Source organism: Enterobacter sp. BNK-29 (assembly GCF_048684785.1).
Taxonomy (GTDB): domain Bacteria; phylum Pseudomonadota; class Gammaproteobacteria; order Enterobacterales; family Enterobacteriaceae; genus Enterobacter; species Enterobacter cloacae_M.
On record NZ_JBLQTU010000001.1, the window covers coordinates 1,657,946 to 1,770,976 of the forward strand.

Consider the following 113,031-nt stretch of genomic DNA (forward strand, 5'->3'; position numbering starts at 1 on the left):
TCACGAGTCTGAGGCATTGGGCCGTCAGTCGCAGCAACAACCAGGATCGCGCCGTCCATCTGCGCAGCACCGGTGATCATGTTTTTAACATAGTCGGCGTGGCCTGGGCAGTCTACGTGTGCGTAGTGGCGAGTCGGGGTGTCATATTCAACGTGGGAAGTGTTGATGGTGATACCACGAGCTTTTTCTTCTGGTGCGTTATCGATCTGGTCGAATGCACGAGCAGAACCACCGTAGGTTTTAGCCAGAACGGTAGTGATTGCAGCAGTCAGGGTAGTTTTACCATGGTCAACGTGGCCGATAGTACCAACGTTGACGTGCGGTTTTGTACGTTCAAATTTTTCTTTAGACACGGCTATATTCCTTACTATAGTGCTCTCCCCTGTGGAGAGAGCACGGGACTTAGGTTTTAATCCTGTGGATTACTTACCACGGGCTTCAATAACGGCCTGAGCAACGTTGTTAGGCGCATCATCATACTTCAGGAATTCCATGGTGTATGATGCACGACCTTTGGTCAGAGAACGCAGCTGAGTTGCATATCCGAACATTTCAGACAGCGGAACTTCAGCGTGGATCTTAACGCCAGTTACTTCGGATTCCTGACCACGCAGCATACCGCGACGACGGCTCAAGTCACCGATAACGTCACCGGTGTTCTCTTCAGGAGTTTCTACTTCAACCTTCATGATTGGCTCAAGCAGAACTGGTTTTGCTTTCTTAAAGCCTTCTTTAAAGGCAATAGACGCAGCCAGTTTAAACGCCAGTTCAGAGGAGTCAACGTCGTGGTAAGAACCGAAGTGCAGACGAACACCCATGTCAACAACCGGATAGCCAGCCAGAGGGCCCGCTTTCAGCTGTTCCTGAATGCCTTTATCAACGGCTGGGATGTATTCGCCAGGAATTACACCACCTTTGATGTCGTTGATGAACTCGTAACCTTTCGGGTTAGAGCCCGGCTCCAGTGGGTACATGTCGATCACAACGTGACCGTACTGACCGCGACCACCAGACTGCTTAGCGTGTTTACCTTCAATGTCGGTAACTTTCGCACGAATCGCTTCGCGGTAAGCAACCTGAGGTTTACCCACGTTCGCTTCAACGTTGAATTCACGCTTCATACGGTCAACGATGATGTCCAGGTGCAGTTCACCCATACCAGCGATGATGGTCTGGTTAGATTCTTCATCAGTCCATACGCGGAATGATGGGTCTTCTTTCGCCAGACGGCCCAGAGCCAGACCCATTTTTTCCTGGTCAGCTTTGGTTTTTGGTTCAACTGCGATGGAGATTACCGGCTCAGGGAATTCCATACGCTCCAGAATGATCGGGTGATCCGGGTCACACAGGGTGTCACCAGTGGTCACGTCTTTCAGACCGATAGCTGCAGCGATGTCGCCCGCACGAACTTCTTTGATCTCTTCACGTTTGTTAGCGTGCATCTGTACGATACGGCCAAAACGTTCACGCGCCGCTTTCACGGAGTTCAGGATGGTGTCACCGGAGTTAACCACACCAGAGTAAACGCGGAAGAAGGTCAGGTTACCCACGAATGGGTCGGTAGCAATTTTGAACGCCAGTGCAGAGAATGGCTCTTCGTCGCTTGCGTGACGCTCAGCCGGAGTATCTTTACCGTCGTCCAGGATGCCGTTGATCGCAGGAACGTCAACCGGGGATGGCAGGTAGTCAACTACCGCATCCAGCATCGCCTGAACACCTTTGTTCTTGAACGCAGAACCACAGGTTACCAGGATGATTTCGTTGTTCAGAACGCGCTGACGCAGAGCTTTTTTGATCTCTTCTTCAGTCAGTTCTTCACCACCCAGGTATTTCTCCATCAGCTCTTCAGAAGCTTCAGCAGCGGATTCGATCAGGTTCTGGTGCCATTCGTCAGCCAGGTCCTGCATTGCAGCTGGGATATCTTCGTATTCGAAGGTAACGCCCTGGTCTGCATCGTTCCAGTTGATGGCTTTCATTTTCACCAGGTCGATAACGCCGGTGAAGCCTTCTTCAGCACCAATTGCCAGCTGCAGCGGAACAGGGTTCGCGCCCAGACGGGTTTTGATCTGGCCAACAACTTTCAGGAAGTTAGCACCCATACGGTCCATTTTGTTAACGAACGCGATGCGTGGAACTTTATATTTGTTCGCCTGACGCCATACGGTTTCAGACTGTGGCTGAACACCACCAACTGCGCAATAAACCATTACCGCGCCGTCAAGAACACGCATGGAACGTTCTACTTCGATGGTGAAGTCAACGTGCCCTGGGGTGTCGATGATGTTTACGCGATGCGGTTCGTACTGCTTAGCCATACCTGACCAGAATGCAGTAGTCGCTGCGGAGGTGATAGTGATACCACGCTCCTGCTCCTGTTCCATCCAGTCCATGGTGGCTGCGCCGTCATGAACTTCACCGATTTTGTGGTTTACACCGGTGTAGAACAGAATACGTTCGGTAGTAGTGGTTTTACCGGCGTCGATGTGCGCACTGATACCGATGTTACGGTAGCGTGCGATGGGTGTTGTACGAGCCATTTGATTCCTCGTTTATATCTTTAGGCGTTCAGTTAAGTTACCCAGAGCGGGCGGCTTCTCTGAAGCGCCCGCCTGGTGACTAATACTCCGAAGGGATTACCAACGGTAGTGTGCGAACGCCTTGTTGGCTTCTGCCATACGGTGAACGTCTTCACGTTTCTTAACTGCAGTACCTTTGTTGTCTGCAGCATCAGAAAGTTCGTTCGCCAGACGCAGAGCCATGGATTTATCACCGCGTTTACGAGCAGCTTCAACGATCCAACGCATTGCCAGAGCATTACGACGAACCGGACGAACTTCAACTGGAACCTGATAAGTAGAACCACCAACGCGGCGGGACTTAACTTCTACGGTTGGGCGAACGTTGTCGAGAGCGACTTCGAAAGCTTCCAGTTCATTTTTACCAGAACGCTGAGCCAGGGTCTCAAGCGCGCTGTATACGATTGCTTCTGCAGTAGATTTTTTACCATCTACCATCAGGATATTTACAAATTTTGCCAGCAGTTCTGATCCGAATTTCGGATCTGGAAGAATTTTACGCTGACCAATGACGCGACGACGTGGCATGGGAATACTCCGTTGTTAATTCAGGATTGTCCAAAACTCAAAGAGTTTAGTTTGACATTAAGATAAATCAGTTTGGCCTTACTTAACGGAGAACCATTAAGCCTTAGGACGCTTCACGCCGTACTTGGAGCGAGCCTGCTTACGGTCTTTAACACCTGAGCAGTCGAGCGCACCACGAACGGTGTGGTAACGAACACCCGGAAGGTCTTTAACACGACCGCCACGGATCAGGATCACGGAGTGCTCCTGCAGGTTGTGACCTTCACCACCGATGTAGGAAGTCACTTCGAAACCGTTAGTCAAACGCACACGGCATACTTTACGCAGTGCGGAGTTTGGTTTTTTAGGAGTGGTGGTATATACACGAGTACATACACCACGTTTCTGCGGGCAGGCTTCCAGCGCAGGCACGTTGCTCTTTGCAACTTTGCGCGCGCGTGGTTTGCGTACCAGCTGGTTAACTGTTGCCATTAAATAGCTCCTGGTTTTAGCTTTTGCTTCGTAAACACGTAATAAAACGACCTCATACAATATGAGGACGCGAAATTTTAGGGCTACGTCGAAAAGGTGTCAAGAAATATACAGCGATCTCAAATCACCAGTTCATTTGACTGGCGTGCGTCACAGTAAGATTGACGAAATCAGTATAGCCAACCACGTCAATTTTGGCTGAAATTTGACCAGAAAGACCCCGCGCATCCAGATCGTCCTTCAGCGCAGAGACTGTTATGGGGGCATTCGTGAGAATTTCAACGAAACGACTGCCTTCCAGTGCGGCAAGCACGCCATCCTGAATCAGCAGCAGATCATCACCTTCGCGCAGCATACTCAGTAACGCGTCGATATCACATTGCCACGGTGAATGGCTCAGAGTATGGAGCATGTCAGCCTCAGAAAGTCAGAACGGTGTCGTAGTGGGAAAGGTGTTCGCGCAATGCAGCAGAAGACAGGACTGTCACATCCAGCACGAAAGGCGTTGCCTCGTTTAAACCGCGCGCGGCCAGGGAGTCGGCACAGACATAGAAGGTTTCGATATCGTAAAGCGGTAATACTTTGAACGTCGCGATGTAATCACGCGCCAGAATAGCCTGAGGCTGTTGCCCCGCCAGAAGCTGAAATACGCCGTCGCCCAAAAAGAAGACACCGATATCTTCGGTCAATGCTGAGGTCGCGAGCAGCGCATCCAGCCCTTCTCTACCGGACGCATTGCCGTGCGGTGCGGAGGAAAAAACAAATGCTAAGCGCTTCATCAGAATTGCACCACTCTGTCGCAGGTTAATGCCGCCTGTGCCAGTTCACCCAGACCACTCAACGAAAAGCCGGGCTGCAGGTTAGAACCCGATAAACCAAGACGTGTGGCTTCGGTTGCATCGGTCACCCCGCGGCGCAGTGCCGCCGCCACGCAGATGTGCAGTTCTACGCCCTGCTTTTCGTTTAATGCCTGCCAGGCGCGCACCAGATCGAACTCATCGCTCGCCGGTGACGTAAACTGATTCGCGTTATACACCCCTTCCCGATAGAAGAAGACGCTCGCCAGCTCGTGTCCGGCCGCCAGTAGCGCATGCGCAAACTGCAGCGCGCTGCTGGCCTGCTGAGTGCCGTACGCCGGGCCTGTCACCATTAATGCAAAACGCATTACTTGTCTTGTCCCTGGAAATCGCCGCTTTTGAACTGGCGAATATAGAGGTAGACCGTGTGCTTGGAGATGTTCAGACGATCGGCCACCTGGTTGATAGCGTCTTTAATATCAAAAATTCCTTTTTCATAAAGATTGAGCACGATCTGACGATTCTTGGCGTTGTTCGAGACGTTGCGATCGGCATTCACCTCTTCAATCGTAAACTCAAGCGTCTGCGTCACCAGATCTTCAACGGAGGAGGCAAAGTTAACAGAAGAGCCAACGTCCGGCGTTTCTGGTGGAACAAAGGTGCTCATGATTTGCGAGAATGGCACATCAAGGTTCATGTTAATGCACAGTAGCCCAATAACACGATGCTCACGGTTTCGAATCGCGATGGTTTCTGATTTCATCAGCACGCCGCTTTTGGCGCGGGTGAAATAGCATTTGGAGACGCTGCTGTCCGCGCCGGTCATGTCATGCAGCATACGCAATGCAAGGTCGGTAATTGGCGAACCAATTTTACGGCCAGTATGCTCACCATTCGCAATGCGGATGGCGGAACACTTCAGATCTTGCAGGGAGTGCAATACGATTTCGCAGTGGGAGCCAATGAGCATCGCTAACCCGTCCACTACCGCTTCGTAGGATTTCAGAATATCGAAGTCGGTCTGATCGAAAGGACGTTGATCCAGCAAATCAAGTTCACTGGTTTCGTTGGTTAAAAGCGACCTGGACATGAAAAAAACACTCCTTTTCAGGAGCCTGTCGTTAGGTTTTCAGGGCAGGCTCATTATCTACACGGACAACTAAATTAATACAGCGTGCGTAGCGCTTTCCAGTGTTAATTATATCTGCCCCACAATAAAAAAACCGCCGCCTGAAAGGCGGCGGTTTTTTTCAACATTACTTCTTAGCAGCAGCGGCTTTATCGTCAGCCGGTGCGTCTGCTTTCGCATCCGCTTTCGGTGCCGGTTTGATATCCAGCAGCTCTACGTCAAAGACCAGCGTAGAGTTGGCAGGGATACCCGGAACGCCGGTTTTGCCATAGGCCAGATCCGGTGGAATAACCATCTTGATCTTGCCGCCTTTCTTGATGTTTTTCAGGCCTTCAGTCCAGCCAGGGATCACACCATCCAGACGGAAGGAGAGCGGCTCACCGCGGGTGTAAGAGTTATCGAACTCTTTACCGTCGATCAGCGTACCTTTGTAGTTCACAACAACGGTGTCGCTGTCTTTAGGCGCATCGCCGGTGCCTTCTTTCTCAACTTTGTACACCAGGCCAGTAGAAGAGGTTTTCACACCCTTCTCTTTGGCAAAAGTATCGCGGTAGGCTTTGCCTTTCGCTTCGTTGTCTTTAGCGTCCGCGTCCATCTTGGTCTGCGCGGCACCCTTCACGCGCGCTTCGAACGCCTGCAGAGTCTGTTCAATTTCCTGGTCAGACAGCTTGCTCTTATCTGCAAATGCGTCCTGAACGCCCGCGATCAGCTGAGCTTTATCCAGTTTGATGCCCAGTTTCTCTTGTTCTTTCAGAGAGTTTTCCATGTAGCGACCCAGAGATGCGCCCAGTGCATAGGCGGATTTCTGGTCGTCATTTTTGAACGCCGCTTTGCTGTCTGCAGTGGCAGCAGGCTTCGCAGCAGTATCAGCAGCGAATGACAGCGGCGCGTTCAGCGCAACAGCCATCGTCGTCGCCAGCAGCGTTACTTTAAACAGTGATTTCATCCATATCTCCAGGGCCTGGGGACTCTCACCCCAGCGTTAAACGTAAATGAGTTACGTACTATAAAACGTTGCGGAAGAAATCTACAGACAGACACTTCCAATTCTCGCCACTTTTCAGACTATTTTTGTTTAAATAAGTTTCCTGCCAAAGGGATGCAGACTGTACTTAAGGATAAACTCAGTTAAACTGCGCCGCCGCAGGGCCATTATGGCGAATCTGAAACAAACGAGGTGAATGATGAAGGATACAGCAATAGAAGCGAGAATGGCTGAGCTGGAAAGCCGCCTGGCTTTTCAGGACATCACCATCGAAGAGCTAAACCAGACCGTGACCGCACATGAGCTCGAAATGGCAAAACTGCGGGATCATATGCGCCTGCTGACGGAAAAACTGAAGGCTACACAGCCGTCAAACATTGCCTCTCAGTCAGAAGAGACGCCACCTCCTCATTATTGAGGCGAAAAAAAAGCGGGATTATCCCGCTTTTTTTGTGCCCGGTGGCGCGAAGCTTACCGGGCCTACATACCAAATACCCTATGGATTTCGTGTCGCAGGAAGGCGGCAAGCTTGAAAATCCCCGGGAGCATAGATAACTATGTGACCGGGGTTTGAAAGCGCAGCCAACGCACCTGCGGCTTGAAAGACGACGGGTATTAGTGGCAGCCGCAGCCGCCGTTACCGCAACCACCTTTACCGTGGTCGTGACCATGGTCGTGATCGTGGCCGTGACCACCGCAGCAGCCGTCGTGGCCGTGATCGTGGTCATGGTCGTGACCATGTGCACCGTGAACGTGGCCATGAGCCAGCTCTTCTTCGGTCGCTTCACGGATCGCAACAACTTCTACGTTGAACTTCAGGTTCTGGCCAGCCAGCATGTGGTTACCGTCAACCACGACGTGGTCATCTTCCACTTCGGTGATTTCAACAGGAACCGGACCCTGGTCAGTTTCAGCCAGGAAGCGCATGCCAACCTGCAGTTCGTCAACGCCCATGAACACGTCTTTAGGAACGCGCTGAACCAGATTGTCGTCATACTGACCGTAAGCGTCGTTCGCGCCTACAGCAACGTCAAATTTGTCGCCAACTTCATGACCTTCCAGCGCGTTTTCCAGGCCAGAAATCAGGGAACCGTGACCATGCAGGTAGTCAAGCGGCGCACTCACCGGAGACTCATCAACCAACACACCGTCTTCTGTACGTACCTGATAGGCCAGGCTGACCACCAGGTCTTTTGCTACTTTCATGATATCTCCTGAGCGTGGGAAAATTGCTGGCGCAGATTGTAGCGGAAATCTGCACCCGTGTACCCTTTAGCTTAAAAAAACTCAGGGCATATCGCTAGTCCGGATGAAAAATCCCGATAACTTGCTCTTCTTTGCGAACGTGATCGCGGGCCTCTTTATCGGCCTCACGCATCTGGTGACCGCACTTAACACACTCAACAACATCAATATTATTTTCCCGCCACATCGCCAGGGTATCTTGCGCCTGGCAGGTCGGGCATTTTGCACCCGCGATAAAGCGTTTACGTACAGCCATCTTTCGTTACCCTTTATTCAAATTCATCCCAGCCATCAAGCTGGCGTCGTTCCTGTTGCATCTCTCGCTGGAAGATCTCCTCCAGCTCGCGACGTGCTTCCCGCACGCGGGAGATCTGCGCCGTATCGGTATGTACCGGCATCAGCTCGCGCAACATCCGCATATCCAGCCGGCGGAAGTGCATCTGGGCGCGCTGAGCCTGATGCGGATGCATGCCGAGCGAGATCAGCGCCTTACGGCCCAGCTCCAGCGCACTGGAGAACGTCTCACGGGAGAAGTGTTTCACACCGGCCTGCAATAATTCGTGAGCTTCAACACGTCCCCGCGCACGCGCCAGAATATGCAGATGCGGGAAATGCTGCTGGCACAGCTCCACCAGCTTCATCGTGTCTTCCGGATCGTTACAGGTAATCACGATGGACTCTGCCGCTTCCGCCCCCGCCGAGCGCAGCAGCTCGAGCTGGGTCGCGTCGCCGTAGTAAACCTTGTAGCCATATTTACGCATCAGGTTGACCGCGCTGATATCCCGCTCCAGTACCGTAATGCGCATTTTGTTCGCCATCAGCAAACGCCCGATAACCTGTCCGAAACGGCCAAAGCCCACCACAATCACCTGCGGCTTGTCGTCTTCCACCCACGGCGCTTCGTCTTCATCGTCAGCTGGATTCAGGCGACGCGACAGCAGTTTATCCACCAGCTTCATCAGCAGCGGCGTGGTCATCATAGACAGCGTGACCGTCACCAGCAAAAGCGCCATCTGATCGTCTTTAAACAGCTTCTGGGAAGATGCGGTGGAGAACAGCACAAACGCGAACTCGCCTCCCTGGCTCAACACGCTGGCAAACTGCATGCGTTCCGAACTGCGCAGCCCGTAGATACGTGACATGACGTACAGCACCAGCATCTTCACCGCCACCAGGATGGCGACGCTCACTACTACCCACAGCAGATGGGTATAGAGCACACCGAGGTTGAGCGCCATCCCCACCGAAATAAAGAACAGGCCTAACAGCAGCCCTTTGAAGGGATCGATGGCAATTTCCAGCTCGTGCCGATACTCGCTCTCCGCTAGCAGCACCCCGGCGATAAAGGTCCCGAGCGCCATCGACAGCCCCAGCGCGTCCATAAACAACGCCGATCCCAGCACCAGCAGCAGCGTCGCGGCGGTAAACACCTCGCGAACGCCCGACGCGGCAATAAAGCGAAACACGGGACGTAGCAGGAAACGACCTCCAATCAGCATGCCCGCGAAGGCCAGCACCTTCATGGCGATTTTAGCCCAGTCGAAGTGATCGTCCCCGGCCCCCGCCAGCAGCGGCACCAGCGCCAGCGCCGGGATCACCGCCAAATCCTGGAACAGCAGCACCGAAAAGCCCAGCTGTCCGGCTTCGTTGCGATTCATCCCTTTATCGCGCATCAGCTGCAGCGCCATCGCCGTCGACGACATCGCAAGGCCTATCCCGCCAATCACCGCCGCCTGCCATGAAAAGTTGGTCAGCATTAGCAGCCCGCCCAGGATCGCGGCGCTGAACAACACCTGCGCGGCGCCCACGCCAAAGATAGAGCGTCGGAGCTGCCACAATTTCGAAGGATTCAGCTCCAGGCCGATGATGAACATCAGGAACACCACGCCCAGCTCGGAGAAATGGAGAATCTCATCGACATCGCTGATGAATCCCAGCCCCCAGGGGCCAATCGCGATCCCCGCAAGCAGATACCCCAGCACCGCGCCGATACCAATCCGTGCAGCAAGCGGCACCGCGACGACGGCCGCAAACAAAAACAGCACCCCGGCGAGGAGCAAATTCGATCCTTCCATTAACGACCTCCTGCCGGAATGGGTGACGCCAGCCATTCACCGTAGGCTCTGGCGTGGCTTGCCAGCTCTTTCGGATCCTGACGCCGCGCCCAGTAGACAATAATCGGGCTCATCCAGTGCATACGGCACATGGCCGCCGTCAGCTCGAAAGGCCGCAGGATGTCGCTCATCGGATAGCGGTTCAGCCCGTCGTGGCGGTAAGCGCTTTCGGGTTCACCGGTCGTAATCACACTACGCCAGTACTTTCCCGCCAGCTGGTTGCCCCCCACCCCGCTGGAGAAGCCCCGGCTCAGCACGCGGTCCAGCCACTCTTTCAGCAGCGCCGGACAGCTATAGGTATAAAGCGGATGCTGGAACACAATCACGTCATGCTGACGCAGCAGTTCCTGCTCGTAAGGGATATCAATAAAGAAATCAGGATAGTGCGCGTAGAGATCGTGCACCGTTACGTTACTAAGCTGTGTGGCCGGCTTAAGCAGCACCCGGTTTGCCACCGAGTCCTGAGATTCCGGATGGGCATACAGCAGCAGCACTTTTGCTGTCTGAGACATCATTCCCCTCCCGGTCTTGTTTCTGTTTTTGTGTATCGTCGCTGTTTTGGGCTACCATGGCGGCCCGGTGCGGAAAATGGCCCACACCTTACATTATCATAATGACAAATTAACATAGTCGGAACATACGGCGCTTCTATGATTGTTTTCTCCTCGTTACAAATTCGTCGCGGCGTGCGCGTCCTGCTGGATAACGCCACTGCTACCATCAACCCGGGCCAAAAAGTGGGTCTGGTCGGCAAAAACGGCTGCGGTAAATCCACCCTGCTGGCGCTGCTGAAAAACGAGATTAGCGCGGATGGCGGTAACTTTACCTTCCCGGGAAACTGGCAGCTCGCCTGGGTAAACCAGGAGACGCCGGCGCTGAGCGAACCGGCACTCGACTATGTTATCGACGGCGACCGTGAATACCGCAAGCTCGAAGCGGAACTTCATTCTGCTAACGAGCGCAACGACGGTCACGCCATCGCCACAGTTCACGGCAAGCTGGACGCCATCGACGCGTGGACCATTCGCTCCCGCGCCTCCAGCCTGCTGCACGGCCTGGGCTTCAGCAACGAACAGCTGGAACGCCCGGTCAGCGACTTCTCCGGCGGCTGGCGTATGCGCCTCAACCTGGCGCAGGCGCTGATCTGCCGCTCTGACCTGCTGTTGCTTGACGAACCGACCAACCACCTCGATCTCGATGCGGTTATTTGGCTGGAGAAGTGGCTCAAGAGCTATCAGGGCACTCTGATTCTGATCTCCCACGACCGCGACTTCCTTGACCCGGTAGTGGATAAAATCATTCATATCGAACAGCAAACGATGTTCGAGTACACCGGCAACTACAGCTCCTTCGAGCGCCAGCGCGCGACGCGTCTCGCCCAGCAGCAGTCCATGTACGAAAGCCAGCAGCAGCGCGTAGCGCACCTGCAGAGCTTCGTGGATCGCTTTAAGGCCAAAGCGTCAAAAGCCAAGCAGGCCCAGAGCCGCATCAAGATGCTGGAACGTATGGAGATGATCGCCCCGGCGCACGTGGATAACCCGTTCCACTTCAGCTTCCGCGAGCCGGAAAGCCTGCCGAACCCGCTGCTGAAGATGGAGAAGGTCAGCGCGGGCTATGCCGACCGCATTATTCTCGAATCCATCAAGCTCAACCTGGTGCCGGGTTCACGCATTGGCCTGCTGGGGCGTAACGGCGCCGGTAAATCGACGCTGATCAAACTGCTGGCGGGCGAGCTTAACCCGGTCAGCGGCGAAATCGGCCTGGCGAAGGGCATCAAGCTGGGTTACTTCGCCCAGCATCAGCTGGAATTTTTACGCGCGGATGAATCACCGATTCAGCACCTCGCGCGTCTGGCGCCGCAGGAGATGGAGCAGAAGCTGCGCGACTATCTCGGCGGCTTTGGCTTCCAGGGCGATAAGGTGACTGAAAACACCGAGCGCTTCTCCGGCGGCGAAAAGGCCCGTCTGGTGCTGGCGCTGATCGTCTGGCAGCGCCCGAACCTGCTGCTGCTCGATGAACCGACCAACCACCTGGATCTCGACATGCGCCAGGCGCTGACCGAAGCGCTGATTGAGTTCGAGGGCGCGCTGGTGGTGGTTTCGCACGACCGTCACCTGATCCGCTCCACCACGGACGATCTCTATTTAGTGCACGGCGGCAAAGTTGAACCGTTCGACGGCGATCTGGAAGACTACCAGCAGTGGCTGACGGACGTGCAGAAGCAGGAAAACCAGCCGGAAGAGTCAGCGAAAGACAACGCCAACAGCGCGCAGGCGCGTAAAGACCAGAAGCGTCGTGAAGCGGAGCTGCGCACCCAGACGCAGCCGCTGCGTAAAGAGATTACCCGTCTCGAAAAAGAGATGGAAAAGCTCAACGCCACGCTGGCTATCGTTGAAGAGAAGCTCGGCGACAGCGGTCTGTATGACCAGAGCCGCAAGGCTGAGCTGACGGACTGCCTGCAAACGCAGGCGAAGACCAAATCCAGCCTCGAAGAGTGCGAGATGGCGTGGCTGGACGCGCAGGAACAGCTGGAAGCGATGCTGCAGGCTGACTGACCTTTTTACCCCGTTTGAAGAACAGAATCCGTACCGGGTTCGGAAATCCAGCTTAAACGGGGTACAATTCGGAAAGTATCGTAAATTTCCGACAAGAATCAGCATCGCGCTTATGACCCAAATCATTCCATCAGACTTCGACATTGCGGCCGAAGACAGCACTGAGTTCGTGCCTATGCGCGGCGTGGCCAATCCCCATTTGCAGACCATGCTGCCGCGACTGATCCGCCGCAAGGTTCAGTTCACACCGCACTGGCAACGGCTTGACCTGCCAGACGGTGATTTTCTGGATCTCGCCTGGAGCGAAGCGCCTGAACAGGCTCGCCATAAGCCGCGTCTGGTGGTTTTCCACGGTCTGGAAGGCAGCCTGCACAGCCCGTATGCGCATGGGTTAATTGAGGCGACAAAAGCGCGCGGCTGGCTCGGCGTGGTGATGCATTTTCGCGGCTGCAGCGGCGAACCGAATCGTCAGAAACGCATTTATCACTCGGGTGAAACCGAAGACGGGACGTGGTTTTTACACTGGCTGCGGGAAAATTATGGCACCGTGCCAACGGCCGCCGTGGGCTACTCGCTGGGCGGCAATATGCTGGCCTGTCTGCTGGCCAAAGAGGGCGATAGCGTACCGCTGGATGCCGCCGTCATTGTCTCCGCGCCGTTTATGCTCGAGCAGTGCAGCTACCACATGGATAAAGGCTTTTCCCGCGTCTACCAGCGCTACCTGCTCAACCTTCTGAAGGCCAACGCGGCGCGTAAGCTGAAGGCCTACCCGGATACCCTGCCGGTAAGCCTGCGCCAGCTGAAAAAGGTGCGTCGTATCCGTGAGTTCGACGACCTGATCACCGCGAAAATCCACGGCTTCGCCGATGCGATTGACTATTATCGTCAGTGCAGCGCCATGCCGCTGCTCAGCAAGATCACGCAGCCAACGCTGATTATTCACGCCAAAGATGACCCGTTTATGGATCATCACTCGATCCCCGCTCAGGAATTCCTGCCCGACAACGTTCACTATCAGTTGACCGAGCATGGCGGCCACGTCGGGTTTATCGGCGGCACGCTGCGCCGCCCGAAAATGTGGCTTGAGGCGCGTATTCCTGACTGGCTGACCCCTTATCTGGACGGTGCAAAATGATTATTCCCTGGCAGGATCTGGCTCCCGAAACGCTCGATAATCTGATTGAAAGCTTTGTATTACGCGAAGGCACCGATTATGGTGAACAGGAACGCTCGCTTGAGCAAAAGGTCAACGATGTTAAGCGCCAGCTGAAAAGCGGCGACGTGGTGCTGGTGTGGTCAGAACTGCATGAGACGGTCAATATCATGCCCCGCAACGCGTTTCACGGCTGATCTTCCACCCTTTTCAGTCAGGGAGTTGCTATGTCTGCCAGACATCCGGTTATTGCCGTTACGGGGTCGAGTGGTGCGGGAACCACCACCACCAGCCTCGCATTTCGCAAGATTTTCGCCCAGCTGAATCTCCGTGCGGCGGAGGTCGAAGGCGACAGCTTTCACCGCTACACGCGTCCGGAGATGGACATGGCCATTCGTAAGGCGCGCGATTCGGGTAAACACATCAGCTACTTCGGCCCGGAAGCCAATGACTTCGGCCTGCTGGAACAAACCTTTATAGAGTACGGTAAGAGTGGCAAAGGGCAGTCCCGCAAGTATCTGCACACCTATGATGAAGCCGTCCCCTGGAATCAGGTACCGGGAACCTTTACCCCGTGGCAGCCGCTGCCGGAACCTACCGACGTCCTGTTTTACGAAGGATTGCACGGCGGCGTGGTCACCCCTCAACACGACGTGGCGCGCCACGTGGATCTGCTGGTCGGCGTGGTCCCTATCGTTAACCTGGAGTGGATCCAGAAGCTGACGCGCGACATGAGCGAGCGCGGCCATTCGCGAGAGGCGGTGATGGACTCCGTGGTGCGCTCCATGGAGGATTACATTAACTTCCTGACGCCGCAGTTCTCCCGCACCCATATCAACTTCCAGCGCGTGCCGACGGTGGACACCTCCAACCCGTTTGCCGCTAAAAGCATCCCGTCGCTGGATGAGAGTTTTGTGGTGATCCATTTCCGCAATCTCGAAGGCATTGATTACCCGTGGCTGCTGGCAATGCTGCAGGGCTCGTTTATTTCGCACATGAATACGTTAGTCGTGCCGGGCGGAAAAATGGGGCTGGCGATGGAGCTCATCATGACGCCGCTGGTGGAGCGACTGATGGAAGGGAAGCAGATCGCGTGAGCATGTTCCCTCTCCCAGTGGGAGAGGGTTAGGGTGAGGGCATCAACACGCACGATGCCCCAACAATCACGCCTCGATCACTTCATACGAATGCGTGATTTTTACCGCTTTCTCCAGCATTAACGCCACAGAGCAGTACTTCTCCGCAGACAGGTCCACCGCACGTGAGACCGCCGCGTCTTTCAGTTCTTTACCGGTGACCACAAAGTGCAGGTTAATATGGGTGAACAGGCGTGGCGCCTCTTCGCGACGTTCTGACGTGAGTTTAACCTCACAATCCGTCACGTCATGACGTCCTTTTTGCAGAATCGACACCACGTCAATTGCGCTGCATCCGCCTGCCGCCATCAGCACCATTTCCATTGGGCTGGGAGCTTTATCGCCGGAGTTACCGTCCATCAAAATCTGGTGTCCTGACGCGGACTCGCCCAGGAACGTTAAACCTTCAACCCATTTCACGCGCGCTTGCATATTCATTAACTCCAACGTTGCATTTTTGGTGACAGATTACGCGTGCGTTACATTTCTCGCAATGGAAGGCGACCTGCATCATGCTGAAGCGAGACACCAGGAGACACGCGGCGAAAGCTATGCTAAAACACTCAGGATGCTACAGTAATACATTGACGTTACACGTGTATGCAGAGGACATCAAACTTTACTGGCTGCGAAACGTTACGGTAGCCGACTTCCCAGGGTATGGGTAAGAATTCGATTGCAACCCCAGAGTCCGGATGCATCTGATGACTCTGGTGACAGCTTATAACAGAGGATAACAGCGCATGGTGCTTGGCAAACCGCAAACAGACCCGACTCTCGAATGGTTCTTGTCTCATTGCCACATTCATAAGTACCCATCGAAGAGCACGCTGATTCACCAGGGTGAAAAAGCGGAAACGTTGTATTACATCGTTAAAGGCTCGGTGGCAGTGCTGATCAAAGATGAAGAAGGGAAAGAGATGATCCTTTCTTATCTGAACCAGGGCGATTTCATCGGTGAACTGGGCCTGTTTGAAGAGGGCCAGGAACGTAGCGCCTGGGTTCGTGCAAAGACAGCATGTGAAGTGGCTGAAATTTCTTACAAGAAGTTCCGTCAGCTGATTCAGGTTAACCCTGATATCCTGATGCGTCTTTCTTCCCAGATGGCGCGCCGTCTGCAGGTCACGTCTGAGAAAGTGGGTAACCTCGCCTTCCTGGACGTTACAGGCCGTATCGCACAAACCCTGTTGAACCTGGCGAAACAGCCAGACGCCATGACCCACCCGGACGGCATGCAAATTAAAATTACCCGTCAGGAAATTGGTCAGATCGTCGGTTGCTCCCGTGAAACAGTGGGCCGTATCCTGAAAATGCTGGAAGATCAAAACCTGATCTCCGCCCACGGTAAAACCATCGTGGTCTACGGAACGCGTTAATTCCGCTTAAACGGCGTGCCATCGCAAGGTGTCACGCCGTTTTTGTCTCTATTCCCCATGTGGCGCAGGCTGATCTATCACCCGGAAGTTAACTACGCACTGCGACAAACGCTGGTGTTGTGTCTTCCTGTGGCCATAGGCCTGATCCTCGGACATCTTCAGCAAGGCCTGCTGTTTTCCCTCGTGCCCGCCTGCTGCAACATCGCCGGTCTGGACACGCCGCATAAGCGCTTTTTCAAACGCCTGATTATCGGCGGCTGCCTGTTTGCGGGCTGTAGCCTCGCCGTACAGCTGTTACTGGCTCGTGATATCCCGCTGCCGCTGATCCTGACCGTGCTGGCGATGACCCTCGGCGTCACGGCGGAAATCAGTTCTCTGCACGCTCGCCTGCTTCCCGCCTCGCTGATCGCGGCCATTTTCACGCTGAGCCTCGCCGGGAACATGCCGGTATGGGAGCCGCTGCTGATCTACGCCCTGGGGACATTATGGTACGGGCTGTTTAACTGGTTTTGGTTCTGGCTGTGGCGCGAACAGCCGCTGCGTGAATCCCTGAGCCTGCTCTATGTGCAGCTTGCGGATTACTGCGAAGCTAAATACACCCTGCTCACCCAGCATACCGACCCGGAAAAATCCTTACCGCCGCTGCTGACGCGCCAGCAGAAGGTGGTGGATCTCATAAGCCAGTGCTATCAGCAGCTGCATATGCTCGCCGCCAACAAGAACCACGAATACAAACGGCTGCTACGCACCTTCCAGGTCGGGCTGGATCTACAGGAGCACATCTCCGTAAGCCTTCATCACCCGCAGGAGGTGCAAAAGCTGGTCGAGCGCAGCCACGCCGAAGCGGTGATCCGCTGGAACGCACAAACCGTGTCCGCGCGTCTGCGCGTGCTGGCCGATGATATTCTCTATCACCGTTACCCGACGCGCTTTAACATGGACAAGCAGCTAGGCGCGCTGGAGAAAATCGCCCGCCAGCATCCCGATAACCCGGTCGGCCAGTTTGCCGCCTGGCACTTCAGCCGCATCGCCCGCGTGTTGCGCACGCAGCGCCCGCTTTATCCCCGCGACCTGATGGCGGATAAGCAAAAACGGCTTCCGTTATTGCCCGCGCTCAAAAGCTATCTTTCTCTTAAATCGTCCGCCCTGCGCAACGCCGCAAGGATCAGCGTGATGCTCAGTACCGCCAGCCTGATGGGCATGGCGCTGCACCTGCCGAAACCCTACTGGATCTTAATGACCGTGCTGTTTGTCACCCAGAACGGCTACGGCGCCACGCGGGTGCGTATTCTGCATCGGGCTGGCGGAACGCTGGCCGGGCTGATCATTGCGGGCGTAACGCTGCACTTCCACGTGCCGGAAGGCTATACCCTGGCAGGGATGCTGGCGATTACGCTGGTGAGTTATCTGATTATCCGCAAAAACTACGGCTGGGCGATGGTGGGCTTTACGGTGACGGCGGTATATACCCTGCAGCTGCTCACGCTCAATGGCGAACAGTTTATTGTCGCCAGGCTGATTGATACCCTGATCGGCTGCCTGATTGCCTTTGGCGGAATGGTCTGGCTGTGGCCGCAGTGGCAGAGCGGGCTGCTGAGGCAGAACGCCCACGACGCGCTGGAAGCGGATCAGGAGGCCATCAGGCTAATCCTCAGCGACAATCCTCAACCGACGCCGCTGGCCTGGCAGCGGATGAAGGTCAACCAGGCGCACAACGCCCTGTTTAACTCGCTCAACCAGGCGATGCAGGAGCCGGGCTTTAACTCGCACTATCTGGCAGACATGAAGCTCTGGGTGACGCACAGCCAGTTTATCGTCGAGCATATTAACGCCATGACCACGCTGGCGCGCGAGCACACGATGCTGACGCCGGATCTGGCGCAGCGCTATTTGCAGTCGTGTGAAATTGCGTTGCAGAGGTGTCAGCAGCGTCTGGAGTATGACGCGCCGGGCGAGTCGGGCGACTCAAACATTCTGGAAGCGCCGGAGACGTTAACCCACGGCCCAATGAGCACGCTGGAGCAGCATTTGCAGCGCGTTCTGGGGCATCTGAACACCATGCACACCATTTCGTCGGTGGCATGGCGTCAGCGTCCGCATCACGGCATTTGGTTAACGCGCCGGTTAAAGCGAACCGAGTATTAGCCTTTAACGATCTTCGCGACCGCCGAGGCAAAGCGGGTTAACCCCTCTTCGATGTCTTTATCTTCTACCACCAGCGACGGCGCAAAGCGCATCACGTCCGGCCCGGCATTGAGTACCATCACCCCTTCGTGCGCGGCGGCGTGCAGGAAGTCGCGCGCCCGGCCTTTGTACTGCGGCTTCAGCTCGGCGCCAATCAACAGCCCCATCCCGCGAATTTCGCTGAACACATCGTACTGTTCATCAATCTTTTGCAGGTGTTTTACGAACAGCTCGCGCTTCGCGCTCACGGCGTTCAACACCTCCGGCGTGTTGATAATGTCGAATGCGGCACCCGCCACGGCACTCGCCAGCGGGTTACCGCCGTAGGTGGAACCGTGAGAACCGACGTGGAACGCGGAGGCGATCTCCTGCGTCGTCAGTACCGCACTCACCGGGAAACCGCCGCCGAGCGCTTTGGCGCTGGTCAGGATGTCCGGCGTAACGCCGTAGTGCATATACGCGAACAGATCGCCGGTACGCCCCATCCCGCACTGAACTTCATCAAAGACCAGCAGCGCCTGATGCTCGTCGCACAGTTCGCGCAGCCCTTTCAGGAATTCCGGGGTTGCCGCCGTCACGCCGCCTTCCCCCTGGATCGGCTCAACGACTACCGCGCAGGTGTGGTCGTCCATGACCGCTTTCACCGCGTGCAGATCGTTAAACGGCACATGGACAATGTCGGCCGGTTTCGGGCCAAACCCGTCGGAATACTTCGGCTGGCCGCCAACGGAGACGGTAAAGAAGGAGCGTCCGTGGAAGGCATTGTGGAAGGCGATGATTTTGGTTTTGTACGGGCTGTGGCGCGTTGTCGCGTAGTAGCGCGCCAGCTTAAAGGCAGTTTCGTTGGCTTCGGTGCCGGAGTTCATAAACAGCACGCGCTCGGCAAAGGTCGCATCGATGATCTTGCGGCCCAGGCGCAGCGCCGGTTCGTTGGTGAACACGTTGCTGGTGTGCCACAGGGTTTCGCCCTGGGTTTTCAGCGCCTCAACCAGCGCGGGATGGCAATGACCCAGCGCCGTGACCGCAATACCGCCCGCGAAATCCACATACTCTTTCCCCTGCTGATCCCAGACGCGGCTGCCTTTTCCCTTCACCGGGATAAACTCAGCCGGTGCATAAATCGGCAGGATCACTTCATCAAATGTCGCGCGGGTAATTGCTGGTTGTTCAGTTGCCATGTCATGACCATCCATTTTTATGTCACAGTGGTTGTGAAAATATAATCACAAAATATGCATAAAAAATCACAACAAGGCAACAGATATTCAGCGATTGAGGAAATTTGCCAGTAGCGCGTGCCCCTGCTCGCTGAGGATGCTTTCCGGGTGGAACTGCACGCCTTCGAGGTCCCATTCGCGGTGGCGAATACCCATGATCTCCTGCGTATCGCTCCAGGCGGTCACCTCAAAACAGTCGGGCAGGGTCGACGGGTCAATGACCAGGGAATGGTAGCGCGTCACGGTTAACGGATTATTGAGCCCCGTGAATACCCCGGTGCCGGCGTGGGTGACCGGAGAGGTTTTACCGTGCATCACTTTCGCGGCGCGCACGATGGTGGCACCAAACGCCTGGGCAATTGCCTGATGGCCCAGACAGACGCCCAGGATCGGCAGCTTGCCGGCATAGTGCTGAATAACATCCAGAGAAATACCCGATTCCGACGGCGTACACGGCCCCGGAGAAATCACGATTTTCTGCGGAGCCAGCGTCCCGATACCGTCCAGTCCGATCTCGTCGTTACGGCGGACAACCACCTCTGCACCCAGTTCACAAAAATACTGGTAAAGGTTCCAGGTGAAGGAATCGTAGTTATCAATCAGCAGAATCATGGCGGCTCCCGAAAAAAATGCCGCCCTATTCTACTCAGATTCCCGCGCTTCGCTCACTACTTTGGCAAAGATAGCGTTTAGCGCGGTTAAATCTCCCGTTGCGCCGCTTCGGTTAGCCGCCACCCACTGGTCGGGATCGATATCGCGCCAGTCCAGCGAGTAGCCCGCGTGGAGCGCCAGCTGCTCGAAGAAAACGCGTTGGGCAATACCGTTGCCGCGCATAAACGGATGCAGCATGTTGATTTCGCAGTAATAGTGGCTAACCCGGTCAACAAACGCCGCTTTCTCAAGACCCACGAGATACTTTTCGCTTTCCAGCGCCGCCATCAGCTCGTTACCCATCTTCTCGATGTATTCGAAATGGCAGAAAGGAATGTCACCCTTAAAAATATCGTCAGTGCGTAACTCGCCTGCCCGCTTCATCTCGCTGCGGTATAAATGACGATGAATAAGGCACAGATGGGGCAACCCGGGCGCGGAAGGCCCAAGCTCCAGCGTCTCAATATGGGGCTCTGAGGGACCATTACCTTTTTCAAGGAGACAACTGGCCTGTAAATTGACGTTACGCTGCTGTTCCCAGAGACGGGATTTTTGCTTGTCGGTGAGCTTTTTCACTTAACGCCTCCCTGAATAGTCCGTTTGCCACAAGTATAAGCAGCAAAACGCGCTTTCGCAGGGAGGGTTACAGAATGCGGGCAGGAGAAGCCCGCGTTCAGAAGAATTACGGCAGAACTTTTGCGGAGAGGATAACCACCGGTTTTGACGGCACATTTTGATACGGGCCGACGTCGTGAGTAGGCACCTGAGAAATCTTGTCGGCCACGTCCATCCCTTTCACGATTTTACCGAAAACGGCATAGCCAAAGTCGCGCTGACCGTGGTCGAGGAAGGCGTTATCCGCCACGTTCAGGAAGAACTGGCTGGTCGCGCTGTCTTTGTCTGCGGTACGCGCCATGGAGATAGTGCCGCGTTTGTTCAGCAGGCCGTTGTCCGCTTCGTTTTTGATTGGCGGGTTAGGCTGTTTCTGCTGCATCTGCTCGTTGAAGCCGCCGCCCTGCACCATAAAGCCTGGGATCACGCGGTGGAAGGTGGTGTTGTTATAGAAACCACTGTTCACGTAGTCGAGGAAGTTTTTCACAGAAACCGGAGCTTTCTGGCTATTCAGTTCCAGCTCAATGTTCCCGGCGGAGGTGGTCAGCAGAACGTGAGGGTCCCCTTTGGCTGCCAGCGCAGCAGGGGAAACGGCAGAAAGAGCAAACACAGCTGCGACAGCCGCCAGTGTTGATTTGAGCATGAGAATTCCTTAACAAAGCGCAGTATAAAAAGCGAATGGCTTGATTCTAAAGAGCAGTATGAACGGAGACCAGCCTTTTACCTAATTTTACGAAATTGAAACAGTTGTAACCGCGCAAACGGTTGGCTTTAGCGCCATTTTGTGTGATCACGATCACACAAAAACATGCAATGAAGTTCTAATTTCTCTTAAAAGATATGAATAGATCACTTTAATGTCTAAAATCTGCCCGCTCTCAGCGCCCTCCTGGGCGCTTTTCTTTTTCTGAACAGGCCAGACATGACTAACAGCAATCGCATCAAGCTCACATGGATCAGCTTCTTCTCCTACGCCCTGACCGGCGCGTTGGTGATCGTCACCGGGATGGTGATGGGGAATATCGCAGACTACTTCCAGCTGCCCGTTTCCAGCATGAGTAACACCTTTACCTTCCTCAACGCGGGGATCCTGATCTCTATCTTCCTGAATGCCTGGCTGATGGAAATCGTCCCGCTGAAAACCCAGCTGCGCTTTGGCTTTGTGCTGATGGTCGCCGCCGTGGCGGGCCTGATGCTGAGCCACAGCATCGCCCTGTTCTCCGCCGCCATGTTCGTGCTGGGTCTGGTGAGCGGGATCACCATGTCGATCGGTACGTTCCTGATTACCCACATGTATGAAGGCCGCCAGCGCGGCGCGCGCCTGCTGTTTACCGACTCCTTCTTCAGCATGGCCGGAATGATTTTCCCGATGGTCGCGGCCGTTCTGCTGGCGCGCAGCATTGAGTGGTACTGGGTTTATGCCTGCATCGGCCTGGTCTACGTGGCGATCTTTATTCTGACCTTCGGCTGTGAATTCCCGGTGCTGGGCAAGAAAGCGCAAACCACCGCCGAGCCCGTTGCTAAAGAAAAGTGGGGCATCGGCGTGCTGTTCCTCTCCATCGCCGCGCTGTGCTACATCCTGGGCCAGCTGGGCTTTATCTCCTGGGTACCGGAGTACGCCAAAGGTCTGGGCATGAGCCTGAACGACGCGGGTAAACTGGTGAGCGATTTCTGGATGTCTTACATGTTCGGCATGTGGGCGTTTAGCTTCATCCTGCGCTTCTTCGACCTGCAGCGCATTCTGACCGTGCTGGCCGGGCTGGCGACCGTGCTGATGTACCTGTTCATCAACGGTTCACCGGAGCATATGCCGTGGTTCATTCTGACCCTGGGCTTCTTCTCCAGCGCCATTTATACCTCGATCATCACCCTGGGCTCCCTGCAGACCAAAGTGGCCTCGCCGAAGCTGGTTAACTTCGTCCTGACCTGCGGCACCATCGGCACCATGCTGACCTTCGTGGTCACTGGCCCGATCGTCGCCCACAGCGGTCCGCTGGCGGCGCTGCACACCGCCAACGGTCTGTATGCCGTGGTGTTCATCATGTGCTTCATCCTGGGCTTCGTGACCCGCCACCGCCAGCACAACGCGGCAGCAGCGTCTCACTAACCCCTACGCCCCTTTGCGCTCGGCAGAGGGGCTGTTTCTGGCAAAGCTAACCTCTTCTCCCCCGACGTCCGTCTGGATCCACGTCTGCGCCAGCTGTGTCGTGGCGATCACCCGTCCCTGACGAATCGACCAGCGCACCGGCACCTGACAGCGCACCGCTTCAAACCCGCTCTCGGCAGGCAGAATAATCAGGTTCGCCGGGTTCCCCGTGGCAATACCGTAATCGCTCAGGCCGAAGGTACGGGCGCTGTTATGGGTGATGAGATTCAGGCCGTTGTCGATTTGCGGATAGCCCATCATCTGACAGACGTGCAGCCCCATATGCAGCACCTGCAGCATGTTGCCGGTGCCGAGCGGGTACCACGGGTCGAAGACGTCGTCATGGCCGAAGCAGACGTTAATGCCTGCTTCCTGCAGCTCTTTCACCCGGGTGATGCCGCGGCGCTTCGGATAGTCATCAAAGCGCCCCTGCAGGTGAATATTGACCAGCGGGTTAGCGACGAAGTTAATTCCCGACATTTTCAGCAGACGGAACAGCCGCGAGGTGTAAGCGCCGTTGTAGGAGTGCATGGCTGTGGTGTGGCTGGCCGTCACGCGCGGGCCGATGCCGGCCTCATACGCCAGCGCTGCCACCGTCTCGACAAACCGCGACTGCTCGTCGTCAATTTCATCGCAGTGGATATCCAGCGGTCGGTCGTACTTCTTCGCCAGATCAAAAGCGATATGCAGCGACTGGACGCCATACTCGCGGGTGAACTCGTAGTGCGGGATCGCCCCCACCACGTCGGCCCCCAGCCTTAACGCCTCTTCCAGCAGCGCCGCGCCGTTCGGGTAAGAGAGAATGCCCTCCTGCGGGAACGCGACGATCTGCAGCGTCACCCACGGGGCCACCTCCTGCTTCACCTCCAGCATCGCCTTCAGGGCGGTAAGCGTCGGGTCGGAGACATCCACATGGGTGCGGACAAACTGGATGCCGTTGGCAATTTGCCACTTCAGCGTTTTCCAGGCGCGCGCTTTGACATCCTCATGGCTGAGCAACGCCTTGCGCTCCGCCCAGCGCTCAATGCCTTCGAACAGCGTGCCGGACTGGTTCCAGTTCGGCTCACCCGCCGTCTGGGTCGTATCAAGATGGATATGCGGCTCAATGAACGGCGGGATCGCAAGCCCACCGCGCGCGTTCAATACTTCATAACTTTCGGCGTGGGTGTCGTCCATCGGGGTGATGTCGCCAAATCGCCCGTTCTCAATGGCGAGTTGCCACAGCCCTTCCCGACCCGGTAAACGAACATTCTGAACAAGCCATAACGGTGCTGTAGACATACCCTTCCCCTAAAAAATGCCGCTGATATTCAGGCGTATCGATTTTGGCAAAACCTCCCCTGATTTGTACACAAATTCAACGAGCGCGAAAAGCCTGCGATTTCCGCTACTTATAAAAATCCTGACAAATCAGTCGCATACCACCTAAGGAGTAGGCGAAGACGTATTTGATTTGCATCAATAAGCGCCCCTGCTGAATCGTTAAGGTAGGCAATAATAGAAAAGAAATCGAGGCAATAATGAGCAAAGTCAGACTCGCTATCATCGGTAACGGCATGGTCGGCCACCGCTTTATTGAGGATCTTCTCGATAAGGCCGATGCTGAGCAGTTCGATATTACCGTGTTCTGTGAAGAACCCCGCAAGGCGTACGACCGTGTGCACCTGTCTTCCTACTTCTCCCATCATACCGCCGAAGAGCTCTCTCTGGTGCGAGAAGGTTTCTACGAGAAGCATGGCGTAAAAGTGCTGGTGGGCGAACGCGCTATCACCATCAATCGTCAGGAAAAAGTGATCCACTCCAGCGCCGGGCGTACGGTTTTTTACGACAAGCTGATCATGGCGACGGGCTCCTATCCGTGGATCCCGCCGATCAAAGGCTCGGAAACTCAGGATTGCTTCGTCTACCGTACCATTGAAGACCTCAACGCCATCGAATCCTGCGCCCGTCGCAGCCGTCGCGGCGCGGTCGTCGGCGGCGGTCTGCTGGGCCTGGAAGCGGCAGGCGCGCTGAAAAACCTCGGCGTTGAAACCCACGTCATCGAATTTGCCCCGATGCTGATGGCCGAACAGCTCGACCACATGGGCGGTGACCAGCTGCGTCGTAAAATCGAAAGCATGGGCGTGAAGGTTCACACCAGCAAGAACACCAAAGAAATCGTTCAGGAAGGGACTGAAGCGCGCAAAACCATGCGCTTTGCCGACGGCAGCGAGCTGGAAGTGGACTTCATCGTCTTCTCCACCGGTATTCGTCCGCGCGACAAGCTGGCGACCCAGTGCGGTCTGGCCGTGGCGCAGCGCGGCGGGATCATGATCAACGACACCTGCCAGACCTCCGATCCGGATATCTACGCGATTGGCGAATGCGCCAGCTGGAATAACCGCGTCTACGGTCTGGTGGCGCCGGGCTACAAAATGGCGCAGGTCGCCGTGGACCATATCCTCGGCAGCGAAAACGCGTTTACCGGTGCAGACATGAGCGCCAAGCTGAAGCTGCTGGGCGTGGACGTGGGAGGTATTGGCGATGCGCATGGCCGCACCCCGAATTCCCGCAGCTATGTCTATCTCGACGAAAGCAAAGAAGTCTACAAACGCCTCATCGTTAGCCAGGACAACAAAACTCTGCTCGGTGCGGTGCTGGTGGGCGACACAAGCGACTTCGGCAACCTGCTGCAGCTGGTGCTGAACGCCATCGAGCTGCCGGAAAACCCGGACGCGCTGATCCTCCCGGCGCACGCGTCCAGCGGCAAACCGTCTATCGGCGTGGATAAACTGCCGGACAGCGCGCAGATTTGCTCCTGCTTCGACGTCACCAAAGGCATGCTGATCTCCGCCATCAACAAAGGCTGCCACACCGTGGCGGCGCTGAAAGCCGAAACCAAAGCCGGTACCGGCTGCGGCGGCTGTATTCCGCTGGTCACTCAGGTGCTGAACGCCGAGCTGGCGAAACAGGGCATCGAAGTGAACAACAACCTTTGCGAGCACTTCGCGTATTCTCGCCAGGAGCTGTATCACCTGATCCGCGTGGAGGGCATTAAGTCCTTCGACGAACTACTGGCGAAGCACGGTCAGGGCTACGGCTGCGAAGTGTGTAAACCGACCGTCGGCTCCCTGCTGGCCTCCTGCTGGAACGAGTACGTGCTCAAGCCCGAACATGCGCCGCTGCAGGACACCAACGATAACTTCCTGGCGAACATCCAGAAAGACGGTACCTACTCCGTTATTCCACGTTCCGCCGGGGGCGAAATCACGCCGGAAGGGCTGGTGGCCGTGGGCCGTATCGCCCGTGAATTTAACCTGTACACCAAAATCACCGGCTCCCAGCGTATCGGCCTGTTTGGCGCGCAGAAAGACGATCTGCCGGAAATTTGGCGTCAGCTGATTGAAGCCGGCTTCGAAACCGGTCACGCGTATGCCAAAGCGCTGCGTATGGCGAAAACCTGCGTGGGGAGCACCTGGTGCCGCTACGGCGTGGGCGACAGCGTGGGCTTCGGCGTGGAGCTGGAAAACCGCTACAAAGGCATCCGCACCCCGCACAAAATGAAGTTTGGCGTCTCCGGCTGTACCCGCGAATGTGCGGAAGCGCAGGGTAAAGACGTGGGTATCATCGCCACCGAGAAAGGCTGGAACCTTTACGTCTGCGGCAACGGCGGGATGAAGCCACGCCACGCGGACCTGCTGGCGGCGGATCTCGATCGCGACACGCTGATTCAGTATCTCGACCGCTTCATGATGTTCTATATCCGCACCGCCGATAAGCTGACCCGTACAGCCTCCTGGCTCGATAACCTGGAAGGCGGTATCGACTACCTGAAATCGGTCATCATCGACGACAAGCTGGGCCTGAACGAGCACCTGGAAGCGGAGATGGCGCGCCTGCGCGAGGCGGTGATCTGCGAGTGGACGGAAACCGTCAACACCCCGGCGGCGCAGACGCGCTTCAAACACTTCATCAACAGCACCCAGCGCGACCCGAACGTACAGATTGTGCCGGAGCGCGAACAGCATCGTCCGGCGACACCGTATGAACGTATTCCGGTCACGCTGGTGGAGGAAAACGCATGAGCCAGTGGATAAACATTTGCGATATTAACGACATCATCCCGGCCACCGGCGTATGCGCGCTGCTGGGCAGCGAGCAGGTTGCGATTTTCCGCCCTCGCCACGATGAACAGGTTTTTGCCATCAGCAATATCGACCCGTTCTTCGAGGCCAGCGTGCTCTCCCGCGGACTGATTGCCGAGCATCAGGGCGAACTGTGGGTCGCCAGCCCGCTGAAAAAGCAGCGTTTCCGCTTAAGCGACGGTTACTGCATGGAAGATGAAAGTCATTCAGTGAAGCACTATGACGTCCGCGTGAAGGACGGCAAGGTGCAGCTGAAAGGCTAATCCTCCGCCTTTTCAATACGAAAAGCTTATGACCCCTTATGGGTAACGGCAGGAAAAACCGTATGTTTTGTACGATTCCTGCTGTTATCCTGACGTCAATTCTTACCCCCTCCATGAAAGCTGCGAGGTAACGTCGTGGATCACCTGCCGATTTTCTGTCAATTACGCAACCGCGACTGCCTGCTCGTGGGCGGCGGCGACGTGGCTGAACGCAAAGCGCGCCTGCTGTTAGAGGCTGGCGCCCGGCTCACCGTCAACGCCCTCACCTTCGCCCCACAGTTTGAGGTCTGGGCCCAGGAAGGGATGCTCACGCTGGTGCAGGCTGAGTTTGATGAATCCCTGCTCGATACCTGCTGGCTGACGATTGCCGCGACGGATGATGATGAAGTGAACCAGCGCGTCAGCGACGCCTGCGAAGCGCGCCGAATCTTCTGCAACGTGGTGGATGCGCCGAAAGAGGCCAGCTTTATCATGCCGTCGATTATCGACCGCTCGCCGCTGATGATTGCGGTGTCGTCCGGCGGACGCTCGCCGGTTCTCGCCCGCCTGCTGCGAGAAAAGCTGGAAGCCGTGCTGCCGCAGCACCTTGGTCAGATTGCGCATTACGCCGGGCAGCTCCGCTCCCGTGTGAAGCAAACCTTCTCGACCGTTGGCGAGCGCCGTCGCTTCTGGGAAAAATTCTTTGTGAACGACAGGCTGGCGCAGTCGCTGGCGAATCAGGACACCAAAGCCGTTGAAGAGACGACCGAACAGCTGCTTAGCGAGCCGCTGGACCATCGCGGCGAAGTGGTGCTGGTGGGCGCAGGCCCCGGCGATGCAGGCTTGCTGACGCTGAAAGGGCTACAGCAGATCCAGCAGGCCGATACCGTGGTTTACGATCGCCTGGTCTCTGATGACATCATGAACCTGGTGCGCCGCGACGCCGACCGCGTATTCGTTGGAAAACGGGCGGGCTATCACTGCGTGCCGCAGGAGGAGATTAACCAGATCCTGCTGCGCGAGGCGCAGAAAGGTAAGCGCGTGGTGCGCCTTAAGGGTGGCGATCCGTTTATCTTTGGTCGCGGCGGCGAGGAGCTGGAAACCCTGTGTGACGCGGGCATTCCGTTCTCCGTGGTGCCGGGCATTACGGCGGCATCCGGCTGCTCAGCTTACTCTGGCATTCCGCTGACCCACCGCGACTATGCCCAGAGCGTGCGTCTGGTGACGGGCCATCTGAAAACCGGCTGCGAGCTGGACTGGCATAACCTGGCCGCGGAAAAGCAGACGCTGATCTTCTACATGGGGCTGAACCAGGCCGCTACGATTCAGGCGAAGCTGCTGGAGCACGGCATGGAGGCTGATATGCCGGTTGCGCTGGTGGAAAACGGTACGTCCATCAAGCAACGCGTGGTGGATGGCGTACTGACGCAGCTCGGTGAACTGGCGCAGCAGGTCGAAAGCCCGGCGCTGATTGTGGTGGGTCGCGTGGTTGAGCTGCGCGAGAAGCTGAACTGGTTCTCAAATCACTAACGCATATTCTTCCTTTGCGGAGTAGTCCTTATGCGGACTACTCCCCTCATACCGCTGTCGATAACATACCGCCCCGAAGTGGAATTTCTCCCTTTATTCCCTTGAGTTACATCCAACTTTCGTTTTTAAGACAAGGAATGCGTATGTTCAAACTGGCAAAAGCCGTCGTTCTGGTTGGCCTGTTATCGACTCTGACTGCCTGCACCGGTCATGTACAGAACACCAAAAATAACTGCAGCTACGATTACCTGCTGCACCCGGCGATCTCCATTTCGAAGATCATCGGCGGTTGCGGCCCGGCGGCGCAGCAGTAAGCGATTTTCAGGCGTAAAAAAACCGGGATATCCCGGTTTTTTCGTTTAGGGAAGTGCGGCCTGATGGCCTCACCCTGCCCCTCTCCCACCGGGAGAGGGAACAAACCCTAAAAACGGTAACGTGATTACCATTTTGCTTTTACCTACGGTTTACCCACAAACCCAATCGCTTCGTACACCGCTTTCAGGGTTTCGGACGCGCGCGCGCTGGCTTTTTCCGCGCCGTCTTTCATCACCTTCTGCAGGAAAGCTTCGTCGTTACGGTAGCGGTGATAACGCTCCTGCAGCTCGGTCAGCATGCCGGAAACGGCGTCTGCCACTTCACCTTTCAGGTGGCCGTACATCTTGCCTTCGAAGTGTTTTTCCAGTTCAGGAATGCTCTGGCCAGTCACGCCGGAGAGGATATCCAGCAGGTTGGAAACGCCCGCTTTGTTCTGCACGTCGTAGCGCACCACAGGCGGCTCGTCAGAGTCGGTGACCGCGCGCTTGAGCTTTTTGACGACGGATTTCGGATCTTCCAGCAGGCCGATAACGTTGTTGCGGTTATCGTCAGACTTGGACATCTTCTTGGTCGGCTCCAGCAGCGACATCACGCGCGCGCCGGACTTCGGAATAAACGGCTCAGGCACTTTGAACACATCGCCGTAAATCGCGTTAAATCGCTGGGCGATATCGCGGCTCAGCTCCAGATGCTGCTTCTGGTCTTCACCCACCGGCACCTGGTTGGTTTGATACAGCAGGATGTCCGCCGCCATCAGCACCGGATAGTCGAACAGACCGGCGTTGATGTTTTCAGAGTAGCGCGCGGATTTATCCTTGAACTGCGTCATGCGGCTCAGTTCGCCGAAATAGGTGTAGCAGTTCAGCGCCCAGCCCAGCTGCGCGTGCTCCGGCACGTGAGACTGAACGAAAATGGTGCTCTTCTCAGGATCGATGCCGCAGGCCAGGTACAGAGCCAGGGTGTCCAGGGTGGCTTTACGCAGCTTCTCAGGATCCTGACGCGCGGTAATCGCATGGAGATCGACGATGCAGTAAATGCAATGGTACTCATCCTGCATGCTGACCCACTGACGTAACGCACCCATGTAGTTACCAATGGTCAATTCACCTGAAGGCTGTGCGCCACTAAAAACGATGGGCTTAGTCATTATTCAATTCCTGATGTTCACTGTGCGAAAGCCCGAGTGCGGGCAACAAATCTTTGAAGTGGTCGAAGACCACATCCGGCTCACTTAATGTGATGGCTTCACCGTAGTTGTAGCCATAGGTTAATCCGACGGAAGGACACCCAGCCGCTCGGGCAGCCAGAATATCATTGCGCGAATCCCCGACAAAGAGCAGCTCCGCAGGGGTTAAGGATAATTTTCCTGCCACCAGCAACAGCGGTTCCGGATGCGGCTTTTTGTTCTGCACGTCGTCGCCGCCCACAATCACGGAGAAATACTTAGCGATATCCAGCGCTTCCAGCAGAGGCGCAACAAACGGCGTCGGTTTGTTGGTCACCAGCCCCAGCGGAATGCCCTTCGCGTGCAGCGCGCTCAGCGTTTCCTGAACGTCCGGGAACAGGAAGCTGCCCTCCTCGACGGTCTCTTCGTAGAAACGATCGAACAGTTTGCGCAGAATCCGCAGCTGCTCATCCTTAGGGATGTCCGCGTGGTCAACGCTCGGTTTACCCTGCGCGGAACGCTGCGACGCACGCTCCTGACGCGCCCACGTCAACGCGCGCTCCATCAGAACATCGGCGCCGTTGCCAATCCAGGTTACCACGCGCTCTTCACCCGCAACGGGGAGTTCAAGTGCATACAGCGCCTGGTCTACGGCGCTCGTTAAGCCCGGCGCGCTGTCGACCAGCGTGCCGTCGAGGTCGAATGCCACACCCCGAATTGCCTGCAATTTATCCATGACTTACCTTCGCCAGCTCACGGCGCATTTCATCAATGACTTTTTTGTAATCCGGTTGGTCGAAAATTGCCGAACCTGCAACGAACATATCCGCGCCCGCTGCCGCAATTTCACCAATGTTATTCACTTTCACCCCGCCGTCCACTTCAAGACGAATATCGTAACCTGACTCATCAATACGACGGCGCACTTCACGCAGCTTATCCAGCGTGTGGGGAATGAACGACTGACCGCCAAAGCCCGGGTTAACGGACATCAGCAGAATCACGTCCAGCTTGTCCATGACATAGTCGAGATAGCTCAGCGGCGTGGCCGGGTTAAACACCAGGCCTGCCTTACAGCCGTTCTCTTTGATCAGCTGCAGCGTGCGGTCCACGTGTTCAGAGGCTTCCGGATGGAAAGTGATGATGCTGGCACCCGCTGCGGCGAAATCAGGCACGATGCGATCGACAGGCTTCACCATCAGGTGAACGTCGATCGGCGCGGTAATGCCATAGTTACGTAATGCCTTAAGCACCATTGGGCCAATGGTCAGGTTAGGGACGTAGTGGTTGTCCATAACGTCAAAATGGACGACATCTGCGCCAGCCGCGAGAGCTTTGGCGGTGTCTTCACCCAGGCGGGCAAAATCGGCCGACAGAATTGAGGGAGCAATCAAAAACTGTTTCATCCGCTTCTCCTTGAAATGTGTTTACCGGCGGGCAAAACGGCTCAGGGGCGATAAAGCGCCAGAAGTTCGTCCACCTTTTTACGTGTGCCGCCGTTGCTGCTAATGCTACGCCGCACTTTGACCTGAAAATGCTTCGCGGCTTTGTACCATTCGCGCGTATCAGGCGTGTCGTGATTCGAAATTAACACCGGAATTCTTTTGCTGACCAGCTTTTCCGCCATCTCCGCCAGACGAGCCTGTTCGGCCGGGCTGAAGCTGTTGGTGTGGTAAGCGGTGAAATTCGCCGTTGCAGACAGTGGTGCGTAAGGCGGGTCACAGTAAACCACCGAGTTTACGCCTGCCAGTTCCATACACTCTTCATAGGAGAGGCAATGAAACTCTGCGTTCTGCGCTTTTTCGGCAAAGTGATACAGCTCGTCCTGCGGGAAATACGGGCGCTTATAGCGACCAAACGGCACGTTAAATTCCCCGCGCAGGTTATAGCGGCACAGGCCGTTGTAACCATGACGGTTGAGATAGAGGAACAGCAGCGCTCTGCGGAACGGATCCTGGCTCTGATTAAACTCAGTGCGGAACTGGTAGTAAACGTCCGGGTGATTATTCTCCGGCGTAAACAGTTTGCGCGCCTCTGCGACATACTCTTCGGTACGCAGCTTAACAATGTTATAAAGGCTGATAAGGTCGTTGTTGATATCCGCCAGGATATAACGAGAAAAATCGGTGTTGAGGAACACCGATCCCGCACCCACGAAAGGCTCGATTAGACACTCGCCTTTTGGCAGGTGCTTTTTAATATCATCGAGCAGGGGGTATTTCCCCCCTGCCCATTTCAGAAAAGCGCGATTTTTTTTCATGCTGACTAACTGATTACACCTTCTCCGGCTGTGGAGAAAGCTCCGACAGCATCCTGCGCTTTAAACATTACTTCAGATCGGCCTGAACCTGATGAATCGGCTTCGCCCAGGGATTTTTTGCCTGAACATCGGCTGGCAGTGCCGCTACGGCACGTTTCGCTTCATCTTTGGACGAATAAACGCCGCTGACCAGCACATACCACGGCTGACCGTTGCGGGTCGTCTGATAAACAACGTAGTTTTTCAGATTTGATTTCTTCGCCCAACCGTTGAGGTTGTCATAGTTAGACGAACTGCTCAGCTGCAGCGTGTAGTTGCTGGATGGCGCAGACTTCAGCGAGCCAACGTTACCTGCCGTTTTGCCTGCTGCGGCGCTGGAGGCTGTTGCCGTGGCTGCCGGAGCTGTTGCTGCAGGTGCAGCTGTGGCAGCCGGTGCCGCTGTGCTCGCCGTTGCTTTCGGCGCGGTCTGAGTGACTGGCGCTTTAGCAGGCTCGCTCACCGCAGCCGTTTCGGTGTGTTTCGGCTGTGCCGGTACGGCTTTCACTTCAGGCGCTTTGACGACTGCCTGAGGTTTGGTTTCACGCTTAGGCTCAATGACCGCCTGCTTACGTTCAGGACGCGTCGCAGTTTGCGTCTGGCGCGGTTTGGTTTCCGTCGCAGCCGTTTGTGGCTGAGCGTTACCACCGCGAATCGGGGCAACGGTTGCCGGCTCAGTTGGCAGCGTAGAGTTAACCACGACGTTATCAACCTGCTGCTGGTTCTGCGGCTGCGTCAGCGCATTGTTCAGATCTCCCTGAACTTCTACGCGCTGCTGGCCTTCAGGCGTAGCAGGTGCCTGACCCTGAGCAGGTGTTGAAGAAACGGGCGGCAGAGAAACATCCTGCGGCGCTGTGGTGTTACCTGCGGTCTGCTCTGCGGAAGTCGCACCCGGCGCAGGCTGTGCGCCATTCGCCTGATTGGTCGCATCGTTACCGGACAGGTTGATGCTCTTCTCAGCGGAAGCAGTTTGCTCGGTTGAGTTCGTTGACGGTGCTTTAAGCGCGGAGCCAATGCCGACAATCAGCAGCACTAGCACCAGAACGCCAAGACCCATCATAATGTACTGGCGGGAAGCCGGTTTCGGCGCAGCGGCTTTTTTACGTTTACGCGGGCGACGCTCTACAGGCTGTTCGTCCATTGAATCTTCTTCGGACTCATAATCCTCTTCTGCTCGCTCTTCGTGCGCGTTGCGGCTGCGCGAAGGGCGACGATCGTCTGCATCCAGATCAACATCGTCAAAGTTGATCTGCGGCTCGTTATCACGTTCTGAAGATTGACGAGAACGACCAGTACGACGATCGCTGGGATCGGGTTTCAGCTCGTCTTCTGGTTTGAATTCATCCATTTAACACCCCACTCAAAGGCTTATGCTAACGACTTTGCATTTCACCTGAAGCTAAACGACCACCTGCGACAGTGGCCTGACCTTTCTAGTTGTTACGCCTGCTGACAATCAGCGATAGCGCCAAGAACGACATCGTGCGGCACTCCGCCGCGCACTTCACTCTTCCCTATTGCAAGCGGGAGTACAAGACGCATCTCACCTGCCAATACTTTTTTATCGCGCATCATGTGGGGTAAATACGCTTGCGCCGACATCTCCTGCGGCCCGGTTACCGGCAAACCTGCACGTTCAAGCAGCGCAATGATGCGTGCCGTCTCTTCAGGTTTAAACTGCCCCAGACGTTCAGAGGTGCGGGCTGCCATGACCATACCAGCCGCGACGGCTTCACCGTGCAGCCAGTTGCCGTAACCCATCTCGGCTTCAATGGCGTGGCCAAACGTATGCCCAAGATTCAGTAAAGCACGTAAGCCCGTTTCACGCTCGTCTGCTGCAACAACTTCTGCTTTCAGTTCACAACAACGACGAATGCAGTATGCCAGTTTAGCCTCATCCAGGCACAGCAGCGCATCCATATTCTCTTCAAGCCAGCTAAAGAACTCGCCATCCAGAATAATGCCGTATTTGATCACTTCTGCCAGACCCGAAGCCAGTTCGCGCTTCGGCAGGGTTTTCAGACAGTCGAGATCCACCACCACCGATGCGGGCTGGTAGAACGCGCCAATCATGTTTTTGCCGAGCGGATGGTTGACTGCCGTTTTGCCACCCACAGAGGAGTCGACCTGGGACAGCAACGTGGTTGGGATTTGAATAAAACGGACACCACGTTGATAGCTTGCGGCCGCAAAGCCGGTCAGATCGCCCACAACACCGCCGCCCAGGGCAAGCAGTGTTGTATCGCGACCGTGCGGTTTTTGCAGCAATGCGGTAAAGACGGTATCCAGTACCGTCAGGCTTTTATACTGCTCGCCATCGGGGAGAATCACACTGTCGACTTTTACGCCCGCCTGCTCAAGCAGGTGGCGTACGCGGTCGAGATAAAGCGGAGCCAGCGTCTCATTGGTGACCAGCATCGCCTGATCACCCGCTTTCAGTGGTAAAAAGGAAGCTGGGTCGTTAAACAAACCAGCCGCGATGGTGATAGGGTAACTACGTTCCCCGAGAGTAACTGTAATCCTCTCCATGACGCGACATCCACCTTTAATGCTTTTACCCGCAGGCGAGTGTATATAAAGCCAGAATCAGTTGCTTTCCAGCATATGAATAATCTGGTTTGCAACCACTTTAGCGCTCTGGTCGTCAGTACGAATGGTCACGTCGGCAATCTCTTCATACAGCGGATTGCGTTCATCGGCCAACGCTTCCAGAACTTCGCGTGGTGGCGTTTCAACCTGCAGCAGCGGGCGCTTTTTATCGCGCTGCGTACGTGCCAGCTGTTTCTCGATGGTCGTCTCAAGATAGACCACTACGCCACGGGCGGAGAGACGGTTACGGGTTTCGCGAGATTTCACAGAACCGCCACCTGTTGCCAGAACGATGCCCTGTTTTTCCGTGAGTTCGTTGATCACTTTTTCTTCTCGGTCACGGAAACCTTCTTCGCCTTCTACATCGAAAACCCAGCCCACATCAGCTCCGGTTCGTTTCTCAATCTCTTGATCAGAATCGTAAAATTCCATATTGAGTTGTTGAGCTAACTGACGCCCAATAGTGCTTTTGCCGGCACCCATAGGCCCAACCAGAAAGATATTGCGTTTCTCTGCCATTTTATCGGTACTACTAAGACTATTCGTTAATGGTAATCCCCGCTTCGCAGACACCCAGCGTAGCAGGACATGAACTGAAACCTCATATGCAATAGAGCGAGAGTCAGACTAAAAATTATCTCAATACTCCGGCTTGTTTGGCAACTGATTAAATCACCGCGTCGGGCGCATAAGGTAATAAGACGTAAGTCCAACTCAAATCGGTACTCCTTGTATGCTAATTCATGCCCCACGTCAAACATCTGCAACAAACTGAATGCAAAATCATTGCGGGGATCGTTACCCGTCAGCGAATACCGACCAGACGTGGCGTAATAAACACCACTAGCTCGCGCCGTTCATTATCCTTACCATCGTGGCGAAAAAGCTGTCCAAGCCAGGGGATTTTCCCCAGCCCCGGCACGCTGTCGCTGCCGGTTTTGTTCTTCTGCGAAAAAATTCCGCCCAACGCCAGCGTTTCTCCACTTTTTACCTCCACCTGGGTTTCTATCTCCTGTTTGTCGATCGCCAGCGTTTCGCCGTCAGCCTGCTGCAGAACCTGTCCCGGCATATTTTCGCTGATGTGCAATTTCAGGCGCACGCGCCCACCCGGTAAGACCACCGGTGTGACCTCCATTCCTAATACCGCCTCTTTAAACTCAACGGAGGTTGCCCCGCTTTCACCGCTTGAGACCTGATACGGGATTTCACTCCCCTGCTTGATGCTGGCCGGTTGCATATGCGAGGCCAGCAGCCGCGGGCTGGCAATGATATCGACCTGCTGTTTTTGCTCCAGCGCAGAGAGCTCCAGATCCAGCAGCCGACCATTGATCCGTCCGATGTTAAAACCCACGTGGCTGGTGGCGCTGGCGACGGAAAGATCGCTGCCAAGCGTGGTGAGCTGGCCAACCTTGCCCGCGTCGGCGGCGTCGGCGAGATTCCACTTCACCCCCAGCTCACGCAGGCTTTTTTCATTAATGGTAACAATATGCGCCGCCAGCTCGACCTGTTCGACGGGAATATCCATCTGAGCGGCCCAGCGCTGCAGCGTCTCCACCACCGTCTGGTTATCCCGAATCAGCAGCCGGTTGGTGCGTTTGTCGAGAGACAAACTTCCCTTGGGGCTCAGGAGCTTTTCCGCGTCTTTTTGCAGCTCTCCGGCATCGGCATAGGACAAAGCGATGCTGTGAGACACCAGCGGCGCCTCAAGCTGTCGACGCGTTCGTTCCTGTTCTGAGCGCTCCTGCTGTTCACGCTGCCAGGCCGCGGTATGCACATAAAAAATGCCGCCCTCCTCTCGCAAAACGAGGCCAGCGCTGGTGACAACCGTCTGTAACGCTTGACGCCAGGGGACCCGCGTCAGGTTGAGCGAAAGCGTGCCGCCGACATCAGGCGATATCACCAGATTTCGGTTCTCCTGTGCAACCAGGCTCTGCAGCACCTGGACTACAGGCACGTCATCCACCACCAGCGTGACCGGTTTTGGCGCGGCGGCCCACAGCGGATGGCTGAACGCCAGCAGCCACAGCATTATCCTTAAATTCATTCTTATTCGTTCCTTCTCGTTGCCACGTCCATTTTCCTGATTCACATGTGTCACCCACATCAACAACCAGTTCCGTTTCATTGATGGCTGTTATCGTCCAGCCCGCAGGGAAGCGTTCATGTGTTTTCAGCCGGTACCAGCGCTTTTGCCCATCCTGTAAAATGCCGATAGCCTGCTGTCCTCCCACCATGCCGCGGTAGCGCCACTGCGCCAGCTCGCCAATGGCACAAGGATCGTCCGGCGGGCGAAACGGATCGCGCATGCCGGTCAAAAGCAGCGCTGAGCAAACCAGCAAATATCGCGCGCTATTTCGCATGTTCCAGCTCCAGCCGCAGGAGCAACGCTGTACCTTGTGGTGCAATCGCGAAAGCGGCGATCTGCACATCCCGCTGCGCCAGCCGGGAAAAAAGCGCCGGGAGAGCCTGCCACTCCACCTCCAGCATCAGTTCCCCTCCGTTCTGCAGCGGCTTCCAGTGAACCAGCGTCGCGTTATCGCCTTGAAAATCGAGCGGGGAAAACGGTATCAGCTTTCGTGTGTCCGTTGTTTCCGGACGAAACGGCCCCTTTCTGACGGCAGGCCATAACGCCGCGTTCGTCCTCGCGTCCTGAATCAGCTGTCGCTGTCGTTCAGCACACTGCCTGTCTAGCGGTCTGAGCAAGGTGCTCCACGCGGCCAGTCCTGCCAGGAGGCTCCCCAGACACCAGAAAAGCACCCGATACCAGGGACGGCTTTCGCACCAGCGTTCTAACAGAGTATCCATGCGTTATCCCTCGCTTTTAAGATGGAGGGTGAACATCCAGCGCCCCTGGCTGTCCTGCCGAAGCTCACCCGCCGTTCCGGGCGTAAAACCCGCCATTTGGCCCAGCGCATCGCGCAGAGCAGACAGGGCTGGCAGGGTTATGGCATACCCGCTCAACATCAGAGCAGGAGGCTGATAGCGAAGCTCTGTCAGCCAGACCTGTGAAGGAGTGACGCGGGAAAGGGACTCCAGCACCGGTTGCCATGCGCGTTGTTGAAGGGTCTGCGCTGGCTTCTGCGCCTGTGAGGCGAGTTTCTGCCGGGAGGCAAGCGCGTGCTGCACGGTCTGCGCTCCCGCCAGCTCCGTTTGCAGCGCGTGCAGCCTCATAACAGGGTTTATCCGCAGGCAGAAAATGACCGCGAATATCAACAGCACGGTACCGACACACATTACGCCCCAGAAGCGCAGGCATCGCGCGCGCCGCTGCTGTCGCCAGGGCAGAAAGTTCATGATGCTCATCCGGGCACCTCGCTCATGGCCAACGCCAGCGCAACGGTATAATCAGCGCCGCAGTCCGGTAGCGGGGCATGGCAGCGTTCGAGGATTTCCCACGGATCACGTCGGCTATCAAACAGCGCGATGTCATCCGAACCAAGCCCCAGCAGCGCTGAAAGCTCAGACACGTTTTCGGCTTCTGTGGTAAAGCGGCGTCCCCACTGGTGGCGCACCGCCCACAGCCACTGCCGATCGTCCCGCCAGGCGACGCACGTCGCTGGCGCCACCGCGGGAAGAAGATTCGCCAGCGCGCTGGCATCCGGCGTAATGGCCACCAGCCGCAAACGCAGCGTTTTCGCCAGCGCCAGTAGAGTGTCGATCTCGTTGTTTTGCGCGGCGGTCACCTGAAAGGTATTGCTGAAGGTATCCTGCGCGTAATCGAAACAGAGCGTATCAGCAGACATCTCCAGTTCGCGCGCGAGCGCCGCACCAAGCCATGAGAGCTGCTCGCTGTCGCGCAGCGCAACGGTTGGACGGGGGAGCGCCCGTTGCAGGGTGCGTGCTGCCGGGAAAGAGAGGAACACCCGGTGGTAGTGCGGCAGCGTTTTCCGCCAGTCGCGTAACGCATCAACCAGCTGTTCTGGCTGACAAATTTTGCCGTCACGAATGATGCCCTCGTCCAGAGGAATCGCCCACCAGCGGCGCATGCACCAGCCCAACTTCTCCCGGGCCAGAGCGACGATCAGCACCCTATCCTGTTGAATATGAACGCCCGTTTGCCATATTTTGAAAGCCATGCTTCACGATCTCCTTATCGCCCGTCGGGTTGACGGCTATATCAATGAATCAGGCTTGCCTTTATACTACCGCGCGATTGTTTAGAAACTGCCCAAGTGAAACCAAATGGGAAATCTCCGGTGAAGTTCGTAAAGTATTTATTCATCCTTGCAGTCTGTTGCATTCTGCTGGGAGCAGGCTCGATTTACGGTTTGTACAAATATATTGAGCCACAGCTACCTGATGTCGCCACGCTTCGCGATGTGCGCCTCCAGATCCCGATGCAAGTCTATAGCGCCGATGGCGAGCTGATGGCGCAGTATGGCGAGAAGCGTCGTATTCCGCTGACCTTAAACCAAATTCCACCCGTGATGGTGAAAGCCTTTATCGCCACGGAGGACAGCCGTTTTTACGAGCACCACGGTGTCGATCCGGTGGGGATTTTCCGTGCCGCGAGCATTGCGTTGTTCTCTGGTCACGCCTCTCAGGGGGCAAGTACCATCACGCAGCAGCTGGCGCGTAACTTCTTCCTCAGCCCTGAAAAGACGCTGATACGTAAGATCAAAGAGGTGTTCCTCGCGATCCGTATTGAGCAGCTGCTGAGCAAAGACGAAATCCTTGAGCTGTACCTCAACAAAATCTACCTGGGTTACCGCGCCTATGGAGTGGGGGCTGCCGCACAGGTGTACTTCGGTAAGCCCGTTGAGCAGCTCACCTTAAGCGAAATGGCAACCATTGCCGGTCTGCCGAAAGCGCCGTCCACGTTTAACCCGCTCTACTCGCTCGATCGCGCTACCGCGCGCCGTAACGTCGTTCTGTCACGTATGCTGAGCGAAGGCTACATCAGCCAGAGCGAGTACGACCAGGCGCGTAACGATGTGATTGACGCTAACTACCACGCCCCTGAAATCGCCTTCGCATCTCCTTACCTGACCGAAATGGTTCGTCAGGAGATGGTGAATCGCTATGGTGACAAGGCCTACGAAGATGGCTATCGCGTGTACACCACCGTCACCCGTAAGGTCCAGCAGGCGGCTCAGGAAGCGGTGCGGAACAACGTGATGGACTACGATATGCGTCACGGCTATCGCGGCCCGTCAAACGTGCTCTGGAAAGTGGGCGAAAGCGCGTGGGACAGTAAAAAAATCACCAGTACGCTGAAGGCGCTGCCAACCTATGGTCCGCTCCTTCCTGCCGTGGTGACGCAGGCCGATCCTCAGGAAGCCGTTGCGACGCTCGCGGACGGTACTTCCGTCTCGCTGCGTATGGACGGTATCCGCTGGGCGCGTCCTTACCGCTCGGATACGCTGCAGGGCGCAACGCCGCGTAAAGTGACCGATGCCGTGCAGACCGGGCAGCAAATCTGGGTGCGCAAGGTAGGCGAATCGTGGTGGCTGGCACAGGTGCCGGACGTCAACTCGGCCCTGGTCTCTATCAATCCACAGAACGGTGCCATCCTGGCCCTGGTCGGCGGGTTTGATTTCAACCAGAGCAAATTTAACCGCGCTACCCAGGCGCTGCGTCAGGTCGGTTCCAATATCAAACCGTTCCTCTACACGGCAGCGATGGATAAAGGCTTGACCCTAGCCAGCATCCTTAACGACGTGCCAATCTCCCGCTGGGATGCCGGTGCCGGTTCCGACTGGCAGCCGAAGAACTCCCCTGCGGAGTATGCCGGCCCAATTCGTCTCCGTCAGGGTCTGGGACAGTCGAAAAACGTGGTGATGGTGCGCGCCATGCGCGCGATGGGCGTCGACTATGCCGCAGAGTATCTGCAGCGCTTCGGTTTCCCGGCGCAGAACATCGTTCGCACCGAGTCGCTGGCGTTAGGCTCCGCCTCGTTTACGCCGCTTCAGGTCGCACGCGGGTACTCGGTGATGGCCAACGGCGGCTTCCTGATTGACCCGTACTTCATCAGCAAGATTGAAAACGATCAGGGCGGCGTGCTGTTCGAAGCGAAGCCGAAGATTGCCTGCCCTGACTGCGATATTCCGGTGATTTATGGCAATACGCCGAAATCCGACGTGCTTGAAAACAAGGACATGGAAGACCCTGCCGTGTCTCAGGAGCAGCAGAACGGCGTTGTGCCGCAGCCGCAGCTCGAGCAGGCTAACCAGTCTCTGGTGGCACAGACCGGCGCGCCGGAGTATGCCCCGCACGTGATCAACACGCCGCTGTCCTTCCTGATCAAAAGCGCGCTGAATACCAACATCTTCGGTGAACCGGGCTGGCAGGGCACAGGCTGGCGCGCAGGGCGTGATTTGCAGCGCCATGATATCGGCGGTAAAACGGGGACAACCAACAGCTCGAAAGACGCGTGGTTCTCCGGCTACGGCCCGGGCGTGGTGACATCGGTCTGGATCGGTTTTGACGATCACCGCCGTGACTTAGGCCGTACAACGGCCTCCGGCGCGATTAAGGATCAGATTTCCGGCTACGAAGGCGGTGCGAAGAGCGCGCAGCCGGCCTGGGACGCCTACATGAAGTCCGTTCTTGAAGGCGTGCCGGAGCAGCCGTTAACGCCACCGCCAGGCGTGGTGACGGTTAATATCGACCGCAGCACGGGTCAGCTCGCCAACGGCGGTAATAGTCGCGAAGAGTATTTCATCGAGGGCACGCAGCCAACCACGCAGGCGGTGCACGAGGTGGGGACAGAGATTATTGATAACGGCGAGACGCACGAGCTGTTCTGACAACAAAGCAAAACGGCAACCTCTGGTTGCCGTTTTTGTGTTTGCTCCCTCTCCCGTGGGAGAGGGTTGGGGTGAGGGCATCAGGCCACTACAGTCGCCCCTGCCCCTTCAACCATTCCCGTACCAGGAACAGCGCGCTCACGTTGCGAGCCTCATTAAAGTCAGGGTCTTCCAGCAGATCCATCAGGTGCGCTAGCGGCCAGCGAACCTGCGGCAGCGGCTCCGGCTCATCCCCTTCCAGCGATTCAGGATAGAGGTCTTCAGCCACCACGATATTCATTTTGCTTGAAAAATAGGACGGCGCCATGCTCAGCTTTTTCAGGAATGAAAGCTCATTCGCACCAAAGCCCACCTCTTCTTTAAGCTCGCGGTTTGCAGCTTCAAAGACGGTTTCACCCGGGTCGATAAGCCCTTTCGAGAACCCAAGCTCGTAAGATTCCGTTCCCACAGCGTATTCGCGGATCAAAATCAGATGATCGTCGACAATGGGAACAATCATCACCGCTTCGCGCGAAGAGGGGCGCATACGTTCATAAACGCGACGCACACCGTTGCTGAACTCCAGGTCCACACTTTCGACATTAAACAGGCGCGATTTGGCGACAGTTTCTACATTCAGAATGGTGGGTTTTTGTAGTGGTTTGCTCATCTTGATGGGTCTTAGCAGTGAGAACTGGCGTTATTGTGCGATATGCCGCACGGTTTCGGCAATGTCAATCGCTCTTTATTTACATTTATGCAACGTAACTGGGATCAATCCTCAATTCAAAACAAATGTCAAGAGGTTGAAATGTTTCCAGGAATTTGCTGATATCGCGCCATAACAGGCTTTGCTATCATCACCGGTCACTGGGATGCGCTTCAGAATGCTCAAGTTCGACTCCATACTTGCCGATAGCCAGCCACAGACTCTCATTCAATGTAAAGGTGCTACTGACTACACCTGTAAGAAGATAAGTAAGATGGGGAAAGCATGAGCACCATTTTGATTGTTCTCGCTGCTATGCTGGCCGGCGCGTTTGTTGCAGGATGGTTGTACAGGCGCCGCGTACAGCGCCGTTATCGTCTGCCCTTTTTAAATGCATTTGCGGGTGCGAGCACGCGCAAACTCACGCAAGACGAGCGCGATGCGGTTGAAAACTATCTCGAAATCCTGAACCGTACTCAGTTAACGCCTGGGCCAACGGGAGCCACTGCTGCGCCCGTCGCGCTAAAGCTTAATGCGCAAAGTGATACCGTGCTCTGCGTGACGCGCTCCATCACGCGCTATGGCATCACCACTGATGACCCCAACAAATGGCGCTATTACCTTGATTCCGTCGAAGTGCATCTGCCCCCGTCCTGGGAGCAATACATTAATGACGAAAACAGCGTTGAGCTGATTCACACCGATTCATTGCCTCTGGTTATCACGCTTAACGGCCATACGCTGAATGAATACCTTCAGGAAGCCCCGCGTTTTGCGCTGGAACGCGCGAGTTCAACGCAGGCGTCCATTCGTGGCGAAGAGACAGAGCAGATCGAACTGCTGAACATTCGCCAGGAGACGCATGAAGAGTACGCCCTGAGCCGCCCGGACGGCATCCGTGAAGCCATTCTGATCGTTGCTGCTTTCCTGCTCTTTTTTATCTGCCTGCTGACGCCTGATGTGTTTGTCCCCTGGCTGGCTGGCGGCGCGGTGCTGCTGCTGGCCGGCGGGCTTTGGGGTCTCTTTGCCCCCCCGGCCAAAACCTCGTTGCGCGAGATCCACTGCCTGCGCGGAACGCCAAAGCGCTGGGGCCTGTTCGGTGAAAACGATCAGGAACATCTCAACAATATTTCGCTCGGTATTATCGACCTGATCTACCCGCGCCACTGGCAGCCGTGGATCGCACAGGACTTAGGGCAGAAAACCGATATTGATATCTACCTTGACCGCCACGTTGTGCGTCAGGGGCGCTTCTTATCCCTGCATGATGAAGTGAAAAATTTCCCGCTTCAGCACTGGCTACGCAGTACGGTCATTGCCGGCGGCGCCGCGCTGGTCTTAGCCATGCTGCTGCTTTTCGTGCCGCTGGATATGCCCATAAAATTCACCCTGTCGTGGATCAAAGGGGCGCAAACCATTGAAGCGACCAGCGTCAACAAACTGGATGAAGCCGGTGTACGCGTGGGGGACACGCTGCGCCTGAAGGGGACCGGGATGTGTAATATTCACACCCCGGGGGCGTGGAACACGCGTCAGAGCTCGCCGTTCATGCCGTTCGACTGTTCGCAAATTATCTGGAACGACGCACCGCCGCTGCCGCTGCCGGAATCCGAAGTGGTGAACAAGGCCACGGCTCTCACCCAGACGGTTAACCGCCAGCTGCACCCGAAACCGGACGATGATTCGCGCGTCAGCCCCGCGCTGCGCTCGGCCATTCAGAAATCAGGCATGGTTCTGCTGGATGACTTTGGTGACATCGTCCTGAAAACGCAGGATTTATGCTCCTCTCAGGATGAGTGCATACGCCTTAAAAACGCCCTGGTAAACCTGGGGAACAGCAAAGACTGGGACTCGCTGGTGAAACGCGCCGAAGCGGGACGACTGGATGGCGTTAATGTCCTGCTGCGTCCGGTGAGCGCTGAATCGCTGGATAACCTGGTCGCCACCTCGACGTCGCCGTTCATGATGCGCGAGACCACCCGCGCGGCTCAGGCGCTGAACAGCCCGGCGCCGGGCGGCTTTGTGATAGCAAGCGATGAAGGCAGCGACCTGGTCGATCAGCCCTACCCGCAGGTTGCGCTTTATGACTACCCGGCTCAGGAGCAGTGGAGCCAGTTCCAGCGCCTGGCGCAGATGCTGATGCAAACGCCATTCAGCGCCGAAGGGATTGTCACGAGTATTTATACCGACGCCAACGGCACTCGCCATATCGGCCTGCACCGGATGCCGGATAGCGCAGGCCTGTGGCGTTACATCGGCACCTCTCTGCTGATGACCGCGATGCTGATCGCCATTTTCTGGAACGGCTTTATGGCCCTGCGCCGCTACCAGCGCTCGCGCACCCGGCTTGCCGACATCCAGCAGTATTATGAAAACTGCCTCAATCCAAAGCTGATCCCCTCGTCTGAGAGCCTGATCTGATAACGTCGTTGCGCGGCAAGATGTGCTACCCTGTCGCGCACGTTTCTTCTGGCTGGAGTTCCCCCTTATGCATCTTGATATCGCCTGGCAGGAGGTAGATACCGTTCTGCTGGATATGGACGGCACGCTGCTCGATCTCGCCTTTGATAACTATTTCTGGCAAACGTTGGTTCCAGAAACCTATGGCGAGCAGCAGGGGATCTCCCCGGCAGAAGCGCAGGCATTCATTCGTTCGCAATATAGCGCGGTGCAACATACGCTAAACTGGTACTGTCTTGACTACTGGAGCGAGCGCCTCGGTTTGGATATTTGTGCCATGACCACCGCCCAGGGCCCGCGCGCCGTTCTGCGCGAGGACACCGTGCCCTTTCTGGATGCGCTGAAAGCAAACGGCAAGCGCCGTATTTTGCTGACCAACGCGCATCCACATAATCTGGCGGTGAAGCTGGAGCATACGGGTCTGGCGTCGCACCTTGATTTATTACTTTCCACCCACACATTTGGTTATCCGAAAGAGGATCAGCGGTTGTGGCATGCGGTGAGGGAAGAGACGGGTTTGCAGCCAGAACGTACGTTGTTCATTGATGACAGCGAGCCCATTCTGGATTCCGCGGCAAGGTTTGGCATTCGCTACTGTCTGGGCGTGACCAATCCTGACTCTGGCCTGGCTGAAAAAAGCTATCTGCGCCACCCTGGACTAAACGACTATCGCCAGATGATCCCCTCACTGACCGTGAAGGAGACGCCATGAAAGAAAAACCCTCTGACGGGGTAAGACTGGATAAATGGCTGTGGGCAGCGCGTTTTTATAAAACACGCGCCCTTGCCCGCGAGATGGTTGACGGCGGAAAAGTGCATTACAACGGCCAGCGCAGCAAACCGAGCAAGCTGGTTGAGCTGAATGCCACCTTAACGCTGCGTCAGGGCAACGATGAACGTACTGTGGTGATTAAAGCCGTTACCGAACAGCGTCGACCTGCAGCGGAAGCCGTACTGCTTTATGAAGAGACGGCGGAAAGCATTGAAAAGCGCGAGAAGACCGCGCTGGCGCGCAAAATGAACGCGCTGACGATGCCCCACCCGGACCGGCGACCGGATAAAAAAGAGCGCCGCGATCTGATGAAATTTAAACACGGTGAGACTGATTAACCTCACCCGCACGAGAGATGAAAATGGCCCAACACGACCAATTACACCGCTATCTGTTTGAACAATTCGCCGTGCGCGGCGAGCTGGTCACCGTATCCGAAACCTGGAAACAGATTCTGGAAAACCACAACTACCCGCTGCCGGTGAAGACCCTGTTGGGCGAACTGCTGGTTGCCACCAGCCTGCTGACGGCGACGCTGAAGTTTGCCGGTGATATCACCGTGCAGCTGCAGGGTGACGGCCCGATGACGCTGGCGGTGATCAACGGCAATAACCAGCAGCAGATGCGCGGCGTGGCGCGCGTTCAGGGCGATGTGCCTGAAAATGCAGACCTCAAAACGCTGGTGGGTAATGGCTACCTGGTGATCACCATCTCCCCTGAGGAAGGCGAGCGCTATCAGGGCGTGGTGGGTCTGGAAGGCGATACCCTGGCAGCCTGCCTGGAAGATTACTTCATGCGTTCTGAACAGCTGCCGACGCGTCTCTTCATCCGCACCGGGGAAGTGGACGGTCAGCCTGCTGCCGGCGGTATGCTGCTGCAGGTTCTGCCTGCGCAGGACGCACAGACCAATGACTTTGAGCACCTGGCGACGCTGACCGAAACCATCAAAGCGGAAGAGCTGTTCAACCTGTCGGCGACCGACGTGCTGTGGCGTCTGTACCACGAAGAAGAAGTGACGGTTTACGATCCGCAGTCCGTGGAATTTAAGTGCACCTGCTCACGCGAGCGCTGTGCTGGCGCGCTGAAAACCCTGCCGGATGAAGAGATCGACAGCATCATGGCGGAAGACGGCGAAATTGATATGCATTGTGACTACTGCGGTACGCACTACGTGTTCAATTCGATGGATATCGCTGAGATCCGCAATAACGCCTCCCCGGCGGATCCGCAGGTTCACTAAACCTCTTTCCCCTCACCCTAACCCTCTCCCCAAAGGGGAGAGGGAACTTGAACCCCCTCTCCCCTTTGGGGAGAGGGCTGGGGTGAGGGGTAAAAAACTCTCCCCAAGCTGAATCGTTTTCCTTATGTAACTCTTACGTAATTTTCTTACGTGTATGCGATTACATTCACATTCTTTCCGATAAAATCACCACTCTTTAACCTTTTCGGAACATTTTCCCCAACCAAAAAGCGATTCCTGCGATAATCCGCCTGCGCTGTGACTGGAGTCGCAGCGTTTTCCGTTAGTAAGGGTTTTGTCCAGATGCGTAAATCTATGAGCCCCGTCGCGGTTAACAACCTCAGAAAAACCCTACAATTTCAGGCAGTACATATTGGCTAAGGAGCAGTGATATGCGTGTTACTGGTTTAACCCCGCAAGATCTCAAGGCTTATGGTATTCACGACGTCCAGGAAATCGTCTACAACCCCGACTACGATACGCTGTATCAGGAAGAGCTCAATCCAGCACTGGAAGGATACGAGCGTGGTGTGTTGACGAATCTTGGTGCTATCGCCGTCGATACCGGTATCTTTACCGGTCGTTCGCCGAAAGATAAGTATATCGTCCGAGACGAAACCACCCGCGATACGCTGTGGTGGGCTGACAAGGGCAAAGGGAAGAACGACAACAAACCGCTCTCCCCGGAAACCTGGCAGCACCTGAAAGGGCTCGTCACCCATCAACTTTCCGGCAAGCGCCTGTTCATTGTCGACGCTTTCTGCGGCGCTAACGCCGATACCCGTCTCTCCGTGCGTTTTATCACTGAAGTGGCCTGGCAGGCGCATTTCGTGAAAAACATGTTTATTCGTCCGACCGACGAAGAGCTGCAGGATTTCACCCCGGATTTCATCGTGATGAACGGTGCGAAATGCACTAACCCACAGTGGAAAGAGCAGGGTCTGAACTCCGAAAACTTTGTGGCCTTCAACCTGACCGAGCGTATCCAGCTGATCGGCGGTACCTGGTACGGCGGCGAAATGAAGAAAGGGATGTTCTCGGTCATGAACTACCTGCTGCCGCTGCGCGGTATCGCCTCCATGCACTGCTCGGCTAACGTCGGTGAAAAAGGCGACGTGGCGGTATTCTTCGGCCTGTCCGGCACCGGGAAAACCACCCTGTCCACCGATCCAAAACGTCGCCTGATTGGCGATGACGAACACGGCTGGGATGACGACGGCGTATTCAACTTTGAAGGCGGCTGCTATGCGAAGACCATTCGCCTGTCTGAAGAGGCCGAGCCGGATATCTTCCACGCGATCCGTCGCGATGCGCTGCTGGAAAACGTCACCGTGCGTGCCGACGGCTCCATCGACTTCGACGATGCGTCGAAAACGGAGAACACCCGCGTCTCTTACCCGATCTACCACATCGACAATATCGTGAAGCCGGTGTCAAAAGCGGGTCATGCCACGAAGGTCATTTTCCTGACGGCGGATGCGTTCGGCGTGCTGCCTCCGGTGTCTCGCCTGACGGCCAGCCAGACGCAGTATCACTTCCTCTCCGGTTTTACCGCCAAGCTGGCGGGTACCGAGCGCGGCGTGACGGAGCCAACCCCAACCTTCTCCGCCTGCTTCGGCGCGGCTTTCCTGTCGCTGCACCCGACGCAGTACGCTGAAGTGCTGGTGAAACGCATGCAGGCATCCGGCGCGCAGGCATACCTGGTGAACACCGGCTGGAACGGTACCGGCAAACGTATCTCTATCAAAGATACCCGCGCGATTATCGACGCCATTCTGGATGGTTCTCTGGACGACGCCGAAACCTTTACGCTGCCGATGTTTGACCTGGCGATCCCAACGTCGCTGCCGGGTGTGGATACGCATATCCTCGACCCGCGCAACACGTACGGTTCTCCGGAGCAGTGGCGCGAGAAAGCGGAATCGCTGGCGAAGCTGTTTATCGAGAACTTCGAGAAGTATACCGATACCCCGGCGGGTGCTGCGCTGGTGAGCGCAGGACCGAAGCTGTAGGTAAAAACAAAAAGGCAACGAAAGTTGCCTTTTTTAATGTTTTCTCCCTCTCCCCGTGGGAGAGGGCCGGGGTGAAGGCATCAGACCGCAGAGACCGCATTTTGTCGGGTGGCGGCTTCACCTTACTCGATCTACAAAAAAGGGTGGCAATTGCCACCCTTTTTTAAATCTCTTTCACCTGCCCCCGCGTCACCGGTACCGGCAGCCAGGCGCGAATGCTCAGCCCACCCCGCTCGCTGGTGCCAATCTCCAGCAGTCCGTTGTGGTTATCGATGATACGCTGAACAATTGCCAGACCTAAGCCCGTGCCGCTGGTGCTGCGCGCGCTGTCGCCGCGCACAAACGGCTGAAACAGATGCTTACGCTGCTCGGGCTTGATGCCCGGACCGTCGTCTTCCACCTGGAACCAGGCGCGGTTGAGTTCAGACCCGCTGCTGACTTTAATCCAGCCGTTGCCGTAGCGCGCCGCGTTGACCACCATATTCGCTACCGCGCGCTTAATGGAGAGCGGGTGCATGCGTACCTGAATCTCACCCGCCTGCAGGTCGGTATCAATCTCCCGCTCGTAGCCGCTTTCCGCGGCCACCACCTCGCCCAGCACCGCGTTCAGATCCGCCATCTCCATCGGCATCTCCTGCCCGGTGCGCAGGTAGTCGATGAACTGCTCGATGATGGCGTTACACTCTTCGATGTCTTTGTTGATGGACTCGGCGAGATAACCGTCCTCTTCCCCCATCATCTCCGTCGCCAGACGAATACGCGTTAGCGGCGTGCGCAGGTCATGGCTTACGCCCGCCATCAGCAGCGTACGATCGTCCGCCAGCTGCTTCACGCCTGCCGCCATATGGTTAAACGCGCGTGTCACCGAACGGACTTCCGAGGCGCCATATTCGCGCAGCGGAGGTGGAATAATTCCTTTACCGACCTGCAGGGCGGCGTGCTCCAGGTCGACCAGTGGTCGGTTCTGTATACGGATGAACAGCCACGCGCCGCCTATCGCCAGCAGCATAATCGCCAGGGTGTAGCGGAACAGCGGCGAGAAGTCGCCCTGATGGATTTCGGTCAGCGGAACGCGCACCCAGATATTGGGTGACAGCCAGGTTTTCAGCCAGACGACGGGCGAGCTTTTGTTGACCTCAACGCGCACTTCCGTCGGGCCACCCAGCTGCTGCGCCATCTGCTGGCTGAGGAATTCGTAGTGCTGCGCCCAGCGCAGGCCAGCGTCTTCCGCCGCTTCGTTGGAGTAGAGCGAAATGCCCAGCTCACGGTAGATTTCACGACGAAACGCCGGGGGAACGACGAGCTGCGTGCCGTCCTCCAGCTGCAGTTTATCGGTCATCAGCATACGGACTTCGTAGGCCAGGACCTTATTAAACTGCTGGAGGCTCGGCAGGATCGCAAAGTTCAGCACCACCAGATAGGTCGTCACCAGGCTGACGAACAGCAGGGTGACGATCAGTAACAGGGTGCGGGCAAACGAGCTACGCGGCGAGAAGCGCATTCGCCTCATGCTTTAGAGCCGTCCGGGACAAACACGTAGCCCAGACCCCATACGGTCTGAATATAACGAGGATGCGCAGGATCTTCTTCCACCATGCGGCGCAGGCGAGAGATCTGCACGTCAATGGAGCGTTCCATTGCGGAGTATTCGCGACCGCGCGCCAGGTTCATCAGCTTGTCACGGGAAAGCGGTTCACGCGGGTGGCTGACCAGCGCTTTCAGTACCGCAAACTCGCCGCTGGTGAGCGGCATTGGCTCATCTTCACGGAACATCTCGCGCGTGCCGAGGTTGAGCTTGAACTTGCCGAAGGCGATGACGGCTTCTTCCTGCGACGGTGCACCAGGCAGTTCGTTCGCCTGACGGCGCAGCACAGCGCGAATACGCGCCAGCAGTTCACGCGGGTTAAACGGTTTTGGAATGTAGTCGTCCGCGCCGATTTCGAGGCCCACGATACGGTCAACTTCCTCGCCCTTCGCCGTCACCATGATGATCGGCATCGGGTTGCTCTGGCTGCGCAGACGGCGGCAGATAGAAAGCCCGTCTTCGCCGGGCAGCATCAGATCGAGAACCATCAGGTGGAAAGATTCACGGGTCAGCAGACGGTCCATCTGCTCAGCGTTCGCGACGCTACGAACCTGGAAGCCCTGCTCGGTCAGATAACGTTCCAGCAGCGCGCGCAGGCGCATGTCGTCATCCACGACCAGAATTTTGTAGTTCTCTTGCATTGTGTGTACTCCCAAAGGTTCGGATAGTCTTTGTAACAGCGTATTCTAAAAAAGTGCACGTATTCGACCAGTTAATTCTGGTATAAATTCTAGTCGAAATTGTTACAAAGCATATTTAACAGCAGCTTATCTGCTCATTTCATCACATAAATCATTATTAATCCTGTCTGTTACACTGTGTGGTACGTATTGTGCGCAAGACAGTTAACCGGCAGGCAGCAAAGGCTTTACCATGAAAACGCCCCTGATCACCCGCGAAGGGTACGAAAAGCTCAAAAAAGAGATGGATTACCTCTGGCGCGAAGAGCGTCCTGAAGTAACCAAAAAGGTGACCTGGGCGGCAAGCCTGGGCGATCGCAGCGAAAACGCTGACTACCAGTACAACAAAAAGCGGCTGCGCGAAATTGACCGCCGGGTTCGCTATCTGACGAAGTGTCTCGAGAATCTCAAAATTGTCGATTACTCCCCGCAGCAGGAGGGCAAAGTGTTCTTCGGCGCGTGGGTGGAGATTGAAAACGACGATGGCGACACCCTGCGTTTTCGCATTGTCGGCTACGATGAAATTTTTGGTCGTAAGGATTACATCTCCATCGACTCCCCGATGGCCCGCGCGCTGCTTAAAAAGGAAGTGGGCGATCTGGCCGTCGTTCAGACCCCTGGTGGTGAAGCCAGCTGGTACGTCAATGAGATCGTCTACGTAAAATAGTCCGAGAGCGCCCTCCCCGGCTGGCATTTTGCCGTGTCAGCCCGTATAACTATCCCCTGATTTTTTCGACTCAACAGATGATAAAGCCATGATGAAAGATTCGCTCTGCCGCATTATTGCGGGTGATATTCAGGCCAGAGCCGAACAGGTAGAAGCTGCCGTTCGCCTGCTTGATGAAGGGAACACCGTGCCGTTTATTGCACGCTATCGTAAGGAAGTCACCGGCGGTCTGGATGACACGCAGCTGCGTAACCTGGAGACCCGTCTGGGCTATCTGCGCGAGCTGGAAGAACGTCGTCAGGCGATCCTTAAATCTATCGGCGAACAGGGCAAGCTGACCAGCGAGCTTGAAAGCGCCATCAACGGCACCCTGAGCAAAACCGAACTCGAAGATCTCTATCTGCCGTACAAACCGAAGCGCCGCACGCGCGGGCAGATTGCGATTGAAGCGGGCCTTGAGCCGCTGGCCGACCTGCTGTGGAACGAGCCGTCCCACGACCCGGAAACCGAAGCGGCGAAATTCATCGACGCCGACAAAGGCGTAGCGGACACCAAGGCCGCCCTCGACGGCGCGCGCTACATTCTGATGGAGCGCTTCGCCGAAGACGCCGCCCTGCTCGCTAAAGTGCGTGATTACCTGTGGAAGAATGCCCACATCGTCTCTACCGTCGTCGCGGGTAAAGAGGAAGAAGGCGCGAAATTCCGCGACTACTTCGATCACCACGAACCGATCTCTACCGCCCCTTCACACCGCGCGCTGGCGATGTTCCGCGGCCGCAACGAAGGCGTGCTCCAGCTCTCCCTGAACGCCGACCCGCAGTTTGACGAGCCGCCGAAAGAGAGCCACTGCGAGCAGATCATTATCGACCATCTCGGCCTGCGCCTGAACAACGCCCCGGCGGACAGCTGGCGCAAAGGTGTGGTGAGCTGGACCTGGCGTATCAAGGTGCTGATGCACCTCGAAACCGAGCTGATGGGCACCGTGCGCGAGCGCGCCGAAGACGAAGCGATTAACGTCTTCGCCCGTAACCTGCACGACCTGCTGATGGCCGCCCCTGCCGGCCTGCGTGCGACCATGGGTCTCGATCCGGGCCTGCGTACCGGAGTGAAGGTCGCTGTGGTTGACGGCACCGGCAAGCTGGTGGCGACCGATACCATCTATCCGCACACCGGCCAGGCAGCGAAAGCGGCCGTCGTGGTAGCGGCGCTGTGCGAAAAATACAACGTGGAGCTGGTTGCCATCGGCAACGGTACGGCCTCGCGCGAAACCGAGCGTTTCTACCTTGACGTGCAGAAGCAGTTCCCGAAAGTGACGGCACAGAAAGTGATCGTCAGCGAGGCGGGGGCATCCGTCTATTCCGCATCCGAGCTGGCAGCCCAGGAGTTCCCTGACCTGGACGTGTCCCTGCGCGGTGCGGTTTCTATCGCACGCCGCCTGCAGGATCCGCTGGCGGAGCTGGTGAAGATCGACCCGAAATCCATCGGCGTGGGCCAGTATCAGCACGACGTGAGCCAGACTCAGCTGGCGCGTAAGCTGGATGCGGTGGTGGAAGACTGCGTAAACGCCGTCGGCGTTGACCTGAACACCGCCTCCGTTCCCCTGCTGACCCGCGTGGCGGGCTTAACCCGCATGATGGCGCAGAACATCGTCGCCTGGCGTGATGAGAACGGCCAGTTCCAGAACCGTCAGCAGCTGCTGAAGGTGAGCCGTCTGGGGCCAAAAGCCTTTGAGCAGTGTGCGGGCTTCCTGCGCATCAACCACGGCGATAACCCGCTGGATGCCTCTACCGTTCACCCGGAAGCGTACCCTGTGGTGGAACGCATTCTGGCCGCCACCCAGCAGGCGCTGAAAGATCTCATGGGTGACAGCAGCGCCCTGCGCAACCTGAAAGCCGTTGATTTCACCGACGACAAATTTGGTGTTCCCACCGTTAGCGACATCATCAAAGAGCTGGAAAAGCCGGGCCGCGATCCGCGTCCTGAGTTCAAAACGGCGACCTTTGCTGACGGCGTGGAAACCATGAACGACCTGCTGCCCGGCATGGTGCTGGAAGGCGCGGTGACCAACGTCACCAACTTTGGCGCGTTTGTGGATATCGGCGTGCATCAGGACGGTCTGGTGCATATCTCTTCCCTTGCCGACAAGTTCGTTGAAGACCCGCACACCGTGGTCAAAGCGGGCGACATCGTGAAGGTGAAAGTGCTGGAAGTCGATCTGCAGCGCAAGCGTATCGCGCTGACCATGCGTCTGGACGAGCAGCCGGGCGACACCAGCGCGCGCCGCGGCGGCAATGGCGGTGGCCGCGAGCAGCAGCGCCCGGCCGCGAAAGCGGCAAAACCGCGTGGACGTGATGCTCAGCCTGCAGGCAACAGCGCGATGATGGATGCGCTGGCGGCAGCGATGGGTAAAAAACGCTAACGCTGTCAATGCCCCTCACCCTAACCCTCTCCCCAAAGGGGAGAGGGGATCGCACAGTGCGGTCTTTCCTCCTCGTCCTCATGGGTGGGGGGAATAAAATCATATCGAAATATATGAAACCGATTGCATAGCCATATTTAAACCACCAATTATCACCCCGTTAACAAATACTCCCCTTTTCGTTTTCCAGGCAATTCAGCAAATATTGAGCCAGGTCAAACAGGCCGTAAATTAATACCGTAAACAACATTCCGTCACAGTTTTAATATTGCTGATAAAAACTATTCTCATTATCATCCCATAGTAGATAATTTAACCTTTCGTGGAATCAGGCGTTATGCAATTCACTCCAGACAGTGCATGGAAGATTACCGGTTTTACCCGCGAAATTAGCCCGGCCTATCGGCAAAAGCTGCTGTCGCTGGGCATGCTGCCCGGCTCGTCATTCCAGGTCGTGCGCGTGGCGCCGCTGGGCGATCCGGTTCACATCGAAACCCGCCGCGTGAATCTGGTGCTGCGTAAGAAAGACCTCGCGTTAATAGAAGTCGAAGCCTTATCCCGATAACAAGCCAGCGGTTTCAGTGAGTCTAAAAAAATGAAAAAGTTAACTATTGGCTTAATTGGCAATCCTAATTCCGGCAAGACTACGCTTTTTAACCAGCTGACCGGAGCCCGCCAGCGCGTGGGCAACTGGGCAGGCGTGACGGTTGAGCGTAAAGAGGGCCAGTTCACGACAACGGACAACCAGGTGACGCTGGTTGACCTTCCCGGCACCTATTCGTTAACCACCATTTCGTCGCAAACTTCGCTCGATGAGCAGATTGCCTGCCACTATATTCTTGGCGGCGACGCGGACCTGCTGATCAACGTGGTCGACGCTTCCAATCTCGAGCGTAACCTTTATCTGACGCTGCAGCTGCTGGAGCTGGGGATCCCCTGCATTGTGGCGCTCAACATGCTCGACATTGCGGAGAAACAAAAGCTGCGCATCGACGTCGATGCCCTCTCCGCGCGCCTGGGATGCCCGGTCGTTCCGCTGGTCTCGACGCGCGCTCGCGGTATTGATGCGCTGAAGCTGGCCATTGACCGTCACCAGGGAAATCATGACATTGAGCTGGTGCATTACGCGAAGCCTCTCCTGCGCGAAGCCAATGTGCTGGCGCAGGAGATGGACAAAAGCATGCCTGCAAAACAGCGCCTGTGGCTCGGCCTGCAGATGCTGGAAGGGGATATCTACAGCCGCGCTTACGCAGGGCATGCGGCCGATAAGCTGGACGCGACGGTGGCCCGTCTTAGCGACGAGCTGGACGATCCGGCGCTGCACATCGCCGATGCGCGTTACCAGGCCATCGCCTCGATTTGCGATGTTGTCAGCAACGCCCTGACGGCAGAGCCCAGCCGCTTTACGGCGGCGGTAGATAAGATTGTGCTTAACCGCTTCCTCGGTTTGCCCATCTTCCTGCTGGTGATGTACGTGATGTTCCTGCTCGCCATTAACATCGGCGGCGCCCTCCAGCCCATTTTCGACGCCGGTTCCGTCGCGGTCTTCGTGCACGGTATTCAGTGGGTGGGTTACACCCTGCACTTCCCGGAATGGTTAACCATCTTCCTCGCACAGGGGATCGGCGGCGGTATCAACACCGTACTACCTCTGGTGCCGCAGATCGGCATGATGTATCTGTTCCTCTCGTTCCTGGAAGATTCCGGCTACATGGCGCGCGCCGCGTTCGTGATGGATCGTCTGATGCAGGCGCTGGGTCTGCCGGGTAAATCCTTCGTCCCGCTGATTGTCGGCTTCGGCTGTAACGTACCGTCGGTGATGGGCGCGCGCACCCTGGATGCGCCGCGTGAGCGTCTGATGACCATCATGATGGCGCCGTTTATGTCCTGCGGCGCCCGTCTGGCAATCTTTGCGGTCTTTGCCGCAGCCTTCTTTGGTCAGCAGGGCGCGCTGGCGGTCTTCTCGCTGTACGTGCTGGGCATCGTGATGGCGATCCTCACCGGTCTGATGCTAAAGCACACCATTATGCGCGGTGAAGCGTCACCGTTTGTGATGGAGCTGCCGGTGTATCACGTGCCGCATCTGAAAAGTCTGGCGATCCAGACCTGGCAGCGCCTGAAGGGCTTTGTGCTGCGCGCCGGTAAGGTGATTGTCATCGTCAGCATTTTCCTGAGCGCGCTGAACAGCTTCACCCTCAGCGGGCAGGCGGCAGATAACATCAACGACTCTGCCCTCGCCTCCGTCAGCCGCGTCATCACGCCGGTCTTCAAACCGATTGGCGTGCATGAGGATAACTGGCAGGCGACCGTCGGGCTGTTCACCGGTGCGATGGCGAAAGAGGTGGTTGTCGGCACCCTGAACACGCTTTACACCGCAGAGAACATTCAGGAACAGGAATTTAATCCGGCAGAGTTTCATCTCGGTCATGAACTGCTGGGTGCCGTAGAGGAGACCTGGCAGAGCCTGAAAGACACTTTCAGCCTGAGCGTGCTGGCGAACCCTATTGAGGCCAGCAAAGGTGACGGCGAAATGGCGACGGGTGCCATGGGCGTGATGGGCGAGAAATTTGGCAGCGCGTCCGCGGCCTACAGCTACCTCATCTTTGTTCTGCTCTACATTCCGTGCATCTCCGTGATGGGGGCGATTGCCCGCGAGTCCAGCCGCGGCTGGATGGGCTTCTCCATCCTGTGGGGGTTAAACATTGCGTACTCGCTGTCGACGCTCTTTTATCAAACCGTTAATTTCAGCCAGCATCCGCGCTACAGCCTGGTCTGCATTCTCGCGGTTGTGCTGTTTAACGTGATAGTGCTCGGCCTGCTGCGGCGTGCGCGCAGCCGCGTCGACATCGACCTGCTGGCAAACCGTAAAACCGCCGCGACCTGCTGCAGCAGCCCGGCGGGCGACTGTCACTAAGGAGCACACCATGGCATCGTTGATTCAGGTTCGTGACCTGCTGGCACTGCAAGGGCGAATGGAGGCGAAACAGCTGAGCCTCAGCCTGCAAACGCCGCAGCCGATGATCGATGCCATGCTGGAAAGACTGGAAGCCATGGGGAAAGCCGTACGGATTCAGGAAGACGCGGACGGCTGTCTCTCCGGCAGTTGTAAAAGCTGTCCGGAAGGAAAGGCCTGCCTCAGGGAGTGGTGGGCGCTGCGTTAACAAAGCCGGGCATCGCTGCCCGGCTTTATCGTATTACTTGTAGACGTCCGCCGTTGCGCGTACGTTTTTGGTCTGTTTTTCTGCGCTGGTGACGACGTAGTACGTTCCGCCCAGCTCATCCGCTTTCTTCGACAGCTCTTTTCTCGCGTCCATCGGCGCGGTGGTGTCAGACGTAGAAATCTCACCAATTTTCGTCAGATTCATGCCGGCAACTTTATCTTTTTCCAGCTCTTTTGCCGCAAAGACGCCAAATGACAGTGACCCAATAACCAGAGAAGTGACAATACCTGTAACAAGTTTCATAGCCTGACTCTCCATAGGATTGTTGTTTTGATTATCGTAGGCAGAACAACCGCAACGACATCTGGAGTATGGTTGCGGTGTGTTACTTTTTCCAGGCAGGATAGAAAATAATCAGTCTAAACGTTGACTTAACGCAATCAGCGCTGAACAAAATTCCGTCGGATGAGAGATAAACGGGGCATGCGCGGCTTTGGCAATGATCTGCGATTCACTCTCCGGCCAGAGCGAATCCAGCAGCGGAACCACTTTGCGCGGCACAATCCCGTCGAGATAACCGTAGATACGCAGGTGCGGCACCGTCAGAGCTGCCAGCGGCTCGCGCAGGTCAACCGTTTTCAGGAGCTCAAGACCGCCGTTAAGCACCTCAACCTCCGGCATCGGCAGCGAAAGCACGGTCTGCTTCAGCGTTCGGGCATCCTTACGCGCGGTGTCAGTGCCCATTGTCTGCAATGCCAGGAACCGCTCTACGGTCCGCTGGAAATCGTCGCTCAGCTGCTGCTGGAAGCCCGCCAGCACGTCAGGCTTGATTCCGGGCCACTCTTCCTGCGCGCTAAAACAGGGCGATGACGCCACCGTCACCAGCGCTTTTACGCGGTCAGGCCGCGACAGCGCAATCTGGCTCGCCACCAGACCGCCCAGGCTCCAGCCCAGCCAGACCGCATTTTGCGGCGCTGCGTCCAGAACCTGCTGCGCCATCTCATCAAGCGACAACGCGCCATACCCGCGGCTGCGGCCAAAACCGGGTAAATCCACCAGATGCAGTGTGAAATGCGAGGCAAGTTCCTCACGTATGCAATGCCATATCTCCGCGTTCAGGCCCCATCCGTGCAGCAGCACAAGATGGCAATTTCCTGTCCCTACGGTCTGCCACCACAGCGTCTTCATCAGTTACTGTTCTCTTTTTTCACATGGAGGTTGCACATGCTAACAGTACCCGGCTTGTGCTGGCTATGCCAAATGCCGCTGGCGCTCAGCGGGTGGGGCGTCTGCTCCGTCTGCACGCGAGCGCTGGAATGGCGTATCGGGATCTGTCCACAATGTGGTTTACCGGCCACAAACCCCTCGTTGCCCTGTGGCCGCTGCCTGAAAAAATCCCCGCCGTGGAGCGCGCTGGTGGCCGTGGATGATTATGTCCCCCCGCTGAGCAGACTGGTTCATGCGCTGAAGTTTTCCGGGCAGAGCTCGCTGGCACAGCCCCTTGCCCGACTGCTGTTGCTGGCGGTTTTGCAGGCGAGACGTCAGCGGGCTCTGGCGAAAATCGACATGGTGGTGAATGTCCCTTTATATCGACGTCGGCACTGGCGGCGCGGCTATAACCAGAGCGACCTGCTCTGCCGTCCCCTCGCGCGGTGGCTCGGCTGCCGGTATGAGGCCCGCGCGCTGACACGCGTTCATGCCACCGCCATCCAGCATCAGCTCAGCGCCCGGCTGCGCAAAAGAAACCTCAAAAATGCCTTTCGCCTTGAATTGCCGGTCGACGGTCTCCATATCGCGATTGTGGATGATGTCGTCACCACGGGCAGTACCGTTGCTGAACTTTCCCGACTGCTTTTGCGAAGCGGCGCCGCGTCGGTTCAGGTATGGTGTCTGTGCCGTACCTTGTAGCCCTTCTTCAATGGGCGTATGATTATACCCAGGTAATTTAGTCAACTATTAGGCCAAAGCTATGATCCGTATTTCCGATTCTGCACAAGCGCACTTTGCCAAACTGCTGGCAAATCAGGAAGAAGGGACGCAGATCCGCGTGTTTGTGATTAATCCAGGCACTCCGAATGCAGAATGTGGTGTTTCTTATTGTCCTCCGGACGCTGTGGAAGCCACTGACACTGCCCTTAAATTTGAGCAGCTCACCGCCTACGTTGATGAGCTAAGCGCACCGTATCTTGAAGATGCGGAGATCGACTTCGTCACCGACCAGCTGGGTTCTCAGCTGACCCTGAAAGCACCGAACGCGAAAATGCGTAAAGTGTCTGACGATGCCCCGCTGATGGAGCGCGTTGAGTATCTGCTGCAATCCCAGATCAACCCACAGCTGGCGGGCCACGGCGGTCGTGTTTCCTTGATGGAAATCACCGACGAAGGTTTTGCCATTCTGCAGTTTGGCGGCGGCTGTAACGGCTGTTCCATGGTCGATGTGACGCTGAAAGAAGGGATCGAGAAGCAGCTGCTGAACGAGTTCCCGGAACTGAAAGGCGTGCGTGACCTGACCGAGCACCAGCGCGGCGAGCACTCTTACTACTAATTCAGTATCCGTCTGTATCGCCCGGTGGCGCTGCGCTTACCGGGCCTACAGAAATAGTGAGGTCTGATGCCCTCACCCCGACCCTCTTCCCACGGGAGAGGGTGAAAACATTAAAAACGGTAACCTCGTGGTTACCGTTTTGCGTTTACCTCCCATATGTTGACCTGCGTCTCATAATTCAAATTTAGCCTCCCAGGGTGATTCTCAATCGCGCCATGTTACCCGTATCATTCTCGTGGGCACTCAGCATCCTTATAACAGCCGACTAAACTTAATGGTTTCGAAGGCATCAGTATGAGTGCCGTTAACACTCTGTTCCCAGTTGGGACAATCGGAATTTGTCGTTGAAACAATGACGTTACCCATAACAATTCAAAGGCCAGGTAAATCATGCCATTAGTCATCGTTGCTATCGGTGTTGTGTTATTACTGCTCTTGATGATCCGTTTCAAAATGAACGGATTTATCGCTCTGGTTCTGGTGGCACTTGCAGTCGGTCTGATGCAGGGTATGCCGCTGGTTAAAGTTATCAGTTCCATCAAAGCCGGCGTCGGCGGCACGCTCGGCAGCCTGGCGCTGATCATGGGCTTCGGCGCCATGCTCGGCAAAATGCTGGCGGACTGCGGAGGCGCACAGCGTATTGCCACCACCCTGATTGCCAAATTCGGTAAACAGCACATTCAGTGGGCCGTGGTGTTAACCGGTTTTACCGTCGGCTTCGCGCTGTTCTATGAAGTGGGCTTCGTGCTGATGCTGCCGCTGGTGTTCACCATCGCGGCTGCGGCAAACATCCCGCTGCTGTATGTCGGTGTGCCAATGGCTGCGGCGCTGTCCGTGACCCACGGCTTCCTGCCGCCGCACCCGGGTCCAACCGCTATCGCAACCATCTTCCACGCGGATATGGGTAAAACCCTGCTGTTCGGTACAATTCTGGCGATCCCAACCGTGATTCTGGCGGGCCCGGTTTATGCCCGCTTCCTGAAAGGCATTGATAAGCCGATTCCGGAAGGTCTGTACAGCGCCAAAACCTTCACCGAAGAAGAGATGCCTGGCTTTGGCGTCAGCGTCTGGACCTCTCTGGTACCGGTGATCCTGATGGCGATGCGCGCCGTGGCGGAGATGATCCTGCCGAAAGGTCATCCGTTCCTGTCCGTTGCGGAATTCCTGGGTGACCCGGTAATGGCAACGCTGATTGCCGTGCTGATCGCGATGTTCACCTTCGGCCTGAACCGCGGCCGTTCAATGGATCAGATCAACGACACGCTGACCTCTTCCATCAAAATCATTGCCATGATGCTCCTGATCATCGGCGGCGGCGGTGCATTCAAGCAGGTTCTGGTCGACAGCGGCGTGGACAAATACATCGCTGCCATGATGCATGAAACCAACGTATCGCCGCTCCTGATGGCCTGGTCTATTGCCGCGGTTCTGCGTATTGCGCTGGGTTCTGCGACCGTTGCGGCGATCACCGCGGGCGGTATCGTTGCCCCGCTGATTGCGACCACGGGCGTAAGCCCTGAGCTGATGGTTATCGCAGTCGGTTCCGGTAGCGTGATTTTCTCTCACGTTAACGACCCTGGCTTCTGGCTGTTCAAGGAGTACTTCAACCTGACGATCGGTGAAACCATCAAGTCCTGGTCCGCGCTGGAAACCATTATTTCGGTGTGTGGTCTGGTCGGGGTGCTGCTGTTGAATATGGTGGTTTGATGTACAAAAGCCGGGTGGCGCTGACGCTTACCCGGCCTACTCGATCCATGCAGGCCCGGTAAGCGTAGCGCCACCGGGCAATAAAAAACCCGCCACTGGCGGGTTTTTTATCACTTCTTCGCGGCTGCTTTTCGCCGCTTGTCCAAATCCTTAATCAGCTTGTTCACCCCATCATCGGCAAACATCTTCTCAAGCGTTGTGGACAGCTTGCGACGCCAGTTCTTGTACTGATAGCTGGTGCCCGGAATGTTCACCGGCTCCGCCATATCAATCCAGTCTTCCGGCTGCAGGCCCAGCAGGGCGCTGTTGCTGTCGGCAATATAGCGCTGCAGGCCGCGATTAAGGGTCGCGGTCATCGACATCAATGACGCCTTATGTCCGGCACGTTTCGGCAGACAGCCCTGCTTGTGCAGCGCATCCAGCAGCCCCTGTTTGGAGAGCTCGCGATCCTGATACAGCCCGCGCAGAACCTCTTCATCAGGATACAGACCCAGCGTTTTACCGAGCGTCAGATCGCCGCTTTCCCAATAGCCACGAAGCGTAGGAAGGTCATGCGTCGTCGCGACTGCCATTGACTGTTCAGGGTACGCTTTCGGCGCGCGGAAGGTTTTCTCATGGTCGTTTTCAAAATAGAGCACTTTATAGGAGTAGACGCCGCTGTCGCGGAGCTTGCTGACAATTTCCACCGGCACGGTACCGAGATCTTCACCGATCACCATGCACTGATGGCGCTTACTTTCCAGCGCCAGGATCGACAGCAGATCGTCAACCGGATACTGCACGTACGCCCCGTGATCGGCCGTTTCACCGTACGGGATCCACCACAGTCGCAGCACGGACATCACGTGGTCGATACGCAGCGCGCCGCAGTTCTGCATGTTCGCGCGCAGCAGGTCGATGAACGGCTCGTAGGCGCGCGCCGCCATGACGTGCGGATCCATCGGCGGCAATCCCCAGTTCTGGCCGAGCGGGCCAAGGATATCCGGTGGCGCGCCGACGGAGGCTTTCAGACAGTAAAGCTCGCGGTCGCACCAGGTTTCCGCGCCGCCTTCCGCCACGCCCACGGCCAGATCGCGATACAGGCCGATCGGCATCTTATAGCCCTGGCTCACCTGCCAGCAGGCTGCAAACTGGCTGTACGCCAGCCACTGCAGCCACAGGTAGAAGTCCACTTCATCGGCATATTTTTTACAGAACGCTTTTACTTCAGGCGTGTCGACGGACTGATACGCTTCCGGCCAGACCGGCCAGCCCCAGCGCATTTCGTCCTCTTTCACCTGATACGCGTGCAGCGCATCAAACGCCGCCTGCCAGTACAGGCTCTCGCCCTCCTGCATCACAAACTGGCGGAACGCGGCCATCTGCTCGTCATCGCGCTGCGAAAAACCTTTCCACGCCAGACGCAGCGCGGCCATTTTCAGCGCCGTGACGGTGGAATAGTCCACCCAGTCCGCGTCGCGCGCCTGCTTCAGTGCCTGCTGCGTGGTGCTGAGTTTCCACCACGCCTGCGCCTCTTTGCTGTTTTTGAAGTCATCTAACGCGTTAACGTCGATATAAATCACGTTCAGCCAGCGGCGGGACGACGGGCTATACGGGCTGGCGCTCTCCGGGTTGGCCGGATAGAGCGCGTGGATCGGGTTGAGCCCGATGAACGCGCCGCCGCGCTCGCCTACGTCCACCAGCATCTTTTTCAGATCGCCAAAATCACCGATGCCCCAGTTGCTGTCGGAGCGCAGGGTGTAGAGCTGCACGCAGGCACCCCACAGCTTTTTGCCTTCGAGCAGCTCCTGCGGCTCGTAGCAGCGTTTTGGCGCGACGATCACCCGGCAGTGGAAACGACGATCGTCCTGGGTGAGCGTTAAGGTGTGATACCCCTCCGGCAGCTTCGCCGGAAGGTTTAACGTTTTGCCGCCGGTGGCGTGGCCTTTATGCTGATGCCCCTCTTCGGTGGTAAGCAGCCAGCTAAACTCGCCGCGCCCCTCCACCGCCACCGGCATCTTTTTGCCTGCGGTGAACACCTTCACGTTCGGCACCGGCGCAACCGACGCTTTCGCGTCGGCTTTGTGCATGGCATCCAGCAAACGTCTTTTGGTGTCGGCGCCAATAGACTGCGGTTTGCCGTGCGCATTAATGTAACTGAGGCTGATCCCCGCCGCCTGCGCGGCGCTGTCCAGACGTTTACTCTCCATCGCGCTTCCTTAGCGTTTTGCCTGCCAGATACGGGCCTGATAATCACGGATTGAACGGTCAGAGCTGAACATACCGCAGCGGGCAGTGTTCAGAATGCACGCGCGGGTCCACGCCTCCTGGTCGCGATACAGCACGTCGACCTGCTTTTGCGCTTCAACGTAGGCCGTGAAGTCCGCCATTACCAGATACGGGTCACCGCCGTGTTTGTCCATGCTGTGCAGCATCTGGTCAAACGCGTGCTTGTCGCCGTCGCTGTATTTACCGCTTTCCAGCTCCTTCAGCACCGCGTCGAGCACTTTGTCTTTCTTACGCCATTTCACCGGGTCATAGCCTTTAGCCTTGATGGCTTTCACCTCTTCCACGGTGTGGCCGAAAATAAAGATGTTCTCTTCACCCACCTTCTCGGCGATTTCGACGTTGGCCCCGTCGAGCGTACCGACGGTCAGCGCGCCGTTCAGCGCCAGCTTCATGTTGCCGGTACCGGACGCCTCTTTCCCTGCCGTCGAGATCTGCTCGGAAATATCCGCCGCCGGGATCAGCATTTCAGCCGCCGAGACGCAGTAGTCCGGCAGGAACACCACCTTCAGCTTGTCGCCCACTTTCGGATCGCTGTTGATCGCCGCCGCCACTTTATTGATGGCGAGGATAATGTTTTTCGCCAGGTAGTAGCCCGGCGCCGCTTTCGCACCGAACAGGAACACGCGCGGCACGCGGTCGGCCTGCGGGTTCTCGCGGATCTCTTTGTACAGCGCCAGAATGTGCAGCAGGTTCAGGTGCTGGCGTTTGTATTCGTGCAGACGTTTGATCTGAATGTCGAAAATGGCATTCGGGTTGATCTCAATCCCGGTACGCACTTTCACAAACTCCGCCAGGCGAACCTTGTTCTCCAGCTTGATCGCGCGGTACTGCTCGCGGAACTTCGCGTCGTCAGCCTGTTTTTCCAGGTTGATGAGCTGGTCCAGATCGTTGGCCCACTCTTTCTTCAGGGTCTTATCCAGCAGACCGGCCAGCAGCGGGTTGCACTGCTTGATCCAGCGACGCGGCGTGATGCCGTTGGTCACGTTGTGGAATTTGGTCGGCCACAGCTGGTGGTATTCCGGGAAGAGATCTTTGACCACCAGATCCGAGTGCAGCGCCGCCACGCCGTTCACCGCAAAGCCGCTGACCACGCACATGTTCGCCATGCGCACATGCTTATCGTGAACCACCGCCAGCTTCGCCCAGACCGCCTTGTTGCCTGGCCAGGTTTTATCCACCAGGATTTTAAACTGGTCGTTAATCTTGTTGATGATCTGCATGTGGCGCGGCAGCAGCGTTTTCACCAGCTTCTCATCCCAGCACTCGAGCGCCTCTGGCATCAGGGTGTGGTTGGTGTAGGCAAAGGTACGGCTGGTGATGGCCCAGGCGTCGTCCCAGCTCAGCTGGTGCTCGTCGATCAGCACGCGCAGCAGTTCCGGGATCGCAATGGTCGGGTGCGTGTCATTGAGCTGAATCACTTCGAAGTCCGGCAGCTGCGCCAGCTTGCGGCCCGCCAGGTGATGGCGACGCAGAATGTCCGCCACGGAGCAGGCGCACTGGAAGTACTGCTGCATCAGGCGCAGCTTTTTACCGGCCAGGTGGTTGTCGTTCGGGTAGAGGACTTTGGTCAGCTTCTCGGCGTCGATGCCCTGCTGCTCGGCGCGCAGGAAATCGCCGTCGTTAAATTTGGTCAGGTTAAACGGATGCGCGTGCTTCGCCTGCCACAGACGCAGCGGCTGCGCCACGCCGTTACGGTAGCCGAGCACCGGCAGATCCCAGGCTTCACCGGTGATGGTGAACGCCGGTTCCCAGAGCCCCTGCTTTGTCACTTTCCCGCCAATACCGACCTGCACATCCAGCTGCGCGTTGTGGCGGAACCACGGATAGGTATTGCGATGCCAGTCGTCCGGCGCTTCCATCTGATGACCATCGGCAAACGACTGACGGAACAGGCCGTACTGATAGTTCAGGCCATAGCCAATCGCCGACTGGCCGACGGTCGCCATGGAGTCAAGGAAACAGGCTGCCAGACGTCCCAGGCCGCCGTTGCCCAGCGCCGGGTCAATCTCTTCTTCGAGCAGGTCGGTCAGGTTAATGTCGTGTTCTTTGAGGACGTCACCGACGTCCTGATACCAGCCAAGGTTCAACAGGTTGTTGCCCGTCAGGCGGCCAATCAGGAATTCCATCGAGATATAGTTCACGTGACGCTGGCCCTTAACAGGCTTCGCCACCGGTTGAGCATCCAGCTGCTCTGCGAGCGCACCGCTCACGGCCTGCCACCACTGGTGAGGCGTCATCTCGTTTGCAGCATGAAGGCCAAAACGCTGCCACTGACGCGTCAGGGCAGCCTGGAATTGAGCTTTGTTGAAGGTAGGCTGTGACATAGGGGATCGGCATCCTTTAGAAAGAAAACACAAGTTGGCGCTAGTGTGCCTGGCTCATTTCCCCTCTTCCTCCTCCTGTGGGGGATTAGACAGGGAGGAGTAGCGGGGATGAGCATAAAAGTGTGATCGAGGCCACTCTCAGAGCATAGTTCGAGTGTGCCCGGAAGATAAAAAAGTAACCGGGGAGAATGTCAAAGAAATGAAATGCAGTTTCGGGTGAAATTAATCCGTTCTGAAATGATTACTTACGTAGAATAATAATTTAGTCATCGGGTTACATTTCCGGAGACTATTACTCTCACTCAACTTTACCCGCACTTTATTAAATTTGACGTCACTATACCTTTCTGAAACCAGTTTCAGCGCAGCGGCAATGTATACAGACAATCCAGCAGTGACGCGGCGTTACGGCCCTTTCGAGAAAGTTCCAACATTTGCCTGAATGTTTTGTGACAGAGTGCAAATTCAGAACCACAAAACCCAGACATAACTTGCAATAGTTCTCTTTCTGTTCGACCTTATATCGTATTAATTACGAAGCGCAAAAAAAATAAAAACTCTCGTTCCCCACAGTGAAGTGAAACCTATGTTGATTCCGTCTAAATTAAGTCGCCCGGTTCGTCTTGACCATACAGTGGTCCGCGAGCGTCTGTTGGCTAAACTTTCCGGCGCGCATAATTTCCGACTGGCGCTGGTTACGAGTCCTGCAGGCTATGGAAAAACAACGCTCATTTCGCAATGGGCCGCGGGTAAAAGCGATCTTGGCTGGTACTCCCTCGATGAGGGTGATAACCAGCAGGAGCGTTTTGCCAGCTATCTGATTGCCGCCATACAGCAAGCCACCCATGGACACTGCGTCGCCAGTGAGGTGATGGTGCAAAAGCGCCAGTACGCCAGCCTGTCCTCCCTTTTCTCTCAGCTGTTTATCGAACTGGCCGAATGGCATCGCCCGCTTTACGTGGTGATCGATGATTACCATCTCATCACTAACCCGGTGATTCATGAATCGATGCGCTTCTTCCTGCGCCATCAGCCGGAAAACCTGACTTTAGTGGTGCTGTCACGCAACCTGCCGCAGCTGGGCATTGCCAACCTGCGCGTGCGCGATCAGCTTCTGGAAGTGGGCAGCCAGCAGCTGGCCTTTACCCACCAGGAAGCGAAACAGTTCTTTGACTGCCGCCTGACATCACCGATTGAGGCCGCCGAGAGCAGCCGTCTGTGTGATGACGTTGCCGGCTGGGCCACGGCGCTGCAGCTTATCGCGCTCTCTGCCCGACAAAACAACAGTCCGGCGCATCAGTCCGCCCGGCGTCTGGCGGGCATCAACGCCAGTCACCTTTCTGACTACCTGGTGGATGAGGTGCTGGACAGCGTCGATCCCTCGACGCGTAATTTCCTGCTGAAAAGCTCGCTGCTGCGCTCCATGAACGATGCGCTCATCGTGCGCGTGACGGGGTGTGAAAACGGCCAGCTGCAGCTCGAAGAGATTGAACGTCAGGGCCTTTTCCTGACGCGCATGGACGATCCCGGCGAGTGGTTTAGCTATCACCCGCTGTTTGGCAGCTTCCTGCGCCAGCGCTGTCAGTGGGAACTGGCGGTTGAACTGCCGGAGATCCACCGCGCCGCTGCCGAAAGCTGGATGGCGCAAGGCTTCCCGAGCGAGGCCATCCACCACGCGCTGGCCGCCGGTGATGCCAGCATGCTGCGCGATATCCTCCTCAACCATGCGTGGGGCCTGTTTAACCACAGCGAGCTGACGCTGCTGGAAGAGTCTCTCAAAGCCCTGCCGTGGGAAAGCCTGCTGGAGAACCCGCGTCTGGTGCTGCTGCAGGCCTGGCTGATGCAGAGCCAGCACCGCTACAGCGAAGTGAACACCCTGCTGGCGCGCGCCGAGCAGGAGATGGAAAGCGAAATGGATACCACCCTGCACGGCGAATTTAACGCGCTGCGCGCTCAGGTGGCCATTAACGACGGCGACCCGGACGAAGCTGAACGGCTGGCGATGGTCGCGCTGGACGAGCTGCCGCTGGCTAACTTCTACAGCCGCATCGTTGCGACCTCGGTGCACGGTGAAGTGCTGCACTGCAAAGGCGACCTCACGCGTTCGCTTTCACTGATGCAGCAAACCGAACAGATGGCGCGTCGTCATGATGTCTGGCATTACGCGCTGTGGAGCCTGATCCAACAGAGCGAGATTTTATTCGCACAGGGGTTCCTGCAGGCCGCCTGGGAAAACCAGGAAAAAGCGTTCCAGCTGATTCGTGAACAGCATCTGGAACAGCTGCCGATGCACGAGTTCCTGTTGCGTATTCGCGCTCAGCTGCTGTGGGCATGGTCGCGTCTGGATGAAGCGGAAAGCTGCGCCCGCCAGGGTGTGGATGTCCTTTCCAGCTTTCAGCCTCAGCAGCAGCTGCAGTGCCTGGCGCTGCTGGTGCAGTGTTCGCTGGCGCGCGGCGATCTCGATAACGCCCGCAACCATCTGAACCGCCTGGAGAACCTGCTCGGCAACGGTCAGTATCATAGCGACTGGGTCTCTAACGCCGATAAGGTCCGGGTGATTTACTGGCAGATGACCGGCGATAAAAAATCCGCCGCCAACTGGCTGCGTCAGACGCCAAAACCGGAATTTGCTAACAACCACTTCCTGCAGAGCCAGTGGCGCAACATTGCCCGCGCGCAGATCCTGCTCGGTGATTTAGAGCCCGCAGAGATTGTGCTGGAAGAGCTGAACGAGAACGCGCGCAGCCTGCGTCTGATGAGCGACCTGAACCGTAACCTGCTGCTGCTGAACCAGCTTTACTGGCAGGCGGGTCGTAAAAACGATGCCCAGCGCGTGCTGCTGGAAGCGCTGCAGCTGGCTAACCGCACCGGGTTTATCAGCCACTTTGTGATTGAAGGTGAAGTGATGGCGCAGCAGCTGCGTCAGCTTATTCAGCTCAACACGCTGCCGGAGCTGGATCAGCATCGCGCCCAGCGCATTCTGCGCGAGATAAACCAGCATCATCGGCACAAGTTTGCGCATTTTGATGAGAACTTCGTTGAACGTCTGCTGAACCACCCGGAAGTGCCGGAGCTTATCCGCACCAGCCCGCTCACGCAGCGCGAATGGCAGGTTCTGGGGCTGATCTATTCAGGCTACAGCAACGAGCAGATTGCCGGCGAGCTGGCGGTGGCGGCGACCACCATCAAAACGCATATCCGCAATCTGTATCAGAAGCTGGGCGTGGCGCATCGTCAGGATGCGGTACAGCATGCGCAGCAGCTGTTGAAGATGATGGGGTATGGCGTTTAGGTTTTGTGCGGCCTGATGCCCTCACCCCGGCCCTCTCCCACAGGGAGAGGGAGAAAGTTTTGTAGGTCGGGTGAGCGCAGCGCCACCCGACACAAGTCCTAGCACAATTCCAGCTGCAAATTATTATCCTTAATCACCTGCATCACGCCCGCTGGCGGCATCACGTCGGTGTAGACCGCATCCACCATGCTGATGCTGCCCATGTTTACCATCGCATTTCGGCCAAACTTCGAATGGTCCACCACCAGCATCACGTGGCGTGAGTTTTCAATAATCGCGCGCTTGGTGCGCACCTCGTGATAATCAAACTCCAGCAGCGAGCCGTCGCTGTCGATGCCGCTGATCCCGAGAATGCCGAAGTCGAGGCGGAACTGAGAGATAAAATCGAGGGTCGCTTCGCCGATAATCCCGCCGTCGCGGCTGCGCAGTTCGCCGCCCGCGAGGATGATGCGGAAGTCGTCTTTCTGCATCAGGGTATTGGCCACGTTCAGGTTGTTCGTGACCACGCGCAGGTTCTCGTGATCCAGCAGCGCATGGGCGACCGCTTCCGGCGTGGTGCCAATATCAATAAACAGCGTCGCGCCGTTAGGAATCTGGCTGGCGACCTTGCGGGCAATGCGCTCTTTCTCAGCCGTCTGCGTGGCTTTACGGTCATGCCAGGAGGTATTGACTGAACTGGACGGCAGCGCCGCCCCGCCGTGGTGGCGAAGAATGCGGTTCTGATCGGCCAGGTCGTTCAGGTCACGACGGATGGTTTGTGGGCTGACGGCAAACTGCTCCACCAGCTCTTCGGTGCTGACGTATCCCTGTTTTTTTACCAGTTCGATAATAGCGTCATGACGTTGTGTTTGTTTCATCAATTATCCCTGAGAATTATGTTCGTTTTCGCGCATGGAGCGTGTCGGCAAAGGCCATCGCCAGCCCCACGGCCAGCCCGGCAACGTGTGCACCGTTGGCGATAGACATACCAAACAGATCAAACCATCCGGCAATTAGCCATATTAACGCAAAGGTTATTAATCCGCGCTGCAGATAAATGCCGCTTTCCGGATCGCGCTCCCCGCGAAGCCAGACATAGCCCATCAGGGCATACACGACGCCCGACAGCCCGCCGAACCACGGCCCGCTGAACTTGTGCTGCACATAGCCGCTCAGCAGGGCGCTGATAAGGGTGATAACGATCAGCTTGCCGCTGCCCAGACGCTTTTCAACAGCGCCGCCGAGATACCACCACCAGAGCAGGTTGAAGAGAATATGCATCACCGAGAAGTGCATCAGCGCGTGGCTAAAGTAGCGCCAGACGTCAAACTCAAGAGACGGGTCATAGGGCCAGGCCAGAGCAATCATCACGCTCTGGTCGCCCACCACGTTCATAATAATGAAGACGATAATGCAGGCCGCCATCAGCAGCAGCGTAAACAGGCCGGCGCGCTCGCGGATGGTGGCGAGGAAGGGAAAACGGCTGTAGTGCAGTCCGCTGTCGGTCTGCCCGGACTGCCAGCTGGCCGCCAGATAGCGCGGGTCGCCGGGGTTCTCAAGAAAACGCGCCAGCTCTTCGTTTACGCGCGCGGCCTGGCTCTCGTCGGCCAGCCAGACGTCGGTCTGCGTATGTTGCTGAATGGTCAGAATAACGCCCTGCGTCGCCATATAGTCGACAAACGCCTGGGCGACGCGCGGGTTGGTAAAAGAGGTGATCATCAACATGGGCAGCGGTCGCTTATTTCCACACAAAAGGGGACAGTATAGCGGGATCAGCGCTCAAAAGCGTATTCCACTTCTGCCGGGAAATGACGATGCCAGGCATCGAAGCCGCCGTCGACGCTGTATACCGCATCGTAGCCCTGCTGAAGCAGATACTGCGCCGCGCCCTTGCTGCTGTTGCCGTGGTAGCACATGACCATCACCGGCGTCTCGAAGTCGTTATCGCGCATAAACGCGCCCAGCGTGTCGTTAGTGAGATGAAACGCGCCCGGCGTGTGGCCCATCGCAAAACTCTGCGGATCGCGGATGTCCACCAGCACCGCTTTTCCCTGGTGCATCTTCTGGTGGGCTTCTTCTACGTTAATACATTCAAACTGATCCATGGTGTTCTCTTTCTGTTGTTCAGGTTGGGTGCGCGCTGATGCCCTCACCCCAGCCCTCTCCCACGGGGAGAGGGAGAAAAGTTAGTCGCACTATTTTACCCCGTAGTGTACGTCCTGGCGGCGGGTAAACGCCATTATGTTATCCATATCACTCTAAATTGTTTTTTTGATGTTACCAAAAGCGCGTTCCTTTGCTATTATGAGCGATATCGAACATTTCTGAGCTTTAACGAAAGTGCATGAGGGTGTTATGGAAACCAAAGATCTGATTGTGATAGGCGGTGGCATCAACGGTGCCGGTATTGCGGTCGATGCCGCAGGACGCGGTTTATCCGTACTGATGCTGGAAGCTAACGATCTCGCCTGCGCGACATCGTCCGCCAGCTCCAAACTGATTCACGGTGGCCTGCGCTACCTGGAACACTACGAATTCCGCCTGGTCAGTGAAGCACTGGCCGAACGTGAAGTGCTGCTGAAGATGGCACCGCATCTGGCGATTCCGATGCGCTTCCGCCTGCCCCATCGCCCGCATCTGCGTCCGGCGTGGATGATCCGAATCGGTCTGTTTATGTACGACCATCTGGGTAAACGCACCAGCCTCCCGGGTTCGAAAGGTTTGCGTTTTGGCTCAGAGTCGGTCCTTAAGCCTGAAATCGTGCGCGGTTTCGAATATTCCGACTGCTGGGTAGACGATGCGCGCCTGGTGCTGGCGAATGCCCAGATGGTCGAGAAGAAAGGTGGCGAGGTGAAAACCCGTACCCGTGCGACCTCTGCCCGTCGTGAAAACGGCCTGTGGATTGTGGAAGCGGAAGATATCGATACCGGCGAGAAATTCAGCTGGAAAGCGCGCGGCCTGGTGAACGCTACCGGCCCGTGGGTGAAGCAGTTCTTCGACGACGGCATGCATCTGCCTTCGCCGTACGGCATTCGCCTGATCAAGGGCAGCCACATTGTGGTGCCGCGCGTGCATACCCAGAAGCAGGCCTACATTCTGCAGAACGAAGACAAGCGCATCGTGTTTGTGATCCCGTGGATGGACGAATTCTCGATCATCGGTACCACCGACGTGGAGTACAAAGGCGATCCGAAGAACGTCGAGATCGACGAGAGCGAAGTGAACTACCTGCTCAAAGTGTATAACGCGCACTTCAGGAAACAGCTGTCGCGCGACGATGTGGTCTGGACCTACTCCGGCGTGCGTCCGCTGTGCGATGACGAGTCTGATTCACCGCAGGCGATTACCCGCGACTACACGCTCGATATTCACGACGTTGACGGTCAGGCGCCGCTGCTTTCCGTGTTTGGCGGCAAGCTGACCACCTACCGCAAGCTGGCCGAGCACGCGCTGGAAAAACTGGCGCCGTACTATAAAGGCATTGGCCCGGCATGGACCAAAGGCGCGGTACTGCCCGGCGGTGATATCGGCGACAATCGCGATGATTACGCCGCGAAGCTGCGCCGTCGCTTCCCGTTCATCACCGAAGGGATGGCGCGCCACTATGCCCGCACCTACGGCAGCAATACCGAGCTGTTCCTGGCCGACGCGAAGGACATTGCGGATCTGGGCGAGCATTTCGGCCACGAGCTGTACGAAGCCGAGCTGCGCTACCTGGTTGAGCACGAGTGGGTTCGTCGCCTGGATGATGCTATCTGGCGTCGTACCAAAGAAGGGATGTGGCTCAACGCCGAGCAGCAGTCTCGCGTGGCGCAGTGGTTGCTGCAAAATGCGGGAAAGCGTGAGTTATCACTGGCGTCGTAAATAAAAAAAGCCGGGTGGCGGCTCCGCCTTACCCGGCCTACTCGATCCCGTAGGCCCGGTAAGCGCAGCGCAACCGGGCTTTGTTTTTACAACCTCACCGGATCAATATGCCAGATCGTCTCGGCATACTCCTTGATAGTCCTGTCTGACGAGAAATAGCCCATATTGGCGATGTTGTACATCGCGGCGCTGGTCCACTTCTCCTGCTGACGGTACAGCTCGTCAACCTTATCCTGACAGTCCACGTAGCTGCGATAATCCGCCAGCACCTGGTAGTGATCGCCAAAGTTAATCAGCGAATCCACCAGATCGCGATAGCGGCTCGGTTCATCCGGGCTAAACACGCCGGTCGCGATCTGCGTCAGCACCTGACGTAACTCTTCATCCTCTTCGTAATATTGACGCGGCGAATAGCCTTTCCTGCGCAGCGCCTCCACCTCTTCCGTCGTGTTACCGAAGATGAAAATATTTTCTTCGCCCACGTGCTCCAGCATCTCGACGTTCGCCCCGTCAAGCGTACCAATAGTCAGCGCGCCGTTAAGGGCAAACTTCATGTTACTGGTGCCGGATGCTTCCGTACCCGCCGTAGAAATCTGCTCAGAGAGATCCGCCGCCGGGATGATCATCTGCGCCAGGCTTACGCTGTAGTTCGGAATGAACACCACCTTCAGCTTGTCGCCAATATCCGGATCCTGGTTAACCACCTTCGCCACATCGTTGATGAGATGAATAATGTGCTTCGCCATGTAGTAGGCGGAAGCCGCCTTACCGGCGAAGATCTTCACGCGCGGCACCCATTCGGCCGTTGGATCGGCCTTAATGCGGTTGTAATGGGTGATCACGTGCAGCACGTTCATCAGCTGACGCTTGTATTCGTGGATGCGTTTGATCTGAACGTCGAACAGCGCTTTCGGGTTTGCCACCACGTTGAGGTGCATCGCCAGCCAGACCGCCAGACGCTTTTTGTTCAGCAGCTTGGCTTCGCGCACGGCTTTGTTCACCGTCGGGAAATCAATATGCTGTTCCAGCTCGCTCAGCTGGCTCAAATCGGTACGCCAGGTACGGCCGATATTCTCGTCCAGCACCTCAGAGAGCGGCTGGTTGGCCAGCGCCAGCCAGCGGCGCGGCGTGACGCCGTTGGTCACGTTGCAGAACCGCGTCGGGAAGATCTTCGCGAAGTCCGCAAACAGCGACTGCACCATCAGGTTCGAGTGGAGCTCGGACACGCCGTTGACCTTGTGGCTGATGACGACCGCCAGCCAGGCCATGCGCACGCGGCGCCCGTTCGATTCATCAATGATGGAAGCGCGGCTCAGCAGCCCGGTATCGTTCGGGTATTGCTCCTGCAGGGTCTTGAGGAAGTAGTCGTTAATCTCAAAGATAATCTGCAGATGGCGCGGCAGGATTTTGCCGAGCATGTCCACCGGCCACGTTTCCAGCGCTTCGCTCATCAGCGTGTGGTTGGTATAGGAGAACACCTGACAGGTCACTTCAAACGCGTCATCCCAGCTGAACTTATGCTCGTCAATCAGCAGACGCATCAGCTCCGGAATGGAGAGCACCGGGTGGGTGTCGTTAAGGTGGATCGCGGTTTTCTCCGCCAGGTTGGCGTAGGTTTTGTGCAGCTGATGGTGGCGGCTGAGGATGTCCTGAATGGTCGCCGAAACGAGGAAATACTCCTGACGCAGGCGCAGCTCGCGGCCGGAGTAGGTCGAGTCATCCGGGTACAGCACGCGGGACACGTTCTCGGAGTGGTTTTTGTCTTCCACCGCCGCAAAGTAGTCCCCCTGGTTGAATTTACCGAGGTTAATTTCGCTACTGGCCTGGGCGCTCCACAGGCGCAGCGTGTTGGTGGCATCGGTGTCATATCCGGGGATAATCTGGTCGTAGGCCACGGCCAGGATCTCTTCCGTTTCTACCCAGCGGGATTTTTTGCCTTCCTGCTGAATACGCCCGCCAAAGCGCACCTTGTAGCGCGTATTGTGGCGCTTAAACTCCCACGGGTTGCCGTACTCCAGCCAGTAGTCCGGCGACTCTTTCTGGCGCCCGTCGACGATGTTCTGTTTGAACATACCGTAGTCGTAGCGAATACCGTAGCCTCGGCCCGGCAGCGCCAGCGTTGCCAGCGAGTCGAGGAAGCAGGCGGCGAGACGCCCCAGACCGCCGTTGCCGAGGCCCGGGTCGTTCTCTTCGTCGATCAGTTCTTCTAAATCTAACCCCATCTCTTCCAGGGCGGTTTTGACGTCGTCATAAATACCGAGCGACAACAGCGCGTTTGACAGCGTGCGGCCAATCAAAAATTCCATCGACAGGTAGTAAACCTGACGCGTTTCCTGCGAGAGCTGGGCGCGGTTTGAGCGCAGCCAGCGTTCAACTAAGCGGTCACGCACCGCAAACAGGGTGGCGTTCAGCCACTCGTGCTTGTTGGCGATAACCGGATCTTTCCCGATGGTGAACATCAGCTTGTAGGCGATGGAGTGCTTTAACGCCTCAACGCTGAGCGTGGGTGAAGAGTAGCTAAATGGAGCGTTCATATCAGTAACTTCGCCTCGTTACATCAAGCGTTGATAGAGATCGCGGTATGACTGCGCCGCGACATGCCAGCTAAAGTCCATGGACATCGCCTGACGCTGAACGTAACGCCAGAGCGATGGACGGGACCACAAGACGAAAGCACGCCGAATCGCCCGAAGCAGCGACCAGGCATTACTGTCCTCAAAGACAAACCCGCTGGCGATACCGTCCGCCAGGTTTTCCAGAGAGCTATCGGATACGGTATCCGCCAGTCCGCCCGTGCGGCGTACCAGCGGCAGCGTGCCGTATTTCAGGCCATAAAGCTGCGTCAGGCCGCAGGGTTCGAAACGGCTCGGCACCAGGATGACGTCCGCGCCGCCCATGATTCGGTGCGAGAACGCTTCGTGGTAGCCAATCTGCACGCCCACCTGCCCCGGATGTTCCGCCGCGGCGGCAAGGAAACCTTCCTGCAGCACCGGGTCGCCCGCGCCGAGCAGCGCCAGCTGTCCGCCCTGCTCCAGTAAACCGGGCAGCGCCTCCAGCACCAGATCCAGCCCTTTCTGGCTGGTCAGGCGGCTGACCACCGCGAACAGCGGCACTTTGTCGTTAACCTTCAGGCCCATCGCAATCTGCAGCTGGCGTTTGTTTTCCGCTTTGTCCTCCACGGAATCACGTCCATAGCGCGCCGCCAGCAGGAGATCGGTTTCCGGGCTCCAGATCTGTTCATCCACGCCGTTCAGAATGCCCGACAGGCGGCCTTCGCGGTGGCGCTGTTGCAGCAACCCTTCCATACCGTAGCCAAACTCCGGCTGGGTGATCTCACGCGCGTAGGTTGGGCTCACGGCGGTAATATGGTCGGCGTAATAGAGCCCGGCTTTCAGGAACGAGATCTGCCCGTTAAATTCCAGCCCGTGCATGTTATAGAACGATAATGGCAGATCGATTTCACTCATGTGATGGGCATAGTACATCCCCTGATACGCCAGGTTGTGCACGGTAAAGACCGATTTCGCCGGATGGCCGCGCGCAGCGAGATACGCCGGGGCAAGCCCGGCGTGCCAGTCGTGCGCGTGCACCACATCCGGGCGCCAGAACGGATCCAGCCCCGTCGCCATTTCTGCCCCGACCCAGCCGAGCAGCGCAAAGCGCAGCACGTTATCGGTGTAGGCGAACAGGTTCGTATCGTGATACGGGCTGCCCGGTCGATCGTATAAGTGCGGCGCGTCGATCAGGTAAATCCCTACGCCATTGTAATGTCCAAACAGCAGGGTGATGCGTCCGGCGAAGGTCTCACGGCGGGTCACCACTTTTGCATCGGGAATACCGCGCCGGATATCCGGAAAGGCGGGCAGCAGGACTCGGGTATCCACGCCTCCGGCGATTTGCGCTGCCGGTAATGCACCCAGAACATCTGCCAGACCGCCCGTTTTTAACAACGGGAACATCTCAGAACATACATGTAAAACCTGCATCATCGCTCCTGTTTGATCTGCAGCTTCCGCAACATTTCCCGTGTGACTAACACGATCCCCTCTTCCGAACGATAGAAACGACGCGCGTCTTCTTCCGCGTTCTCACCAATCACCATCCCTTCTGGGATGACGCAGGCACGATCGATAACGCAGCGACGCAGACGGCACGAGCGCCCTACCCAGACATCAGGCAGTAAGACTGCCGAATCGATATTACAGAATGAATTTATCCGCACGCGGGGGAACAGCACCGACTGCACCACCACCGAGCCTGAAATAATGCACCCGCCGGACACCAGCGAGTTCAGCGTCATGCCGTGGCTGCCGGAGCGGTCCTGCACGAATTTGGCCGGCGGCAGCGATTCCATATGGGTACGAATCGGCCAGTTCTGGTCGTACATATCCAGCTCAGGCGTGACTGACGCCAGGTCGAGGTTCGCTTTCCAGTAGGCTTCCAGGGTTCCCACATCGCGCCAGTAAGGCTCCGCATTGGGGTCGGACTGCACGCAGGACAGCGGGAAAGGATGTGCATACGCCATGCCAGCTTTCGTGATTTTCGGAATGATGTCTTTACCGAAGTCGTGGCTGGAGTTTTCGTCTTTGTCGTCCTCTTCCAGCAGCTCATAAAGATAATCTGCATCAAAGACATAAATCCCCATGCTGGCGAGCGATTTGGTGTCATCGCCCGGCATAGTTGGCGGGTTAGCCGGTTTTTCAACAAAGTCGATAATTTTGTCGTCGGCATCCACGTGCATCACGCCAAACGCCGTCGCTTCAGCAACGGGCACAGGCAGACACGCTACGGTGCAGCGCGCCCCTTTTTCGACGTGGTCGATGAGCATGTGGGAGTAATCTTGCTTGTAGATATGGTCCCCGGCGAGGATCACGATGTATTCCGCGTTATAGCGGCGAATGATGTCGAGGTTCTGCGTCACCGCATCCGCCGTTCCGCGGTACCAGTTCTCGCCGTGGACGCGCTGCTGAGCGGGCAGGAGATCGACAAACTCGTTCATCTCTTCGCTGAAGAATGACCAACCGCGCTGGATATGCTGAACCAGCGTGTGCGACTGATACTGCGTAATGACGCCAATACGGCGAATGCCCGAGTTGAGACAGTTGGAGAGCGCAAAGTCGATGATACGGAACTTACCACCAAAGTGAACAGCCGGTTTCGCGCGCTTGATGGTCAAATCTTTCAGACGGGTACCACGTCCACCCGCAAGTATCAGGGCAACCGTTTTTAATGGTAGCTGGCGCGCCAACATTAAGGGATCGTTCTTCTCTAATCTAACCATGACTAACTCCTTTTTTATCATCTTTGGAATACGCACACTCCGTGCGCAGGCCCGTGCCAGACAGCCATTACTACCGGATTATCCGCTCCGGCAAAGGGGGGAACAGCTCGCCATTCCCCTTCAGGTAAAACAATCTCTGCGACGTCATCCGTCGCGTTCAGCGTGACCAGCCATTTATCCGACAGCAGGATTTGCAGGCGTGGTACGCCGTGTTGCCACTCTTGCGCGCTTAAGGGTTGCGCGTCTTGATTCAACCAGCGAACGTTGCCGTCACCCTCTTCCCACCAGCGGTCGGCGGTCAGCGCGGGGATCTGCTGGCGAAGATGGATCAGCGCAGCGGTAAAATGAATCAGCCCGCTGTTGGCTTCACCCCAGTCGAGCCAGGTTAACGTGTTGTCCTGGCAATACGCATTGTTGTTACCGTGCTGGCTATGGCCGTGTTCATCGCCTGCCAGCAGCATCGGCGTGCCCTGCGACAATAAAAGCGTTGTCAACAAAGCATGAACGCTGGCGCGTCGCCGCTCGATGACGTCCAGGCTTCCGCCTAACCCTTCTATACCATGATTAAAGCTATGGTTATTGTTAGTGCCATCGCGATTCTCTTCGCCGTTTGCCTCATTGTGTTTCTGATTGAAACAAACGCAGTCCCTGAGCGTAAAACCGTCGTGTGCCGTCAACAGATTGACGGTGGCCGACGGGCGTTTGCCGTCGCGCTTAAAGAGATCGCTTGAAGCGGCAAAGCGTCCGGCGAACTCCCCCAGCGACAGGTTCCGTTCCAGCCAGAAGCGGCGCGCGGCATCGCGGTAGTGATCGTTCCACTCGGCAAACAGCGGCGGGAAATTCCCGACCTGATAACCGCCTTCCCCGATGTCCCACGGTTCCGCGATGAGCTTCACCTGCGAAAGCACCGGACAGTTTTTTATCGCCTCAAACAGCGGAGCCTGCTGGCTGAACGCCGGCGTGCGCCCCATTACGGGCGCCAGGTCGAAACGAAAACCGTCGACGTGGAACGTTTCCACCCAGTATTTCAGGCATTCATAAGCAAAATGCGTGACCGCCGGATGGCTGAGGTTGAGCGTGTTACCGCAGCCGGTCCAGTTCTCATAATCGCCATCCTGCCTGATCCAATAATAGCTACGGTTATCAATTCCGCGCATGGAGAGCGTCGGACCGTCGAGATCGCTTTCGGCACTGTGGTTCAGCACGACGTCCAGAATGACCTCAATGCCCGCCGTATGAAGCGCCTTCACCGCATCGCGAAATTCGTCCCGCGCCTTTTCCGGATGGGCGGCATAGCGTGGCTCAAGCGCGAACATCGCCAGCGGGTTGTAGCCCCAGTAGTTGCTTAGCCCCAGCCGCTGCAGGCGCGGCTCGCTGGCGAAATGGGCGACGGGTAACAGCTCCAGAGCGGTGATGCCGAGGTGCTTCAGGTAGGCAATCATGGTTGGATGCCCGAGCGCTTTATAGGTGCCGCGCATCTCTTTTGGGATCGACGGGTGCAGGTACGTCAGCCCTTTAACGTGGGCTTCATAAATGACGGTATTGCCCCACGGCGTCTGCGGCGGGGCATCGTCTTCCCAGTCATAAAGATCGTTCACCACCACGCTTTTTGGCGCGACGGGCGCGCTGTCGCGGTGGTCGGGCTCGCCGTAGCCCACGTGGAAGAGCGGGTCGTCTTTAAATTCGCCGTCCACGCGGTGCGCGCACGGGTCAATCAGCAGCTTCGCCGGGTTAAACCAGTGGCCCTGCGCCGGATCCCACGGACCGTGTACGCGAAATCCATAGTGCATGCCTGGCCGTCCTCCGGCCAGGTAGCCGTGCCAGGTATCCCCCGTGCGCGCGGGTAAATCGTAACGGTGCTCGTTACCTTCCCCATCAAACACGCACAGTTCTACCCGCTCAGCATGAGCGGAAAAGAGGGTGAAATTGACACCCTTTCCGTCAAAACGCGCGCCGAGCGGTTCGGGTTCACCTGCCGTAAGCTGCGTCATTCGCCCTCCCGCATCAGCCAGATGGTGCCAAGCGGCGGCAGCGTCAGGCTCAGGGAGTTGGGTCGCCCGTGGCTTTCGATGGCGTCGCTCTGGACAAGCCCGCCGTTACCGGCGTTGCTGCCGTGATAGTGCATCGAGTCGGTATTCAGGATCTCGCGCCATTTGCCCGGCTGGTTAATGCCGAAGCGGTAGTGTTCGCGCGGCACCGGCGTGAAGTTGCTGGCGACGACGATCTCGTTACCCGCTTTGTCACGACGCACAAAGACAAACACCGAGCGCTCGTGGTCGTCCACTACCAGCCACTCAAAGCCGTACGGATCGAAGTCGAGCTCGTGCAGCGCTTTGTGGTGGCGGTAGGTCAGGTTCAAGTCGCGCACCAGACGCTGCACCCCGTGGTGCCAGTTGTCGCCGCCTTCCAGCAGGTGCCAGTCGAGGCTGGCGTCGTGGTTCCACTCGCGTCCCTGGGCGAACTCATTGCCCATAAACAGCAGTTTCTTGCCCGGGAAGGCAAACATCCAGCCGTAGTAGGCGCGCAGGTTGGCAAACTTCTGCCACGCGTCGCCCGGCATGCGGTCAAGAATGGATTTTTTGCCGTGCACCACTTCATCGTGCGACAGCGGCAGCATGAAGTTTTCGGTGTAGTTGTAGAGCATCCCGAACGTCAGCTTATCGTGATGATACTTACGGTGAACCGGATCCAGCTTCATGTAGTCGAGCGTGTCGTGCATCCAGCCCAGGTTCCACTTATACCAGAACCCCAGGCCGCCTAATGACGGCGGACGGGAGACGCCCGCAAAGTCGGTCGACTCTTCCGCCATGGTCACGGCACCGTCCACCTGTTCGCCGATAATGCGGTTGGTATTGCGCAGGAATTCAATCGCTTCCAGGTTTTCACGGCCGCCAAACTCGTTCGGGATCCACTCGCCCTCTTTGCGGCTGTAGTCGCGGTAGATCATCGACGCCACCGCATCGACGCGCAGGGCATCAATGCCAAACCGCTCGATCCAGTACAGGGCATTCCCAACCAGGTAGTTTGCAACCTCACGGCGACCGTAGTTGTAGATCAGCGTGTTCCAGTCCTGGTGATAGCCTTCGCGCGGGTCGCTGTGCTCGTACAGCTTCGTGCCGTCAAACTCTGCCAGCGCGAAATCATCCGCAGGGAAATGGCCCGGCACCCAATCGAGGATGACGTTCAGCCCGGCGGCGTGCGCGGCATCAATGAAATAGCGGAAGTCATCGCGGGTGCCAAAGCGGCGCGTTGGCGCATACAGCCCGGTGGGCTGATAGCCCCAGCTGCCGTCGAACGGGTGCTCGTTGACCGGCAGCAGCTCAAGGTGCGTAAAGCCCATCCATTTGGCGTAAGGCACCAGCTGGTCGGCAAGCTCACGGTAGCTCAGCCAGAAGTTGTTATCGGTGTGGCGACGCCAGGAGCCAAGGTGTACCTCATAGACGGAGATGGGCGCGTCAAAACGGTTGGCTTGTTTACGCTCCTCCGTCTGGACGACCTTCTCCGGCAGGCCGCAAATCAGCGACGCGGTATCCGGGCGCATCTGCGCTTCGAAGGCATACGGGTCGGCTTTAATGCGCAGCTTGCCGTTAGCGTCGATCATCTCGAATTTATAAAGCTGCCCGGGGTGCGCTCCGGGGATAAACAGCTCCCAGATGCCGCTTTCCCGGCGCAGGCGCATCGGGTGGCGGCGACCGTCCCAGTAGTTGAACTGGCCGACAACGGAGACGCGCTGGGCGTTAGGTGCCCACACGGAGAACCGCGTGCCGGTAATGCCGTCCATGGTATCGGCATGGGCACCCAGGGTTTCATAAGGGCGAAGATGCGTTCCTTCGGAGAGCAGCCAGGCGTCCATCTCTTTAAGCAGAGGGCCGAAGCTGTAAGGATCGTCAATCAGGTTTTGCTGACCGTGCCAGAGAACGGCGAGCTGGTAGCGAAAAGGGTTTTTACGGCGGGGCATGACGCCCGAGAAGAAGCCACGGGAATCGAGGCATTCAAGATTACCGACCTTGCGGCCGGTTTTGGGTTCAATCACCCAGACTTCTGTGGCATCCGGTAACAGTGCCCTAACTTCAAGGCCATCCTCAGTTTGATGCATCCCAAGCACAGAAAAGGGGTCAGCAAAATGACCCGCAATAAGCGCATTAATCACGTCTCTATCCACACGATCGGACATGGTATTCATCCTGTTTTTTATGTCGTCCTTTTTAAGCGCTCCGGGACGACTTTTAATGTGACCTGAACGGGACAGCACAAAAATGTGCATCCATTCTGCTCCGTTCGAACCTCAGGTAAGAAATGACTCTTCCTTAAAGCATAGCCAACGCTCTAGATGACTCCTGATAAAAAATAAGACATACGCGTGTTACTCCATGTAGTACGCAAAAAAAAGGGGTGAAAATCACCCCCGGTAGTTAACAAATTATTACGCCAGCTGGCGCAGCATGCGGCGCAGCGGCTCGGCGGCGCCCCACAGGAGCTGGTCGCCGACGGTGAACGCGGAGAGATACTCCGGCCCCATGTTCAGCTTGCGCAGACGGCCAACCGGCGTAGTCAGCATGCCGGTAACGGCAGCCGGGGTCAGCTCGCGCATGGTGATATCGCGATCGTTTGGTACCACTTTCGCCCACGGGTTGTGCGCGGCCAGCAGCTCTTCCACGGTCGGAATAGACACATCTTTTTTCAGTTTAATGGTGAAGGCCTGGCTGTGGCAGCGCAGCGCGCCGATACGCACGCACAGACCGTCAACCGGAATGGTGTTCGCGGTCGCGAGGATTTTGTTGGTCTCAGCCTGACCCTTCCACTCTTCGCGGGTCTGGCCGTTATCCAGCTGTTTGTCGATCCACGGGATCAGGCCGCCGGCCAGCGGTACGCCGAAGTTGTCCACCGGCAGCTCGCCGCTGCGGGTCAGCTGAGTGACCTTACGCTCGATATCCAGAATCGCGGATGCCGGGTTTGCCAGCTCGGTCGCGACGCTGTGGTGCAGCTGGCCCATCTGGGTCAGCAGCTCGCGCATATGACGCGCGCCGCCGCCGGACGCCGCCTGGTAGGTCGCCACGGAGACCCACTCAACAAGATCCTGCGCGAACAGGCCGCCGAGGGACATCAGCATCAGGCTGACGGTACAGTTACCGCCGACAAAGGTTTTCACGCCGTTGTTCAGGCCGTCGGTGATGACGCCCTGGTTTACCGGGTCGAGAATGATGATGGCATCGTCTTTCATGCGCAGCGAAGAAGCCGCGTCAATCCAGTAGCCCTGCCAGCCGCTTTCACGCAGCTTTGGATAGATTTCGTTGGTATAATCGCCGCCCTGGCACGTCACAATAATGTCGAGTGCCTTCAGCGCTTCCAGATCGTAAGCATCCTGCAACGTGCCTGTGGTACCACCAAAGGACGGAGCAGCCTGGCCGAGCTGGGAAGTGGAGAAGAAGACCGGGCGGATAGCGTCGAAATCGCGCTCTTCAACCATGCGTTGCATGAGTACAGAGCCGACCATACCGCGCCAGCCGATAAAACCAACGTTTTTCATAGCATTTTTTTCCTGCTGAGGGTGTGTGCTGATTGTGCAAGCCAGTATTGAACTGGGATATGCTTCACATTACAAAATGCTGCCAAAGTCGCAAGCGAAATTAATCGATGATTGCCCGGCAATCAGAAAAAGCGCTAATCATCGGAATAACACTACTAAGTATCAGGGATAATTTAAAGATGAGTGAAATCATTTCCGCGGCGGTTTTATTGATCCTGATTATGGATCCACTGGGAAACCTGCCTATCTTCATGTCGGTGCTGAAGCACACCGAGCCGAAGCGCCGCCGGGCGATCATGATCCGCGAGCTGCTCATCGCCCTGCTGGTGATGTTTATCTTCCTGTTTGCCGGTGAAAAAATTCTCGCATTCCTCAACCTGCGCGCCGAAACCGTTTCGATTTCCGGCGGGATTATTCTGTTCCTGATTGCCATTAAGATGATTTTCCCGAGCGCGGAAGGCAGCAGCAGCGGCCTGCCCGCGGGTGAAGAGCCGTTTATTGTGCCGCTGGCGATTCCACTCGTCGCCGGGCCGACTATTCTGGCCACGCTGATGCTGCTGTCGCACCAGTATCCGAACCAGATGAGCCATCTGGTGATTGCCCTGCTGATCGCCTGGGGCGGGACGTTTATCATCCTGCTGCAGTCGTCGCTGTTCCTGCGCCTGCTGGGTGAGAAAGGGGTGAACGCGCTGGAACGCCTGATGGGGCTGATTCTGGTGATGATGGCAACGCAGATGTTCCTGGACGGGATCCGCGCGTGGATGAAAGGATGACTTTCTCCCTCTCCCCGTGGGAGAGGGTCGGGGTGAGGGCATCAGGCCGCAGAGGACTACCCATCTACCCCTTACGAATCAAATACCGGTACGGCAGCGCTTCGGTCTGCTGTGCCACCAGTTCATGCTCCATAAAGGTACAAAAGCCGGGAATATCGCGGGTCGTGGCCGGGTCGTCGGCAATAATCAGCAGCGTTTCACCGGTCTGCATGTTGCGCACGGTTTTGCGTACCATCATTACCGGTTCCGGGCAGCGAAGGCCCTGGGCATCAAGAGTGTGGTCTGGGCTGGAAAACAGGTCGGTCATGGTCTTCTCGGTCTGGTAAAAACGGCTGTAGTTTACGCCCGGTTGCGATCAATGCAAACCAGGTTAACGATTGCGTAAAAACTAACCATTGCAATGTCCTGCCAAAGCAGTATCATGCTGCGGTTTTTATTGGGTTCCCTCACCCCAACGTATAAAAAGGTCACAATATGACGTCGTTTTCTGAATCACAGCGCGTAAAAGCGTTGTTCTGGCTTTCGCTTTTCCATTTGCTGGTGATTACCTCCAGCAACTATCTGGTGCAGCTCCCAATCTCCATCTTTGGTTTTCATACCACCTGGGGCGCGTTCAGCTTCCCGTTTATTTTCCTCGCGACGGATTTGACCGTGCGTATCTTTGGCGCACCGCTGGCTCGCCGTATTATTTTTTCGGTCATGCTCCCGGCGCTCTTCATCTCGTACGTGGTTTCGTCACTGTTTTATATGGGAAGCTGGCAGGGCTTTGAGGCGTTAACCCACTTCAACCTGTTTGTTGCCCGTATCGCCGCAGCAAGCTTTATGGCCTACGCGCTGGGGCAGATCCTCGACGTGCATGTGTTTAACCGCCTGCGTCAGAATCATCGCTGGTGGATGGCGCCAACCGCCTCCACGCTGTTCGGTAACGTGAGCGATACGCTGGCCTTCTTCTTCATCGCCTTCTGGCGCAGCCCGGATGCGTTCATGGCTGAACACTGGATGGAAATCGCGCTGGTGGACTACTGCTTCAAGGTGCTCATCAGCATTGTGTTCTTCCTGCCGATGTACGGCGTGCTGCTCAATATGCTGCTGAAAAGGCTGGCAGATAAATCTGAAATCACGGCATTGCAGGCTGGTTAAGGGTTCGCTTTATCAGTTGTGATAAGATGAACGAATGAGCCGTTATGGCCGTTTATCGAAAGGAAGAAGTCAATGCGCAATCTGGTTAAATATGTCGGGATTGGCCTGCTGGTTGTGGGTCTTGCAGCCTGTGATAACAGCGACACGAAAACGCCTGCTCAGGGCGCATCCGCAGAGAGCAACGCGACCGGCCAGCCGGTGAATCTGATGGATGGCAAACTCAGCTTCTCTCTGCCAGCCGATATGACCGATCAGAGCGGCAAGCTGGGCACCCAGGCGAATAACATGCACGTTTACTCCGACGCAACCGGGCAGAAAGCGGTCATTGTGATTGTGGGCGACGACACCAGCGAAGACCTGGCCGTCCTGTCCAAACGTCTGGAAGATCAGCAGCGCGGCCGCGATCCTCAGCTGCAGGTCGTGACCAATAAATCCATCGAGCTGAAAGGCCACACGCTGCAACAGCTTGACAGCATCATCTCCGCAAAAGGCCAGACCGCATACTCTTCTGTGGTGCTGGGCAAGGTTGATAACAAACTGCTGACCCTGCAGATCACCCTGCCAGCGGAAGATCAGCAGAAAGCGCAGACGGCTGCTGAAAACATCATTAACACCATCGTGATCCAGTAGCGCTTCACGACGATGACGTGGCCTCCGGTGCCTGCACCGGGGGCCATTTTTTTAGCCGCCACGTCAGCAGGAGCGCAATCACCACCAGCCCCGCCGCGGCAAGATAGATCACCGGAACTCCTGCCCAGGCCATCACCAGCCCCGCCAGCGGGCCGGTAATGCCTAAAGACATATCCATAAATACCGTATAGGTCGCCAGCGCCGCCCCCTGATTCTGCTGCGGCACGGCTTTTACCGCCACCACGCCCAGCGCCGGGAAGACCAGGGAAAAGCCAGCCCCCGCGAGGAACACGCCCACTTTCGCAACCCAGGGCACCATCGCTATTCCGGTCAGCAGCAGCCCGACAATCTCTATCGCAAAGCAGATCATCGCAACATTCAGCCCGCCAAGACGGTTGATGCCGTTAGGGAAAAGCAGGCGGGCGCCAACAAACGCACAGCTAAACAGGGTTAACGCAAAGGCTGCGCCGTCCCAGCCTTTGGCGTCGTAGAACAGGGTAATGAAGGTCGCAATCACGCCGAAGCCGGTGGTCGCCAGCGCCAGCGCCATGCCGTACGGCCAGACGCGCCCCAGCACCGCCCGAAACGGCAGCGGCTTGCCTTTGCTGGCCTTCACTTTCGGGCGCGGCAGCGCAAAGAGGATTGCCAGCAGCGCGACCGCCATAATGGTGATGGAAAGCCCATATAGCCCGCCAAGCGCATAGCAGGCCACGCCGAGCGGCGCCCCGAGCGCCATCGCACCGTAGGTGACAATCCCGTTCCAGGAGATCACCCGGCCAATGTGCGGCGCGCCTACCACACCCACGCCCCACAGCGTTGAGCCGGTTCCCGCCAGACTTTGCCCGATGCCCAGAATGACGCGGCCCAGGCAGAGCAGCGCCAGGCTGACCAGCGGCCAGTGGCCGGTGGTGGCAGCCAGCAGGTAGCTCAGGCCACTGAGAAAACAGCCGCACAGTCCCACCACCACGATGCTTTTTGGACCGAACGTGTCCGCGTAGCGCCCGGCATGCGGGCGACTGAGGAGCGTGGCGAAATATTGCAGGCTTATCACCAGCCCCGCCCAGAAGGCGCTGAAGCCCATCACGTCATGGACATAGCCCGGCAGGACCGCCAGCGGCAGGCCGATGGTCAGATAGCTGGCAAAGTTGAAAATCACAACGGAAACGATGCGCAGATTGAGGCGCAGTCCGCTCAGTGCCGGTTCAGCGGCAGGTTCGGGCATGGGGTTCTACCTGGATTTTTTACAACAGTGTTTCACTATTACCACGGCGCAATAAGAAAATCAGCCCCGACTTTCAGATTAACGGTGCCAGACGAAGCGAAGCCCGGGCACTACACTTATCGGGTCATCATATTAAGGAACACGCATGATCGCTAACCCGTCCGACAAAGCAGGACTCCACATCTTATTAAAACTCGCCTGCCTGGTGGTTATCCTTGCGGGTATCCATGCTGCCGCTGACATTATTGTTCAGCTCCTGCTGGCGCTCTTTTTTGCCATCGTGCTTAATCCTCTGGTCACCTGGTTTTTACGCCGGGGCGTCAGCCGTCCGGTAGCTATCACCATCGTCGTCATCGTGATGCTGATTGGCCTGACGGCGCTCTTCGGCGTGCTGGCGGCATCGCTGAGCGAATTCTCCACCATGCTGCCGCAGTACAACAAAGAGCTGACGCGTAAAATTGTCGCGCTGCAGGAGATGGTCCCCTTCCTTAATCTGCATATCTCACCCGAACGGATGCTGCGCAGGATGGACTCTGAGAAGGTCATGACCTACGCCACCACATTGATGACGGGGCTTTCCGGCGCGATGGCCAGCATTCTGCTGCTGGTCATGACGGTGGTGTTTATGCTGTTCGAAGTTCGCCACGTCCCCTATAAGCTGCGCTTTGCGCTGAACAATCCGCAAATTCACATTGCCGGCTTACACCGGGCACTGAAGGGCGTCTCCAAATATCTGGCGCTGAAAACGCTCCTGAGCGTCTGGACCGGGGTGATTGTCTGGCTGGGGCTGATGCTGATGGACGTACAGTTTGCGCTGATGTGGGGCGTGCTGGCCTTTCTGCTGAACTACGTGCCCAATATTGGCGCGGTGCTTTCCGCCGTGCCGCCGATGATTCAGGCGTTTCTGTTTAACGGCTTCTACGAATGCATGCTGGTCGGCGCGCTGTTCCTCGTGGTGCATATGGTGCTGGGCAATATTCTTGAGCCGCGCATGATGGGACACCGTCTGGGCATGTCTACGCTGGTGGTCTTTTTATCCTTACTGATTTGGGGATGGCTGCTGGGCCCGGTCGGTATGCTGCTGTCGGTTCCTCTGACCAGCGTATGTAAAATCTGGATGGAGACCACCAAAGGCGGCAGCAAGCTGGCGATCCTGCTCGGCCCGGGGAGGCCGAAAAGCCGGTTACCCGGGTAACGGACCCGCCTGTACAGGTAGGTTTAAACCGTCAGTAATACACCGTAAATTACCACGTCCCTAATCCGTCGCGGTATTTTTATTTGCGTTAAGGCGATATTCATTCCGGTTTTAATTACGCCGCGCGGATTACGTTCAAACGCAATTCATGATTTAACGCAAATTATAAAAAATGAAATCCTTCTTTATTTTCCATGTTATTATTCCCGCCTTCGCTTCAACGTAATGTAAACATTAATATTGATTAAAAATTACACCTGGCGATAACAAAAAGCCGGATGAATATTATTTGTAAAAAACACTACCTTTAATTGTTATTATTGATATGGAGTTGTTGATGAAAAAGATCGTTAAATGGTGTGCTGCTGCCGTATTCGTTGGCGCGCTGGCAGGCTGCGCGCGTACCGCGCCAATCGCTCAGGTTCACTCTATTGTAAGCGCAGGCCATACTGCCGATCAGGTAAAAACGGCAATTTTGAAAGCAGGCCAAAAACGCGACTGGATCATGACGGAAACCGGCCCGGGAATGATTAAGGGGCGTCTGCAGTCACGCGATCACTCGGTTCAGGTGAGTATTCCGTACACGGCCACAAGCTATTCAATCAACTATGAAAACAGCCTTAACCTGAAAGCGGCAGACGGTAAAATCCACAAAAATTATAACCGCTGGGTGAATAACCTCGACCACGATATTCAGCTGAACCTCTCCGCTGGCGCCGCGCTGTAATTTTTTTCTAAAGTCGGGCCGCGTATGGCCCGATAACCTCTCTTTATTGCCCTCAAAGGTTACGCAGGAATGTACGAAAAGGACACACTCAGCGCACTGGATGCCATTACCGAAGCGCAACGCATCGCCTTTGCCCCGATGTTATTCCAGACTGCGCTTTGTCTGCGTAACTCAGGCGTTCTCGCCTGGCTCGATAAACAAGGTAAAGAGGGGGCAAGCCTCGAGGAAATAACCGAACACAGCACGCTCGGCAGCTATGGCGTAAGCGTACTGCTGGATATGGGATTAAGCGGTCGAATCGTCACCCAACAGAATGGACGTTATTTCCTGGCGAAAGTGGGCCATTTTTTACTGCACGACGAAATGACCCGCGTAAATATGGATTTCACCCAGGACGTTTGTTATCAGGGGCTATTTCACCTGGCGGACGCCCTGCAGGAGGAAAAACCGGCCGGATTAGCCGTGTTTGGCAGCTGGCCAACCATCTACCCGGCGTTATCCCAATTACCAGCTCCGGCGAAAGAGAGCTGGTTCGCCTTCGATCATTACTATTCTGACGCCGCTTTTGACGCTGCTTTGCCATATATATTCGCAAGCTCGCCGACAAAATTGTACGATGTGGGCGGAAATACGGGTAAATGGTCGTTACGCTGCTGCCGCTATGACGAAAATGTTGCCGTGACGATCCTCGATCTGCCGCAGCAGATAGCGCTGGCGCAGGAAAACATCGCAAAAGCAGGTTTTTCTCATCGTATTGCATTCCATGCTGTCGATATGCTTAGCCCAGCAACGTTGCCGGGTGACGCCGACGTCTGGTGGATGAGCCAGTTCCTGGATTGTTTCTCTCCGGATCAGATTGTCGCCATGCTGACGCGCGTCGCACAGGCCATGAAGCCAGGCGCACGTTTGTGCATCATGGAGCTTTTCTGGGATGCTCAGAAATTTGAAGCAGCCTCTTTTAGCCTGAATGCCACCTCGCTCTATTTCACCTGTATGGCGAATGGTAATAGCCGGTTTTACAGCGTAGAGAAGTTCTATCGCTACCTGGAGAGCGCAGGTTTCGGCGTTGAACAGCGGCTGGACAACCTTGGGGTCGGTCATACCCTGCTGATATGCACCAAACGTGAACAATAGAGCAGCTTAGCTGCCCGGGCGGCCCAGCCTGCCCTTTGAATACGGTTTATTTCGCGGACGCGCGTAGATGAAATTTTCACTGAACATTATCGACTGGCAGGCAAGAGCGCCAGGACTCAGCGATGCCACAGAGTGGCAGGCGTGGTCGCGCCTGCAGCTGGCCGTCGATCCAGCGGCCCCGCTTCCCCGCCTGACCGCTTTACCCATGATGACCGCGCGCCGCCTCAATTCAGGCAGTAAGCTGGCGGTGGATATTGGTCTTGCCATGCTGCAAAACCACGCCATTGATGCCGTCGTCTATTCCAGCCGCCACGGCGAGCTGGAGCGCAACGACCGTATTCTGCATGCTCTGGCGACCGGGCAGTCCGTTTCACCCACCGACTTCGCGATGTCCGTGCACAATTCCGCGGTGGGCAATCTCACGATCACCGCACGCCAGGCCATCGTCTCGTCATCCATTTCTGCCGGGCTGGACACCTTCCAGCAGGCCTTATGCGAAGTGCTGAGCCTGCTGCATGCGGGCTACTCCCGCGTCCTGCTGGTCGATTTCGACGGCGCGCTGCCGAAATTTTACCATCCGGCGCTACCGCCGCAGATGCCCACCTGGCCCTACGCGCTGGCGCTGGTGATTGAATCCGGCAACGGAATGCAGTGTGAAACCCGCAGCGGCAGCACGGGTGAAGAACCCGCCCTGCCGCAAAGCCTGATGTTCCTGCAGCGCTATCTCAGCGAGGAACGTCAGTTCGTGGTGCCCGGCGAACGTTTGCTGTGGCAATGGACGCGCGCGTGAACCGCCTGGCTGCCCGTATCAACTGGCTATGGCGTCTGGTGATGACCGGCTTCTGCTTCGCGCTGTTTGGCGTGGGCGGGCTGCTGCTGTCGCTGGTCTGGTTCAACCTGCTGCCGATCGTCCAGCGCGACCGCGCCAGCCGTCGTCGCCTGGCGCGTCGCAGCATTGCGGCCAGCTTCCGCTTCTTCCTGACCGTGGCGCGCGGCCTCGGCGTACTGGACTATCGCATTCACAATCTTGACGCGCTGCGCAGCGATCGGGGTTGTCTGGTGGTGGCAAACCATCCCACGTTAATAGACTACGTTATTCTGGCGTCGGTGATGCCCGAAACCGACTGCCTGGTGAAAAGCGCGCTGCTGCGCAATCCCTTTGTCAGCGGCGTCATCCGCGCGGCAGATTATCTGATTAACAGCGAAGCCGAGCCCCTGCTCGCGGCCAGCCAGCAGCGTCTGGCTCAGGGCGACACGCTGTTAATCTTCCCGGAAGGCACGCGTACCCGGTTTGGCGAGGCTATCTCCCTCCAGCGCGGCGCGGCAAATATCGCCGTGCGCTGTAACAGCGATCTGCGGGTGGTGCTGATCCACTGTAGCGAACACCTGCTGGATAAAAAAAGCCGCTGGTATGATGTACCGCCAGAAAAACCTGTTTTCACCGTGGATGTCCGCGACCGCGTGAACATCGACGAATTTTACGATGCAAATGAACAAGAACCGGCGCTGGCGGCAAGGCAGTTAAACCGGCATCTGCAGCATCGATTAACATCAGGCCTTCAATCTTTGTCAGGAATTAATGATGCAAGCGCTTTATCTTGAAATTAAGAATCTCATAATCACCACGCTGAATCTGGACGAGCTTACCGCAGAGGATATTGATACCGATGCCGCGCTGTTTGGCGATGGGCTGGGTCTGGACTCCATTGACGCGCTGGAACTGGGTCTGGCGGTAAAAAACCAGTATGGCGTGGTGCTTTCTGCCGAAAGCGAAGAGATGCGCCAGCACTTCTTTTCCGTCGCCACGCTGGCGTCCTTTATCAACGCTCAACGCGCCTGAGATGTGAACGATGACTCAACAAGAAACCATTTATCAGGAAGTCTGCGGCCTTCTGACCAAGCTCTTTGAAATCGACCCGCAGGATATTTCGCCCGAAGCCCGTCTTTACGAAGACCTGGAGCTGGACAGCATTGACGCGGTGGACATGATTGTTCATCTGCAGAAGAAAACGGGCAAGAAAATCAAGCCGGAAACCTTCAAGTCGGTTCGTACCGTTCAGGATGTGGTTGACGCCGTCGAACAGCTTCTGCGCGAAGAGTAAGACGTCGTGCGTGGTGGACGGACGTTCCCGGTCATCCCACTGCTGACGGGGCTGATGCTGCTGGCGTGGCCCTTCCTGATTGGATTTGGGCTGACGCACAACAGCCTGCAGTGGCTGTTGCCGCTGATGGCACTAGTATTGCTGCTGCGGCTGCGCCAGGCGCGGCGGAACGCTGGCCCGATGCGGTATGTGGTGCAGTGCGTGGCGCTCGCGGGCATCGCGCTCTGCGCGGCAAGCTACCTGCTGAAAACCCACCAGTGGCTGCTGTTCTACCCGGTGGTCGTCAACCTTGTGATGCTGGCCGTGTTCGGGGGGTCGCTGTGGACCGCAATGCCGCTTGTCGAACGGCTGGCGCGCCTGCGTGAGCCAAACCTGCCCCCGGAGGGCGTGCGCTATACCCGCAAGGTGACCCTCGTCTGGTGCGGCTTTTTCATCGGAAACGGCGCGATGGCGCTGTTCACCGTGCTCCACGGCGACATGCATCTGTGGACGCTGTGGAACGGTATGGTGGCTTATATCCTGATGGGAACGCTGATGGCAACCGAGTGGCTGGTGCGCCAGCGGGTGATTAAAAAAGAGATGCACAATGACTAACCCCCTTCCGCTGGGCCAGTGGTTAAATGCGCCCCGCCCTGACGACATGCCCGTTGCCTGGCTTGACGATCGTACCTGGACGCTTGGCCAGCTGCGCCACGACGTGACCTTGCTGGTCGACACCCTGCGTCAGCAGGAAGGCGAGCGCTGGGCGCTGTGCTTTGAAAACAGCTACCTGTTTATCGTTGCGCTGCTGGCCTCGCTGCACGCCGGTAAAACGCCGGTTATTCCCGGCCATAGCCGCGTCTCGCAGCTTGAAGAACAGCAGTCGTTGTTTAGCGGCGTTCTGAGCGATCGGACTCTCGGTTTCCATGGCAAGCTGATTGTGGTGGCCTCCAGCCATCAGACCGCTCGCCGCTGGGCGCCCCTGCCGGAGATTGACGAAAGCCGCTTCGTTGAGCTGTTCACCTCCGGCTCCACGGGTACCCCGCGCCGGGTGATGAAGCACATCGTCAGCCTGGATCGCGAAGCCCGTCTGCTGGCTGACCGCTTCGGCGAGCGTCTGGCCGGCTGTAGCGTTGTCGCCTCGGTCGTACCGCAACACCTGTACGGCCTGACCTTCCGCATCGTATTGCCGATGGCGCTGGGCCTGCCGCTGCATGCCGCGATGCTCTACTACGCAGAGCAGCTGGCCGCCCTTCCTCATGACCGGCATTACCTGTTCATCAGCAGCCCGGCGTTTCTGAAGCGCCTGGATACGGAGCTGCCCGCGCCGCCCGTCAGAATGCTGATTTCAGCAGGCGGAATGCTGCCCTGGTGTGACGTTTCCACCACCGCGGGCTGGCTTAACATCTGCCCGGATGAAATTTATGGCAGCACCGAAACCGGCATCCTCGCCTGGCGCCATCGCCAGCAGGATAACGTCCCGTGGCTTGCCTTCCCCGGCGTTATTTTCCATCAGGAAGATGACGCCTGTCGCGTCACGTCGCCACTGATCCACGAAGCTGAGGGACTTCAGCTGGACGATATCCTCCACTTCGACAGCGAGGGGCTGTTCAGCATCGCCGGTCGTCGCGGGCGGGTGGTCAAAATTGAAGAAAAGCGCATCTCGCTTAACGAGATCGAACGTCGCCTGCTGGAGCTCGACGGCATTTGCGAAGCGGCTGCGCTGCCGGTCACGCGCGGAGGCCGTCAGGGGATTGGCGCACTGCTGGTGCTGGACGAAGCGGTTCGCCAGCGCGGCTATATGCAGGATAAAAAAGCGCAGGAGTTCGCCTGGCGTCGCGCCCTGCTGCCGTGGCTTGAGCCGGTCGCCGTTCCGCGCTACTGGCGCATTGTCGATGAAATGCCGGTAAACAGTATGAACAAGCGTGTCTATGCGCAGTTAGAGGAGTTATTTCATGAAAATTCATGAAATTGAGCGCCGCCAGACACAGCCGGAGAAGCTGGAAATCATTTTGCATCTCGACGCGGCGCTGTTCTGGTTTCAGGGCCATTTTGCCGTACAGCCGCTGCTGCCCGGCGTTGCGCAGCTTGACTGGGTGATGCACTACGCCACGACGTTACTGGCGCCGGGCTACCGCTTTCACAGCATTCAAAACGTGAAGTTCCAGGCGCCTCTGCTGCCGGAAACCACGGTGACGCTGGTGCTTGAGTGGCATGCCGAACGTCAGATGCTGACCTTCAGCTACCAGCGTCACGCCGGGGCGGAGCGCCATACCGCCAGCAGCGGGAAAATTCGGCTATGTCAGTGATCTTTCGCCCCTGCGTGCTGATCCCGTGCTACAACCACGGCACCATGATCGCCCGCGTGCTGTCGCGTCTCGCGCCGTTCGGCCTGCCGTGCCTGGTGGTGGATGACGGCAGCGAAGCGAGCACCCGTCAGGAGCTCGAACGCCTGGCGGCGGAGCAGCCGCAGATGACGCTGGTCCGTCTGGCACAAAACGCCGGGAAAGGTGCCGCGGTCATCAGGGGGCTGGAGGAGTGCGCGCGCGCGGGCTATACCCACGCCGTGCAGGTGGACGCGGACGGTCAGCACGCCATCGAAGATATCCCCAAACTGCTGGCGCTGGCGGAGCGCCACCCGGACGCGCTCATTTCCGGCCAGCCCATTTACGATGATTCCATTCCACGCTCGCGGCTCTACGGACGCTGGGTAACCCACGTCTGGGTGTGGATTGAGACCTTATCCCTGCAGCTTAAAGACAGCATGTGCGGCTTTCGGGTCTACCCGGTCTCGCCCACGCTGCGGCTGGCAGCGCGCGAAACGCTCGGCAAACGGATGGACTTTGACACCGAAGTGATGGTCCGTCTCTACTGGCAGGGCAACACCAGCGTCTTTCTGCCGACCCGCGTCACCTACCCGCAGGACGGGTTGTCCCACTTCGACGCGTTAAAAGATAACGTGCGGATCTCCCTGATGCATACCCGGCTGTTCTTCGGCATGCTGCCCCGCATGCCCGGCCTGCTTTTCCGTCGACGCCGCCAGCACTGGGCGCAGCAGGACGAGGTCAAGGGCCTGTGGGGGATGCGCCTGATGCTGCGCGTCTGGAAGCTGATGGGGCGGCGGGCCTTTACCGTGCTGCTGTGGCCGGTAATCGGCGTGTACTGGCTTATCGCGCGTCCGGCGCGGCAGGCCTCGCGGCAGTGGATTGGAAGGGTGAAGCAAGAGCTGCGTCAGCGGAACATGCCCGTTCCCCCGCGGCTCAACAGCTTTTTCCATTTCATGCGCTTCGGCAACGCGATGCTGGATAAAGTCGCCAGCTGGCGCGGTGAGCTGAAGTTTGATCGCGACGTGGTCTTTGCCCCCGGCGCGAGCGAAACGCTTAATATCGCGGCGCCGCAGGGCAAGCTGCTGCTGGCCTCGCATCTTGGCGACGTTGAGGCCTGCCGGGCGCTGGCCCAGCTGGACGGCAGCAAAACTATCACCGCCCTGGTCTTCAGCGAGAACGCCCAGCGCTTTAAGCAAATCATGAGCGAAATGGCGCCCCAGGCGGGCGTGAATTTGATGTCGGTTACCGACATCGGCCCGGACACCGCGATTGCCATCAAAGAGAAGCTTGAGCGGGGAGAGTGGGTCGCGATTGTGGGCGACCGCATCGCGGTGAATCCGCAGCGTGGCGGCGAGTGGCGGGTGATCTGGAGCCCGTTCATGGGCCAGCCAGCGCCGTTCCCACAGGGGCCGTTTATCCTGGCCTCCATCCTGCGCTGCCCGGTGGTGCTGATTTTTGCCCTGCGCCAGCAGGGTAAGCTCGTCCTGCACAGCGAACCGTTTGCCGACCCGCTGCGCCTGCCGCGCGGCGAACGCCAGCAGGCGCTGCAGGAGAACGTCGATCGCTACGCGCAGCGGCTGGAGCATTACGCCCTCATGTCGCCGCTCGACTGGTTTAATTTTTTCGATTTCTGGCATCTGCCAGAGTCCAGAGAGAAGGAGTAAAGGGTGCTGACCGATCCCCGCTTTACGACTGAAGTCGAGATCACCGTTCCGTTCCACGACGTCGATATGATGGGCGTGGTCTGGCACGGTAACTATTTCCGCTACTTTGAGATCGCCCGCGAGGCGCTGCTCAATCAGTTTGACTATGGCTATCGCCAGATGAAGGCCTCCGGCTACGTCTGGCCCGTCGTCGATACCCGGGTGAAATACCGCGATGCGGTGACATTTGAGCAACGTATTCGCGTCCGCGCGCACGTTGAAGAGTATGAAAACCGCCTGCGCATTGCCTATCAAATTTTCGATGCGCAGACCGGCAAACGGACCACCACCGGTTACACCATCCAGGTGGCGGTAGAAGAAGCTACCCGCGAAATGTGCTTTGTGAGCCCGGCAATACTGTTTGAACGAATGGGAGTGACGCCATGAAATGGTTGCCTTTGCTGGCGCTGATCGTCAGCCCGCTGGTCAGCGCCGTGACGCTGGATGAACTGCAGCAGCGCTTCACCGGGCAGCCCGTCGTGCGCGCGCACTTCGAACAGGTTCGCACCATAAAAGATATGCCGCAGCCGCTGCGCTCGCAGGGCGAGATGCTGATCGCCCGCGACAGCGGCCTGCTGTGGGATCAAAAAGCGCCGTTTCCGATGACGCTGCTGCTGGACGACAGGCGGATGGTTCAGGCCATTAACGGCCAGCCGCCGCAGACCGTCACTGCCGACAATAATCCGCAGATGTTCCAGTTCAACCATCTTCTGCGGGCCCTGTTCCAGGCCGACCGCAAGGTGCTTGAAGAGAACTTCCGCATCGATTTTAAAGACCTGGGCGCCGGCCGCTGGTCGCTGGTGCTTACGCCAAAAACGACGCCGCTGGACAAGATTTTCGCCACCCTCGATCTGGGCGGCGCGACATATCTGGAGACGATTCGCCTCAACGACAAACAGGGCGACCGTACCGATATCGCCCTTTCACGCCACCAACTGACGCCCGCCAGCCTGACCGATGACGAACGCCAACGCTTTGCCGCACCGTAAATCCCTGCGCCCGGCGCTGCTGTGGGCCACGCTATGCCTGATTCTGCTGGGCGTGCTGCTGTCGCTGCTGCCCGGCGCGCGTCTGAACAGCAGCGTGCTGGCCATGCTGCCGAAGCAGACGCTGGGGGCGATCCCGCCGGCGCTCAACGACGGGTTTATGCAGCGTCTCGACCGCCAGCTGGTCTGGCTGGTCAGCTCCGGCAAAGAGCCCGATCCGCGCGTGGCGCAGCAGTGGCTGGCGCTGCTGCAAAGTAGCGATTCGCTCAGCGAGGTCAAAGGCCCGATGGACGCCGCCGGGCAAAAGGCCTGGGGAGAATTCTTCTGGCAGCACCGGAATGGCCTGATCGATCCCGCCACCCGCGCCCGCCTGCAAAACGGCGGAGAAGCGCAGGCGCAGTGGATTTTATCTCAGCTCTATTCGGCCTTCTCCGGCGTAAGCGGCAAAGAGCTGCAAAACGATCCCCTGATGCTGATGCGCGGCTCGCAGCTCGCTCTGGCGCAAAACGGCCAGAAGCTGCGGCTGATGGACGGCTGGCTGGTCACACAGGATGAGGCGGGAAACTACTGGTATCTGCTGCACGGCGAGCTGGCAGGCTCGTCATTTGATATGCAGCAGACCCACCGGCTCGTGACGACGCTTAACGCGCTGCAGGAGACGCTAAAAGCGCGTTTCCCGCAGGCGCAGCTGCTTTCGCGCGGGACCGTGTTCTACAGCGATTACGCCAGCCAGCAGGCCAAACGCGACGTCTCGACGCTGGGCATCGCCACCCTGCTTGGCGTGTTCCTGCTCATCGTGGCGGTGTTCCGCTCCCTGCGCCCGCTGCTGCTGAGCGTGCTCTCCATTGCCATCGGCGCGCTGGCGGGTACGGTGGTGACGCTGCTGCTCTTTGGCGAACTGCACCTGATGACGCTGGTGATGAGCATGAGCATCATCGGTATTTCAGCCGACTACACGCTCTACTACCTGACCGAACGGATGGTGCACGGCGCGGAATATTCCCCCTGGCAAAGCCTGGCCAAAGTACGCAATGCGCTGCTGCTGGCGCTGCTGACGACCGTCGCCGCCTACCTGATTATGATGCTGGCCCCCTTCCCCGGGATCCGCCAGATGGCGGTGTTCGCCGCCGTGGGGCTGAGCGCCTCCTGCCTGACGGTGATTTTCTGGCATCCGTGGCTGTGCCGGGGTTTACCGGTGCGCCCGGTTCCGCTGATGGTCCTGATGCTGCGCTGGCTGGCCGCGTGGCGACGCAATAAAAAACTGTCCGTTGGTTTGCCCGTCGCGCTGGCGCTGCTCTCCGCCGTGGGGATGAGCACCCTGAGGGTGGACGACGACATCGCCCAGCTGCAGGCCCTGCCGAAGGATACTCTGGCCCAGGAGAAGGCAATTACCGCCCTGACCGGACAGAGCGTCGATCAGAAATGGTTTGTGGTGCATGGCGCCTCGCCTCAGCAAACGCTGGAGCGGCTGGAGGCCTTTACCCCGGCGCTGGCACAGGCGCAGAAAGCCGGAGAGATCGCCCGCTGGCGTACGCTGCCGCTGAACTCGCTGGCCCGCCAGAAAAGCGATCTGAAGCTGCTGCGCGAGGCTGCTCCTGCGGTAACGAACGTGATGAAAAGCGCCGGGCTCAACGCCATATCCCCAAATCTCAACGCCATGCCGGTCAGCGTGGACGCGTGGCTTAAAAGCCCGGCCAGCGAAGGCTGGCGTCTGCTCTGGCTGACCCTGCCCAACGGGGAAAGCGGCGTGCTCGTGCCGGTGGACGGCGCGAAAAACAGCGCTTACCTCGGTGAACTGGCCGCGCGCCATGACGGCGTCGTCTGGGTCGATCGCAAAGCCAGCTTTGACAGCCTGTTTGCCCTCTACCGCACGCTGCTGACGGGGCTACTGTTTGCTGCGCTGGCGGTGATTGCCTGCGGGGCGATGATGCGCCTCGGCTGGCGTAAAGGGCTGATAAGCCTGGTGCCGTCCGTGCTGTCGCTGAGCTGCGGCCTGGCGGTGCTGGCCGCAACGGGCCACCCGGTGAATCTGTTCTCACTGCTGGCGCTGGTACTGGTGCTCGGCATTGGCATTAACTACACGCTGTTTTTCAGCAACCCGCGCGGTACGCCGCTGACCTCGATGCTGGCGATTACGCTGGCCATGATGACCACGCTGCTGACGCTGGGCATGCTCGTCTTCAGCGCCACCCAGGCCATCAGCAGCTTTGGTATCGTGCTGGTGAGCGGTATTTTTACCGCCTTCCTGCTGGCTCCGCTGGCGATGCCGGATAAGAAAGAGAGAAAACGTAAATGAACGCTTTTTATCGCACCGTCGCGCTGGCCGCGGCGCTGCTGCTGGCGGGCTGCAGCCATTCGACCGATACCAAAGAGACGCGGCCTCAGGCCTGGCTCCAGCCGGGTACCAAAGTTACGCTGCCGCCGCCCGGCATCAGCCCGCCGGTAAGCTCCCAACAGCTGCTGACCGGCAGCTTTAACGGACAAACGCAGTCCCTGCTGGTGATGCTCAACGCGGATGCGCATAAGGTGACGCTGGCCGGGCTTTCTTCCGTGGGCATTCGTCTGTTCCTGGCGACGTACGATGAGACCGGTATTCATACCGAGCAGTCTATCGTCGTGCCGCAGCTGCCGCCAGCCAGCCAGGTGTTGGCCGACGTGATGCTCAGCCACTGGCCGATTAGCGCCTGGCAGCCGCAGTTGCCGAAGGGCTGGACGTTAACGGACAATGGCGATCGGCGCGAGCTGCGCAACGCCAGCGGCAAGCTGGTGACGGAGATTGTCTACCTGCAGCGCAAAGGCAAGCGCGAGCCGATCAGCATCGAGCAACACGTCTTTAAATACCACATCACCATTCAATATCTGGGTGACTGAGATGATTTATATATCCGCTGTTGGTATGGTCAACGCGCTGGGCAACTCGCCTGACGAGATTGCCGCGAACCTGACGGCAGGCGTGGCGCCGGGGATGCATGCCCGGACCGGCTGGCTGCAGGGTTTACCCGAAGCCGTTCTGGGCGGCGTGGAAGGCGAGCTGCCGCCCATCCCGGACGCCTTCGCCGCACACCGCACCCGCAATAACCAGCTGCTGCTGGCCGCGCTGGCGCAGATTCAGCCCGCCGTTGACGAGGCCATCGCCCGCGTCGGTCGCGACCGCGTGGCCGTGGTGCTGGGAACCAGCACCTCCGGGCTGGATGAGGGCGATGAGCACGTGCGCCGCATGACCCATGGCGAAGCGAGCACGCGCTGGCAGTATCCGCAGCAGGAGCTTGGCGATCCGTCCCGCTTCCTCGCCAACTGGCTTCAGCTCGAAGGCCCGGCCTATACGATCTCCACGGCCTGCTCTTCTAGCGCGCGGGCGATGATCGGCGGCAAACGTCTGATTGAAGCCGGGCTGGTGGACATCGCCATTGTCGGCGGGGCCGATACCCTGAGCCGGATGCCCGTCAACGGCTTTAACAGCCTTGAATCCTTCTCCCCCACGCTCTGCGAGCCGTTTGGTCGCGACCGCCGGGGGATCACCATTGGTGAAGCCGCCGCGCTGATGGTATTGAGCCGGGAGCCCGCGGACGTGGCGCTGCTCGGGACGGGCGAATCCAGCGATGCGTACCATATTTCCGCTCCGCATCCGCAGGGCGAAGGGGCGATAAGGGCCATCGCGCAGGCGCTTAACGAAGCGGGTATGCAGCCGCAGGATATCGGCTACATCAACCTGCACGGCACGGCCACGCCGCTCAACGATCAGATTGAATCGCAGGTGGTGCACGATCTCTTCGGAGAAAGCGTGCCGTGCAGCTCAACCAAACACCTTACCGGCCATACGCTGGGCGCCGCCGGTATTACCGAAGCGGCCCTGAGCTGGCTGATTCTGACGCGCGACCTGCCGTTGCCGCCGCAGGACTTCGCCCGCTACGCGCCGGACGACACGCTGGCGCCGTGCGGCCTGCTGCACCAGCGCACCGCTCTGAAAAAACCGGTCATTTTGTCTAACTCGTTCGCGTTTGGCGGCAATAACGCCAGCATCCTGCTGGGGAGAGCCTCATGAGCTACTTATCACCCGAAGCCTATTTGCCGCACGAGGCGCCAATGATGCTGCTGGGATCCGTTGAGAACGTCACGGACGACACGGCGGTCTGCCGCGTGACCGTCAACGGGCAAAGCGTGCTGGCGCCGTTTCTCAATGCCGATGGCGACCTGCCGGGCTGGTACGCGCTCGAGCTGATGGCGCAGACCGTCGGCGTCTGGTCAGGCTGGCATCGCCAGCAGCAGGGGCAGGATCATATCGCGCTGGGCATGGTGCTCGGCGCGCGCGAGCTGGTCTGCGCCAGCGGGCGTTTCGCCGCAGGCCTGACGCTGGACATCACCGTTAAGCTGCTGATGCAGGACGAACGCTTCGGCAGCTTTGAATGCGCGATTTCCGCGAATGAAGAGACGCTGGCCACGGGCCGGGTCAACACCTTCCAGCCGAGCGCAGAAGAATTAACATCGCTTTTTAATCAGGGATCTAACGCATGAGTCGTTCCGTACTGGTCACAGGGGCCAGCAAAGGCATAGGGCGCGCCATCGCCCGCCAGCTCGCCGCCGACGGGTTTACCGTAGGCGTGCATTACCATCGTGATGCCGCAGGCGCGCAGGAGACGCTGGACGCCATCACGCGGGCGGGTGGCAACGGTCGTTTACTCGCCTTTGATGTGGGCAACCGCGAACAGTGCCGCGAGGTGCTGGAGCAGGAGATTGAAGCCCATGGCGCATGGTATGGCGTGGTCAGCAACGCCGGAATTACGCGCGACGGCGCCTTTCCGGCGCTGAGCGAAGACGACTGGGATAGCGTGATCCACACCAATCTCGACAGTTTTTATAACGTCATTCACCCCTGCATTATGCCGATGATTGGCACCCGTAAAGGGGGGCGCATTATCACCTTATCGTCCGTGTCCGGCGTGATGGGCAACCGCGGACAGGTGAACTACAGCGCGGCCAAAGCGGGCATTATCGGCGCCACCAAAGCGCTGGCGATTGAGCTGGCAAAACGCAAAATCACCGTCAACTGCATCGCCCCGGGCCTGATTGATACCGGCATGATTGAGATGGAAGAAACCGCGCTGAAGGAAGCCATGTCCATCATCCCAATGAAACGTATGGGTCAGGCTGAGGAGGTCGCCGGGCTGGCAAGCTATCTGATGTCGGATATTGCGGGCTACGTTACCCGCCAGGTCATTTCCATTAACGGAGGAATGCTATGACGCGTCGCGTGGTGATTACGGGCATGGGCGGCGTGACCGCCTTTGGCGAAAGCTGGCAATCCGTTTCCAGCAGGCTGCTGGCGTATGAAAACGCGGTGCGTAAAATGCCGGAATGGCAGGTGTATGATGGCCTGCATACCCTGCTGGGCGCGCCGATCGACGATTTCACGCTGCCGGAACACTATACCCGCAAGCGTATTCGCGCCATGGGCCGGGTGTCGCTGATGTCGACCCGCGCCACCGAGCTGGCGCTGGAGCAGGCGGGGCTGATTGGCGAAGCGGTGCTCACCAACGGCCAAACCGGTATCGCCTACGGTTCTTCAACAGGCAGCACCGGTCCGGTCAGCGAATTCGCGACCATGCTCACTGAAAAGCACACTAATAACATCACCGGGACAACCTACGTCCAGATGATGCCGCACACTACGGCGGTGAATACCGGCCTGTTCTTTGGACTACGTGGCCGCGTCATCCCGACCTCAAGCGCCTGTACCTCCGGCAGCCAGGCGATTGGCTACGCCTGGGAGGCCATTCGCCACGGGTATCAGACCGTGATGGTCGCGGGGGGCGCTGAGGAGCTTTGTCCGTCTGAAGCGGCGGTATTTGATACGCTGTTCGCCACCAGCCAGCGCAATGACGCGCCTAAACACACCCCGTCGCCATTTGATACAAAGCGCGATGGTCTGGTGATTGGAGAAGGCGCAGGCACCCTGATTCTGGAAGAGCTCGAGCACGCCAAAGCGCGCGGGGCCACGATCTACGGCGAAATCGTGGGCTTTGCCACTAACTGCGACGCGGCCCATATTACCCAGCCTCAGCGTGAAACCATGCAGGTTTGCATGGAGCAGTCGCTGTCTATGGCGGGATTAAGCGCCCGGGATATGGGGTATATCTCCGCGCACGGTACCGCCACCGATCGCGGCGATATCGCCGAAAGCCTGGCCACCGCCGCTATCTATGGTGACAGCGTGCCGGTTTCCTCGCTGAAGAGCTATTTTGGCCATACGCTGGGTGCCTGCGGCGCGCTGGAAGCGTGGATGAGCCTGCAGATGATGCGTGAAGGCTGGTTTGCCCCGACGCTCAATTTAACGCAGCCGGATGAGCAATGCGGTGCTTTAGATTATATTATGGGAGAAGCCCGTCAGATTGACTGCGAGTATCTGCAGAGCAATAACTTCGCGTTTGGCGGCATCAATACCTCGATTATCATTAAACGCTGGGCGTAACTATGTACCAGTTAGTACTGGGAAAAATCTCCACTCTTTGCGCGGACCCGCTGGCGTCAGCGCTCGCAGACAGGGCGCCTCAGGGTGCCCGACAGGCCTCCTGGCTGGCCGGGAGGACGCTGCTCGCCAGAACGTTATCCCCTCGCCCGCTCCCCGACATCATTTACGGCGAGCAGGGCAAACCGGCCTTTGCGAAGGGTCATCCGCTGTGGTTCAACCTGAGCCACAGCGGTGACGATATTGCCCTGCTGATGAGCGATGAAGGCGAAGTCGGCTGCGATATCGAAGTGATTCGCCCGAGGAAGAACTGGCAGGCGCTGGCTAATGCGGTATTTAGCATGACGGAGCATGACGAGCTGGAGCGTGAAGCGCCCGAGGAACGGCTTTCCGCGTTCTGGCGTATCTGGACGCGGAAAGAAGCGATTGTGAAACAGCGTGGCGGCAGCGCATGGCAGATTGTCAGCATCGACAGCACGGCGCAGACGCACGCGGTCAGTCAGCTACAGATCGGCTCGCTGAGCCTTGCCGTCTGCACATCGACCCCTTATACCCTGACCCACGAGTCGATTATTCACATTGGGACGTTCGGGGCAGAAAAATCACTAACACCCCCAGAATAATAAACCCGACGCCCACCAGCCCGTGCCAGGAGAAGCGCTCCCCCCAGCCCGGCAGCAGGATCGCGGCGGCCCACACCAGGATGTAGCTAAGGCTCAGCAAGGCATAGGCTTTGCTGAGCGCCATACGGTGCAGCGCCAGATACCAGCAGCCCATGGACGCCACATACCCCGTCAACCCCAGCAGCAGCGCGCCCGTGCCGGACGAGAAGTGCCACAGCGCGGAAACAAACACCAGGATCTCACTGACCGGTGGCAGTGCCTGCATGGCATTGCGCAGCAGCAGCTGCGCCGCGCTGACTAACAGCACGCTGCATATGGCCCAGAACGCTCCTTTCACAGGCTCCCTCCCAGGATAACAATCCCAATGATGATGAACCCTACCCCCAGCCAGTGATGCGCAGCGACATGCTCACGCCAGAACGCCTTCGCCGCCAGCGTCACCCAGACAAAATTGAGGCTCAGCATAGGATAGGCAATGCCGACAGGCAGGCGTTGCAGCACCACCAGCCAGACCAGCATCCCGCTGCCCAGCGCCAGCAGTGCCAGGCCAAGCCACAGCGCGATGTGCGCCCCGCGCCGCCCGGCTTTCGCCGGACGGGTGGCTTGTTTCTGGCACAGCTGTCCCGCGCAGCTGAGCAGGCTTGCCAGTATCAGCCAGATCCAGGTCATCACTTCGGCAGATACTCCAGCAGGGCCAGACGCCCCTGAATATACAGGCTGTCCGGTTTCGGCAGATTTGCGCGCGCGATTTCATCGTGTTTTGACAGAAGAATCACCAGCGATACGCGCCCCTGCTGACGATGCTCCGCCAGCCACTGCGCGAAGTCATCTTTATCAACATAACGATCTTTCGCATCGGGATAATCCAGTCCGTAGCGCAGTTCGCCGCTTTGATCGAACATCGTGATGTCATTGCGCTTCAGCTCCCACGCCAGGCCCGCGGCCACACCCACGTTATTGGCCAGCACGAATCGGCTTTCCTGAAGCGGCTCGCGCACGGTATCGATCAGCGACTGCGGCTGTTTGGAATCCACCACCAGGTTGGGAATGGCAAAACCAATCAGCACCGCCAGCCCTGCAGGGCACAGTGCCGCCAGCCACCAGCGCTGCTGGCTCTGTCTGAAGGTAAACCAGCCTACCGCGGCCCAGATGAGGAACGCCACCACCGCACAGAAGACTTTATACAGTTCAACCGACGTCCAGACCGGATGCTTCGACAGTCCCCACGGCGAGACCACCAGAGCCGCCACCACGCCGATAACGCCAAACGCCAGGTTAATCCCGCCGTTAATGCGTAACGCTCTGGCACCTTTTTCCGCCGCGAGGCAGGCATAGCGCGCCATCAGGATCGCCAGCGGGGCAAAGCACGGCAGGATATAGGTCGGCAGCTTGCCTTTGGCGATGCTGAAGAACAGCAGCGGCATCACCACCCAACCCAGCAGATAGAACCCGCTACCCGCGTTTTGTCGGTCATTCCAGCCGAGACGAAACGCGCCTGGCAAAAGCGCCAGCCACGGCAGGCTGCCCGCAATCAGGAACGGTATGTAGTACCAGAACGGGGCTTTGTGCTGCGCGTCGCTCTGGGCAAAACGCTGAATATGCTCAACCCAGAAGAAATAACGCCAGAAGTCAGGCTCACGCTGCGCAATGGCCAGCCCCCACGGCAGAACAATCAGCACGCAGCTCAGGATCGCGAGCCAGCCAAAAATCAGCACCTCTTTCCAGCGCTTCCTGGCGATCACCCACGGCAGCACGCCAATCACCGGTACCGCCAGCGCCAGGAAGCCTTTGGTCATCACCCCCATCCCGCAGGCCAGCCCAAGCAGCACATAGCCACCCGCTTTTCCGGCAACGGTTTGGGCCTGTGAGGCCAGCCAGAAGCTGCACATCGCCGCCACCAGCCACAGGGTGATGATAGGATCCAGCACCGCATACGTGCCGATGCCATACACCAGGAAGAGGGTCAGGAAGATCAGCCCGGAGAAAATGGCGGTCCGCTTATCTCGCCAGAGACGCCATGCCATCCAGATGACCAGCAGCGCCGCTAACCCGGTGGAGAATATAGAACCGGCGCGCACGGCGAGGTTCGTGTGCCCGAACAGCATCTGCCCGATGCTGTTGATCCAGTAGCCAGCAATCGGTTTTTCAAAGTAACGCAGCCCCAGAAAATGCGGGACTACCCAGTCTCCGGATGCCAGCATTTCGCGGCTGATTTCCGCATAGCGCGTTTCATCAGGCTGCCAGAGCAGACGAATATCGACCGGAATGAGGTAGTAAACGATAAACAGTGCGAGAAGCGCTAAGCCATAACGGGCTGTTTTCATGGGACCGGACTCACGGTTTGTTGATAGCCAAGCCAGCCTTCCCGGCCAGCCATTTCATTGCGCACGACTTTACCCACGGGCAGGGAGTTGAGATCGTCCGGCAGCAGCTCGCTCAACGGGCAAAATTCAATGCCCTCCTGAGCGGCCATCGTCAGCAGTTCATCAAAATCATGCTGATACGCAATCCCTTCCACTTCGGCATGGATGGTATACACCGGCGTGCCGGCGTCACGATGGATGCGGTCCAGAATGTAGCGATTGAACTCATCCGCCTTCACCTCGCGCCCGACCACTTCATCCCAGGTGGGAAGCGTGACCGGAATTTGCACCGTACCGTAGCGATTTTCGCCTAACAGCGGCAAAAAGGGCCCGGTTCCGCGGCAGTCGCTGTTGTAGCGAAACGCAAAGGCTTCTTTGGCCTTCACGACGCGCTGATCCGCACGCCATCCCGCCACGGCGGAGCAGCGCACGGGCTGACCGGTAATGGCCTCCAGCTCCAGCATCCCACGCTCGACCTCACGGGACAGGCGCGGGATATCCCAGACGCCCGCCCAGGCCTGCCAGGCATGGTGGTCCCAGGCGTGGAGACCCACCTCATGATGCTGCGCCGCCTCGCGGATAACGGCTTCATTACCCGCGCCGATACGCCTGCCGGGCCAGGCGGTGCCGGCCAGCAAAATATCCCAGCCGTAGAGGGATGCTGCGCGCGAGCGCAGCATTTTGAACAGAAATGCCGGTTTAATCAGACGCCATAAATGGCGTCCCATGTTGTCAGGCCCCACGCTGAAGAAAATGCTGGAACGCACATCGTGTTTGTTCAGCAGTTCCAGCAGTTTGGGTACGCCGTCACGCGTTCCCCTGAAGGTGTCGACATCAATGCGTAAACCGACTTTTTTCATGAGGCCTGTTCCGACAGCTCCACGGTGCGCAGGAAGAAATCGAGCGTTTCGTCAATGGTCTGCTCCATCTTCACCGTCGGCGTCCAGTTCAGGCAGCGCTTCGCGTTGCGAATGCTTGGCTTACGGTGCTCAACGTCCTGGTAGCCCTTACCATAGTAGCTGCTGCTTTCCACTTCGCGGAAACCGGCAAACGGCGGGAACTTGTCGCGCAGCGGATGGCGCTCAAAGCTGGCCAGCAGCATCTCTGCCAGCTCGCGAATGCTCGCTTCGTTGTCCGGGTTACCGATGTTGATGATTTCACCGTTGCAGCGGTTATCTTTGTTTTCGATGATGCGGAACAGCGCTTCGATACCGTCGCTGATATCCGTAAAGCAGCGTTTCTGTTTCCCGCCTTCGATAAGCTTAATTGGCGAGCCTTCCACCAGGTTCAGGATCAGCTGGGTGATCGCACGGGAGCTACCGATACGCGCCGCGTTCAGGTTATCCAGACGCGGGCCCATCCAGTTGAACGGACGGAACAGGGTAAAGCGCAGGCCCTCTTTTTCGCCGTAGGCCCAAATCACGCGGTCCAGCAGCTGTTTGGAGACGGAGTAAATCCAGCGCTGTTTGTTGATCGGCCCGACCACCAGGTTGGAGGTGTCTTCATCGAAGTTCTTATCGGTACACATGCCGTACACTTCAGAGGTAGACGGGAAGATGATGCGCTTGTCGTATTTCACGCAGTCGCGGATGATCTTCAGGTTCTCTTCGAAGTCCAGCTCGAACACGCGCAGCGGGTTACGGGTGTACTCGATTGGCGTGGCAATGGCGACCAGCGGCAGCACCACGTCGCATTTTTTAATGTGGTATTCAATCCATTCGGAATGGATGCTGATATCCCCTTCCACGAAGTGGAAACGCGGGTTGTCGAGGAAACGGCTGATGGCGTCAGAGCCGATATCCAGACCGTAAATCTCGTAGTTATCGTCTTTAAGCAGACGTTCCGTCAGGTGGTTACCGATAAAGCCGTTCACGCCGAGGATCAGCACGCGGGTACGACGCTTGATGGCAACCACCGGCGCGCTGGTGATCAGCGCCCCGGCCACCAGACCCAGAGACTGTGCCAGCTGCGTGCCCTGCACGTACAGGCCGTTGTCGGTTTGTCCGGTCACGATCTCCAGCGCCTGCTCGCCGCAGCTCACAATCAGCGGAGAGACAGAGACGACGGTGCCCGGTTTGGCGACAGGGATGTCGTCACGCACGCGGGATTTCCAGACGATAAATTTGCTTACGCCCGCAAAGCTGTACGCGCCCGGCCACGGGTCGGTCACGGCGCGCACCAGGTTGTGCAGCTGGCGGGCAGGCTTGTTCCAGTCCAGACGACCATCTTCCGGCGCGCGGCGGCCAAAGCAGCTTGCCTTGCTCTCATCCTGCGCGGTCTCGCTGAAGGTGCCGTTGAGGATGCCTGGAAGGGCATCACGCAGCAGCGTCTGCGCCGTTGCATTCAGCTTTTGATGCAGCTGCAGCGCCGTTTCGTCCGCATCAATAGCGACCTTCTGCTGTGCCACGATAGCGCCCGCGTCAGCGCGGCGCACCATGCGGTGCAGCGTCACGCCCGTTTCCGTTTCACCGTTCACCAGCACCCAGTTCAGCGGAGCGCGGCCGCGGTAGGCGGGCAGCAGAGAACCGTGAAGATTAAAGGCGCCTTTTGCGGCCAGACCTAAGATCTCGTCGGAAAGCAGGTTGCGATAGTAGAACGAGAAGATTACGTCAGGCGCGAGCACGCGGATGCGATCCACCCACAGCGGATGGTTGACATCGTCCGGTGCATAAACCGGGATCCCGCGCTCGGCGGCGATACGCGCCACGGAGCCAAAAAAGTTATTCTCTCCGGCCGTGTCCGGATGGGTAAAGATTGCCGCAATGTCATAGCCCGCTTCCAGCAGGGCCAGCGTGCCCGTGCACCCCATATCGTGATAGGCAAATACAACAGCTTTCATGGGTGAATTTCCTCTTGAGATGCTTTGTGTTCCTGACGGACAACACGTTGAATAAAGTAGCGCGGACGCGCGCGAACATCGTTATAGATACGGCCAATGTATTCACCGAGAAGGCCCATCCCGACAAACTGGGCGCCGATGAACATAAACAGCACGGCAAAGAGCATGAAGACCCCTTCCGCCGCCCACTGCGGGCCAAAGACCAGGCGCAGCACCACCAGCAGAACGGACAGCGCAAACCCGGCCACGGCGATGATGCTGCCGAACACGCTCAGCAGACGCAGCGGCGTGGTGGTCAGGCAGGTGATGAGGTCATACATCAGGTTGATGAGACGCATAAAGCTGTACTTCGACTCCCCGTGCTCGCGCTCGGCGTGCAGAACCGGAATTTCCGTTGCCTTGCGGGCAAAGGTGTTGGCGAGGATCGGAATAAAGGTGCTGCGCTCATGGCAGTGCAGCATCGCGTCGACAATGTGGCGACGGTAGGCGCGCAGCATGCAGCCGTAATCGCCCATCGCTTTACCGGTCGTGCGCTGGATAAGACGGTTGATGGTGCGTGAGGCCAGCTTGCGGAACAGACTGTCCTGACGGTTCTGACGTACCGTGCCGACCACGTCATAGCCTTCATCGGCTTTGGCGACCAGACGCGGGATCTCTTCCGGCGGGTTTTGCAGGTCAGCGTCCAGGGTGATGATCAGATCGCCCGTGACGTGGCTAAACCCCGCCATAATCGCCGAGTGCTGGCCGTAGTTGCGGTTGAGCAGCACGGCAACAATATGGCTGCCTTCGGCCTGCGCGGCCTCGGTCAGCATCAGCGCGGAATTATCGCTACTGCCATCATCTACCAGCAGAATTTCATAAGCCTTGCCCATCGTGTCGCAGGCGGCGGTTGTACGGCGGATCAGTTCGGGCAGGCTCTCCTGCTCGTTATAAACCGGGATTACCACGGAAACTTTTTGTACAGGCGGTGCACTGAACATATCAATGTCCTGCAAGCTGATGGAGTGCGGTAATGACGCGGGTTGTGTCGTCATGAGTCATGTCCGGGAAAAGAGGGAGAGAACAAATACGCGCGCTATTCCATTCAGAATTCGGGAGCGATACATCAGGAAAACGCTCGCGGTAGTATTTTTGGGTGTGCGCCGCGCGGAAGTGGAGTCCGGTACCGATGCCTTTCTCTTTCAGCGCCGCCATCAGGTTGTCGCGTGAGATCCCGCAGCGCGCTTCGTCAACGCGAATAATGAACAGGTGCCAGGCGTGCACGTGCGGCCATGACGGAATGGTGAGCGGCTGGAACGGCGTATCGGCAAGCTCACGCAGGTAGCGTTCAGCAATTTCCTGGCGGCGCCTGTTGGCCTCTTTCAGCTTGCCTAACTGCACCAGCGCCAGCGCGGCGTTGATGTCCGCCAGATTGTATTTATAGCCCGGCGCGATCACTTCCGCCTGCGGCGCGCGGCCGTGCGTCTGGCGGTCATAGGCATCTACGCCCAGTCCATGGAATTTCAGGCTGCGGATCCGCTGTGCCAGCTGGGCATTATCCGTGACGACTAAGCCGCCTTCCGCGCAGGTCATATTTTTAATGGCGTGGAAGGAAAAAATCGCCGTTCCTTTCCAGCCCACATGACGGTTCTTGTAGTACGTTCCGGCGGCATGGGCCGCATCTTCAATAACCGGAATACCGTGACGTTCACCGATGGCATGAATGGCGTCGATTTCACACGGCGCGCCGGCATAATGAACGGGAATAATGGCTTTGGTACGCGGGGTAATGGCGGCTTCAACGGCTTCTGGCGTCACCATTAACGTATCTTTGTCCACATCAATCATGACCGGCGTGGCACCCAGCAACACGATCATATTCAGCGTGGATACCCAGGTCTGGGAAGGAGTAATGACTTCATCGCCCGGGCCAATATCCAGCGCCATCAGAGTGACGTGCATACCCGCGGTGGCTGAACAGACGGCAATCGCATGCTGATTCCCGGTAAGCTGACAGAATGCTTCTTCAAGTTCCTGATTCTTAGGCCCAGTAGTGATCCAGCCCGACATCAAAACGTCCTGAAGCGCCGCAATTTCCTCAGCGCCCATCGACGGCCGCGAAAAAGGCAAAAAATCACTCATCATTAATTTCCTTGCAATAAGAATGGCACGCGCTTGATATTAACCAATTACTTTTTCGTTTATTTCAACGAACCATAAACTCATATCAAGGTATCGTTCATTTCTTAGGGAAAAATTAAGATGTGTATTGCAGATGTAACAAAACCAATGGCATTTCATTTATAAACAATGATTTATATAATTATGAATTATTTATTTCGTGATCCAACTCAATTTTTACAAGATGCTATTTTTAAACCAAACATAAACAAACAAAAAAAATCCCGGCCATTTCAAAATAATATGAAATAGCCGGGAACTTTTCTTTTTAGTTAATTGTCGCGCTTATTAGAGATTATCTGGAAAGTT

107 protein-coding genes and 2 pseudogenes (2 of these 109 only partly in view) are annotated in these 113,031 nt (G+C 57.3%); 51 read left to right on the forward strand and 58 right to left on the reverse strand.

The window, feature by feature from the left end; genetic code table 11:
- From tuf to fkpA, 9 genes are all read right to left on the reverse strand, one after another.
- Positions 1-353: the beginning of an elongation factor Tu gene (gene tuf / locus ACMGGX_RS07965; RefSeq protein WP_014068448.1), read on the reverse strand. It extends 832 nt beyond the left edge of the window; 353 of the gene's 1,185 nt are visible here — the first part of the coding sequence; its start codon is at positions 351-353; the stop codon falls past the left edge of the window.
- A 69-nt stretch (positions 354-422) separates the two neighbouring features.
- Positions 423-2,537 carry an elongation factor G gene (gene fusA / locus ACMGGX_RS07970; RefSeq protein ID WP_008503004.1) on the reverse strand — a complete coding sequence of 705 codons (2,115 nt, stop codon included), beginning with the start codon at positions 2,535-2,537 and terminating at the stop codon, positions 423-425.
- A 96-nt stretch (positions 2,538-2,633) separates the two neighbouring features.
- On the reverse strand, positions 2,634-3,104 hold the full coding sequence (rpsG, locus tag ACMGGX_RS07975) for a 30S ribosomal protein S7 (protein ID WP_004106370.1): 471 nt from the start codon (positions 3,102-3,104) through the stop codon (positions 2,634-2,636).
- A 96-nt stretch (positions 3,105-3,200) separates the two neighbouring features.
- Positions 3,201-3,575 carry a 30S ribosomal protein S12 gene (rpsL, locus tag ACMGGX_RS07980; RefSeq protein WP_000246815.1) on the reverse strand — a complete coding sequence of 125 codons (375 nt, stop codon included), beginning with the start codon at positions 3,573-3,575 and terminating at the stop codon, positions 3,201-3,203.
- 124 nt (positions 3,576-3,699) lie between these two features.
- Positions 3,700-3,987 carry a sulfurtransferase complex subunit TusB gene (tusB, locus tag ACMGGX_RS07985; protein WP_024907951.1) on the reverse strand — a complete coding sequence of 96 codons (288 nt, stop codon included), beginning with the start codon at positions 3,985-3,987 and terminating at the stop codon, positions 3,700-3,702.
- 7 nt (positions 3,988-3,994) lie between these two features.
- Positions 3,995-4,354, reverse strand: a complete 360-nt coding sequence (gene tusC, locus ACMGGX_RS07990) for a sulfurtransferase complex subunit TusC (protein WP_348562191.1) — start codon at positions 4,352-4,354, stop codon at positions 3,995-3,997.
- Positions 4,354-4,740, reverse strand: coding sequence for a sulfurtransferase complex subunit TusD (gene tusD, locus ACMGGX_RS07995; protein WP_348562190.1), 387 nt, complete (start codon positions 4,738-4,740; stop codon positions 4,354-4,356). Before tusD ends, tusC begins: the two co-directional genes overlap by 1 nt.
- A complete protein-coding gene (locus tag ACMGGX_RS08000) occupies positions 4,740-5,462 on the reverse strand; it encodes a helix-turn-helix transcriptional regulator (protein ID WP_063439153.1) in 723 nt (240 codons plus the stop codon). Before ACMGGX_RS08000 ends, tusD begins: the two co-directional genes overlap by 1 nt.
- 166 nt (positions 5,463-5,628) lie before the next feature.
- Positions 5,629-6,447, reverse strand: a complete 819-nt coding sequence (gene fkpA, locus ACMGGX_RS08005; protein WP_023309460.1) for an FKBP-type peptidyl-prolyl cis-trans isomerase — start codon at positions 6,445-6,447, stop codon at positions 5,629-5,631.
- A 238-nt stretch (positions 6,448-6,685) separates the two neighbouring features.
- Between fkpA and ACMGGX_RS08010 the strand changes: the two genes are divergently transcribed.
- Positions 6,686-6,904, forward strand: a complete 219-nt coding sequence (locus ACMGGX_RS08010; RefSeq protein WP_023309461.1) for a protein SlyX — start codon at positions 6,686-6,688, stop codon at positions 6,902-6,904.
- A 197-nt stretch (positions 6,905-7,101) separates the two neighbouring features.
- Here ACMGGX_RS08010 and slyD read toward each other — a convergent pair whose 3' ends face one another.
- The 4 genes from slyD to kefG all read right to left on the reverse strand — a co-directional run bounded on the left by slyD (position 7,102) and on the right by kefG (position 10,360).
- On the reverse strand, positions 7,102-7,692 hold the full coding sequence (slyD, locus tag ACMGGX_RS08015) for a peptidylprolyl isomerase (RefSeq protein ID WP_014833521.1): 591 nt from the start codon (positions 7,690-7,692) through the stop codon (positions 7,102-7,104).
- Positions 7,693-7,786: 94 nt separating this feature from the next.
- Positions 7,787-7,987, reverse strand: a complete 201-nt coding sequence (locus tag ACMGGX_RS08020) for a YheV family putative zinc ribbon protein (protein WP_010436300.1) — start codon at positions 7,985-7,987, stop codon at positions 7,787-7,789.
- Positions 7,988-8,000: 13 nt separating this feature from the next.
- Positions 8,001-9,806: a glutathione-regulated potassium-efflux system protein KefB gene (gene kefB / locus ACMGGX_RS08025; protein WP_348562189.1), complete on the reverse strand. Its 1,806-nt coding sequence runs from the start codon at positions 9,804-9,806 to the stop codon at positions 8,001-8,003.
- Positions 9,806-10,360 (reverse strand): glutathione-regulated potassium-efflux system ancillary protein KefG, encoded by a 555-nt coding sequence (kefG, locus tag ACMGGX_RS08030; protein WP_021242220.1) that lies wholly within the window; start codon positions 10,358-10,360, stop codon positions 9,806-9,808. The genes kefB and kefG overlap by 1 nt, the downstream gene beginning before the upstream one ends.
- 135 nt (positions 10,361-10,495) lie before the next feature.
- Between kefG and ACMGGX_RS08035 the strand changes: the two genes are divergently transcribed.
- The 4 genes from ACMGGX_RS08035 to ACMGGX_RS08050 all read left to right on the forward strand — a co-directional run bounded on the left by ACMGGX_RS08035 (position 10,496) and on the right by ACMGGX_RS08050 (position 14,650).
- A complete protein-coding gene (locus tag ACMGGX_RS08035; protein WP_420298251.1) occupies positions 10,496-12,400 on the forward strand; it encodes an ABC transporter ATP-binding protein in 1,905 nt (634 codons plus the stop codon).
- A gap of 112 nt (positions 12,401-12,512) precedes the next feature.
- Positions 12,513-13,535, forward strand: coding sequence for a hydrolase (locus tag ACMGGX_RS08040; protein ID WP_420298252.1), 1,023 nt, complete (start codon positions 12,513-12,515; stop codon positions 13,533-13,535).
- Complete coding sequence (locus ACMGGX_RS08045) at positions 13,532-13,750, forward strand: YheU family protein (RefSeq protein ID WP_008503016.1); 219 nt, start codon at positions 13,532-13,534, stop codon at positions 13,748-13,750. Before ACMGGX_RS08040 ends, ACMGGX_RS08045 begins: the two co-directional genes overlap by 4 nt.
- A 30-nt stretch (positions 13,751-13,780) precedes the next feature.
- Positions 13,781-14,650, forward strand: a complete 870-nt coding sequence (locus ACMGGX_RS08050) for a phosphoribulokinase (protein ID WP_023309465.1) — start codon at positions 13,781-13,783, stop codon at positions 14,648-14,650.
- Positions 14,651-14,716: 66 nt separating this feature from the next.
- Here ACMGGX_RS08050 and ACMGGX_RS08055 read toward each other — a convergent pair whose 3' ends face one another.
- Positions 14,717-15,121, reverse strand: a complete 405-nt coding sequence (locus tag ACMGGX_RS08055; protein WP_008503018.1) for an OsmC family protein — start codon at positions 15,119-15,121, stop codon at positions 14,717-14,719.
- A gap of 311 nt (positions 15,122-15,432) precedes the next feature.
- Here ACMGGX_RS08055 and crp point away from each other — a divergent pair, with 311 nt between their 5' ends.
- Both crp and ACMGGX_RS08065 read left to right on the forward strand, forming a co-directional pair.
- Positions 15,433-16,065 carry a cAMP-activated global transcriptional regulator CRP gene (gene crp, locus ACMGGX_RS08060; RefSeq protein WP_000242758.1) on the forward strand — a complete coding sequence of 211 codons (633 nt, stop codon included), beginning with the start codon at positions 15,433-15,435 and terminating at the stop codon, positions 16,063-16,065.
- Between the two features lie 57 nt (positions 16,066-16,122).
- Complete coding sequence (locus ACMGGX_RS08065) at positions 16,123-18,210, forward strand: YccS/YhfK family putative transporter (protein WP_063441819.1); 2,088 nt, start codon at positions 16,123-16,125, stop codon at positions 18,208-18,210.
- On the opposite strand, the gene argD is transcribed toward ACMGGX_RS08065, so the two are convergent.
- From argD to ppiA, 5 genes and pseudogenes are all read right to left on the reverse strand, one after another.
- Complete coding sequence (gene argD / locus ACMGGX_RS08070) at positions 18,207-19,427, reverse strand: bifunctional acetylornithine/succinyldiaminopimelate transaminase (protein WP_348562187.1); 1,221 nt, start codon at positions 19,425-19,427, stop codon at positions 18,207-18,209. The genes ACMGGX_RS08065 and argD overlap by 4 nt on opposite strands.
- 87 nt (positions 19,428-19,514) lie before the next feature.
- Positions 19,515-20,078: an aminodeoxychorismate synthase component 2 gene (gene pabA, locus ACMGGX_RS08075; protein ID WP_223535665.1), complete on the reverse strand. Its 564-nt coding sequence runs from the start codon at positions 20,076-20,078 to the stop codon at positions 19,515-19,517.
- Positions 20,079-20,108: 30 nt separating this feature from the next.
- Positions 20,109-20,576 (reverse strand): annotated as a pseudogene (locus ACMGGX_RS08080) (putative adenosine monophosphate-protein transferase Fic); the annotation flags it as partial.
- Between the two features lie 45 nt (positions 20,577-20,621).
- Positions 20,622-20,693, reverse strand: a pseudogene (locus ACMGGX_RS08085) (YhfG family protein); the annotation flags it as partial.
- Between the two features lie 106 nt (positions 20,694-20,799).
- On the reverse strand, positions 20,800-21,372 hold the full coding sequence (ppiA, locus tag ACMGGX_RS08090; protein WP_023309471.1) for a peptidylprolyl isomerase A: 573 nt from the start codon (positions 21,370-21,372) through the stop codon (positions 20,800-20,802).
- A gap of 279 nt (positions 21,373-21,651) precedes the next feature.
- Here ppiA and tsgA point away from each other — a divergent pair, with 279 nt between their 5' ends.
- Entirely contained in the window at positions 21,652-22,836 is a 1,185-nt protein-coding gene (tsgA, locus tag ACMGGX_RS08095) for an MFS transporter TsgA (RefSeq protein WP_021242206.1), read from the forward strand.
- Between the two features lie 3 nt (positions 22,837-22,839).
- On the opposite strand, the gene ACMGGX_RS08100 is transcribed toward tsgA, so the two are convergent.
- Complete coding sequence (locus ACMGGX_RS08100; RefSeq protein ID WP_420298253.1) at positions 22,840-24,156, reverse strand: cytosine deaminase; 1,317 nt, start codon at positions 24,154-24,156, stop codon at positions 22,840-22,842.
- Between the two features lie 239 nt (positions 24,157-24,395).
- Here ACMGGX_RS08100 and nirB point away from each other — a divergent pair, with 239 nt between their 5' ends.
- The 4 genes from nirB (at position 24,396) to ACMGGX_RS08120 (ending at position 29,085) form a co-directional block, all read left to right on the forward strand.
- Positions 24,396-26,939 carry a nitrite reductase large subunit NirB gene (gene nirB, locus ACMGGX_RS08105; protein WP_420298254.1) on the forward strand — a complete coding sequence of 848 codons (2,544 nt, stop codon included), beginning with the start codon at positions 24,396-24,398 and terminating at the stop codon, positions 26,937-26,939.
- The gene (gene nirD / locus ACMGGX_RS08110; protein ID WP_023309475.1) at positions 26,936-27,262 is read left to right on the forward strand and encodes a nitrite reductase small subunit NirD; all 327 of its coding nucleotides are present in this window, start codon (positions 26,936-26,938) and stop codon (positions 27,260-27,262) included. The genes nirB and nirD overlap by 4 nt, the downstream gene beginning before the upstream one ends.
- A 135-nt stretch (positions 27,263-27,397) precedes the next feature.
- Positions 27,398-28,771, forward strand: a complete 1,374-nt coding sequence (gene cysG / locus ACMGGX_RS08115; RefSeq protein WP_368744067.1) for a siroheme synthase CysG — start codon at positions 27,398-27,400, stop codon at positions 28,769-28,771.
- A 143-nt stretch (positions 28,772-28,914) separates the two neighbouring features.
- Entirely contained in the window at positions 28,915-29,085 is a 171-nt protein-coding gene (locus ACMGGX_RS08120; RefSeq protein WP_420298255.1) for a YhfL family protein, read from the forward strand.
- Between the two features lie 143 nt (positions 29,086-29,228).
- Here ACMGGX_RS08120 and trpS read toward each other — a convergent pair whose 3' ends face one another.
- The 12 genes from trpS to ACMGGX_RS08180 form a co-directional block, all read right to left on the reverse strand.
- A complete protein-coding gene (trpS, locus tag ACMGGX_RS08125) occupies positions 29,229-30,233 on the reverse strand; it encodes a tryptophan--tRNA ligase (protein ID WP_023309477.1) in 1,005 nt (334 codons plus the stop codon).
- Positions 30,226-30,987: a phosphoglycolate phosphatase gene (gph, locus tag ACMGGX_RS08130; protein ID WP_024907924.1), complete on the reverse strand. Its 762-nt coding sequence runs from the start codon at positions 30,985-30,987 to the stop codon at positions 30,226-30,228. The genes trpS and gph overlap by 8 nt, the downstream gene beginning before the upstream one ends.
- Positions 30,980-31,657 (reverse strand): ribulose-phosphate 3-epimerase, encoded by a 678-nt coding sequence (gene rpe, locus ACMGGX_RS08135; RefSeq protein WP_024907923.1) that lies wholly within the window; start codon positions 31,655-31,657, stop codon positions 30,980-30,982. The genes gph and rpe overlap by 8 nt, the downstream gene beginning before the upstream one ends.
- A gap of 41 nt (positions 31,658-31,698) precedes the next feature.
- The gene (gene dam / locus ACMGGX_RS08140) at positions 31,699-32,511 is read right to left on the reverse strand and encodes an adenine-specific DNA-methyltransferase (RefSeq protein WP_023309480.1); all 813 of its coding nucleotides are present in this window, start codon (positions 32,509-32,511) and stop codon (positions 31,699-31,701) included.
- 67 nt (positions 32,512-32,578) lie between these two features.
- Positions 32,579-33,895: a cell division protein DamX gene (gene damX / locus ACMGGX_RS08145; RefSeq protein WP_181593977.1), complete on the reverse strand. Its 1,317-nt coding sequence runs from the start codon at positions 33,893-33,895 to the stop codon at positions 32,579-32,581.
- A 92-nt stretch (positions 33,896-33,987) separates the two neighbouring features.
- On the reverse strand, positions 33,988-35,076 hold the full coding sequence (aroB, locus tag ACMGGX_RS08150; RefSeq protein ID WP_023309482.1) for a 3-dehydroquinate synthase: 1,089 nt from the start codon (positions 35,074-35,076) through the stop codon (positions 33,988-33,990).
- Positions 35,077-35,133: 57 nt separating this feature from the next.
- Complete coding sequence (gene aroK, locus ACMGGX_RS08155) at positions 35,134-35,655, reverse strand: shikimate kinase AroK (protein WP_003861630.1); 522 nt, start codon at positions 35,653-35,655, stop codon at positions 35,134-35,136.
- Positions 35,656-35,941: 286 nt separating this feature from the next.
- On the reverse strand, positions 35,942-37,165 hold the full coding sequence (gene hofQ / locus ACMGGX_RS08160) for a DNA uptake porin HofQ (RefSeq protein ID WP_223537779.1): 1,224 nt from the start codon (positions 37,163-37,165) through the stop codon (positions 35,942-35,944).
- Positions 37,092-37,496, reverse strand: coding sequence for a HofP DNA utilization family protein (locus ACMGGX_RS08165; protein ID WP_420298256.1), 405 nt, complete (start codon positions 37,494-37,496; stop codon positions 37,092-37,094). Before ACMGGX_RS08165 ends, hofQ begins: the two co-directional genes overlap by 74 nt.
- A complete protein-coding gene (locus tag ACMGGX_RS08170) occupies positions 37,486-37,941 on the reverse strand; it encodes a HofO (RefSeq protein ID WP_420298257.1) in 456 nt (151 codons plus the stop codon). The genes ACMGGX_RS08165 and ACMGGX_RS08170 overlap by 11 nt, the downstream gene beginning before the upstream one ends.
- A 3-nt stretch (positions 37,942-37,944) precedes the next feature.
- Positions 37,945-38,439: a PilN domain-containing protein gene (locus tag ACMGGX_RS08175; protein WP_420298258.1), complete on the reverse strand. Its 495-nt coding sequence runs from the start codon at positions 38,437-38,439 to the stop codon at positions 37,945-37,947.
- Positions 38,436-39,212 (reverse strand): DNA utilization protein HofM, encoded by a 777-nt coding sequence (locus tag ACMGGX_RS08180; RefSeq protein ID WP_420298259.1) that lies wholly within the window; start codon positions 39,210-39,212, stop codon positions 38,436-38,438. Before ACMGGX_RS08180 ends, ACMGGX_RS08175 begins: the two co-directional genes overlap by 4 nt.
- 120 nt (positions 39,213-39,332) lie before the next feature.
- Here ACMGGX_RS08180 and mrcA point away from each other — a divergent pair, with 120 nt between their 5' ends.
- Positions 39,333-41,885, forward strand: coding sequence for a peptidoglycan glycosyltransferase/peptidoglycan DD-transpeptidase MrcA (gene mrcA, locus ACMGGX_RS08185; protein WP_045357640.1), 2,553 nt, complete (start codon positions 39,333-39,335; stop codon positions 41,883-41,885).
- 88 nt (positions 41,886-41,973) lie between these two features.
- On the opposite strand, the gene nudE is transcribed toward mrcA, so the two are convergent.
- A complete protein-coding gene (nudE, locus tag ACMGGX_RS08190) occupies positions 41,974-42,534 on the reverse strand; it encodes an ADP compounds hydrolase NudE (protein ID WP_008503041.1) in 561 nt (186 codons plus the stop codon).
- Positions 42,535-42,858: 324 nt separating this feature from the next.
- On the opposite strand from nudE, the gene ACMGGX_RS08195 reads away from it, so the two are divergent.
- From ACMGGX_RS08195 to pckA, 5 genes are all read left to right on the forward strand, one after another.
- Positions 42,859-44,994, forward strand: a complete 2,136-nt coding sequence (locus ACMGGX_RS08195; RefSeq protein ID WP_109846153.1) for an intracellular growth attenuator family protein — start codon at positions 42,859-42,861, stop codon at positions 44,992-44,994.
- 67 nt (positions 44,995-45,061) lie between these two features.
- Positions 45,062-45,745, forward strand: a complete 684-nt coding sequence (gene yrfG, locus ACMGGX_RS08200; RefSeq protein ID WP_348562179.1) for a GMP/IMP nucleotidase — start codon at positions 45,062-45,064, stop codon at positions 45,743-45,745.
- Positions 45,742-46,143, forward strand: a complete 402-nt coding sequence (gene hslR, locus ACMGGX_RS08205) for a ribosome-associated heat shock protein Hsp15 (RefSeq protein WP_023309491.1) — start codon at positions 45,742-45,744, stop codon at positions 46,141-46,143. Before yrfG ends, hslR begins: the two co-directional genes overlap by 4 nt.
- A gap of 17 nt (positions 46,144-46,160) precedes the next feature.
- Positions 46,161-47,045 (forward strand): Hsp33 family molecular chaperone HslO, encoded by an 885-nt coding sequence (gene hslO / locus ACMGGX_RS08210; RefSeq protein WP_161495995.1) that lies wholly within the window; start codon positions 46,161-46,163, stop codon positions 47,043-47,045.
- Between the two features lie 392 nt (positions 47,046-47,437).
- A complete protein-coding gene (gene pckA, locus ACMGGX_RS08215; RefSeq protein ID WP_023309493.1) occupies positions 47,438-49,057 on the forward strand; it encodes a phosphoenolpyruvate carboxykinase (ATP) in 1,620 nt (539 codons plus the stop codon).
- Positions 49,058-49,220: 163 nt separating this feature from the next.
- Here the strand turns inward: pckA and envZ are convergent, their stop codons facing one another.
- Positions 49,221-50,567 (reverse strand): two-component system sensor histidine kinase EnvZ, encoded by a 1,347-nt coding sequence (gene envZ / locus ACMGGX_RS08220; protein ID WP_223535639.1) that lies wholly within the window; start codon positions 50,565-50,567, stop codon positions 49,221-49,223.
- Positions 50,564-51,283 carry a two-component system response regulator OmpR gene (gene ompR, locus ACMGGX_RS08225; protein ID WP_001157751.1) on the reverse strand — a complete coding sequence of 240 codons (720 nt, stop codon included), beginning with the start codon at positions 51,281-51,283 and terminating at the stop codon, positions 50,564-50,566. Before ompR ends, envZ begins: the two co-directional genes overlap by 4 nt.
- 232 nt (positions 51,284-51,515) lie before the next feature.
- Here ompR and greB point away from each other — a divergent pair, with 232 nt between their 5' ends.
- The 5 genes from greB to feoC all read left to right on the forward strand — a co-directional run bounded on the left by greB (position 51,516) and on the right by feoC (position 57,569).
- Entirely contained in the window at positions 51,516-51,989 is a 474-nt protein-coding gene (gene greB, locus ACMGGX_RS08230; protein WP_023309495.1) for a transcription elongation factor GreB, read from the forward strand.
- Positions 51,990-52,077: 88 nt separating this feature from the next.
- Positions 52,078-54,408: a Tex family protein gene (locus ACMGGX_RS08235; RefSeq protein ID WP_181593985.1), complete on the forward strand. Its 2,331-nt coding sequence runs from the start codon at positions 52,078-52,080 to the stop codon at positions 54,406-54,408.
- 337 nt (positions 54,409-54,745) lie between these two features.
- Entirely contained in the window at positions 54,746-54,973 is a 228-nt protein-coding gene (feoA, locus tag ACMGGX_RS08240; RefSeq protein ID WP_008503050.1) for a ferrous iron transporter A, read from the forward strand.
- Between the two features lie 30 nt (positions 54,974-55,003).
- Complete coding sequence (gene feoB, locus ACMGGX_RS08245; protein ID WP_181593986.1) at positions 55,004-57,322, forward strand: Fe(2+) transporter permease subunit FeoB; 2,319 nt, start codon at positions 55,004-55,006, stop codon at positions 57,320-57,322.
- Between the two features lie 10 nt (positions 57,323-57,332).
- Positions 57,333-57,569, forward strand: coding sequence for a [Fe-S]-dependent transcriptional repressor FeoC (gene feoC, locus ACMGGX_RS08250; protein WP_368744076.1), 237 nt, complete (start codon positions 57,333-57,335; stop codon positions 57,567-57,569).
- A gap of 33 nt (positions 57,570-57,602) precedes the next feature.
- Here feoC and ACMGGX_RS08255 read toward each other — a convergent pair whose 3' ends face one another.
- A complete protein-coding gene (locus ACMGGX_RS08255) occupies positions 57,603-57,872 on the reverse strand; it encodes a YdgH/BhsA/McbA-like domain containing protein (RefSeq protein ID WP_023309499.1) in 270 nt (89 codons plus the stop codon).
- 111 nt (positions 57,873-57,983) lie between these two features.
- On the reverse strand, positions 57,984-58,757 hold the full coding sequence (gene bioH, locus ACMGGX_RS08260; RefSeq protein ID WP_348562176.1) for a pimeloyl-ACP methyl ester esterase BioH: 774 nt from the start codon (positions 58,755-58,757) through the stop codon (positions 57,984-57,986).
- Positions 58,758-58,793: 36 nt separating this feature from the next.
- On the opposite strand from bioH, the gene gntX reads away from it, so the two are divergent.
- The 3 genes from gntX to gntT all read left to right on the forward strand — a co-directional run bounded on the left by gntX (position 58,794) and on the right by gntT (position 61,821).
- Complete coding sequence (gene gntX / locus ACMGGX_RS08265) at positions 58,794-59,477, forward strand: DNA utilization protein GntX (protein WP_133551025.1); 684 nt, start codon at positions 58,794-58,796, stop codon at positions 59,475-59,477.
- A 61-nt stretch (positions 59,478-59,538) separates the two neighbouring features.
- Complete coding sequence (gene nfuA / locus ACMGGX_RS08270) at positions 59,539-60,114, forward strand: Fe-S biogenesis protein NfuA (RefSeq protein ID WP_008503055.1); 576 nt, start codon at positions 59,539-59,541, stop codon at positions 60,112-60,114.
- 390 nt (positions 60,115-60,504) lie between these two features.
- The gene (gene gntT, locus ACMGGX_RS08275) at positions 60,505-61,821 is read left to right on the forward strand and encodes a gluconate transporter (protein WP_063441650.1); all 1,317 of its coding nucleotides are present in this window, start codon (positions 60,505-60,507) and stop codon (positions 61,819-61,821) included.
- 110 nt (positions 61,822-61,931) lie between these two features.
- Here the strand turns inward: gntT and malQ are convergent, their stop codons facing one another.
- A complete protein-coding gene (gene malQ / locus ACMGGX_RS08280; protein ID WP_348562175.1) occupies positions 61,932-64,010 on the reverse strand; it encodes a 4-alpha-glucanotransferase in 2,079 nt (692 codons plus the stop codon).
- A 9-nt stretch (positions 64,011-64,019) separates the two neighbouring features.
- Positions 64,020-66,413: a maltodextrin phosphorylase gene (malP, locus tag ACMGGX_RS08285; RefSeq protein WP_348562174.1), complete on the reverse strand. Its 2,394-nt coding sequence runs from the start codon at positions 66,411-66,413 to the stop codon at positions 64,020-64,022.
- A gap of 586 nt (positions 66,414-66,999) precedes the next feature.
- Here malP and malT point away from each other — a divergent pair.
- Positions 67,000-69,705, forward strand: a complete 2,706-nt coding sequence (gene malT / locus ACMGGX_RS08290) for an HTH-type transcriptional regulator MalT (RefSeq protein ID WP_063441643.1) — start codon at positions 67,000-67,002, stop codon at positions 69,703-69,705.
- A 98-nt stretch (positions 69,706-69,803) separates the two neighbouring features.
- Here the strand turns inward: malT and ACMGGX_RS08295 are convergent, their stop codons facing one another.
- From ACMGGX_RS08295 to glpE, 3 genes are read right to left on the reverse strand one after another with little or no spacing between them, the layout of a single operon-like run.
- Positions 69,804-70,562, reverse strand: coding sequence for a DeoR/GlpR family transcriptional regulator (locus ACMGGX_RS08295; protein ID WP_008503060.1), 759 nt, complete (start codon positions 70,560-70,562; stop codon positions 69,804-69,806).
- 16 nt (positions 70,563-70,578) lie between these two features.
- Positions 70,579-71,409: a rhomboid family intramembrane serine protease GlpG gene (gene glpG / locus ACMGGX_RS08300; RefSeq protein WP_420298260.1), complete on the reverse strand. Its 831-nt coding sequence runs from the start codon at positions 71,407-71,409 to the stop codon at positions 70,579-70,581.
- 47 nt (positions 71,410-71,456) lie between these two features.
- Entirely contained in the window at positions 71,457-71,789 is a 333-nt protein-coding gene (glpE, locus tag ACMGGX_RS08305) for a thiosulfate sulfurtransferase GlpE (protein ID WP_006177908.1), read from the reverse strand.
- 250 nt (positions 71,790-72,039) lie between these two features.
- Between glpE and glpD the strand changes: the two genes are divergently transcribed.
- Positions 72,040-73,548 (forward strand): glycerol-3-phosphate dehydrogenase, encoded by a 1,509-nt coding sequence (gene glpD, locus ACMGGX_RS08310; protein ID WP_063408970.1) that lies wholly within the window; start codon positions 72,040-72,042, stop codon positions 73,546-73,548.
- 86 nt (positions 73,549-73,634) lie between these two features.
- On the opposite strand, the gene glgP is transcribed toward glpD, so the two are convergent.
- From glgP to asd, 6 genes are all read right to left on the reverse strand, one after another.
- A complete protein-coding gene (gene glgP / locus ACMGGX_RS08315; protein WP_045355952.1) occupies positions 73,635-76,082 on the reverse strand; it encodes a glycogen phosphorylase in 2,448 nt (815 codons plus the stop codon).
- Positions 76,083-76,100: 18 nt separating this feature from the next.
- Positions 76,101-77,534, reverse strand: a complete 1,434-nt coding sequence (gene glgA, locus ACMGGX_RS08320; RefSeq protein ID WP_023309509.1) for a glycogen synthase GlgA — start codon at positions 77,532-77,534, stop codon at positions 76,101-76,103.
- Complete coding sequence (gene glgC / locus ACMGGX_RS08325; RefSeq protein WP_008503066.1) at positions 77,534-78,829, reverse strand: glucose-1-phosphate adenylyltransferase; 1,296 nt, start codon at positions 78,827-78,829, stop codon at positions 77,534-77,536. Before glgC ends, glgA begins: the two co-directional genes overlap by 1 nt.
- A gap of 17 nt (positions 78,830-78,846) precedes the next feature.
- Positions 78,847-80,820 carry a glycogen debranching protein GlgX gene (glgX, locus tag ACMGGX_RS08330; RefSeq protein WP_045888425.1) on the reverse strand — a complete coding sequence of 658 codons (1,974 nt, stop codon included), beginning with the start codon at positions 80,818-80,820 and terminating at the stop codon, positions 78,847-78,849.
- On the reverse strand, positions 80,817-83,003 hold the full coding sequence (glgB, locus tag ACMGGX_RS08335; protein ID WP_348562172.1) for a 1,4-alpha-glucan branching enzyme: 2,187 nt from the start codon (positions 83,001-83,003) through the stop codon (positions 80,817-80,819). Before glgB ends, glgX begins: the two co-directional genes overlap by 4 nt.
- Before the next feature lie 249 nt (positions 83,004-83,252).
- Entirely contained in the window at positions 83,253-84,356 is a 1,104-nt protein-coding gene (gene asd, locus ACMGGX_RS08340) for an aspartate-semialdehyde dehydrogenase (RefSeq protein WP_420298261.1), read from the reverse strand.
- A gap of 179 nt (positions 84,357-84,535) precedes the next feature.
- On the opposite strand from asd, the gene yhgN reads away from it, so the two are divergent.
- Positions 84,536-85,129, forward strand: a complete 594-nt coding sequence (yhgN, locus tag ACMGGX_RS08345) for an NAAT family transporter YhgN (protein ID WP_003861574.1) — start codon at positions 84,536-84,538, stop codon at positions 85,127-85,129.
- A 64-nt stretch (positions 85,130-85,193) separates the two neighbouring features.
- Here the strand turns inward: yhgN and tusA are convergent, their stop codons facing one another.
- Positions 85,194-85,436: a sulfurtransferase TusA gene (gene tusA / locus ACMGGX_RS08350; protein WP_008503071.1), complete on the reverse strand. Its 243-nt coding sequence runs from the start codon at positions 85,434-85,436 to the stop codon at positions 85,194-85,196.
- 167 nt (positions 85,437-85,603) lie between these two features.
- On the opposite strand from tusA, the gene ACMGGX_RS08355 reads away from it, so the two are divergent.
- Together ACMGGX_RS08355 and ACMGGX_RS08360 are read left to right on the forward strand one after the other, a co-directional pair.
- The gene (locus ACMGGX_RS08355; RefSeq protein ID WP_023309514.1) at positions 85,604-86,269 is read left to right on the forward strand and encodes a 7-cyano-7-deazaguanine/7-aminomethyl-7-deazaguanine transporter; all 666 of its coding nucleotides are present in this window, start codon (positions 85,604-85,606) and stop codon (positions 86,267-86,269) included.
- Between the two features lie 72 nt (positions 86,270-86,341).
- Entirely contained in the window at positions 86,342-86,899 is a 558-nt protein-coding gene (locus ACMGGX_RS08360; RefSeq protein ID WP_023309515.1) for a DcrB family lipoprotein, read from the forward strand.
- Between the two features lie 4 nt (positions 86,900-86,903).
- On the opposite strand, the gene ACMGGX_RS08365 is transcribed toward ACMGGX_RS08360, so the two are convergent.
- Positions 86,904-88,121 carry an MFS transporter gene (locus ACMGGX_RS08365; RefSeq protein WP_409245678.1) on the reverse strand — a complete coding sequence of 406 codons (1,218 nt, stop codon included), beginning with the start codon at positions 88,119-88,121 and terminating at the stop codon, positions 86,904-86,906.
- Positions 88,122-88,266: 145 nt separating this feature from the next.
- Here ACMGGX_RS08365 and ACMGGX_RS08370 point away from each other — a divergent pair, with 145 nt between their 5' ends.
- The 20 genes from ACMGGX_RS08370 (at position 88,267) to acpT (ending at position 105,360) form a co-directional block, all read left to right on the forward strand.
- Positions 88,267-89,316: an AI-2E family transporter gene (locus ACMGGX_RS08370; RefSeq protein WP_023309517.1), complete on the forward strand. Its 1,050-nt coding sequence runs from the start codon at positions 88,267-88,269 to the stop codon at positions 89,314-89,316.
- Positions 89,317-89,653: 337 nt separating this feature from the next.
- A complete protein-coding gene (locus ACMGGX_RS08375; RefSeq protein WP_023309518.1) occupies positions 89,654-90,043 on the forward strand; it encodes a hypothetical protein in 390 nt (129 codons plus the stop codon).
- Between the two features lie 69 nt (positions 90,044-90,112).
- Positions 90,113-91,177, forward strand: coding sequence for a methyltransferase (locus ACMGGX_RS08380; RefSeq protein WP_420298262.1), 1,065 nt, complete (start codon positions 90,113-90,115; stop codon positions 91,175-91,177).
- A 67-nt stretch (positions 91,178-91,244) separates the two neighbouring features.
- On the forward strand, positions 91,245-91,967 hold the full coding sequence (locus tag ACMGGX_RS08385; protein ID WP_420298263.1) for a beta-ketoacyl synthase chain length factor: 723 nt from the start codon (positions 91,245-91,247) through the stop codon (positions 91,965-91,967).
- A complete protein-coding gene (locus ACMGGX_RS08390; RefSeq protein ID WP_223537773.1) occupies positions 91,952-92,779 on the forward strand; it encodes a lysophospholipid acyltransferase family protein in 828 nt (275 codons plus the stop codon). Before ACMGGX_RS08385 ends, ACMGGX_RS08390 begins: the two co-directional genes overlap by 16 nt.
- Positions 92,760-93,017 (forward strand): phosphopantetheine-binding protein, encoded by a 258-nt coding sequence (locus ACMGGX_RS08395; protein ID WP_008503081.1) that lies wholly within the window; start codon positions 92,760-92,762, stop codon positions 93,015-93,017. The genes ACMGGX_RS08390 and ACMGGX_RS08395 overlap by 20 nt, the downstream gene beginning before the upstream one ends.
- A 10-nt stretch (positions 93,018-93,027) precedes the next feature.
- Positions 93,028-93,279 carry an acyl carrier protein gene (locus tag ACMGGX_RS08400; protein WP_420298264.1) on the forward strand — a complete coding sequence of 84 codons (252 nt, stop codon included), beginning with the start codon at positions 93,028-93,030 and terminating at the stop codon, positions 93,277-93,279.
- 6 nt (positions 93,280-93,285) lie between these two features.
- Positions 93,286-93,873, forward strand: a complete 588-nt coding sequence (locus ACMGGX_RS08405) for a hypothetical protein (RefSeq protein WP_069303389.1) — start codon at positions 93,286-93,288, stop codon at positions 93,871-93,873.
- A complete protein-coding gene (locus ACMGGX_RS08410; protein ID WP_420298265.1) occupies positions 93,866-95,227 on the forward strand; it encodes an AMP-dependent synthetase in 1,362 nt (453 codons plus the stop codon). Before ACMGGX_RS08405 ends, ACMGGX_RS08410 begins: the two co-directional genes overlap by 8 nt.
- Positions 95,214-95,567: a hydroxymyristoyl-ACP dehydratase gene (locus tag ACMGGX_RS08415; protein ID WP_045888417.1), complete on the forward strand. Its 354-nt coding sequence runs from the start codon at positions 95,214-95,216 to the stop codon at positions 95,565-95,567. The genes ACMGGX_RS08410 and ACMGGX_RS08415 overlap by 14 nt, the downstream gene beginning before the upstream one ends.
- Complete coding sequence (locus ACMGGX_RS08420; protein WP_420298266.1) at positions 95,558-97,249, forward strand: glycosyltransferase family 2 protein; 1,692 nt, start codon at positions 95,558-95,560, stop codon at positions 97,247-97,249. The genes ACMGGX_RS08415 and ACMGGX_RS08420 overlap by 10 nt, the downstream gene beginning before the upstream one ends.
- A 3-nt stretch (positions 97,250-97,252) precedes the next feature.
- Complete coding sequence (locus ACMGGX_RS08425; RefSeq protein ID WP_023309526.1) at positions 97,253-97,675, forward strand: acyl-CoA thioesterase; 423 nt, start codon at positions 97,253-97,255, stop codon at positions 97,673-97,675.
- On the forward strand, positions 97,672-98,277 hold the full coding sequence (locus ACMGGX_RS08430) for an outer membrane lipoprotein carrier protein LolA (RefSeq protein ID WP_063441622.1): 606 nt from the start codon (positions 97,672-97,674) through the stop codon (positions 98,275-98,277). Before ACMGGX_RS08425 ends, ACMGGX_RS08430 begins: the two co-directional genes overlap by 4 nt.
- Positions 98,246-100,570: an MMPL family transporter gene (locus ACMGGX_RS08435; protein WP_420298267.1), complete on the forward strand. Its 2,325-nt coding sequence runs from the start codon at positions 98,246-98,248 to the stop codon at positions 100,568-100,570. Before ACMGGX_RS08430 ends, ACMGGX_RS08435 begins: the two co-directional genes overlap by 32 nt.
- Entirely contained in the window at positions 100,567-101,145 is a 579-nt protein-coding gene (locus tag ACMGGX_RS08440; protein WP_420298268.1) for a DUF3261 domain-containing protein, read from the forward strand. The genes ACMGGX_RS08435 and ACMGGX_RS08440 overlap by 4 nt, the downstream gene beginning before the upstream one ends.
- Before the next feature lies 1 nt (position 101,146).
- Positions 101,147-102,316 carry a beta-ketoacyl-[acyl-carrier-protein] synthase family protein gene (locus ACMGGX_RS08445; RefSeq protein WP_045355939.1) on the forward strand — a complete coding sequence of 390 codons (1,170 nt, stop codon included), beginning with the start codon at positions 101,147-101,149 and terminating at the stop codon, positions 102,314-102,316.
- Positions 102,313-102,786, forward strand: coding sequence for a 3-hydroxy-fatty acyl-ACP dehydratase (locus ACMGGX_RS08450; protein WP_348562163.1), 474 nt, complete (start codon positions 102,313-102,315; stop codon positions 102,784-102,786). Before ACMGGX_RS08445 ends, ACMGGX_RS08450 begins: the two co-directional genes overlap by 4 nt.
- Positions 102,783-103,514 carry a 3-ketoacyl-ACP reductase FabG2 gene (locus tag ACMGGX_RS08455; protein WP_420298269.1) on the forward strand — a complete coding sequence of 244 codons (732 nt, stop codon included), beginning with the start codon at positions 102,783-102,785 and terminating at the stop codon, positions 103,512-103,514. Before ACMGGX_RS08450 ends, ACMGGX_RS08455 begins: the two co-directional genes overlap by 4 nt.
- Positions 103,511-104,740 carry a beta-ketoacyl-ACP synthase gene (locus ACMGGX_RS08460; protein ID WP_420298270.1) on the forward strand — a complete coding sequence of 410 codons (1,230 nt, stop codon included), beginning with the start codon at positions 103,511-103,513 and terminating at the stop codon, positions 104,738-104,740. Before ACMGGX_RS08455 ends, ACMGGX_RS08460 begins: the two co-directional genes overlap by 4 nt.
- Positions 104,741-104,742: 2 nt before the next feature.
- Positions 104,743-105,360, forward strand: coding sequence for a 4'-phosphopantetheinyl transferase AcpT (gene acpT / locus ACMGGX_RS08465; protein WP_420298271.1), 618 nt, complete (start codon positions 104,743-104,745; stop codon positions 105,358-105,360).
- Here acpT and arnF read toward each other — a convergent pair.
- The 8 genes from arnF to ACMGGX_RS08505 form a co-directional block, all read right to left on the reverse strand.
- On the reverse strand, positions 105,308-105,697 hold the full coding sequence (gene arnF / locus ACMGGX_RS08470; protein ID WP_420298272.1) for a 4-amino-4-deoxy-L-arabinose-phosphoundecaprenol flippase subunit ArnF: 390 nt from the start codon (positions 105,695-105,697) through the stop codon (positions 105,308-105,310). The genes acpT and arnF overlap by 53 nt on opposite strands.
- Entirely contained in the window at positions 105,694-106,029 is a 336-nt protein-coding gene (gene arnE, locus ACMGGX_RS08475) for a 4-amino-4-deoxy-L-arabinose-phosphoundecaprenol flippase subunit ArnE (protein ID WP_039263049.1), read from the reverse strand. Before arnE ends, arnF begins: the two co-directional genes overlap by 4 nt.
- Entirely contained in the window at positions 106,029-107,684 is a 1,656-nt protein-coding gene (gene arnT / locus ACMGGX_RS08480) for a lipid IV(A) 4-amino-4-deoxy-L-arabinosyltransferase (protein ID WP_420298273.1), read from the reverse strand. The genes arnE and arnT overlap by 1 nt, the downstream gene beginning before the upstream one ends.
- Positions 107,681-108,583, reverse strand: coding sequence for a 4-deoxy-4-formamido-L-arabinose-phosphoundecaprenol deformylase (gene arnD / locus ACMGGX_RS08485; RefSeq protein WP_420298274.1), 903 nt, complete (start codon positions 108,581-108,583; stop codon positions 107,681-107,683). The genes arnT and arnD overlap by 4 nt, the downstream gene beginning before the upstream one ends.
- Entirely contained in the window at positions 108,580-110,562 is a 1,983-nt protein-coding gene (gene arnA, locus ACMGGX_RS08490) for a bifunctional UDP-4-amino-4-deoxy-L-arabinose formyltransferase/UDP-glucuronic acid oxidase ArnA (RefSeq protein WP_420298275.1), read from the reverse strand. The genes arnD and arnA overlap by 4 nt, the downstream gene beginning before the upstream one ends.
- Positions 110,559-111,542: an undecaprenyl-phosphate 4-deoxy-4-formamido-L-arabinose transferase gene (arnC, locus tag ACMGGX_RS08495; protein WP_023333737.1), complete on the reverse strand. Its 984-nt coding sequence runs from the start codon at positions 111,540-111,542 to the stop codon at positions 110,559-110,561. The genes arnA and arnC overlap by 4 nt, the downstream gene beginning before the upstream one ends.
- Before the next feature lies 1 nt (position 111,543).
- Entirely contained in the window at positions 111,544-112,683 is a 1,140-nt protein-coding gene (gene arnB, locus ACMGGX_RS08500; RefSeq protein ID WP_023309541.1) for a UDP-4-amino-4-deoxy-L-arabinose aminotransferase, read from the reverse strand.
- A gap of 327 nt (positions 112,684-113,010) precedes the next feature.
- A protein-coding gene (locus tag ACMGGX_RS08505; RefSeq protein ID WP_008503103.1) for a phenolic acid decarboxylase crosses the window boundary here: on the reverse strand, positions 113,011-113,031 show its 3' portion. 483 nt of this gene lie beyond the right edge of the window; the window shows 21 of its 504 coding nt (coding positions 484-504); its start codon lies off the right edge, out of view; its stop codon occupies positions 113,011-113,013.

Bases quoted from the DNA above. Each gene is read 5' to 3' on its own strand.
- ACMGGX_RS08415 (WP_045888417.1), top strand. From the start codon at position 95,214: ATGAAAATTCATGAAATTGAGCGCCGCCAGACACAGCCGGAGAAGCTG.
- malT (WP_063441643.1), top strand. From the start codon at position 67,000: ATGTTGATTCCGTCTAAATTAAGTCGCCCGGTTCGTCTTGACCATACA.
- ACMGGX_RS08395 (WP_008503081.1), top strand. From the start codon at position 92,760: ATGCAAGCGCTTTATCTTGAAATTAAGAATCTCATAATCACCACGCTG.
- arnE (WP_039263049.1), bottom strand. From the start codon at position 106,029: ATGACCTGGATCTGGCTGATACTGGCAAGCCTGCTCAGCTGCGCGGGA.
- argD (WP_348562187.1), bottom strand. From the start codon at position 19,427: ATGGCAACTGAACAACCAGCAATTACCCGCGCGACATTTGATGAAGTG.
- ACMGGX_RS08055 (WP_008503018.1), bottom strand. From the start codon at position 15,121: ATGCAAGCGCGCGTGAAATGGGTTGAAGGTTTAACGTTCCTGGGCGAG.
- feoA (WP_008503050.1), top strand. From the start codon at position 54,746: ATGCAATTCACTCCAGACAGTGCATGGAAGATTACCGGTTTTACCCGC.
- feoB (WP_181593986.1), top strand. From the start codon at position 55,004: ATGAAAAAGTTAACTATTGGCTTAATTGGCAATCCTAATTCCGGCAAG.
- ACMGGX_RS08195 (WP_109846153.1), top strand. From the start codon at position 42,859: ATGAGCACCATTTTGATTGTTCTCGCTGCTATGCTGGCCGGCGCGTTT.
- ACMGGX_RS08045 (WP_008503016.1), top strand. From the start codon at position 13,532: ATGATTATTCCCTGGCAGGATCTGGCTCCCGAAACGCTCGATAATCTG.
- hslO (WP_161495995.1), top strand. From the start codon at position 46,161: ATGAAAATGGCCCAACACGACCAATTACACCGCTATCTGTTTGAACAA.
- nfuA (WP_008503055.1), top strand. From the start codon at position 59,539: ATGATCCGTATTTCCGATTCTGCACAAGCGCACTTTGCCAAACTGCTG.
- tusD (WP_348562190.1), bottom strand. From the start codon at position 4,740: ATGCGTTTTGCATTAATGGTGACAGGCCCGGCGTACGGCACTCAGCAG.
- ACMGGX_RS08000 (WP_063439153.1), bottom strand. From the start codon at position 5,462: ATGTCCAGGTCGCTTTTAACCAACGAAACCAGTGAACTTGATTTGCTG.
- glgA (WP_023309509.1), bottom strand. From the start codon at position 77,534: ATGCAGGTTTTACATGTATGTTCTGAGATGTTCCCGTTGTTAAAAACG.
- tsgA (WP_021242206.1), top strand. From the start codon at position 21,652: ATGACTAACAGCAATCGCATCAAGCTCACATGGATCAGCTTCTTCTCC.
- ACMGGX_RS08035 (WP_420298251.1), top strand. From the start codon at position 10,496: ATGATTGTTTTCTCCTCGTTACAAATTCGTCGCGGCGTGCGCGTCCTG.
- ompR (WP_001157751.1), bottom strand. From the start codon at position 51,283: ATGCAAGAGAACTACAAAATTCTGGTCGTGGATGACGACATGCGCCTG.
- arnA (WP_420298275.1), bottom strand. From the start codon at position 110,562: ATGAAAGCTGTTGTATTTGCCTATCACGATATGGGGTGCACGGGCACG.
- tusC (WP_348562191.1), bottom strand. From the start codon at position 4,354: ATGAAGCGCTTAGCATTTGTTTTTTCCTCCGCACCGCACGGCAATGCG.
- gph (WP_024907924.1), bottom strand. From the start codon at position 30,987: ATGGATAAATTGCAGGCAATTCGGGGTGTGGCATTCGACCTCGACGGC.
- glgC (WP_008503066.1), bottom strand. From the start codon at position 78,829: ATGGTTAGATTAGAGAAGAACGATCCCTTAATGTTGGCGCGCCAGCTA.
- ACMGGX_RS08040 (WP_420298252.1), top strand. From the start codon at position 12,513: ATGACCCAAATCATTCCATCAGACTTCGACATTGCGGCCGAAGACAGC.
- ACMGGX_RS08400 (WP_420298264.1), top strand. From the start codon at position 93,028: ATGACTCAACAAGAAACCATTTATCAGGAAGTCTGCGGCCTTCTGACC.
- ACMGGX_RS08175 (WP_420298258.1), bottom strand. From the start codon at position 38,439: ATGAGCATCATGAACTTTCTGCCCTGGCGACAGCAGCGGCGCGCGCGA.
- pabA (WP_223535665.1), bottom strand. From the start codon at position 20,078: ATGATTCTGCTGATTGATAACTACGATTCCTTCACCTGGAACCTTTAC.
- arnB (WP_023309541.1), bottom strand. From the start codon at position 112,683: ATGAGTGATTTTTTGCCTTTTTCGCGGCCGTCGATGGGCGCTGAGGAA.
- ACMGGX_RS08360 (WP_023309515.1), top strand. From the start codon at position 86,342: ATGCGCAATCTGGTTAAATATGTCGGGATTGGCCTGCTGGTTGTGGGT.
- ACMGGX_RS08455 (WP_420298269.1), top strand. From the start codon at position 102,783: ATGAGTCGTTCCGTACTGGTCACAGGGGCCAGCAAAGGCATAGGGCGC.
- pckA (WP_023309493.1), top strand. From the start codon at position 47,438: ATGCGTGTTACTGGTTTAACCCCGCAAGATCTCAAGGCTTATGGTATT.
- glgX (WP_045888425.1), bottom strand. From the start codon at position 80,820: ATGACGCAGCTTACGGCAGGTGAACCCGAACCGCTCGGCGCGCGTTTT.
- malP (WP_348562174.1), bottom strand. From the start codon at position 66,413: ATGTCACAGCCTACCTTCAACAAAGCTCAATTCCAGGCTGCCCTGACG.
- tusB (WP_024907951.1), bottom strand. From the start codon at position 3,987: ATGCTCCATACTCTGAGCCATTCACCGTGGCAATGTGATATCGACGCG.
- envZ (WP_223535639.1), bottom strand. From the start codon at position 50,567: ATGAGGCGAATGCGCTTCTCGCCGCGTAGCTCGTTTGCCCGCACCCTG.
- glpE (WP_006177908.1), bottom strand. From the start codon at position 71,789: ATGGATCAGTTTGAATGTATTAACGTAGAAGAAGCCCACCAGAAGATG.
- ACMGGX_RS08390 (WP_223537773.1), top strand. From the start codon at position 91,952: ATGGACGCGCGCGTGAACCGCCTGGCTGCCCGTATCAACTGGCTATGG.
- gntX (WP_133551025.1), top strand. From the start codon at position 58,794: ATGCTAACAGTACCCGGCTTGTGCTGGCTATGCCAAATGCCGCTGGCG.
- trpS (WP_023309477.1), bottom strand. From the start codon at position 30,233: ATGACTAAGCCCATCGTTTTTAGTGGCGCACAGCCTTCAGGTGAATTG.
- glgB (WP_348562172.1), bottom strand. From the start codon at position 83,003: ATGTCCGATCGTGTGGATAGAGACGTGATTAATGCGCTTATTGCGGGT.
- ACMGGX_RS08020 (WP_010436300.1), bottom strand. From the start codon at position 7,987: ATGGCTGTACGTAAACGCTTTATCGCGGGTGCAAAATGCCCGACCTGC.
- ACMGGX_RS08365 (WP_409245678.1), bottom strand. From the start codon at position 88,121: ATGCCCGAACCTGCCGCTGAACCGGCACTGAGCGGACTGCGCCTCAAT.
- ACMGGX_RS08375 (WP_023309518.1), top strand. From the start codon at position 89,654: ATGAAAAAGATCGTTAAATGGTGTGCTGCTGCCGTATTCGTTGGCGCG.
- nirD (WP_023309475.1), top strand. From the start codon at position 26,936: ATGAGCCAGTGGATAAACATTTGCGATATTAACGACATCATCCCGGCC.
- ACMGGX_RS08295 (WP_008503060.1), bottom strand. From the start codon at position 70,562: ATGAAACAAACACAACGTCATGACGCTATTATCGAACTGGTAAAAAAA.
- ACMGGX_RS08165 (WP_420298256.1), bottom strand. From the start codon at position 37,496: ATGCGAAATAGCGCGCGATATTTGCTGGTTTGCTCAGCGCTGCTTTTG.
- tusA (WP_008503071.1), bottom strand. From the start codon at position 85,436: ATGACCGACCTGTTTTCCAGCCCAGACCACACTCTTGATGCCCAGGGC.
- arnT (WP_420298273.1), bottom strand. From the start codon at position 107,684: ATGAAAACAGCCCGTTATGGCTTAGCGCTTCTCGCACTGTTTATCGTT.
- ACMGGX_RS08440 (WP_420298268.1), top strand. From the start codon at position 100,567: ATGAACGCTTTTTATCGCACCGTCGCGCTGGCCGCGGCGCTGCTGCTG.
- ACMGGX_RS08120 (WP_420298255.1), top strand. From the start codon at position 28,915: ATGTTCAAACTGGCAAAAGCCGTCGTTCTGGTTGGCCTGTTATCGACT.
- ACMGGX_RS08385 (WP_420298263.1), top strand. From the start codon at position 91,245: ATGAAATTTTCACTGAACATTATCGACTGGCAGGCAAGAGCGCCAGGA.
- kefG (WP_021242220.1), bottom strand. From the start codon at position 10,360: ATGATGTCTCAGACAGCAAAAGTGCTGCTGCTGTATGCCCATCCGGAA.
- glpG (WP_420298260.1), bottom strand. From the start codon at position 71,409: ATGTTGATGATCACCTCTTTTACCAACCCGCGCGTCGCCCAGGCGTTT.
- bioH (WP_348562176.1), bottom strand. From the start codon at position 58,757: ATGAAGACGCTGTGGTGGCAGACCGTAGGGACAGGAAATTGCCATCTT.
- slyD (WP_014833521.1), bottom strand. From the start codon at position 7,692: ATGAAAGTAGCAAAAGACCTGGTGGTCAGCCTGGCCTATCAGGTACGT.
- arnC (WP_023333737.1), bottom strand. From the start codon at position 111,542: ATGTTCAGTGCACCGCCTGTACAAAAAGTTTCCGTGGTAATCCCGGTT.
- nirB (WP_420298254.1), top strand. From the start codon at position 24,396: ATGAGCAAAGTCAGACTCGCTATCATCGGTAACGGCATGGTCGGCCAC.
- feoC (WP_368744076.1), top strand. From the start codon at position 57,333: ATGGCATCGTTGATTCAGGTTCGTGACCTGCTGGCACTGCAAGGGCGA.
- aroB (WP_023309482.1), bottom strand. From the start codon at position 35,076: ATGGAGAGGATTACAGTTACTCTCGGGGAACGTAGTTACCCTATCACC.
- dam (WP_023309480.1), bottom strand. From the start codon at position 32,511: ATGAAAAAAAATCGCGCTTTTCTGAAATGGGCAGGGGGGAAATACCCC.
- ACMGGX_RS08420 (WP_420298266.1), top strand. From the start codon at position 95,558: ATGTCAGTGATCTTTCGCCCCTGCGTGCTGATCCCGTGCTACAACCAC.
- ACMGGX_RS08170 (WP_420298257.1), bottom strand. From the start codon at position 37,941: ATGGATACTCTGTTAGAACGCTGGTGCGAAAGCCGTCCCTGGTATCGG.
- ACMGGX_RS08100 (WP_420298253.1), bottom strand. From the start codon at position 24,156: ATGTCTACAGCACCGTTATGGCTTGTTCAGAATGTTCGTTTACCGGGT.
- ACMGGX_RS08460 (WP_420298270.1), top strand. From the start codon at position 103,511: ATGACGCGTCGCGTGGTGATTACGGGCATGGGCGGCGTGACCGCCTTT.
- glgP (WP_045355952.1), bottom strand. From the start codon at position 76,082: ATGAACGCTCCATTTAGCTACTCTTCACCCACGCTCAGCGTTGAGGCG.
- fkpA (WP_023309460.1), bottom strand. From the start codon at position 6,447: ATGAAATCACTGTTTAAAGTAACGCTGCTGGCGACGACGATGGCTGTT.
- ACMGGX_RS08445 (WP_045355939.1), top strand. From the start codon at position 101,147: ATGATTTATATATCCGCTGTTGGTATGGTCAACGCGCTGGGCAACTCG.
- crp (WP_000242758.1), top strand. From the start codon at position 15,433: ATGGTGCTTGGCAAACCGCAAACAGACCCGACTCTCGAATGGTTCTTG.
- ACMGGX_RS08010 (WP_023309461.1), top strand. From the start codon at position 6,686: ATGAAGGATACAGCAATAGAAGCGAGAATGGCTGAGCTGGAAAGCCGC.
- ACMGGX_RS08050 (WP_023309465.1), top strand. From the start codon at position 13,781: ATGTCTGCCAGACATCCGGTTATTGCCGTTACGGGGTCGAGTGGTGCG.
- fusA (WP_008503004.1), bottom strand. From the start codon at position 2,537: ATGGCTCGTACAACACCCATCGCACGCTACCGTAACATCGGTATCAGT.
- ACMGGX_RS08450 (WP_348562163.1), top strand. From the start codon at position 102,313: ATGAGCTACTTATCACCCGAAGCCTATTTGCCGCACGAGGCGCCAATG.
- rpsG (WP_004106370.1), bottom strand. From the start codon at position 3,104: ATGCCACGTCGTCGCGTCATTGGTCAGCGTAAAATTCTTCCAGATCCG.
- hofQ (WP_223537779.1), bottom strand. From the start codon at position 37,165: ATGCTGTGGCTGCTGGCGTTCAGCCATCCGCTGTGGGCCGCCGCGCCA.
- rpe (WP_024907923.1), bottom strand. From the start codon at position 31,657: ATGAAACAGTTTTTGATTGCTCCCTCAATTCTGTCGGCCGATTTTGCC.
- ACMGGX_RS08380 (WP_420298262.1), top strand. From the start codon at position 90,113: ATGTACGAAAAGGACACACTCAGCGCACTGGATGCCATTACCGAAGCG.
- ACMGGX_RS08235 (WP_181593985.1), top strand. From the start codon at position 52,078: ATGATGAAAGATTCGCTCTGCCGCATTATTGCGGGTGATATTCAGGCC.
- hslR (WP_023309491.1), top strand. From the start codon at position 45,742: ATGAAAGAAAAACCCTCTGACGGGGTAAGACTGGATAAATGGCTGTGG.
- ACMGGX_RS08435 (WP_420298267.1), top strand. From the start codon at position 98,246: ATGACGAACGCCAACGCTTTGCCGCACCGTAAATCCCTGCGCCCGGCG.
- ACMGGX_RS08370 (WP_023309517.1), top strand. From the start codon at position 88,267: ATGATCGCTAACCCGTCCGACAAAGCAGGACTCCACATCTTATTAAAA.
- ppiA (WP_023309471.1), bottom strand. From the start codon at position 21,372: ATGCTCAAATCAACACTGGCGGCTGTCGCAGCTGTGTTTGCTCTTTCT.
- rpsL (WP_000246815.1), bottom strand. From the start codon at position 3,575: ATGGCAACAGTTAACCAGCTGGTACGCAAACCACGCGCGCGCAAAGTT.
- ACMGGX_RS08255 (WP_023309499.1), bottom strand. From the start codon at position 57,872: ATGAAACTTGTTACAGGTATTGTCACTTCTCTGGTTATTGGGTCACTG.
- ACMGGX_RS08065 (WP_063441819.1), top strand. From the start codon at position 16,123: ATGTGGCGCAGGCTGATCTATCACCCGGAAGTTAACTACGCACTGCGA.
- kefB (WP_348562189.1), bottom strand. From the start codon at position 9,806: ATGGAAGGATCGAATTTGCTCCTCGCCGGGGTGCTGTTTTTGTTTGCG.
- acpT (WP_420298271.1), top strand. From the start codon at position 104,743: ATGTACCAGTTAGTACTGGGAAAAATCTCCACTCTTTGCGCGGACCCG.
- ACMGGX_RS08410 (WP_420298265.1), top strand. From the start codon at position 93,866: ATGACTAACCCCCTTCCGCTGGGCCAGTGGTTAAATGCGCCCCGCCCT.
- damX (WP_181593977.1), bottom strand. From the start codon at position 33,895: ATGGATGAATTCAAACCAGAAGACGAGCTGAAACCCGATCCCAGCGAT.
- aroK (WP_003861630.1), bottom strand. From the start codon at position 35,655: ATGGCAGAGAAACGCAATATCTTTCTGGTTGGGCCTATGGGTGCCGGC.
- ACMGGX_RS08180 (WP_420298259.1), bottom strand. From the start codon at position 39,212: ATGGCTTTCAAAATATGGCAAACGGGCGTTCATATTCAACAGGATAGG.
- yhgN (WP_003861574.1), top strand. From the start codon at position 84,536: ATGAGTGAAATCATTTCCGCGGCGGTTTTATTGATCCTGATTATGGAT.
- gntT (WP_063441650.1), top strand. From the start codon at position 60,505: ATGCCATTAGTCATCGTTGCTATCGGTGTTGTGTTATTACTGCTCTTG.
- malQ (WP_348562175.1), bottom strand. From the start codon at position 64,010: ATGGAGAGTAAACGTCTGGACAGCGCCGCGCAGGCGGCGGGGATCAGC.
- arnD (WP_420298274.1), bottom strand. From the start codon at position 108,583: ATGAAAAAAGTCGGTTTACGCATTGATGTCGACACCTTCAGGGGAACG.
- ACMGGX_RS08430 (WP_063441622.1), top strand. From the start codon at position 97,672: ATGAAATGGTTGCCTTTGCTGGCGCTGATCGTCAGCCCGCTGGTCAGC.
- greB (WP_023309495.1), top strand. From the start codon at position 51,516: ATGAAAACGCCCCTGATCACCCGCGAAGGGTACGAAAAGCTCAAAAAA.
- ACMGGX_RS08355 (WP_023309514.1), top strand. From the start codon at position 85,604: ATGACGTCGTTTTCTGAATCACAGCGCGTAAAAGCGTTGTTCTGGCTT.
- nudE (WP_008503041.1), bottom strand. From the start codon at position 42,534: ATGAGCAAACCACTACAAAAACCCACCATTCTGAATGTAGAAACTGTC.
- glpD (WP_063408970.1), top strand. From the start codon at position 72,040: ATGGAAACCAAAGATCTGATTGTGATAGGCGGTGGCATCAACGGTGCC.
- yrfG (WP_348562179.1), top strand. From the start codon at position 45,062: ATGCATCTTGATATCGCCTGGCAGGAGGTAGATACCGTTCTGCTGGAT.
- asd (WP_420298261.1), bottom strand. From the start codon at position 84,356: ATGAAAAACGTTGGTTTTATCGGCTGGCGCGGTATGGTCGGCTCTGTA.